Source organism: Pantoea sp. Fr-CA_6 (assembly GCF_024520895.1).
Classification (GTDB): Bacteria; Pseudomonadota; Gammaproteobacteria; order Enterobacterales; family Enterobacteriaceae; genus Pantoea; species Pantoea agglomerans.
On record NZ_JALNPO010000007.1, the window covers coordinates 1 to 113,081 of the forward strand.

Below are 113,081 nucleotides of genomic sequence, written 5' to 3' on the forward strand. Positions count from 1 at the left end.
GTGGTGGGTGATGACGGGTTCGAACCGCCGACCCCCTCCTTGTAAGGGAGATGCTCTACCAACTGAGCTAATCACCCCCGCTGTGTGGAGTCGCATTATAGGGATAGTTGATTTTGAGTCAACGCTTTTTAAAACATAAATGTGCGTTCGGTTTATTTTTAAACACCCTGTCGCGCTTTTAGCCAATGTGCTGGTTTTACTGGCAGAAAAGCCCCTTTTCCCGGGCGGCAACCGGCGGGCATGCATTGAGGATTCACCGTCAGATGCTAGAATGTGCCCACTGTTTTTTCGCGTCTAACCTGTTTTTTGTCATCCAGACAGAGAACCCGCGCATCTAAGGCAATACTCAATGAAAATCAAAACACGCTTCGCGCCCAGCCCGACTGGCTATCTGCATGTAGGTGGCGCCCGTACCGCACTTTACTCCTGGCTCTTTGCCCGTCACAACCAGGGCGAGTTCGTGCTGCGCATTGAAGATACCGATCTGGAGCGCTCCACGCCGGAAGCTATCGAAGCCATCATGGATGGCATGAACTGGCTGAGCCTCGACTGGAATGAAGGCCCTTACTACCAGACAAAACGTTTTGATCGTTACAACGCGGTCATTGATGAAATGCTGGAAGCGGGTACAGCCTATAAATGCTACTGCTCTAAAGAACGTCTGGAAGCGCTGCGTGAAGAGCAGATGGCCAACAACGAAAAGCCGCGTTACGACGGCCGCTGCCGTGACAGCCATGAACATCATGCAGATGATGAGCCGTGCGTTGTGCGTTTCCGCAATCCGCAGGAAGGTTCGGTCATCTTTGACGACCAGATCCGTGGCCCGATTGAGTTCAGCAACCAGGAGCTGGATGATCTGATCATCCGCCGCACCGATGGTTCGCCAACCTACAACTTCTGCGTCGTCGTGGATGACTGGGATATGGGCATCACCCATGTGATTCGCGGTGAAGACCACATTAACAACACGCCACGTCAGATCAACATCCTCAAAGCAATTGGCGCGCAGGTTCCGGTGTATGCCCACGTCTCAATGATCCTGGGCGATGACGGCAAAAAGCTCTCCAAGCGTCATGGCGCGGTAGGGGTGATGCAGTATCGTGATGATGGCTACCTGCCAGAAGCGCTGCTCAACTACCTGGTTCGTCTGGGCTGGTCACATGGCGATCAGGAAATCTTCAGCGTGGCCGAAATGGCTGAGCTCTTTACCCTGGATGCGGTCAGTAAGTCTGCCAGTGCGTTCAACACTGAGAAACTGCAGTGGCTGAACCATCACTACATCAATACGCTGCCGCCAGAATATGTGGCGACACATCTGCAGTGGCATATTGAAGAGCAGAAAATTGATACCCGCACGGGCCCGGAACTGGCGAAGCTGGTTGGTCTATTAGGCGAGCGCTGCAAAACGCTGAAAGAGATGGCTGCATCCTGCCGCTACTTCTATGAAGACTTTGCAGAATTTGATGCCGATGCCGCGAAGAAACATCTTCGTCCGGTAGCTCGTCAGCCGCTGGAAGTGGTACGCGATAAGCTGGCCGCGATCGAAGAGTGGACGGCTGAAAACGTACATCAGGCTATTCAGAGCACCGCAGATGAGCTGGAAGTCGGGATGGGGAAAGTGGGCATGCCGCTGCGCGTGGCCGTAACCGGTGCCGGTCAGTCACCCGGACTGGATGTCACCGTGGAAGCGATAGGCCGCAGCCGCAGCGTTGCACGTATTGAGCAGGCGCTGGCCTTTATCAGTGAGCGGGAAGCGCAGGCTTAATAAACAGAACCGGAAGCTTCGCGCTTCCGGTTTTTACTCTTCAGTAATATCCAGACGCTGCAACATGCCTTTAATTCCTATCCGTAATATCAGCGCTGACAGCTGCTCCTGTTCAGCCTGACTCATTTGTGGAACCGCATTCACCAACAGTGCCGTCAGTGAATCTGCCGGAACCCTGTACATTGCGGCGGGTTCGTGCAGGCTACGCGTCGAATGGATAAATTTTTCTACGCGATCATCGACATGAATCAATCGCGCCTTGCCGCCCTGAATGCCGGGTCTGGGCAGGGTGGTCCAGTTTTCGCGCTTAATCCATTTGTTCACTGTCTGTCGGCTCAGGCCCGTCTCTGAGGCGAGTTCTTCGGGTGTTAACCATTCCTTTTTCATCATACCTTCCCTGATAAATACACCTTACTCTTCGCTGATTCCCAGTCGCTGCAAAACGCCCTTGATACCTTCGCGTAAGATTAGTGCAGTGAATTGATCCTGCTCGTCCTGAGTCATTTGCTGGACGGAACTTATTAATAACGCAGGTAATGAATTAGACGGAGTGCCATAAGTTGCCGTCGGCTCGTTAAGGTTACGGGTCGACTGAATAAAACTTTTCACGCGCTCATCAATGTGAATCAATCTGGCTTTACCGCCTTGCACACCGGGCTTCGGCGTGGTCGTCCAGTTTTCCCGCTTGATCCATTTATTCACCGTTTGCCGACTGTAACCCGTCTCTGCAGCCAGCTCTTCGGGGGTAAGCCATTCCTTTTTCACGATGCAGTCCCTGATTAATACATTAGCAGGACATATTACAGCAAAACGTAACGGGGGAAAGTAACTGAAGCTGAAATTGCCTTTTGTCTCTCGACAAAAGGCAAAACATCATTACTGAGGATTACTGGCGGGTTCAGCGGCAGGGCGGAATGCAAGGAAATAGGCCAGACCAACGAACACGGCACCACCCACGGCATTGCCTGAGAAGACGGCAATAAAATTAGGGAAGTACTCTGCCCAGCTCATCTGACCGGCAAAAATGGCGGCCGGAATAATAAACATGTTAGCGACAACGTGCTGGAAGCCAATGGCCACAAATGCCATCACCGGGAACCACATGCCGAAGATCTTGCCGACCACATCTTTACTGGCAAAGGCCAGCCATACCGCCAGGCAAACCAGCCAGTTACAGCCGATACCGGAAATAAAGGCGTGCAGGAAATCAGCGTGGACTTTTGCAGAAGCGATAGCAACGGTCTTCTTCAGGTAATCGCCCTCGGTCATACCCAGCATGTGACCAAAGAACCAGGCGACAGCCACGCTGCCGAGAAAGTTAGCCAGGGTAACCCAGAACCAGTTGCGCGCCACGCTCATAAAGCTGATGCGACGGGCGAACCAGGCCACCGGTAAGGTCATCATATTACCGGTCAGCAGTTCACCACCCGCCAGCACGGTCATGATGATCCCCACCGGGAAGACCGCGGCACCTAACAGGCCACCAAAAGAGCCCCATTCAGCGGGAAGGGTGTTGATCACGTGAAGATCCAGCAGGAAGCCGGTCGCAATAAATGCGCCCGCCATAAAGCCGAGAATCAGAAGGATGCTGACAGGTGCACGGCTTTTAGCCACGCCTGACTGGATCGCCAGTTGTGCGATTTCTTTAGGTGTATGCAGCGACATAGTATCTCAGTAGTTTTTTTATGATTAATGGGACGATAACGCCTGGTGGACGCGTGGTGCGCGGGAGAGGGTCCCGGGTACCACTAAATTAGCGGGCTAAGTTTTGCATGCGAAAAAGCCGAAGACAAGAAAATTCCTATAACATATTTAACCGTGAATTAACCTGACGGCAGACTGAATAACAGTTAAAAAACGGTCCTGTGTGAACAGACACGATTTTCCCCTGCAGCATGCTGCTGAAACTTCGCAGGTTGCCGCCTTTTTCAGCGATCAAACAGAGAATGTCATTTTGCCGTTGACACCCCGGAGGGGGTTTCATATTATGCCGTCCGTCGCTTAACGCGACAGTTTTTCGGTTCGGGGCTATAGCTCAGCTGGGAGAGCGCCTGCATGGCATGCAGGAGGTCAGCGGTTCGATCCCGCTTAGCTCCACCAAACTTCTTCCCAAAAGTTTGGCACTGAAAAACGATTCCAGATGTGGGGGTATAGCTCAGCTGGGAGAGCGCTTGCATGGCATGCAAGAGGTCAGCGGTTCGATCCCGCTTATCTCCACCATTTTCTGACACGCCGTTGTCAAAATCCTTTCTGATTAATCTCTTATTCGCCAGTTGCTGCGGATCCCAACGCTATTGCTTTGCCATTCACGCTGCTGCGCACGCTTAATTGCGTTATTAACCGGCATAACCTGTCATGACATCCGATGCTGTTTGCAGGACGTTGTGCCGCCTCTCGTGCACGATCTGAATGCAGATGTGACATGTGCAATGAAAGAGTTAACGCAGGAAAGTGGAATCAGCGGGAAGCAGAGCAAGGATAGAGCAGAAAGAGAAGGGCGAGACCTGCTCGCCCTTTGATGCTTAGAGTAGTGCGCAGAACCGTGCTTAGAACGCCAGAACCAGACCGGCGATAGCAGCGGAGAGCACGCTGACCAGCGTAGAGCCGTACAGCAGCTTCAGACCAAAGCGGGAAACCACGTTGCCCTGTTCTTCGTTCAGACCTTTAATCGCACCGGCCACGATGCCGATAGAAGAGAAGTTAGCGAACGAGACCAGGAACACGGACAGAATACCTTCTGAATGTGGCGACAGCTGACCCGCGATTTTCTGCAGATCCATCATGGCAACAAACTCATTCGACACCAGCTTGGTCGCCATAATACTGCCGACCTGCAACGCTTCGCCAGCAGGCACGCCCATCACCCAGGCAAACGGATAGAAGACAAAGCCGAGAACGCCCTGGAAGGAGATGCCGAAGATCAGATCAAACAGCGCATTCAGACCTGAAATCAGCGCGATAAAACCAATCAGCATGGCGGCAACGATAATCGCGACGCGGAAACCGGCCAGGATATACTCGCCCAGCATCTCAAAGAAGCTCTGGCCTTTGTGCAGATCCTGCAACTGCAGATCTTCTTCGTTCTCTACGCGATAAGGGTTGATCAGCGACAGCACGATAAAGGTGCTGAACATGTTGAGCACCAGCGCGGCGACCACATACTTCGGCTGCAGCATGGTCATGTAGGCGCCGACGATCGACATCGAGACGGTCGACATCGCGGTCGCGGCCATGGTGTACATGCGGCGCTGTGACATTTGGCCCAGGATATCTTTATAGGCGATGAAGTTTTCTGATTGTCCCAGTATCAGAGAACTCACGGCGTTGAAAGATTCCAGTTTTCCCATGCCATTCACTTTCGACAGTACGGTACCGATACCGCGAATCACCCATGGCAGGATACGGAAATGCTGCAGAATACCGATCAGCGCAGAGATAAAGACGATAGGGCACAATACGTTAAGGAAGAAGAAGGCCAGGCCTTTGTCGCTCATGTTGCCGAAGACGAAGTTGGTACCCTCAGCGGCATACTTCAGCAGATGGTCAAAGAAGCCCGCGAATCCTTTGACGAAACCGAGTCCCGCTTCTGAGTTCAGGAAGAACCAGGCGAGCACAATTTCAATCACCAGTAGCTGTATAATGTAGCGAATGCGAATGCTTTTACGATCGTGACTGACCAGCAAGGCGAGTATCCCGACCACCACCAGTGCTAAAAGAAATTGCAAAATATGGGACATGGTTGCTCCAAATTTGAGGAGGGTTGTATTTTGTTGCGTATTTTATGTAACGCGTTACTTAAAAACGAGATCTGAACCACAATATAAGTATTCGCTATCGTTATATTTTCCAGAAAAGTTCCAGAGATCACGTCCTGTTTACAAATACTTCACTTCAGATAACCACATAATTATTGTCTGAATTTTACACCGGGCGTAAAGTGACACTATTGCTCACATTTTTAGCAATCACATCCTTTACTGTAATGTATAGCAATGGCTATACTTTATAGCAGCATCTATTACACCGATAACAATAAACGAATTTCACTTGCACCTGCTAACCCCTAAGCTGCCGGGGCAGGCAAATGTTCAGACAGGGTACCGGATATGTTTGAAAGTCGTACCGCCGAGCGCGCCGCTCGCGGAGTCAGAAAAGTCAAACTCGCACTACTGGGGCCCGCTTTTATCGCCGCTATCGGCTATATCGATCCGGGCAACTTTGCGACCAACATTCAGGCGGGCGCTGCTTACGGCTACAAATTGCTGTGGGTGGTGGTATGGGCCAACATCATGGCCATGCTGATTCAGCTGATGTCAGCCAAGCTGGGTATCGCTACCGGCAAAAACCTCGCTGAACACATCCGCGATCGTTTTCCCCGGCCTGCCGTCTGGTTTTACTGGGTGCAGGCGGAAATTATCGCGATGGCCACTGACCTGGCGGAATTTATCGGTGCCGCGCTGGGGTTCAAACTGCTGCTCGGCATTTCATTGATGCAGGGCGCGGTGCTGACAGGCATCGCCACGTTCCTGATATTGATGTTACAGAGCCGGGGGCAAAAGCCGCTGGAGCTGGTGATTGGCGGACTTCTGCTGTTTGTGGCGGCGGCCTATATCGTCGAACTCTTTTTCTCCCAGCCCAGTGTCAAAGAGCTGGTGATCGGTATGGCGCTGCCCGCGTTACCAACGTCGGATGCTGTATTCCTGGCGGCGGGTGTGCTGGGTGCGACCATTATGCCGCACGTGATTTACCTGCACTCCGCGCTGACGCAGGGCAAAAGTGAGGACAGCAAAGGTCAGCGGTACTCCTCAACTAAACTGGATGTGGCGATTGCCATGACCATCGCCGGATTTGTTAACCTGGCAATGATGGCGACTGCCGCAGCGGCGTTTCACTTCAGCGGGCACAGTAAAATCGCTGAACTCGATCAGGCCTATCTGACGTTGCAACCGCTGTTAGGTCAGGCAGCGGCGACGGTGTTTGGTCTGAGCCTGGTGGCCGCCGGATTATCTTCAACGGTGGTCGGTACGCTGGCGGGGCAGGTGGTGATGCAGGGCTTTATCCACTTCCATATTCCCCTGTGGGTGCGCCGAACCGTCACCATGCTGCCCTCTTTTATTGTCATCTGGGCCGGCTGGGACCCGACAAGGGTTCTGGTAATGAGTCAGGTGCTGCTGAGTTTTGGTATTGCGCTGGCGTTGATTCCGCTGCTCTCCTTTACCGGCAACCGCGAGCTGATGGGCGATGATATGGTTAACTCGCGTCTGCTGCAGAATACCGGGCGACTGATCGTGCTGCTGGTGATTACGCTGAATCTTTACCTGCTGGTGGGTGAAGCGCTGGGGCTGTAGCGGTTATGGTAAACAAGAAAACGCCCGGCTATGCCGGGCATTTTCTTGTTGGCAACGTCTGGCCAGGTTCGCAGTGATACCGAGCCAGCGCAGGAAACACGGTCAGATCGGAAAGACGCAAAATCCGTCATCCATGACATGCTCGGCCCGCGCGATTACGCACCTCATCCTTGAGGTGCGCCCGTAGCCGGGCCAACGCGTTGCGTTGTTCAAAAACGCTCCCGGCGTTTTTGTCCATGTCGCGGGACGCTTTCCTCTTCTGACCGTGTTCCCTGCGCGTTGAGTTTATGCGTTGCGGCCAGAATCACACTGATTGAAGTCTTTGTGTTGTCTGAAACGCCCGGTTCTGCCGGGCGTTTTTATTAATGGCGATCGTGTCCGTGATGGTCTGGACCGCGATGGTCAGGACCACGACGGTCATGATGATCCCAGCCACGATCACGATCGCGACGATACTGATGTTCCCAGCGACGCTCACGGTCGCGCTCATGCCAGCGGCGTTCGCGCTCCCACTGCTGCTGACGACGCCACTCTTCGTGTCGCCACCAGCGGCGTTCGTTGTAAGAATAGCGGTCGTTCCACCAGCGCGGTTCACGCCAGCGACCACCATCCCAGTAATAGCCACGGCGATCGCGATCGCCAAGATTCAGGGTGACGCCGGGGGCCAGAGTAATAGAGGCACTGGAGGCCTGGGCTGTGTGGTGTGCCAGCGGCGACAACAGGGCCAGCAGGGCAGCAAAAATAAGGGCTCTTTTCATTTTCTTCTCCTCATCAACAGTCTGATGCTGTTGCGGCGCAGCGATTATGCCTGCGTATTGCTGTTGTTACCGCATCATTGTGTCGGAAGATTGTGAGGAAATTGGGGAGAGAAAGGGGTTTGAGACTATTCTGGCGCAGAAAACGCCCGGCCTCAGCCGGGCGCTAAAATCGTTACAGCAGCGCCGCGTCAATCGCAACTAACTCGCTGTCGCTGAACTGACGGCGAGCGAGCATCGCCACCGCGTCATCGATCTGGGCTGTTTTGCTGGCTCCGATCAGTACTGAAGTCACACGCTCATCGCGCAGCACCCACGCCAGCGCCATCTGCGCCAGCTTCTGTTCGCGCTGCTGCGCAATAGCATTAAGCTTGCGGACTTTCTCCATCTTCTCATCCGTCAGCTGGTTCTCATTCAGGAACTTGCTGCCGCTGGCCGCGCGCGAATCTTCAGGAATGCCCTGCAGATAGCGATCGGTGAGCACGCCGCCTGCCAGCGGAGAGAAGGCGATACAGCCGACGCCCGCATCGCCCAGCGTCTGAATCAATCCCTGCTCAGGTGTGCGTTCAAACATCGAATAGCGCGGCTGGTGAATCAGACAAGGGGTGCCGAGATCGCGCAGGATAGCTATCGCTTCGGCGGCGAGATCGGCCGGATAGTTAGAAAGGGCAGCGTAAAGCGCTTTGCCCTGGCGCACCACATGGTCCAGCGCGCGCATTGTCTCTTCCAGCGGGGTTTCCGGATCGGGACGGTGATGATAGAAAATATCCACATACTCCAGCCCCATTCGCTTCAGGCTCTGATCCAGACTGGCGACCAGATATTTACGCGAACCCCAATCCCCATAAGGCCCCTGCCACATGGTATAGCCCGCTTTAGTGGAGATGATCAGCTCATCACGATGGGCACGAAAATCTTCCCGCAGAATACGCCCGAAGTTCTCTTCTGCTGAGCCAGGGGGTGGACCGTAATTGTTGGCTAAGTCGAAGTGCGTGATGCCAAGGTCAAACGCATGACGCAGCAGCTCACGGCTGTTATCGACCCGGGTACTGTCACCAAAGTTATGCCACAGCCCCAGCGAAATGGCGGGCAGTTTGATTCCGCTGCGGCCGCTGCGGCGATATTCCATCTGTTGATAGCGATCGGGATGAGGGAAAAGGGACATTCAGCGCTCCTGGGTAAAAACGGGGATATGTGCCAAAAGTCTATCAGTGTATACGGTTACACTCAGTGACAGCGCGCTGCAATTCGCATTTTTACAGAATATTCCGCCAGCGTAACGTCGCCTTTCCAGCCATTGCGGCTGGCTAAAATAGCGGCACGCCTCGCTAATTTCATCCTCTGTCAGATACTTAACCCGACTCTTCCCTGAAAGGAATGCGCAATGTCCACGTTTACTGTTGGAGATTACCTGCTGACCCGTCTGCAGGAGATTGGTGTAAAGCATCTGTTTGGCGTGCCGGGCGACTATAACCTGCAATTTCTTGACCACGTCATCGCCCATCCGGCCATCAGCTGGGTAGGCTGCGCTAATGAGCTTAACGCAGCCTATGCGGCAGACGGTTATGCACGCTGCAACGGCGCGGGAGCGCTATTGACCACGTTTGGTGTGGGCGAGCTCAGCGCGATTAATGGCATTGCGGGCAGTTATGCCGAGTATCTGCCGGTGATCCATATCGTTGGCGCGCCTGCGACGCAGGCCCAGTTGCAGGGGGATTGTGTTCATCATTCGCTGGGCGATGGCGATTTCCAGCATTTTATTCGCATGGCCACAGAAGTCAGTGCGGCAACGGCACAGCTTACCGCCGACAACGCCACGGCTGAGATTGATCGGGTGATCGTCAGTGCGCTGCAGGCCCGCCGTCCCGGCTATTTGTCGCTGGCCGTCGACGTGGCGGCCATGGAGGTGCAGCCACCCGCGCAGCCCCTGAACAGTCATCAATCCTCTTCGCCCGCTGCGCGTCGCGCTTTCAGCGATGCGGCGGAACGTTTGCTGGCACCGGCGCAGCGGGTTTCACTGCTGGCCGATTTTCTTGCGCTGCGCTGGCAGCAGCAGTCCGCACTGGCCGCCCTGCGTGAACAGCGTACGATTCCCTGTGCCAGCCTGCTGATGGGCAAGGGGGTTCTGGATGAACAGCAGCCGGGTTACGTCGGTACCTATGCCGGTGAGGCCAGCGCAGGGCAGGTGTGCGAACAGATCGAGCAGGTGGATGTGGCGATCTGCGTCGGGGTGCGATTTACCGACACCATTACTGCAGGCTTCACACAGCAGTTTAACCCTGAGCGGCTGATTGATCTGCAGCCTTTCAGCGCCAGCGTGGGCGGTGAAAATTTTGCGCCACTGTCGATGGCGGAGGCGCTGAGCGAACTGCTGCCGCTGTTTAAACGCTATGGCCAGCAGTGGCAACCCGCCGCCGCACCGCCCGCCGCGCAGCCTGCAGAACCGGCGGCGGTGATCAGCCAGCAGGCGTTCTGGCAGGCGATGCAGGCATTCCTGCAACCCGGCGACCTTATTCTGGCCGAGCAGGGGACAGCCGCCTTTGGGGCCGCCGCGTTAAGATTGCCCTCGCAGGCGCAGCTGGTGGTTCAGCCATTATGGGGATCAATCGGCTATACTCTTCCGGCAGCGTTTGGCGCGCAGACTGCCGATCCTGATCGCCGGGTTATCCTGATCATCGGAGACGGTTCGGCGCAGCTGACAATTCAGGAACTGGGTTCGATGCTGCGTGACCAGCAGCGACTGATACTCTTTTTGCTGAATAATGAAGGCTATACCGTCGAACGGGCGATTCATGGCGCAACACAACGTTACAATGATATTGCCCAGTGGAACTGGACGGCCTTACCGCACGCCCTTAGCCTGCAGCGCCAGGCGCAGAGCTGGCGTATTAGTGAAACGGTGCAGTTAAAGGAAGTGATGGCGCGACTCTCAGAGCCGAAGTGGCTCTCTCTGGTTGAAGTCGTCATGCAGAAAGAGGATTTGCCGCCACTGCTACGAAAAGTCACCGCCTGCCTGAATCAACGCAACGGCGGCTAAGATTCAGATAGTTGCCGCTGTGCAGGGTGGACTATCGCGGTTAGGCTGTAGCACACCTGAGTAAGACGCTCACCAATCGCACCGGTGAGCGTTGTTGTTTTATGGGCAGAATTTTATAGTGTCCTCCAACTCTTAAGACCCCAAGCGGAGCAACAGAAGAATGACAACCTATGCCTTGGTCGGCGATGTCGGCGGTACTAACGCACGCCTCGCCCTGTGTGAGGTGGAAAGCGGCAGCATCACCCAGGCCAAAACATTCTCAACATCAGAATACGACAGCCTCGAAGCCGTCATCCGCCACTATCTTGATGAACAACAGCAGGACGTTAAAGATGGCTGTATTGCCATTGCCTGCCCGATTACCGATGACTGGGTTGAAATGACCAACCATGACTGGGCGTTTTCCACGCGCAAGCTCAAAGAGAACATCGGTTTTGAACACCTGGAAATCATTAACGACTTCACTGCGGTATCCATGGCGATCCCGATGCTGACCGCCGAAAACGTGATTCAGTTTGGCGGTACAGAGCCAGTCAAAGATAAGCCTATCGCGATTTATGGTGCCGGCACCGGATTAGGCGTCAGCCATCTGGTGCATGTGGACAAGCGCTGGGTCAGCCTGCCAGGTGAGGGCGGTCATGTCGACTTCGCTGCCAACAGCGAAGAAGAAGATCAGATCCTGGAAGTGCTGCGCGAAGAGCTGGGCCATGTTTCAGCGGAACGTGTGCTGTCAGGTGCCGGTCTGGTTAACCTCTATCGTGCGATTGTTAAAGTGGATAATCGCGTGCCGGAAAACCTGAAGCCGAAAGATGTCAGCCAGCGTGCGCTGGATGACAGCTGCACCGACTGCCGTCGCGCGCTGTCAATGTTCTGCGTCATCATGGGCCGTTTCGGCGGCAACCTGGCGCTGAATCTTGGCACCTTTGGTGGTGTCTATATTGCCGGTGGCATCGTGCCACGCTTCCTGGAGTTCTTTAAGTCGTCGGGTTTCCGCGCGGCGTTTGAAGATAAAGGCCGCTTCCGCGACTATGTTGCCAGCATCCCGGTTTATATGATTACGCACGACCAGCCTGGCCTGCTGGGCGCGGGCGCGCATCTGCGCCAGACGCTGGGTCGCGAAATCTGATTCTGTTTTACCTCGCGCGCGTACTGCCATTCTGCGCGCGAGCGATTTTCCCGATCGGCCTGCTTTAGCGGGGCAGGATCGGGAAATCCCCCCGAACTTTTTGCTGCTCTCCTGCTTCGCCACACCTCTTTCTGAACAGGTCTTAAACCCTCCTGCGCTACAGGCGCATCAGCTGTCGAAACTGCTTCACCTTACTGCGGCTGACCGGCACCTGAAACTCCAGATCGCGCAGCTTCAGCAGATAGGTGTTGTTAAACCACGGCTCGATTTCACGAATCTTGCTGAGGCTGACGCAGAAAGAGCGGTGGCAGCGGAAAAATTGCTGTTCCGGCAGGCGTGAACAGAACTCGGTAATATTCATCGACATCACGTAGGATTCGCGCCGGGTATAAACAAACGTCAGCTTCTCATGCGCCTCAACGTAGTAAATATCATTCACGTCAGTGACGATAATGCGCTCATCTTTGATCAGGTTGACCGTCTGCGGCGCGGGCGTGGCAGTGAGATGGCTGACTGCCTGCTGCGCCTGCGCTGTGGCTTCGAGCTTGTTCAGCATGGTGACAATCCGCGACTCCTGATAGGGCTTGAGAATGTAGTCAAACGCCTCCAGCTCAAACGCTTCCACCGCATGCTCTTTCCACGCGGTAATAAAGACAATCAGTGGCTTGTGGGCAAACTGATGGATATTCTGTGCCAGCAGCATGCCATCCAGTGAGGGGATGTTGATATCGAGGAAAATCACATCAACCCGATGCTGTTGCAGATACTTCAGCACGTCCAGACCATCGTCAAAACAGGCTTCGATCTCGATTTTGCTGTGATGCTGAATCATCCAGCTCAGCTCCTGCTGCGCCAGGAATTCATCTTCCACAATAATGGCTTTCATAACAGATTCTCCGCCAGGCGCTGGCCATTCTTACTCAGCGTAAAGGAAATCTCGGTGCCCGGCTGATGCCGCACGATATTCAATCCCTGACCCGACAAAAGTTTTACCCGATGATGCACATTGAGCAGGCCGATTTTATTACCGGGCATCTCGTTGCGTGCCACCCGTGCTATCACTTCGTCACTGATGCCCTGGCCGGTATCCCGCACCGAGATCCGCACCTGATCGCCCAGATCCCGGACGCTCAGCGTCACCACGCCTTTGCCTTTACAGGGCTGGATGCCATGGACAATGGCATTCTCCACCAGAGGCTGGATCAGCAGACTCGGCAGCAGAAAATGGAGATCCTCATCGACGTCATAGATCATCGTCAGCTTATCGCCAAACCGGGCCTGCTCGATGGCGATATAATCTTTCACCTGCCACAGCTCTTTACGGATGTCGATTAGCTCATCGTCGTTCAGTTCCAGGTTGTAGCGCAGATAGCGTGACAGGTTGATCACCAGCTGGCGGGCGGTATCGGGATTGAGCCGGATAGAAGAGGAGATAGCATTCAGGGCGTTGAACAGGAAATGAGGATTTATTTTACTTTGCAGCGCACGCAGTTCCGCTTTATTAGCCATCTCGCGCAACTGCTCGGCACGCGATACTTCAAGCTGGGTTGAAATGATTTGTGACAGGCCGATCGCCATCTCCTTCAGCGAGCCGGTAATACGGTGTGCGCGGCGATAGTAGATTTTCAGCGTGCCGGTGACTTTGCCTTTCTCCCACAGCGGGATCACAATCATGGAGTGAATATCTTTGGTGCGATGCGCTTCATCGTTGTTCTTAATGATAATTTTACCGCTGGCGATCGACTGCGCCGTGGTGGGGCTGATGCCATCATCCCCATGTTTATAATTATGTTCGCCATAGCCGACGTAGGCCAGAATCTGTTTTTTATCGGTCATCGCCACCGCATCGGCTTTGATCTCCCGTCGGATAATGTCACAGATGTTGCGCAGCGAGTCGCTGTTCACCTGACGGAACAGCGGCAGGGTTTTATTGGCGATCTCCAGCGCCAGCTTGGCCTGGCGGGCGGCAATCGCCTCTTTTTCCCCCTCGACGCTCTGCACCAGCAGTACAATGATGCCGATACTGGAGGCACCGAGGATCATCGGCAGGGCAATTTCCGACACAATCGCCAGCCCGAGTGAGGTGGGGCGCGCCCACACAACAATCAACAACATCGTCAGGGCTTCACAGAGCATGCCGCCGACGATACCGGCACGCCAGCGATGCTCTTTCAGTACCCGGCGATTAATACCGCCCGCGACGATACCGGCAATGATGCTGGTAATCAGGCAGGGCACGGAGGTCACGCCGTGAATATCGATCAGAAAACGGTGCAGACCGGCGATAACCCCGGTGGCGATCCCGACCCAGGGACCAAACAGAATGCCACCCGCCATCACGGCGATGACCCGCACATTCAGCAGTGAACCATCGACATCGACACCCGACCAGGTACTGAACAGCGCAAACAGGGAAAAGATGGCAGTAACCGCCACTTTCTCCGCACGGGTGTGTTCATCTTTTTGCAGCAGCTGACGAAACGGGCGGGTGCGTGTCAGGAAGAACAGGCAGATCAGCATCAGGGCGGCGCGGTCAAATACTGCCAGTAACATCGTGAAGTGGGAGGACACAGGCGACTCGTCGGCAATGGAAAGTGCCTCTATGATAAAAAATGTGATCGCGAACCGCTAGCGTCCCGATCAATCACGGTGGGAGTTAGTGCTTCAGATCAATTTTTACGGCATATGGGCAAAAAGAGGAAAGGTTGAGTGCATTAAAGGGGAACAGTTTTTTCGACCTGCAGAGGCTGGTCGCTAAGGTGCCGTTTTGCTATGTTGCGCGATGAGGTGCGCCAGTGACCGCTGGAAAACCGCGCCCATCGGGAGCAGCAGATGCAACTTGTCACCGCCAGATTAACCCTGAGTAAATTACAGCCAGAAGACTGGCAACTGTTTCGTGCCGTCCATGAAGATCGCAACACCATGACCTGGGTGAGCGAAATCCCCGATGAAGCGGATATCCGCCAGCGCTTCACCGAGCGTCTGGCCCCCTGGCAGGCGAGCAGTTTTCATATGCTCTGCCTGGTTGCGCGACGTCGTGACAACGGTGAGCCGATTGGCCTGTTTGGCTGCAGCCCCGAATGGGAGCCATACCGTCAGGCGGAGGTGGGCTATATGCTGCTGCATCGCCACTGTGGGCAGGGATATGGCAGCGAAGCCCTGGCGGCGCTGTGTCAGTTTTTGCTTGAAGCCGATTTCCACAAACTCAAAGCGATGGTGATTGAAGGGAACTGGGCGTCACGCCGTATTCTGGAGAAAAACGGCTTTCAGCTGGAGGGCACGCTACGGGATAATTATCTGCTGAACGGCTGCTGGGTGAACGATTGGCTGCTGGGGCGGCTGAATCCGCAAAAATAAAAATATTTTCCGCCACCCTCGACAAAATGATCCTCGCCACGTTATGTTCGTAACGGGTCACCACAGTGACCCGCGTCGCTCGGACGGTCCGGGCGCTTACGTAATCCAGAGGACATCATGGCTGATAACAGCACACCCCGTCGTTTCTCGCGTATCGAACGTTTACCCCCTTACGTTTTCAACATCACCGCTGAACTGAAGATGGCTGCGCGTCGGCGCGGCGAAGATATCATCGACTTTTCAATGGGCAACCCGGATGGTCCGACTCCGCCACACATCGTCGAAAAGTTATGCCAGGTGGCGCAGCGTGACGATACCCACGGTTATTCCACTTCTCGCGGTATTCCGCGCCTGCGCCGGGCGATCTCGCGCTGGTACGCCGATCGCTATCAGGTTGAGATCGATCCTGAATCAGAGGCGATTGTTACCATCGGTTCCAAAGAGGGGCTGGCGCACCTGATGCTGGCGACGCTGGATCACGGTGATACCGTGCTGGTGCCCAATCCCAGCTATCCGATCCATATCTACGGTGCGGTGATTGCCGGGGCGCAGGTACGCTCGGTGCCGCTGGTGGCGGGTGTCGACTTCTTCAATGAGCTGGAACGCGCCATTCGCGAGAGCTATCCCAAGCCAAAAATGATGATTCTTGGCTTCCCGTCCAACCCTACCGCACAGTGTGTGGAGCTCGACTTTTTCGAACGGGTGATTGCGCTGGCGAAGCAGTACAACGTGCTGGTGATCCACGATCTGGCCTATGCCGACATCGTCTACGATGGCTGGAAAGCGCCATCGATTATGCAGGTGCCGGGCGCGCGTGATGTCGCCGTCGAATTCTTTACCCTGTCAAAAAGCTACAACATGGCGGGCTGGCGTATCGGTTTCATGGTGGGCAACAAAGAGCTGGTCGCCGCGCTGGCGCGAATCAAAAGTTATCATGACTACGGCACCTTTACGCCACTGCAGGTGGCGGCGATTGCGGCGCTGGAAGGGGATCAACAGTGCGTACGCGACATCGCAGAGCAGTACAAACGCCGCCGTGATGTGCTGGTCAAAGGATTGCATGAAGCGGGCTGGATGGTGGATAACCCGAAAGCCTCAATGTATGTCTGGGCAAAAATACCGGACCATTACGCACATCTTGGGTCGCTGGAGTTCGCTAAGAAACTGCTGCAGGAGGCGAAAGTCTGTGTCTCGCCCGGTATCGGGTTTGGCGACTATGGCGACACGCACGTACGTTTTGCGCTGATAGAGAATAGCGATCGTATTCGTCAGGCGGTACGGGGAATTAAAGCGATGTTTCGTGCCGATGGCATATTGCCAGGCAGCATAAAAATGGAAGAAGAACGCTGACAGCCAGCAGGGGCGACTCAAGGGTCGCCCCGTGGCGGCACTGTCACGCCATTACTTCAGCAGCAGAACAAAGGTTCCGAACCAAAGTAACGCGAAAAAAGATATTCCCATCAAGGCATATTTCACAAAGCAACTCCTCTGAGCGGTTACGATGATGGCGATCCCAAACCAGTGCAACGCGAACAGATGTGGAAAAGAGATCGCCATTTACAGTCATGGTCTGCTCTCTTCCGGGTTGATCTGAATAACTCAGAACAGGATCGAGCGCTAATTTACGCGTAATCCTCCCCAAATGAAATAGGTCCGTTCTGAGATATTGCTCACAATTTTACGGCACTTCGATTTCAGGGATCACCGACATGCCTACACGTAACTGAGCCAGATGCTGTTGGTCGCCATCCAGCACAATTTTCACCGGCAGACGCTGAACGACTTTAGTGTAGTTGCCGGTGGCGTTATCGGGAGAGATCGCCGAAAAAGTTGCGCCGGTGGCCGGTGCGATGCTGTCCACATGACCGGTAAAGGTCTCGCCCGGCAGGGCGTCCACCCGGATCCGCACCCGCTGGCCGGGACGCACATCGCTTAACTGCGTCTCAAGATAGTTAGCGGTAATGTAGGTTTGCTGCAGTGGCACCACCGCCAGCAGACGGGTGCCGGCTGATACGTACGCGCCGGTCCGCACCGAGCGCTGACCCACCATGCCGTCAACGGGCGCAGTAATGCGCGTGTAGGAGAGATTCAGCCTGGCCTGATCGACGCTGGCCTTCGCCGCTGCAACGTCCGCTTCTGCTGAACGCACCGCCGCCTGTAGCACTCCCACCTGTTTTACTGCTGATGCCAGCGCGGCCTGACTCTGATGCACGGCTGCCAGCGCCGAGCGCTGGTTTGAGCTGGCTTTCTGCTGATCGTCGGCTGCCACGGTACCGCTTTTATAGAGGCGGTTATAACGATCGGCGCTCTGACCGGCATACTGCGCAGAGGCTTCGCTGGCCGCCACGCTGGCTTTCTGCTGATCAATCACCGACTGCTGCTGCTCCAGCTGTGCCTGGCTGCTCAGCAGTTTCGCCTGGCTCACCTGCAGGTCAGCCTCCGCACTTTCCAGCGCCACACGATAGTCACGATCGTCCAGCGTCGCCAGCAGCTGACCCGCTTTGACCTGCTGATTATCCTGCACCTGCACGTGGCTGATGTAGCCCGAGACTTTCGGTGCCACCAGGGTGTAGTCCGCATTGACGTAAGCGTCGTTGGTGCGGTGATCGTTGCCGGTCATCAGTGACCAGACCACAAAAGCGATGGCCAGTAACACCAGCAGCAACAGACTCAGCAGCAGGGTTCTTTTCATTTCGAAAGCACGCATATTCAGTTATTCCGGGAAGGGTTTTGAATCAAAGTTTGAGGCGGCCACACCCGTTTTGGCAGGATGGCGGTAAGCAATAACAGGCAGGCGGCAAAGCCGGTCAGCATCAGCCAGCTGTCGCTCAGGCCGAGGATCGTGGCCTGATGCCTGACCAGGGTGGCGAATCCGCTGAGATTATCGGCGGCGCTGATGCTGCCATCCGGCAACAGCGGCAAGCTGCTGCTGGCCTGACTGGCCGTCGGCGCTGTCATCAGCCAGCTGCGACTGGCCGCCTGATTAATCAGCACACTGGAGTGAAACTGCTCACGATGCGAAAGGAAAACCTCAACCAGCGTAGAGGCAGCGATGCTGGAAAAGCCGCGCACCGTATTAAACATTGCCGAGGCAAACGGGCCTTCTGGCGGGGCCACAACGCTGGTGGCGCTCATCAGTATCGGCAAAATGATCATCGGTTGTCCGAACGCCTGCAGGATCTGCAGCAGCCAGAAATTCTGTCTTGCCCAGTCACTGGTGATCTGTGTGCCCAGCAGACAGGAGGTCACCAGCAAGCCGACGCCCGCCGTCAGCATCCAGCGGCAGTCGATCCAGCGGATATTCAGCAGGGCTGCAATCAGCGGTGCGATCAGCAGTTGCGGCAGGCCCACCGCCAGCGCCAGCGGGGCAAACTCAAGGGTGCGAAAGCCGCTGACCTGAGCAAAATAGGCCGAAGGCAGCGCGGAGCCAGAAAGCCCAAGGATGAGCACGCAGGCCAGGCCCAGCAAGCCATGCGCCAGATTTGGCCGTCGGAGCATCTGCAATTTAAACAGCGGCAGCGGGTGAAACCACTCATTAATCAGGAAAACCAGCAGCAGCGGCAGCGCGGTGAGCAACATACCGGTAATCAGTGGCGAGTTCAGCCAGTCGAGGCGCTCACCCTGGGTCAGCACCAGAATCAGAAGCGCAACACCACTGCAGCCGGTCACCATGCCGAACAGATCGATCTGCTGAAAACGTTCCGGCCGCAGCGGATCCTGGGGCAATCCCCATCCTGTCAGCAGCATAGCGATCAGCATCAACGGCACGACCTGCCAGAACACCATCATCCAGCTGACGTGATCGGTCCACAACGAGGCCAGCGAGGCCGCCATATTGGGGCCAAACGTCGCGGTGAGGGCATAGCCCGCCAGGCCAAAAAGTTTAAAGGGCGGCGGCAGAAAGCGCAGGGCGACTGTCATCAGCATTGGCGGTAAGGCGCCGCCAAACAGGCCCTGCAATACGCGCAGGCTGATAAACAGCGTCGGATCCCGCACCAGCGGCAGCAGAATGCCGGTCAGCATAAATCCCGCCGACACGCCTAACGTAAAACGCCGCAGCGACAGGGTGACGGCAAACCAGGGCGCAATCATCATGGCGGCCACTTCTGCCGCCTGATAGCCAGAGATAATCCAGCTACCCTGATCGTAACTGATGCCGATCGCGGCACGGATATCGGCCAGCGCGATATCACTGACGCGATCGTTCAGCCCGGAGGTCAGGGCGGCGATGAGCACGCCGACTAATCCCAGTGCCAGTCGCAGTGTAAAAGGATGAGGGGCCGGCGCGGCGGCAGGCTTAGCGTTCATTGCAGGCGATCTCGTTATTATGATGCAGTGTACTGCGATGTGATACAGGTCGTAATATTACATCCCGGTATACTGTATTGCAATGTGGTACAGGCTGTAAAAAGTGCGGCATTCGCGCTACAGTAAGGCAGCTCAAACAGGACGACGCTATGGCACATCAACCCTCCAGCCGCGAGGATGAAAAAACGGGCGGTATACAGGTCATCGCCCGTGCGGCAAAAATACTTAATGCGCTTGGTGAACAGCCCGGCGGCATGAGCCTCGGTGAGATCGCTCAGGCGGTCGAACTGCCGCGCTCAACGGTGCAGCGTATTGTTGCCGCGCTCGACAGCGCAGAACTGGTGCGCAGCAGCGGGGCGGGCGGACTGCGTCTGGGGCCGGCGCTGTTAAAACTGATCTCCAGCGTACATACCGATGTGGTTGATCTGGTCAGTCCGCTGCTGGAAAAACTCTCTTCCGACACCAATGAAACCGTCTCACTGGCGCGCGCCAGCGGCAGTCAGCTGGCGATAATTCACCACGTGGTGGCGTCGCGTGAGCTTCGGGTGGTTCCGCATATGGGGCTCAATCTGCCGCTCTACAGCACCTCCGGTGGACGGGCGTTGCTGGCGCTGGAGTGTGAAAAAGATGTACGGACGATCGTTGGCGACGCCTGGCAGGAGTTAACCGATATGACGGTGAAAACGCTGCCTCAGTTGCTGCAACTTATCAGGGAAGTGCGCGAAACCGGTATCGCCGTGGATCGCGGTGAAACGCTGGAAGGTATCTCTACCATGGCGTTTGCGCTGGATACGCTGTTTGGTCGCTTTTCTGTCTCTTTGCTGGTGCCTTCTGCACGTTTTCTGCGACACGAAGCCCGTTTTCGTGACGAGATGCTGAAGTGTAAAGAGGCACTGGTGCGTGAAATCGGCAAAGTCGCCGCGATAGAAGGATAAGCATTCGATGAAAACCCTGCTGATGGCCATTGATCACTCTCCGGTAGCGGAAAAAGTGGTCGCCTTAACCATTGAAGAAGCGCTGGCGCATCGCGCCGATGTGGTCGTGCTGTGCTGCGTCGATCCCGCTTACTCCTCCTGTAATCAGCCAATGGAAATCGATGCGGGTGAAGATCCGGCCGATTTTGTGGCCGCGCAGGATGAGCAGAATACGGCAGAAATGGTGGTGCGCCATGCACTGGCTCCGTTACTGCGCGCGGGCATTAATGCGCGGGGCATGATTCTGGCGGGTGACGCGGCAGATACTATCGTTGCCCAGTCGCAACAGCTCAAGGCCAGCATGATTATCATGGGACGTCGCCATCTCTCCTCTTTGAATCGGCTGTTAAAAGGCTCGGTCAGCGCATCGGTTATTGAGCGCGCTCACTGTCCTGTGCTGATCGATGTGCGTAAGGATTAATCCCGCCGCATGAATGCTCTGCTTTTTATTACGCTGGCCGCGTTTGCGCTGCTGGCGCTGATTGTTATTGTGCTGATCAAAACCACCCGGCTGCGTTTGTGGCAGGGGCTGATCATCTTTCTGCTACCCCTGATACTGGCGAATCTGCTCTGGTTCAGCTGGGTTGCGCCGCATCAGTTGCAGGCCAGTCAGCGTGAGCAGGCGGTAAATCAACTGGCAAAGATGCCCGGTTATCGGGTGCTGCAGACTCAGGAACCGGCGTTATGGCTGTTGCTGACCCAGGAGCTGACCCGGCGCATCCGTGCGGGGGAGCCAGCTGAGAAGGCGACGGGCGAGCTACGTGGCTGGCTGATTGAGGTGATTAATCAGCGGCTGATGCGCGGAACTGATGCAGCGGTGGTCAACTATATCAGCGTCTCGGTTGAAGAGATGCGGGCGCTGAACCAAATCGATCCGGGTCTCTGCTTCCGTTATCTCTATCCGCAGGTGAGTGGCGGCATCAATCTGCTGACCACGCTGCCGCCGTCACTGAATCGCAAAGAGGCGGATGCCATGGAGCAGCTGCTGCTGAACAGTCCATTGCCCGATCAGCCACTGGATAAGGCGCTGGCGCAGGATGATCTGCAAAAGATTGTCGCCCGGCTTTATCAGCAGTGGGGGGATAAGCTGCAGCAGCTGAATATGCCTGCCGACACGGCGGTTGATCGCTCATCGCTGTGTGCCATGTCGATTGATCTCTACAGTGCGATTCTGGCATTACCTGACAAGCGCGCCGCTAACCTGTTACGTAGAATGATTGCACTGACTGGCCAGTAAGCGGCAGCGGAGCAGCGGAATAGCGGGCGAAAAAAAGCCCGCTAAGCGCGGGCAGGGAAGAGAGGAACAGATTTTTATTTTTGGCATTTCCTGGTGTGGTGCAGTCTTCGTTTTGTCTGAATGCATCTTGTCACGCCGTGCATGATAGTGATAGCCGTTTAATCGTATTACATTAATCGGTAAAAGCTTCTCAAGTTTTGAACTTTCGCGCATTAATCCTATGGATGCGCGGCATGCTGCGTCATAAACTGCGCGGCAACGTGAGGATAACTAAATGAAAAAACTAATAACCGGCGCACTGGCGCTGATTTTGTTGAGTGGATGTACTGCCAGCAAACCCGGGGCGTTTGAACGTGTAGATGAAGATCCAGGCTCAAATACCGTGCAGTACCGTTTTGACCCGGTAAAGGTCAATCGTGATGCAATGAATATTGATCTGGCGAATTACTGCAGTAATAAAGGCTTTGATAAAGTCGAGGCGTTACCTGCGCAGGAGAGTCATATTCCGGGACTGCAGAAAGCGTGGTTCCAGTGTAATTATGCTGTGAAAAGCTAAATAAAACGGGCGGGATAATTATCCCGCCCTTAAAGTTTAATGCTTTTATTTTATGCTGTGTGACATCTTTGCCCGTTAGCGGCGATGGTGACCGCCATGATACCCACCGTGATAACCTCCATAGTAGCCTCCATGATATCCGCCGCCACCCCCGCGGTGCCAGCCATTGTCGTGTCTGGGGCTGATGATACAACCACTTAATAAGGTCATCAGCGCAACCACCGAAGCGACTTTAATTAATCTCTTCATCGGAAGCTTCTCCTCTTTTCCAATGACTATGACACTACGCTGGAAAAGTGGAGTGAAGATGCAGGCTTTGTAGAGTTATTTAAGGAGGTATGACGGAATATTTCAGAGTGCTGTGGTTTACAGCGGAGAATAATAAAGAAATAAGAATGAACTGAATAGTAAATACTATCAAAGAGAATAGTCTCAAAATCAAGCGAAAATAATTCTAATTTGAAAGTTTTTACAACTACATTATTAGCATGTCAGTTCAACGGGAGAGAAACATGGCGCATGACGTAAAAAATATTCTGGCTTTACAGGCTGAACTGGGCGAATGCCCGCTCTGGTCAGTGGAAGAACAGGTGCTGTACTGTGTCGATATTCTGGCACCCGCCATTCACCGTTTTGATCCGGTCAGCGGTGAACTGCAAACCTTCCCGCAGGCGGAAGAGGTGGGATGCATCGGTCTGCGTGAGCAGGGCGGTCTGATAGCTGCATTGCGTGGCGGTGTCTGGCTGCTGGATGCGCAGGGTAAGCCAGAGAAAAAGATCGCAGAAAATCCCGGTGAGGCTGCGCAAAGTCGCTTTAATGATGGCCGCGTCGATCCCTGGGGGAATTTCTGGTGCGGCAGCCTGTGGGAACCGCAGGACAAAAATGGCGGGCTGCTGTGCCGCGTGACGCCTGACCTGAAGCTGGAGGTCAAAGCGCGTGACATTAAAACTTCCAACGGGCTGGCTTTCTCTCCCGACCGGCGCTGGATGTATCACAGTGACACGCCGAATGAAGCGCTCTATCGCTATCCATTAAATGCGCAGGGCGAACCGGGCGAACGCACCCTGTTCCGCCGTTTCGACGCGAAAGGTGGATTGCCGGATGGTGCCGCAGTGGATAGCGAAGGATTTTACTGGTCCGCACAGTTTGATGGCGGACGCGTAGTACGCATCGATCCCCAGAGCAGCGAAATCGTCGATGAGATCCTGCTGCCGGTGAAGTGGCCAACCATGGTGGCCTTTGGTGGCGCCGATCTTAAAACGCTGTTTATTACCAGTTCACAGGAAGATCGCACCGAAGAGGAGCTGGCACGCTATCCGCAGTCAGGCGATATCTTTGCGGTGGACGTCTCGGTGGCGGGCATGGCAGAGCCGCGATTCCGCGGCTAAACGTGAACGGGCCGCTCTGGCGCGGCCCGTCGTGATGGTTAATGACGTTGCAATACAGGTGTTGCTGTAACAGAACTCTGTGGTAAGCGGATGGTGAGTGACAGGAACAGGGAGATGACCAGCAGTGTCATAATCAGGCTGAAGGTGACGGTGAACCCGCCAAACAGCGAGGCGACCAGTGAGCCCAGCACGCTTCCGATACCAAATCCGAGATAGAGCAGACCATAGTTTTTTGTCAGGTTGTTGAGGCCGAAAAAGTCACTGACCAGCGACGGGAATACCGTGATGGTACCGCCAAAGCTGAAGGCTACACAGGCGAGTGACAGGAAGAAGGTGATCTCATTCATTCGGGTAAACAGCAGCACGCTCATCCCGATCAGCGACACGATTTGCGCCAGTGAAATAACCCTGATGCGCATCATTTTGTCAGACAGTATGCCCAGCACCAGACGGCCACTCAGGTTGGCAATCGCAATCACCGTTACCGCACTGGCAGCGGTCTGCGTAGTCAGATGCACCAGCCCTTCGCCGATATCTTTGGCAACGCCTATCACATAGAGACCGCTCATGCAGGCTGTCAGGAACATCAGCGCCAGCATCCAGTACTGAGGCAGACGCACCGACTGTGCCAGTGTGTAATCCCGCGCATGTTGCTGACCATTCGTGCTGCTCCCGGTATCCTGAAGGGGGGCATCACGCATCAGAAGTGCACCGAGGATAATCATCGACATCGCGAGCACGCCCCAGATCATAAAGGTCTGCTCCAGACCCACCGTTGCCAGCAGCGCCCCGCAGATAAATTTGAATCCCAGACTACCAAGACCGTAAGCGCCAATCGCACAGGCAGAGATCATCCCTTTGCGCTCCGGAAACCACTTCACGCAGTTTGAGAGCGTCATCAGGTAACCTGCGCCATCCGCCAGACCCACCAGCAGTCCGGCGCTGAAATAGAGCATCATCAGGTTATTAGCATGCGCGGTAAGCCAGAAACCCAGCGCCATCAGCACACCCGCCCCGATAGTGACGCGGCGTACGCCAAAACGTTCCTGTAATTTACCGGCCAGCGAGGAGGCAATAGCCAGCCCCAGACTCAGCAGACCAAACGAAAAAGCGACCTGACTGACCGTCGCATCCAGCTTCTGTGACAGCTGGCCGTTGAACAAACTCCACGTGTAGACTGACCCCAGCGCGAACTGAGTGATTACCGTTCCGAACAATGTAAGCCAGCGAGCACGCTGGTAAGAAGCCTGTTGAGTCTGGTTCATAATTTTTCTCTCCCATCCGGGAATCTGGAAACTGCGGTCAGAATAAAGCAGTGACTCGCGCGCGTGAGCAGTAAAGGCATGAACGGAACGGATCGGGGAATGAAATGCCATTCAGGCGGTATGAATGGCATCGGGAGGGGTTGGCAACGTCGCGTCAAAAGTAAGCTAAACGGCAGTTTAATGATTAAGCGTAATTAGCCGTAAGATAATGTTTCAATCAGATGATTCTGTGAGCAGGTTTACAGATTATTTGCCAGGCTAAGAGTTCACTTATCAGGAGGAAATATGAAAGACCGGACATATGAATCCAGCACCAGTGAGGATGAAGTTTGCTGCATCATCGGTCAGGCGGTGATTGAACTCAGTACAGAACAACAGCCTGTGACCAAATCGACGCTGGCATTAAAACTGCTGTCGATGGCCGATCGTGATAGTGACGATGAGCGTGTTCTGCTCTACTGGATTGCGCGTAAAGCGATCAATAAACCACAGAAACTCCTTCAGCAGCAGTGGGCATAACGCCCATCCGGACGCGGGCTTCAGCCCGTCTCCGCGTCAGATGATTATCCGGCGACGACTTGCCGGCCAACGGGCAAACATCACGATATTGCCCAGTAAAATCATGACAAGGCCAGGGATGGCGCTGGCATGCCACTCATATCCTTCATAACGGGTAGAGAGTGCCAGCGCCACCAGCGGAAACAGCACCGTTGTATAGGCAGCCCGACTGGGTCCGATACGTCCCACCAGCGTAAAATAGGCCCCGAATCCCATCACCGATCCCACGATAGCCAGATAGATCAATGCCCCAAACCACTGTGTATTCCATGTCGGCTGCAGCGAAACACCCTGCAGCAGCGAGACCAGTGCCATGATCAGCGCACCGTATAACATGCCGTAACTGTTGGTTGTCAGCACGTCACGTTGCAGACGCTGATGCCGCTGACTGATCATATTGCCGAATGAAAATCCCAGGGTGCCCAGCGCACTTAACCCAATGCCCCACATCAAGCCGGCCGAGGCCTGAGTGCTGCGCAGATCGTGCCAGAACAACGCAACAATACCCGCCATGCCGAGCACTATCGCCGGAATCAGACGTGCGGAAGGGCGCTGACGGAAAAATATCCAGCTGTTAATGGCGTTATACATCACAGCCATAGAGAAAATGACCGACTCCAGTCCGCTGCTGATATAGCCAGAGGCGTAATAAAAGCAGACAAAGTTAAAGCCAAAAACGCAACAGCCCTGCAGCACACAGAAGAGGTGATCCTGCAGCGTCAGCCTGTGCAGACGCTTTATCAGCTTAAGCAGCAATAACATGACCAGCGAGGCCAGCAAAAAACGCCAGAAGACAGCGACAGTGACGGCGCTGATGCCTGCAGACTGTTGCGCATAAATCGCAATCCAGGTTGTGCCCCAGATCAGCACGACTGAGAGATACAAAAACAGGTTCATTGCCAGATTCTCCACCGCAAAACGCCGAGTCTGCACCCGCAATGCTCCCTGGTCTTGCAGCGGATTGCGCAGGGTTTGCAAAATCTTGCGCATTTTTACCCTCTGTCCCGATGTGCTCTGTTTTCTGTCCCGCGCAATCCGTAAACTGGCACTCTGTTTATCTGAACTGATACCCCGATGAGTCGCTTCCAGACCTTTGACATGCTGCAACGACACAAAGCACAACTGCGCGATCAGGTGCAGCTTCACAGCGGCATTCAGCTGGCAGCCTGGTTTAATAGTGGCGATCGCGTGACAAACCTCAGCGATCATCACACGCTAAGCCTTTATGTGGCGGGCGGCTACGATACATGGCATAAAACCCCGAATGGCTGGCGTAACGGTGGCGCACGGACCGCTTCTGTCTGATGCCGGCTGGCACGGAATCGACCTGGGATCTGCGTGCCGATCTCGCCTTTGTTCATCTTTATTGCAGCGAAAACCAGCTGCGGCAACTGGCCGAACGGGTCTGGGACCGCAGTCCGGCGCAGTTAAACCTGCATGAGAAAATCTTTTCTGTTGATGACCGCATTACCCAGCTCTATCGACACTTTCTGCTGAGCAGCGACTGGCAACAGCCCGCCAGCCAGCTGACGCTGAGCAGCGCATCAACACTACTGCTGACCCATCTGTTGCAGCACTACAGCGAAGTTAAGTGGCAACTGCCCCAGGTACGGGGTGGACTGGCTCCAGTGGTATTACGGCGGGTTCTGGAATTTATTGAAACCCATCTCGATCAGCCTTTAACCCTGGCTGTGCTGGCGCAGGAAGCGGCATTGAGTGAGTTTCACTTTGCCCGCATGTTCCGTCACACCACTGGCGAGGCACCACACCAGTTCGTGATGCGCCGTCGTATGGATCGTGCAAGGATATTGCTTGAACGGCCCGAGCTGACGCTGACCGATATTGCCCTTCAGTGTGGTTACCACTCTTCAGCCCACTTCAGCCATCGTTTCCGGCAGGTTTATGGCATGACGCCCTCAGCATGTCGTCGGGAAAGTCGATGAACTTCTTAGCGGCAACAGGCACATTAGCAGCGTATAACAGTGCCACAAATCATTAACATAACTTATCATGCAAACTAACCTGTTTGGTCTGATTCTCGTTTTTACTTTCTGCCGCTATCCTGTAAAAAAAGCATGAACCGCACTTTTTAGCATTGGGTAATTTTTCTGTTCAATCCCGCAATGAACTATTCACTGAAACATTTTTTAGTCCCAGCCATCATGCGCCCCACAGCCGCAATCTTAAGAAAAATCTTATATATCAGATCAGTATCAGATTTTTGCTGGCAAGTTTATCCTGTTACATATGGTTACATATTATCATTTCCTTTGGTTGACCCACTATTTCTAAACTCGCGCCATGGGTGTTTATCTGAAAAATAAATTCAGGATTTACGCTCTTTCATCACGTCATATCGCCAGTAAATGGAATGAACTCGCTTCTGACCGCAGGTCCTGCTTTTCATTGAATGTTTAATAGCAGGAATGTTTTATGGCAGGGTAAGCCATTCTTAATATTTGACACTGGCTGTGGCGGTTTCTATCACTCCATAGAACAGGGACAGCCATGTCTAACTCTTCCTTTCAGTCCGAAATACCCAAGGCACGTATCAATTTAAAACTTGATTTGCATACGGGCGGGGCGAGCAAGAAAACCGAACTCCCCCTGAAATTACTGGTGGCGGGCGACTTCAGTAATGGTCAGGAGTCCGCGCCACTCTCTGAACGCAAAAAAGTTAATCTGAACAAAAATAACTTTGACTCAGTACTTTCCGAATATTCCCCAAAAGTAAATCTCACCGTTAAAAACACGCTTGCCGGTGACGGTAGCGAAGACAATATCAATCTGACATTCCAGAGCATGAAGGATTTCACCCCTGAGCAGGTTTCCCGGCAGATCCCTCAGCTGAAGGCGATGCTTTCCATGCGTAATCTGCTTCGCGATTTAAAAGCTAACCTGCTGGACAATCAGGCTTTCCGGAAAGAGCTTGAAAAAATTCTGCTCGACCCGGCATTAAGCGCAGAACTCAGATCTGAGTTGTCTGCTCTGGCCCCTAAACAGCCATAACGGTCAGGATGTTTTAACGGATTAATAAGGAAGATGTTGATGTCTGTAAAAAATGAGAATGCCGCGGGTGGCGAGAGTGTGGTGCTGGAACGTCCGGCCGCTGGTGGGGTTTATGCGTCTCTGTTTAAAAAAATCAATCTGAACCCGGTCTCCGAACTCAGTGCACTGGATATCTGGCAGGATGCGCAGGCGATGTCGGATGCGACTGCGGATGAACGTTTAACGGCCGGGATGCAGGTGTTCCTGGAGTGCCTGACAAAAGCGGGCTCAAAAGTTGAAAAACTCGACAAAAACCTGATTGACCATCATATCGCTGAGCTGGACTACCAGATTAGTCGTCAGCTTGATGCTGTCATGCACCATGAGGACTTCCAGGCGGTAGAAAGTCTGTGGCGCGGCGTGAAATCGCTTGTCGACAAAACCGATTTCCGTCAGAACGTGAAGGTTGAACTGCTGGATATGTCCAAAGAAGACCTGCGACAGGACTTCGAAGACTGCCCGGAAATTATCCAGAGCGGACTGTATAAGCATACCTATATTGATGAGTATGACACCCCCGGTGGAGAGCCGATTGCCGCGCTGATTTCCGCCTACGAGTTTGATGCTTCCGCTCAGGATGTAACGCTTCTGCGCAACATCTCTAAAGTCTCTGCTGCTGCGCATATGCCGTTTATCGGCTCCGCTGGCCCTAAATTTTTCCTCAAGGATTCGATGGAGGAAGTGGCGGCTATAAAAGATATCGGTAACTACTTTGACCGTGCCGAGTACATCAAGTGGAAATCGTTTCGTGAGACGGATGATTCCCGCTATATCGGTCTGGTGATGCCGCGTGTGCTGGGCCGCCTGCCGTATGGCCCGGATACCGTACCCGTGCGCAGCTTCAACTATGTTGAAGAAGTGAAAGGCCCGGATCACGACAAATACCTCTGGGCCAACGCATCCTTCGCCTTTGCATCCAATATGGTGCGCAGCTTTATCAATAACGGCTGGTGTGTGCAAATCCGTGGCCCGCAGGCCGGTGGTGCCGTTCAGGATCTGCCTATCCACCTGTATGACCTCGGCACCGGCAATCAGGTGAAAATTCCCTCTGAAGTGATGATCCCGGAAACCCGCGAATTTGAGTTCGCCAATCTCGGCTTTATTCCGCTCTCCTACTACAAGAACCGCGACTACGCGTGCTTCTTCTCGGCGAACTCGACCCAGAAACCAGCCCTGTATGACACCGCGGATGCGACAGCCAACAGCCGCATCAATGCGCGTCTGCCGTACATCTTCCTGCTGTCGCGTATTGCCCACTACCTGAAGCTTATTCAGCGTGAAAACATCGGTACCACTAAGGACCGTCGTCTGTTGGAGCTTGAGCTGAACACCTGGGTTCGTAGTCTGGTGACTGAAATGACCGATCCGGGCGACGAGCTGCAGGCTTCTCACCCGCTGCGCGACGCGAAAGTGACGGTGGAGGATATTGAGGATAACCCGGGTTTCTTCCGTGTGAAGCTCTATGCCGTGCCGCACTTCCAGGTGGAAGGGATGGACGTCAATCTGTCGCTGGTTTCCCAGATGCCGAAAGCGAAATCCTGAGGCGAGGGAGAGCAGGGATGAAAATTTACCGCCCACTTTGGGAAGATGGGGCCGCTCTGGCCCCGCAACAGTTCCAGCAGCAGGCCCGTTGGAATGAACGTGTTGCAGACATGGTCGCCCGGATGGGTATTTCTCATCCCTGGGGCGTGGTTGCGGCAGAATTTGATGATGCAGTGCTTGCGCTCTCGCGCCTGAATGCAACACGTCTGGTGGTGCGCTTTCAGGACGGGACCCTTGTTGATACCGACCTGGCAGACACGCTTCCTCCGGTCTGTGATTTGTCTGTTGCCGCCGGCAGTGAGGCTGTTGACGTGGTTGTCGCGCTGCCACTGCTGAGCGCCGGCGGTGGCAACCTCGATAACGGTCAGGACAGTGAGCGGCCGCGCCGCTGGAAAGCGGAGCGTGTCGTCGTGCAGGAACTGGCCGGCCATGAAAGCGGGGAACTCGCGATCCTCCGTCATGCGCTGACCCTGCGTCTGTCCAGCCAGGAAAACACGGCATACCTGACCTGTCCGGTAGCCCGTCTGGTGCGTAATGCACAGGGGCAGTGGAGCCGGGACCCAGCTTTTATCCCGCCGATGATGTCCGTTGCGGCCAGTCCGTGGCTTACTACCGAACTGAATGACCTGCTGGTGCGCCTGCAGGCACGCAGGAAGCGTTTGATGTCCATGCGCCGTGAAAGTAATGAGCGGATGGCCGACTTTGCGGTCGCCGATGTCTCCCTGTTCTGGCTGCTCAACGCCCTGAACAGCGCTGAACCCGTACTGACGGAATTGTTGCAGACCCCGTCTCGTCACCCGGAACTGCTGTACCGCGAACTGACCCGCCTGGCCGGCAGCCTGCTGACTTTCTCACTTGAGCACGACGCCGGGGATATTCCTGCTTATCAGCACGATGCACCGGAACGGGTATTTCCGCCGCTGCTGGCACTGCTCGACAAGCTTCTGGAAGCGAGCCTGCCGTCGCGGGTGGTGAGTATCCACCTGGAGCATCAGGATCAGATCTGGAAAGGTGCCCTGCACGATGCGCGCCTGCGCGAAGGGGCAGACTTCTATCTCTCCGTTCGATCCTCCATGCCGAATCATGAACTACAGACGAAATTCCCGCAGCTGTGTAAAGCGGGCAGCTTTGACGATGTGTCGGATGTGGTGAATGTGGCCCTGAGCGGGATGGCTATCAAGCCGCTGGCCCATGTTCCGGCCGCTATCCCTTTACGTCTTGAGAACCAGTATTTCTCGCTGGATCTGAGTACGGAGGCGGCACGGGCAATGCTTGAGATGGGCAGCTGCACCTTCTACACCCCGCGCTCACTGGGGGATGTAAATCTGGAACTCTTTGCGGTCCTGCGCTCATGAATAAATCCGAACTCAGCCAGATAGAACGTATTTTCTACCCGGGCTGGCTGATGGCCAGCCAGCTGCGGGGCGGTCAGGAAGTCCGGGACGGGGAAGGGCTTTATCGCCGTGCCTGCCGTCTGGTGCAGGAGGTGAAAGCGGCGCTCACGGAGGCAGGTTACAGCGACATCAGCCGTGACCATATGGTGTATGCCCTGTGTGCACTGCTTGATGAGAGCGTGATGAATCGCGGAACCACTGATGATGGTTACCTGACGTGGCGTCGTGATCCGCTGCAGGCCCACTTCTTTGGTACCCTCAATGCCGGTGAGGAGCTGTGGGAACGGATCCGCAACCTGCTGAAAGAAACCGCCCCTGACGCCGCCGTTCTGACCTGCATGTACCGCACTTTGCAGCTGGGCTTTGTCGGTCAGTATCGCGCCCAGGATGATGAGCGTCGGGAAGATATCGTTCGTGCGCTCGCGGAACGGGTGCCGGCCTTCATGCTGGCACAGGACGCCCCCATTGTTGCCCGGGTATCACGCCTGCGCAGCGATCGTCGCTGGTACTGGCTGACATGGGTTGTGGCCGCTGTCGCCCTGGTGGCGCTGTGGTTCTTCCTTTCGTCTTCGCTTACCGAGCTGGTGAGCCAGACTGTCAGGCCGGGGTAAGCGATGCGGGATGCGTACCGAAGTCTGTTAACTGCCCTGGGTGCCGTACTGGCGCTGTGGCTCATTCTGGGATTCTGGCCACTGTCCACGGGCAGCCGCGTGGCGCTCAGTCTGCTGGTTGTTCTGGTGTCCGGGGTGATGTTCTGGCGTCAGCGTCGGGCCTCCGGGGCGCGGGCGACCGCTGTCCGGGAGATTGTGGATGAAAACCTGCCGCCGGAAGATTTTCAGGGGGCGGTGATCCTCGTCTGCGGCGACAACACCCCACTGTTTGTGTCCGGTTTCCGTCACCGGGAAACCCGGCAGGGCTGGTATCTGTGGGTGAAGGATGCAGAACAGCTGCCACTCCTGGCACAGCACCTGAGCCTGGTGCGCCCGGCCCTGGCGTCGCAAATTTCCGTCATGCTGGCGATGGTACCTGAACAGCACATCTCCGGGGATGATTTTACCCAGAATCTTCGGGGCTGGCAGCGGGCTGTCGTCCAGTGCCGTGCGGCATTTGGCACGATCCCCCCGCTGTGGACCGTGACCTGGGTATCGCCCCCAGTGGCCTGCGCGGAGGCCGAACCCGTCTGGTTTACCACAGTAAGCCAGCGAAGCGGTATTCAGGTGTATCAGCCCGGTCAGGGCAATGTGTCATTGACGGAGTGGACCCGGGAGAGTGGATCTGACGGGAGACTTTCTCGTCTGAGTCAGGGTCTGTGGCTGGACAGCCTGCTTGCCTGGCAGAACAGTGCGGTGAATGACCTGCTGTCGGTACGCCAGGGCGAGCTGCCGGTGATGAAGCCTTGCGTACAGGGCATGTGCATGGTGCCGGTGAGCGGTATCGCGGGGAATCTCTGGCAACAGCACATTACTTCCGTGACGGCGCTGCCACCGGATGCCGTTGTGACGACAGAGCCACTGCCGCTGCCTGAGCTGCTGCTGCCAGCGTTACCGCGCCGACGCGGTGTCAGTCGCAGAATGGTGTTCTGGCGCTATGCCGGATTACTGGGCGGGAGTTTCCTTGCACTTGCCATGCTGGCGTCCTGGATGAACAACCAGCGTCTCATTCGTAATGTGGGCGATCACCTTGCGTTATATCACCAACTGGCGGATAAGCCTGCTGCCCCGAAACTGCGTGCGCAGCAGCGCCTGCGAGCCGATGGCGCATTGCTGGACGACTGGCAGCGTCGCGGGGAGCCACTGCGTTATCGCCTGGGGCTGTATCAGGGGCTGCGCCTGGTGCCGCCTGTTGAGGCTGCCATCAGTGACTGGGCCCCGCCGCCACCGCCTCCACCGGTTATCAAGAAAATCATTCAGGGTCCGAAAACCATTCGCCTCGACAGCATGTCGCTGTTCGACTCCGGCAAATTTGTACTGAAGGCTGGCTCCACCAAAATGCTGGTGAACTCACTGGTCGGTATCAGGGCGAAGCCGGGCTGGCTGATTGTGGTCGCCGGGCATACCGATAACACCGGCAATCCAAAACTTAACCAGACGCTTTCACTCAAGCGTGCCGAAGCAGTGCGCGACTGGATGCGTGACACCGGTGACGTCCCGGAAAGCTGTTTTGCGGTGCAGGGCTATGGCGCAAGCCGTCCGATCGCAACCAACGACACCCCGGATGGGCGCGCGCTCAACCGCCGTGTCGAAATCAGTCTGGTACCGCAGGCCAATGCCTGCCAGATACCGGGCCACACCCAGGCGTCATCGCAGGATGATGACGCATCACAACACAATGGAGAGTAATTCCATGGCAATTCCTGTTTATCTCTGGCTGAAAGACGACGGCGGCGCGGACATTAAAGGGTCTGTGGACGTTCAGGATCGTGACGGCAGCATCGAAGTTGTTGCTCAGGAGCATAACCTGTACATCCCGACCGACAACAACACTGGCAAGCTGACCGGGACCCGTATCCACACCCCGTTCCTGTTCACCAAGGAAATCGACTCGTCCAGCCCGTACCTGTACAAGGCGGTGACCACCGGTCAGACCCTCAAGTCCGCGGAATTCAGGTGGTACAAAATCAACGACGCGGGCCAGGAAGTGGAGTATTTCAACACCAAACTGGAAAACGTGAAGGTCGTTAAAGTGAATCCGGTGATGCACGACATCAAAAACCCAGCTTTCGAGAAGCACAACCACCTCGAGCAAGTCGAGCTGCGTTACGAAAAAATCACCTGGACCTACAAAGACGGCAACATCATTCATTCCGATTCCTGGAACGAACGCGCCACCGCCTGATTACGCGTCATATTTCGCGCCACAGGTGCGTTGGCTGCGTTCGCTCGCTCCGGTCACATAGTTATCTATGTTCCCGGAGACTTACGAACTTGCCGCCTTCCTGCGACACGAACTCTTAAGCGTAATCCTCGTTTTTAAGCGGAGGGGGATGACCTTTCCGCTGTTTTGCTGAACGTCTGCAGCTCGCGGGCTTTCAGCAAAGAAAATCACAAACTGCCAGCCTGACCGTATGCGCTTTGGTCCCCTTAACGGGAACAGCGATGGGCGGTAGCGTGTCCAGGAACCGACAAAGAGAGAGATTCATGGAAAACCCAGCCATCCTGTTGCGACGTCTGAACCCTTACTGTGCCCGTGCGATGGAAGGGGCGGCGTCGCTCTGTCAGACCCGCGCCCATGCGGAAATTTTGCCGGAGCACTGGCTGCTGAAGCTGCTCGAACAGGGGGAAGGTGACCTGACGGTGCTGGCCCGCCGCTATGAGTGGGATATGGACCAGCTTTGGCAGGATTTGCTTGCCTGGCTGGATAAACAGCCGCGTTCAGTACGTCAACGTCCACAGTTGTCTGATGCCATTCAGACGCTGATGCAGGAAGCCTGGCTGATTGCTTCCCTTAACGGCGAGGAACAAATCCGCAGCATCCATCTACTGATGGCGCTGGTTTACAAACAGAAACTGGTTCGCTGTGACGGGCTGTGGCCGCTGCTGACGCTGGGCCAGAGTCAGCTGGAGCGTCTGCGTCCGCTGCTTGATGGGCAGTCGGATGAACGTCCGGAAGTGCAGCAGGAAGCCGGACTGGCGCAGAACCACGGCGGTGAGGTCGAGTTTGTTGGCCGCCCGGTCGGTGCAGAGCTGAAAGAGGGCGAACTGAACCTGGCGCTGCAGAACGCGCTGGATAAATTCACTCTGGATGTCACCGCCAAAGCGAAGGAGGGCAAGATTGACCCCGTGTTCGGCCGTGATACCGAAATCCGCCAGATGGTCGACATTCTCTCGCGCCGTCGTAAGAACAACCCGATTCTGGTCGGTGAACCGGGTGTCGGTAAAACGGCTCTTGTCGAAGGTCTGGCGCTGCGTATTGCCGAGGGCAACGTACCTGAATCCCTCAAACCGGTCATCCTGCGCACCCTTGACCTCGGTCTGTTGCAGGCGGGCGCAGGCGTGAAAGGTGAATTTGAACAACGCCTGAAAAACGTCATCGATGCGGTTCAGCAGTCACCGGTGCCGGTTCTGCTGTTTATCGACGAAGCGCATACCATCATTGGTGCCGGTAACCAGGCGGGCGGAGCCGATGCGGCCAACCTGCTGAAGCCAGCGCTGGCTCGCGGCGAACTGCGCACCATTGCTGCGACAACCTGGTCCGAATACAAGCAGTACTTCGAGCGCGATGCCGCGCTGGAGCGCCGATTCCAGCGGGTGTTGGTGGACGAGCCGGACGATGAGACGGCGTGTCTGATGCTGCGTGGCCTCAAATCCCGCTATGCCGAACACCACAATGTACACATCACTGACGATGCGGTGCGCGCTGCGGTCACGCTGTCCCGTCGCTACCTGACAGGTCGCCAGCTGCCGGACAAGGCCGTTGACCTGCTGGATACCGCCGCTGCGCGCGTGCGCATGAGCCTCGACACCGTGCCGGAACAGCTGACCCGCATTCGCTCGCAGATTACCTCTCTTGAAATGGAGAAGCAGGCGCTGCTGGAAGATATCGCCGTCGGCACTCAGAGTCATGGTAAACGCCTGACCGCCATTGAGCAGGAAGAGAACGATCTCATCGTTGCACTCGACGAGCTTCAAACCCAGTACGGTCAGGAACTGAAACTCACCGGACAACTGCTGGAAAGCCGGCAGGACATCTCCCGTCGGAGCGAGACGCGCACGCTGCAACAGGAGCTGAAGGGCATGCAGCACAGCAACCCGCTGCTTTCCGTTGATGTGGACGCACGCACCGTTGCCACCGTGATTGCCGACTGGACCGGCGTGCCGCTGTCGTCACTGATGAAAGACGAACAGACCGACCTGCTGACCCTGGAAAACGAAATTGGCCAGCGAGTGGTAGGCCAGAATGTTCCTCTGACCGCCATCGCTCAGCGCCTGCGTGCGGCGAAAACAGGCCTCACCTCAGAAAATGGTCCGCAGGGTGTCTTTCTGCTGGTCGGCCCGAGCGGCGTCGGCAAGACCGAAACCGCGCTGGTGCTGGCGGATGTGCTGTACGGCGGTGAAAAATCGCTGATTACCATCAACCTGTCGGAGTACCAGGAACCGCACACCGTGTCGCAGTTGAAAGGTTCACCGCCGGGATACGTGGGCTACGGTCAGGGTGGCATCCTCACCGAAGCCGTGCGCAAGCGTCCGTACAGCGTGGTACTGCTCGATGAGGTGGAAAAGGCGCACCGTGACGTGATGAACCTGTTCTATCAGGTGTTTGACCGTGGCTTTATGCGCGACGGTGAAGGGCGTGAAATCGACTTCCGCAACACCGTCATCCTGATGACCTCCAATCTCGGCAGCGACCACATCATGCAGCTGCTGGATGAACAGCCGGACGCCACCGAAGGCGACCTGCACGAACTGCTGCGCCCGATCCTGCGCGACCACTTCCAGCCCGCACTGCTGGCCCGTTTCCAGACCGTGATTTACCGCCCGCTGAGTGAGCCTGCCATGCGCACCATCGTGGAAATGAAGCTCGCACAGGTCAGCAAGCGCTTACATCGTCACTACGGCCTGACCACGCAGATTGAGGAGAGCCTGTATGACGCGCTGGTCGCCGCCTGCCTGCTGCCGGACACCGGTGCACGTAACGTCGACAGTCTGCTCAACCAGCAAATCCTGCCGGTGCTGAGTCAGCAGTTGCTGACCCACATAGCAGCGAAACAGAAACCGCAGTCGCTGCGGCTTGGATGGGATGATGAAGAAGGGATTGTACTGGAATTTACACATGACTGATGAAACGCAGGATGAGTACAGGATTAAAGAAGGTGGTGTCAGGCTACTTACGACGGGTGAGATACAGATGGCACACTCTGTATTTTTATCCACCATTGATTATTCGAAAGTATGGATCCACAGAGAGAGTTATCTCCCTTTCAATCTACAGGATAAGAATACGGCTATGACCCCAAATGGGGAGATTTATTTTCGTGACCAATACTGCGACGATTTCTCCCAGACAACTGACGATCTTCAACATATGTTCATCCATGAAATGGGGCATGTCTGGCAACGAATGAAAGGCATGAATATTATTATGAGAGGATTGGTCAGTTGGATGGTGAGTTATCGTTACACTCTTGATGGTCGCCTGTTAAGTGAATATCCGATGGAGCAGCAGGCGCAGATTATTGCAGATAATTTTACACTAGAGGCTCATGGCTATGATGGTTGGTTGCGTCTCAGGGGCTGGGAGATCGTTACTCTTGATGGTGATGCATCTGAATCAATCATCCGAGAAATGTATAGAAATTCATTGAGAGGGTTTCCATGGTAAAAATAAAGTGGTGGCATTCAGTACTGTTTCTTATTTTAGCTGTCACTTCTGCATTTACATTAACCGGATGCCCGTGGGGTGGGATGAAATATTACCCAGCTGAAACAGCCAGCGTCTGGATGAAGAATAATGCAGTTTGTTATTACGTCCCAGATAGTAAGGATTATCAGCCTGTTTTCATCTCTATCAACCTCAGGAATAAATCGTTTAAAGAAAGGCAGTTTACCGAAAACCCGAACTTACGAATTATTGATGGTCAATTATGTATTAGTCCTTCGTTTTACCACTTTCCTGATACGTCAAAAGCCCCATTTATTGTTGAGGTTGTATTGCAGTCTAAGAGTAAAAGTAACCATCCAAGGAGCTTTGTCACCGGATTTGAAATGATCAACGGTAAGGCTCGGGATGTATCGTTGACGACACGGGAATACCATGTGCCAGCGACGGCACGCTAAACACTATACTGAATAGTAACATTCGGCTTCTATATGATGATAATCCGATGCTTTGATTTATGCCTGAAAGGAATATTCACCTTCTTTTTCCTTTCCGTGCTGACAGGATGTCCTGGCCCGGGAGACAGGATGATTTCTCATGAAACCACATCTGTCAGCAAGCAGGGGGAAAATGTATGTTTAGATATTCCAGATGCTCAGAATTATCAACCTGCTGACATGGGGATAAATCCACGAGGAACACCTTCGAAGGAGAAGGATTTTAATTTCTCTCCAGGCCTCACGATCGTTAATGGAAAATTATGCATTCCACCTTCTTTTTATCATTTTCCGGATAAGGGGAAGCTTATTATTGAGTATGTATTGATTTCAAAGAAACATGAAGATGAGCCACGGAAATTTGTCGTTGGCGTGGGGGTGAATAATGGGCAGGTATACAATTTTCCTCTGACCGATCGAGAAATAGCAAGGCCATATGGATCAATTCAAGTTTCCGAGTAGCTGGTCAATATAAGATAATGAGAACATTCACCTTTATTGCGTTGGTCGTGATAAGCGTACTCTTTCTTCCGGATGCTTTTATTTACACGTTTGTTAAGCGCTTTATCCCCATTAGTGGCGATGGCGAATACGGCATAAACAATTTTGAAATGACCGTGTTGCTGATTAAAACCTTCGCCAGTGCCCTCGGGGCCGGAGCCATAATCACGCTTTTTCGTACTCGCTGAGTACCCCGATTAAACCTGCAATTTGCCCGCCGGCAAGAAAGTCATGGACTGCAGGTTATCCCATGGAGTCAATATCATGAGTCTGACAGATACGCTCAAGAACACCCTGTCTGCATTAACTGAAAGCGGGCTGAACCGCTACCGCCTGGATATTCCATCCTGTACAGCATCACTGGATGTGGAAAGTTTCAGCGGTAAGGAGTTCATGAGTGAGCTTTACTACTATCAGGTTATCTTTACCAGCAGTGACCAGAATATCAGCTCAGCGCAACTGCTGACTAAGCCTGCCACGCTGACCATGGGAACCGGGTCTCTGATGGGGTTGACCGGGCTGAAAGTGGTGCATGGTGTGGTGACGCAATTTAAGCGTATCAGTGGTTCACGTGACCAGGCAACGTACCAGATTATTATTGAGCCGTTCTTGTCTTTGCTGCGCAAGCAATTCCGTACCCACCGCTTTTTTGTCAATAAGTCGGTACCGGAAGTTGTCGCCGAAGTGTTGCAGGAGCATGGCCTGAAAGGCTGGGAGTATGAGTTCACCCTAAAAGCCGACTATCCGAAGCGTGAACAGATTAACCAGTACAAGGAAAATGACCTCGCGTTCATTGAGCGTCTGCTGGCCGAAGTGGGGATTTTCTACTTCTTTACCCTGCAACCCGATACCCAGACCGAAGTGGTGCATTTCGCAGACAAGCAGAGCGCATGGACGTTCGGTAAGTCTCTGCCGCTCAGCAGCCCATCGGGAATGAGTGACAGTGCAGCGGACTCGATCTGGGGGGTTAACGTCCGACAGAACGTGGTTGAGCGCTCTGTCACCGCCAGTGATTACAATCACCGTGAAGCCCAGAATGTCCTGACCTCTGTACCGGCGGACATGACCTGCGGCGACGGTGACGGTGTTACCTACGGTGAGGTTTATCACTATCTACCGCGTCATCTTGAACGTGGCGACAAAATCACACCTTCAGCGGAAACCGGCAATTTCTGGGCACGCCTTGAGCATGAGCGTTTTCTTTCCGGACAGACGATTATCAGCGGGTGCAGCAATGATGCCCTGCTTTCTCCGGCCCAGGTGCTGACCATCAGTGAAAGTGTGGTAACACCTACACTGCCATCAGAAACGGACAACGGCATAATCATCACCCGAACGGGCTATATAGCCAGCCGTAAAGATGCCCTGATCGTGATGTGGGAAGGGATGCCGTATTACGAGAACCGCTGCTGGCGTCCTGCTGCTAAAAAACGCCCGGTGGTCAGCGGCACCCTGACGGCACGAGTGACCAGCGCTAAAGATAACGACATCTACGCCTGGCAGGATGCATCCGGCATGTACCGGGTGAAGTTTGATGCCGACCGTGATGATAAAAAACAGGGCATGGAAAGCATGCCGGTGCGTTTTGCCAGGCCTTACGGTGGTGATAAGTACGGCTTCCACTTCCCGCTGATTCAGGGCACGGAAGTCGCCATTGCGTTCCACGAAGGTGATCCAGATCGTCCGTATATTGCGCACGCGCTGCATGACTCGCGCCACGTTGACCATGTCACTGAAGCCAACAGCACCCGAAATGTTATCCGCACAGCTGGCCTGAACAAGCTGCGGATGGAGGATAAGCGCGGCGAGGAACACATCAAGCTCAGTACAGAGTACGGGGGTAAGACGCAGCTTAATTTAGGTCACAACGTGGATGCTTCCCGCGAACTGCGCGGTGAAGGTGCGGAGTTGCGTACCGATCGGTATGTGTCCATCCGGGGTGGTGCCGGGGTGTTTATCACTGCAGATAAACAGCCGTTTGCCGGGGACAATATGCTCTCTATGCAGGAGGCGATTGCCCAGCTCGAGAATGCACTGAGTATTGCGCGAAGCATGTCAGACGCAGCTGAAACTGCGCAGGCGCTACCCGCGGATATTCAGAGCCAGGTGAAGTTGACTAATGCCCTCAAAGATCTTGTGCAGCCAGGAATGGTGTTGAATGCACCAGAAGGCGTGAGCATCACCAGCCCACAGGCGGTTCGCATGGCGTCGGGCAGTGCCAGCGTTGGGATCATGTCGCAACAGAATACAGACATTAGCGCTCTTAAACGATTTACCGTAGCAGCAGGTGAAGCCGTGAGTATGCTGGCCCGTAAGGCCGGGATGAAACTCTTTGCGACTAAGGGAAAAGTAGAAATCCAGGCTCAGGATGATGCGCTTGAGGCGATAGCCAAAAAGGATGTGACCGTAACCAGCACAGATGGGCGGGTAGAAATCACGGCTGCGAAAGATGTCGTGCTTAAAAATCTGGAGGGTTCGTTCATCCAGTTGCAGGGTAAGAATATTATTCTGGGCTGTGAAGGTAATATCCTGTGGAAATGTGCCAATGCGCAGAAAATGGGCAGTGTAAGCATGAGTAGTGTTATGCCCCAGTTTCCATCGGGATATAGTGGGAAGTTTACTGCATCGTCTGTTGCAGGAGTTCCAGTTGCTGCCGCGGCATACATGTTGACATCGAGTAATGGGCAGAAATTATTTGGTAGAACAGACGAGAACGGTGAAACATTTCCTGTTTACTCATCAAACCCGAATGAGTCTTTTGAACTTGAAATGATTCAAAGTGATTATTGGTACGATAGTGAAAATATTGTGGACAGAGTACATTGCACATCATTTTCAGATATGTCATTCCAGGACGATGGCTGTCAATGCAGTGATTGTGAGGGGAATAAAAGTGCGTGATATTACTTTTAAGTTTAAAATTTTGTTATGTATGTTGCTGACTACATCTTTTTCTTTTGCAAGTGGCACATGGAATGCTAAATCAGCACAAATGCAATGTGGCTCAGCTTTGGTAAAGGTCAGTGCTGAATGCCAGGTGAATCAAAAAAGCCCAACGGAGAATATATGCAAAAATTACCACTTGGAAATAAAGAACGGCACGAATAATAAAGAGTTTTCTTTGCCATACATCCCGAACAGCCAAAAAGCTCTCCTGGAAAAACAGGGTTATTCCTTCAATAATGTAGTTAAGCCTGGTGATTGGGCTCCCTCCACTATGAAATGCTATGACAATGAAAATATTGTGATCGGATACCATCTTGGGCTGGATGAAGATGAGAGCGTAAAGGGATCATTGTTGTCATATATTGATGCCCCATTTATTGATCTTTCAGGGAACTTTATTACAGGCAACAAGCTTTCTGAGCTTAGATCTCGAGAAATGAAAAACCCCTACGATAATACAAGCATAGACTTTATTAGCAATCGCTGAGGTATGGTATGTCTGATTTATATGAGTATTTAAATGCCAAAAAGGGAAAGGCATATTTTGATGACCAGATTAAACCATTTTCTTTAATCTCAATCTATCCGGATATAGATACATCCCGAAAGCTAAGAGGTAACAGTCGTACAATAGGAGATGCTAATAAAGATGTCCAGGATACTATTATAGATATGATAATTACCATAGCTGTCCGCTATGGATTAAGTTATAAAGAGATATCTTATATATTATTAACTACTAAGGTTGAGTCTGGATTTAATCCCGATGCGGCAGCGGGGACTACCAGTGCAGCTGGTTTAGCACAAGGAACGGTTGGTTTTATCAACGATGCATTGACACAATCTGAAGACATTCTTGGTTTTCAGCTAGATCTTCGTAATGAGGAAGTTTTTGACGCTGAAAAAGGATGCTATGCGGTTATTTATTCCTTTTTACTTAACAAATCGAAGGTGATGGAGAGTTACACATCAGATCAAAGTGAATACTGGGAATGGCTTTATTTGTTGCATCATGATGGTGCCTATAGTTTAGGAAAATATCTCGATGGTACACGTGAGAAAAGTGCAGATGGCGAGAAGTGGGCGCTTTATATAACTAAGCATTTATCAGTTGTGGAAGGGTTACTAAAAAATACTGAAGTTAATACTATATTTAAACTGTCTACCGGAAATAATACAGCATTCAAAAACAAAAATTATATTGCTGCAATTTTTCCATTTCCCATTTCAACATGCCCAAATTTAGTGTCAGACTATGAGAAAGCTCTAGTTTTTATCAAAGGCGTGACTGATGCAAACGGGATGACTAAATCAGTCAATGCTATCGCAGGTTCAGAAATTGTGTTTGCTATTCTTGCTGATAATTACAAAGAATTAGCCAAAGCAACTGTTGAAAAAAATACCAATGAAAAGCATAAGACTCTAACTTATACCGTTAAGAAAGGCGACACTTTATCAGTAATAGCGAAGAAATATCGTGTATCAGTAGAGAAATTGGCAAGAATTAATAAGATCCATAACGTCAACATGTTGCGCATTGGTGCGAAATTAAAAATACCTGATAGTAATCAAAACCATGGATATGTTAGCCGCTATGTTTCTGAGCAGACCAGGAAAGAGATTCTCAAAAGCATCGGAGTTGAAAATGCTAATGCTAAAGCAGCCATTGAGTATTCAAGAAGCCATATCGTTTTACCTAAAGGAAGCAAGTCAGCAGACTCGGAAAAGAAAAATAATGTAATTCATATTAAAACGACGACGACGGATAAGTCCGTTGCTCGCAGGAGTAAAAATGAACCAGAGAAGCATCAGACTACTTCAGAGGGAAAGGCAAAAGAAATTTCTGTTGTTAACGACTTTGAACCTCTAGTCAAGTTTCGAACTGATATATCTGAAAAATTACAGAGCTTGGTTTCTGCTCATTCAATTGATGTTATTAAAGGAATAATGAAATCTGCAGGTGTCCATAAAATTACTATCACTAGCACCCTACGCACTCCCGAAGAGCAAGTGGAAGCAATGTACAACAATATGTGCAACAAGGGTGTACAATCCCAGCTTGATTATTATGCTGCTGCGGGTCGGGAGGTTGTACAAGTAGGTATCGCTGTGGGTGGCATAGATAAAAGTAAGGAGAATCAGGTTAAAAAAGCCATGATTGATAAAGTCAATTCTTTACAAAAAGATGGACGTCTTGTTTCAAAACATTGTGTTTCGCTTGAATCGTATGCTCAGAGAAATGTATTTGATATAAGTAAAAGATTATTACCTGTCACTTTGCAGCGGGCTTTTGATAAGGCTATTACAAAATATGTAAAAGATAATCCAGGAAAAGTGAAATATATCAGTCCATTTGAAAATCGTGGTGAGCCAGCATTCCATGTGGAGATTGTACAATGAATAAAATATTGTTTTTTATTGCTGTCGTTCCTTTTTTTGCATTTTGCAATACTATTAAGGTAAAAGATGGTCTGTATTATGGATATTGGGTTTATAAAGATCATGGTGCCGTGAAAGAGTATGGTGTTTTAGCTAACGAACCTAGAAAATTGATGGGTGAATATATATTAACGCCTGTTCATAAGTTTACTGATGATAATGAAATATATATTAAAGTTAAGGGGGGTATCCCAATCGTATATTTTTATCAAAAAAGTGTTGGGTCTGATCTGAATACGGTTGGATGGGCTGGCGCTAGATTTACTGAGGGGGATATGATTATTTCTACAAGCACTATTCGAATGGTCACAGAGGATGCCACAGACCATATATTTGTTGGTGAGGAATTCTTAGGGAAACGGATAAGGCTTAAAAAGGATGAAGTGGTTCCGTTGTCATTAATTGATGACAATAGTTTTAATGTGGACTGTAATCAATACTTGGATATTAATGCTTATAGGGAGAATGGTATTCCTGATTATGAAGAGCCAGATCCAAAAGGACGGGAAGGGATAGGTTTATCTTATCCTGCAACGGTTTTTGCAGTCGGTGAACTCGGTGTTTGTTCTGCATTTCTCGATGATGATATTGTTCCTCAAATTAAAAACGGATGGATTCATTTCCGTCGACTCAATTAAAACATATAAACTAATTTGTTAGGTGTGATATGTCCAAAGGATTTGTATTGCCAGGAGATAAAACTACTCACGGCGGTGAGGTTATATCTGCATCTTCGACCATAATCGTGAACGGAAAGAATGTAGCCCTCGTTGGCGATGAAATTAATTGCCCTGTTGAAGGGCATGGTATTAATGCCATTATAGAAGGGTCACCAGAATGGATCTCTGATGGGAAGCCTGTTGTTGTGGATGGCTGCGAATGTGAATGTGGTTGCCATGTTATCTCCAGTGCGCCGGATTGTTCAGTAGGATAAGTTATGAGCTGGGAGCGTCAGAAAGCTACAATTTCTGCAGAACCTGATGAGCCGTCACTGGTCATCTGGCTGATTGCAGGCCTTATTGCTGTTATTGCTGGAGTGTTGCTCTTTGTACTCCACGCCAATCAGTTTCTGGATGAATTGCAAAAATTTAACCTCTGGATTGTTGCCGGAAGCCCTCTTTTTATCTGGTTCGTGACGATTTGTATTCGCGGCTGGATGTATAACCACGCAATGGATCGTCACCAGTTTGAATCTGATGAAGCAGATTATGCACAGCAGCAATGGATTTCCTGGGCCGGGCGTTATCTGGCGGTTCTGCATAGCCGGGTTATCCTGCCTCATGAATTGACGCCATCCACATTTCTGCAGGCCCCCAAAGATCTTGAGCAGGGTAGCTCTCTTTCTCGGGGAATAACGTTACCTGTGGGCGAAGATGCTTTTTCAGCATTGATTGGGGGCCTGGACATATCAGAATTACAGCGCTTAACTGACCTCCCTTTCCACGCAACCTTACTGACGGATTCACACGATCCTGATAAGACATTGCAGAGAGAATTTTCAGCATGCTGGCTCCAGTTAGTTGGACAGGCGTTTCCCGTACCGTTACTGACAATTCTTAAAGACCGAACCTTCGATTGGGTGGGCGAACGTCTTAAATCCCCGATTCTGGATGTTGAGCTTCTGTTAGTTCACCAGACTCAGGGAGGGAATGAGTACAGTGATTCGCTCTCGGCTTTAATGCTGACCTCTGATGATGTAGCAACGAAGTATCAGCTTAACCATCACGCTCGCCTTCTTCGGCCTATGTCGCTTGAATCAACCCAAATGCTGAGTGAAGAGCTTGATACCTTTTTCTCGACCCAATCACAGGCTATCGCTGCGCGTGCAATAGTGGGTGACAGCATGGAGTGGGGTTATGATTTTTCCACTCTGCTGGCCAGTGCAAAACAATATGAAGGCCGCTGGAAACCCCAGCAGTGCCATTGGCTGGAGAAATATGCCGGGCTCAGCGGTCCTTTCTCACCGTGGATTATGGCCGCCGTCGTCAGTGATATAGCTATGCTCACAAAAGAAGATTGCCTGATGCTTTCGGGTGACAAAGAGCAGCGATTTGTAAATACCGTAACTACAGGGAATCTGATGAATGGCGAAGGATAACTCAGTGTGGCGTGGTAACTGGGGACGCATCAGTATTACTGCGCTGATTGCTGTCGCGATCGGATTGGCTATCTGGAAAAAGGGGGATGCGTTCGGACTGACCAGTATTGGCCTTAAGCTGCTGGTATTTATGGCGGTGATAATCCTTCTGCTGCTTGTCCGCCATGGCAAAATCATTTGTCTTGCGATTAAACAACAGTGGTCGCGTTTTCAGGCAAAGCGTAAAAGTGTCCTGCCTGCCGATGAAGGACGTGTCAAACAGACCGCCCCACGCAATGTCACCGTCGACTCCATCCGCCTCGCCATGCGTAACCTCTACGGTCGGCGCTGGGGCCGTAAAACACGTATCCTGCTGATAACTGGTACTGCTGCAGAAGTGGAGCAGCTCACACCCGGCCTCACCAGCCAGCTCTGGCAGGAAGATCGCGGCACGCTATTGCTGTGGGGCGGTGACCTCAATACGCCAGCAGACAGCGCCTGGCTGACCGCGCTGCGCAAACTGCGCCGCCGTCCGGTGGATGGGCTGGTGTGGGTCACCTCGGCCTTTGACCAGCTCTCAGCACCGGGACTGGAACAGCCGCTGCCGGTACCGTCTGAAAGCACCATGGACTCCCTGTCTCATGCCATTAGCGCGCGTATGGAAACGCTTGGCTGGAAACTCCCGCTGTATGTCTGGTCCCTGCACCCGCGCGCCGATAAGCAGGAAGGGCGCATTACGCAGGCTACCGGCTGCCTGTTACCTGTCGGTTGTCGTACCGAAGGGCTGGCAGAACAACTCTCTGCCCTGACGCCGGATTTGACTTCACAGGGTCTGCAGCAGACCTGCGGTGAGGTGAAACATAACTTCTTACTGACGCTGGCTGACCAGCTCATTCGCGAACCAGAAAGTGTGACTGCACCGCTGTCGGTGATGCTCAATCCGTACCGCCCGCTGCCGCTGGCTGGTGTGGTGTTTAGTCAGCCCTCTGCCGGTGCCGAACGTGTCGTAACACATCACTGGGGCATGGATAAGCGCTGGGATGTTTTGCCTGAGTCTGTCCGCACGCTTCCTGCCGGACTGCGTCCGCGCAAGCCGGGCATTCCATGGCGCAAAGTGTTTGCGTCAGTTGTCGCCCTGGCGATGGTGGGCTGGGCTGCATGGATGAGCATCGCGTATGTCACCAACCGCAGCCAGATTGACGGCGCGAATATCCAGACCGCACTTGCCGCCCGACAGAATCAGCCGCTGGAGCAGCGCCTGCACGCGCTGTCTGAACTCCAGAAAACCCTGGCTCGTCTGCAGTACCGCTCTGAGCATGGCGTGCCGTGGTACGAGAAGGCCGGCCTGAGCCAGAATAATGCCCTGCTGGCAGCACTCTGGCCACGCTATCAGGACAGTGCACTGCCGCTGTTGCGGGATGCGGCCGCAACCCATCTTCAAAAGCAAGTCAGCGCCTTTAACGCGTTGCCGCCGGGTAGCCCACTGCGTGAGCAGATGGCAAAAGCCACCTATGACCAGCTCAAGCTCTACCTGATGCTGGCGCGTCCGGAACATATGGACGCGGCCTGGTTCAGCCCGGCGCTGTTGCACGACTGGCCAAAACGCGATGGCGTGAAAGACGGTGTCTGGCAGGGCGTGGCGCCGTCACTGCTGTCGTTCTATGGTGCGCAGCTGGTTGCGCACCCTGAGTGGAAATTGCGGGCAGATGAGAACATGGTCAGCCAGGCGCGTTCCCTGCTGGTTCGCCTGATGGGCTTACGTAACAGTGAGTCGACCCTGTACCAGAAGATGCTCTCCCAGGTGGCGCATCTGTATGTCGATATGCGCCTTGAAGACATGACCGGCGATACCGATGCATCCCGTCTGTTCAGCACTACGGAAATCGTGCCGGGCATGTTCACCCGTCAGGCCTGGGAGCAGGCCGTGCAGCCCGCCATCGAAAAGGTGGTGAAGGCGCGCCGGGACGAGCTTGACTGGGTGCTGACTGACAGTAAGCGTCAGGTGAATAAACAGAACGAAACCTCGCCGGAAGCACTGAAAAAACGTCTGACCGAGCGCTACTTCGCTGACTTCGGCGGAGCCTGGCTGGAGTTTCTCAACAGCCTGCGCTGGAACCGGGCCACCACGCTGTCGGACTCTATTGACCAGCTGACTCTGATGGCTGATGTGCGTCAGTCACCTCTGGTGGCGTTGATGAACACCCTCAATGTGCAGGGGCGCACGGGTCAAACTGGCGAAGCGATTTCCGACTCGCTGGTGAAGTCAGCGAAGAACCTGCTCGGTGGTGACAACAAAGATGCCATTGACCAGAGTGTCGGGGTTCATGGCCCGCTGGATGCGACCTTTGGCCCGGTGCTGGCGCTGATGGACAAGATCCGCACGGGCGCACAGGAGTTGAGTCTGCAGTCGTTTCTGACCCGCGTGACGCAGGTGCGTCTGCGACTGCAGCAGGTGACCAATGCTGCTGACCCGCAGGCTATGGCCCAGACCATTGCCCAGACCGTATTCCAGGGCAAGGCTGTGGATCTGACCGAAACCCGCGACTACGGCAGCCTGATTGCCGCGAGTCTCGGTCAGGAGTGGAGCGGCTTTGGGCGCACGGTGTTTGTGAACCCAATGGAGCAGGCCTGGCAGCAGGTGCTGACCCCGGCGGCCGACAGCCTCAATGCACAGTGGCAGCAGGCGGTGGTGGCTGAGTGGAACAGTGCCTTTGGTGGCCGTTATCCGTTCAACAACTCCAGCAGTGATGTTTCTCTGCCGCTGCTGGCCAAATACCTCAACGCAGATTCCGGGCGTATCGCGCAGTTCCTGCAAATCCGCCTCAAAGGCGTGCTGCACAAAGAGGGCAACCACTGGGTGCCGGACAGCATCAACTCGCAGGGCCTGGCCTTTAATCCGGCGTTCCTCAACGCCATCAACACCCTGAGTCATATCTCGGATGTGGCCTTCACCGAAGGCAATGCCGGCATGAACTTCGAGCTGCGCCCGGGCACCGCCGCTGGCGTGATGCAGACGGATATGATTATCGACAGCCAGAAGCTGACCTATTTGAACCAACTGCCAGCGTGGAAGCGCTTTTCGTGGCCTGCGGATACCGAAGTCCCTGGCGCGAACCTGAGCTGGGTTAGTATCCAGGCTGGCACCCGCCAGTACGCCGATATTCCTGGTGCCTGGGGCTGGATCCGCCTGCTCGATAAAGCCGCCGTCAGTGCCTACCCGGGCGTGGGCAGCAGTTACAGCCTGAGCTGGAAAGCACAGGACGGTCGCATGCTCAATTACACCCTGCGTACCGAAGCGGGAGAAGGCCCGCTGGCACTGCTGAAGCTGCGTAACTTCCGCCTGCCGGAAACCATCTTCAGCACCACCGGTATCGCACCGTCAGACCCGGCGACTGATACGGCCAGTGATGCAGAGGAAGTCTACTGATGAGCACGCTCAATGCCTTACTTAGTGCCTGCCAGACAGAGCAGGCATCTCTGCTTGCTGCCACCCGTGAACGCGTGGTGCAGTGGGACAGCTGGCTGCAGCCGCTGTCCGGTTCATCACCCGTGGGCGAGGATCCGGGCTATAACGATGACTTCCAGCAGATGCGCGAGGAGGTCAACAAGCTCTCCGGCGCGGATACCGAGCTCATCTGCCGGCTGGCAGAGAAGCTGCTGACCACGACCGCCAAAGATATCCGTGTGGCGACGTACTACTGCTGGGCGAAGCTGCACCGCGAAGGTGAGCAGGGGCTGGCGGAAGGGCTCGAACTGCTGGCTGGCCTGCTGGAACGCTTTGGACCACAGCTGCACCCGCAGCGTGACCGCAGCCGTAAGGCGGCACTGGAATGGCTGGCAGGGTCGCGCATGACCGACTCGCTTTCCCTGTACCCGGAAGTTGTCAGGATCGATGCGATGCGAACCACTGGTGCGCTGCTGCTGATATCACAGCTTATTGAGAATGAGCCCGATGAAACCCGTCCTGAACTCAGTGCGCTGTACGGTGCCCTGGAAAGTCGTTTGCACAAAGCGGGGGGCGTGGATGCCGTGGTACCGCAGAACGCCAGTACCAGCGAAACCCCTTCACCTGCCAGTCACAACGATGCACCGGCTATCGGGCGTATCACTTCCGGCCAGGATTTGCTGGCCCAGGCCCGCACCCTCACCGAATATCTGCGTGAGCAGCCGGACGGCTGGCTGTCAGCACACCATCTGATGAAAAGTCTGCGTCATGACACCCTGCGGGCTATCCCGGCCCCGGATGCGCAGGGGCGTACACGCATCGAGCCACCAAGGGCGGATCAGCGCGCGTTACTCAAACGCCTCTACCTGCAGCAGAACTGGGCTGAAATGCTGGATACAGCAGACAGCACGTTTTCCCGCGGTGCCAACCACCTGTGGCTGGATTTACAGTGGTACATCCACCAGGCGCTGACGAAATCCGGCAAGGAAACGCTGGCCGACATTGTCACGGCTGATCTGAAAGGGCTGCTGTCGCGCCTGTCCGGGCTGGAGACGCTGGCGTTCAGTGACGGCACGCCGTTTGCGGACGAAGTGACGCTGAACTGGATCCAGCAGAGCGTGCTGGACACCGTCGGCGGTTGGGGTAATGACACGCCATCAGCCCCGGTCACCGCCGGTAACGATGACATTCTGTCGCTGGAGCCGGAAGCCGTAGCGCTGGCCGACAGTGAAGGCCCGGATGCGGCGCTGGGCTGGTTGCAGACCCGGCCCGGCATCGCCACCGCGCGCCAGCAATGGCTGTTGCGACTGCTAATGGGCCGCATTGCTGAGCAGTACGGTAAGAATGACCTGGCGGTGCACCTGTTTGCAGAACTGGGTGAGCGCGCCAGAGAAGTGACCCTCAATGACTGGGAGCCAGAGCTGCTGTTTGAGGTACAGGCCCGTCATCTGAAACTCCTGCGCCTGAAAGCCGGTCGCAGTGAGGCTGATAAGACCCGCCTTACGCCGGTAATGGACCAGTTACTTGCCGGGCTGATCGCCGTCGATCCCGCCCGTGCCGCCGTGCTTTGCGGTTAAATCCACAGGAACAGAAATAAATGGAAGATTTGACCCTGCGTTATTACGACGCGGAAATGCGCTACCTCCGTGAAGCGGCCAAAGAATTTGCTCAGACCCATCCGGATCGGGCCGCGATGCTGGATCTGGATAAGGCCGGCACACCTGATCCCTATGTCGAACGTCTGTTTGAAGGTTTTGCTTTTTCGATGGGGCGGCTGCGCGAGAAGATTGACGACGACCTGCCGGAACTGACCGAAGGGCTGGTCAGCATGCTCTGGCCACACTACCTGCGCACCATTCCTTCACTCTCAGTAGTGGCGTTCACACCTGCGCTTCAGGCCGTGAAGATGGCGGAAGTGATGCCAGCGGGTCTGGAAGTGTATTCCCGCCCGGTGGGGCCTAAAAATACGGTCTGTCGCTACCGTACTACCCGGGATGTGATGCTCAACCCGCTGAACATCTCAGGGGTGACTATGACCACTGAGCCTGACGGGCGTTCGCTGCTGCGGATGCGCTTTGCCTGCAGCACTCAGGCAGACTGGTCCCATGCTGACCTCAGTCACCTGAGCCTCTATCTTGAGGCTGACGCGCCCGTCAGTAGCCAGCTGCACCTGATGCTGACCAGAAGGCAGGCCGCTCTGTATATGCGCCTGCCCGGGCAGATCGACCGTATCCGGCTTGACGGGTATTTCTCACCGGGCGGGTTTGCCGAAGAGGATGGGCTGTGGCCGAAAGGCGACACCGCATTCAGTGGCTACCAGCTGCTGCTGGAGTATTTCACCTTCCGCAACAAGTTTATGTTTGTCCACCTCAACGGTCTGGACGACATTACGCCGCCTGCCGGGGCTGAGTACTTCGACATCGAAGTGGTCTTCAGCACGCCGTGGCCATCAGACCTGCCGGTCACCGATGATGCGGTTCGCCTCCACTGCGTGCCGGTGATTAACCTGTTTACGCTGGAGGCTGACCCTCTCACCATCACCGGGCTTGAAAGTGAGTACCTGCTGCGTCCTAAGCGGCTCCAGGACGGGCATACTGAGATTTATTCGGTGGATTCGGTTACCGGTTCAAACCGCACCAGTGATGCCGAATACGTGCCGTTCAGCAGCTTCCGCCACAAGGGCGGGATGATGCGCAGTCATGCGCCACCTCGCTATTACCACACCCGCGTTAAGCGGGGTGTCACCGGGCTGTATGACACCTGGCTGATTCTGGGCGGGCACCAGTGGGAAGATGACCGCCTGTTTGAGCGCGAAGCCGTATCGCTGCAAATCACCGGCACCAACGGTCAGTTACCGCGCCGGGCGCTTCAGAGCACGCTGCTCGACCGCAGTGAGCAGGTGGTCAGTACACCGCTTTCAGTACGCAACCTCTGTAAGCCCACGCTGCCGGTTTACCCGCCTGCGGAAGACCGTTTCCACTGGCGGGTATTGAGCCACCTCGGCTCCGGGTTTCTGAATATGATGAGTACTGCCGAAGTGCTGCGCGGGACGCTGGCACTCTATAACTGGCAGGGAGATGAACTGAATACCCGGCGTCTGGAGGCGATTCAGCAGGTGGAGCACCACCGCCTGCAACGTTTTGAGCAGGGCTACCTGCTGCGGGGGCTGGATATCGAAGTGACCCTCGACAGCAACGGCTTCACCGGCGAGGGCGATATTCACCTGTTCGGTGAAATGCTAAACCGGTTCTTTGCTCTGTATGCCGATATGAACCAGTTTAACCAGCTCACCCTCATTGTTCAGCCAGAAGGAAAATGCATCCGGTGGAAAGAGAATCACAGTCCGCGCCTGCCCGGCTGATAGCGCAACTGGGGGACCGGCTGCCATATATCAACTTTTACCGCTTCTGCCAGTTGCTGGAGCAGAACCAGCCGGACAAACCGGTTACGGGCAGTACCTGGCAGGTACGTCATGAACCGGTACGTTTTCGGCCACACCCGGGGATGGGTTTTCCGGCTTCAGAAATTAAAGGTATTGAGCAGTCTGAGCATTCGCATCTGCCGCCGACTGTGCGCATCACCTTTATGGGACTCTACGGCGTGGAGTCCCCGCTGCCGACGCACTATATCGATGACATTACCCAGCGACGGGAAGGGTATGAGGCCACCGCGGATTTCCTCGATATCTTCAACCACCGGCTGATTGCCCAGTACTACCGTATCTGGCGTAAATACTCATACCCGGCGACTTTCGAAGAAGGCGGTAAGGACAACACCTCGCAGTACCTGCTGGGACTTGCCGGGCTCGGGATTAACGGCTGCACGGACAGTATCGCGACTCCGGCTTCACGCTTTCTGGCACTGCTGCCGGTCATGTTGCTGCCGGGGCGTACCGCAGAAGGCATGGCCTCGCTGGTGCGCCTGCTGGCACCCAACACACAGGCGAAAATCTGGCACCACGATAAACGCCGCGCGCCGCTGAAAAAGCCCCTGACCATGAGCGTCAGCCAGCCCGTCACCCTGACAAACCGTCCGGTGATGGGCAGCTATGCCACCGACGTGAACAGCCGGGTGCTGATGCGCCTGACCACCTCTGACCCGGCTGAAGTACAGGGCTGGTTACCGGGCGGGGAGCTTCACACGGATTTAATGGCGCTGCTGCATGTCTATCTTGGCTCCCGCCTCGATGTGCGGTTACAGCTGTGTGTCGACCGAAGTCTGCTGCCTGACGCGACCATCAGCAGTAAACCGCAGGCAGGTGCCGTGCAACTGGGCCGTACCGCCGTGATGCGGCCGCTGAATGCAGCGAACACCGTCATGCACCCCAAAACCATAACCATCAATCTTGGCCGCTATGAGCGTGTACAGGAAAATATTCAACGCAGGGAGACCGATGAAGATGGCGATTACCGCTGGTAAATTTCCTCTGGTTGCACTGGCCGCGGGCATCACACTGATGCTCGCTGGCTGTGGGCTGACCCAGAAAGTGACAGACGGCACCGTTGCCGTGACCAAATCGATTTTTTACAAGCAGGTAAAAACCCTGCATCTGGATATCCGCGCCCGCGAGGCCGTTAACAGCAATGCAGGCGGGGTGGCGCTGTCGACGGTGGTGCGTATTTACCAGCTCAAAGACCGGAAAACATTCGACATGACGGACTATCCGTCACTGTTTAAGGCTGACAGTCAGGCCATCAAAGCAGACCTGGTGGCGGAGAAAGACATCCGCCTGCAGCCGGGTGGGGCAGTGACGGTTGATATGCCGATGGAAGAGAGTGCGCAGTATGTGGCGGTGGCCGGGATGTTTATGTCACCGGACCAGGAGAACAACACCTGGCGTGTGGTGCTGAGTCGTGACGATCTCGATCCGGATAAAGCACGCGTCATTGAGGCGGGGAACAACCGGCTGACACTTCAGGCGCTGAAAGATGAGTGAGTTATCCCGTCCTTCATTGTATGAAACACTCTACGGCAACTTCACCGGCGGCCTCGATCTCCATCAGGTCAGTGAACAAAATCAGGTGATTTTGTCCGTGCTCGATAACATGCAACGGATCCTTAACTGCCGTGCTGGCACGCTGGCGCATCTGCCGGACTATGGCCTGCCGGATATGACCAAAATCCTGCAGGGCATGCCGGGGACTGCCCATGAACTGATGGGTGCTCTGTCGGCTGTTCTGCTCAGATATGAGCCACGCCTGAGAAAAATAGCCGTTGTCCTGCTGGAACAGAACATCCCCGGTGAGTTGCGCTACGCCATTGATGCGGAACTTAACGGTGTTGGCCTCGTACGCTATGGCACAGAGTTTATGCCAGAAGGGCGGGTTCTCCTGCGACACCTGAAGCAACAGCAGTATCTCGACACAGCAACCCGGCTGTAAGGCCAGTTAATACCATGTCAGTAAAATCACAGTTCCTCGAAAAACTACAGGCCAGAGAGCCAGCCCCGATCTTATCTACCAGCAAGACTCAGGCCGATATTGCAGAGTTTCGCCTGCGAATGGTGCAGCTTCAGGAGCAGATGGATGCGTGGCTGGTGGGTACCGGATTGAATGTGGAAACATTTACCGTTGCTGTTACGGATCTGCTGGTGGAGGACAGGACTTTTGAGATTGCCGCTATCACCCTGCGTTACGACGATCGCTCTGTAAAATTTACACCGGTATTTTTGTACGGTCAGGGCGTGACAGGATGCGTGGAAGTGACTCTTCATGCAGAAGGCAGTGTGACGTCTGTGGGGCGCCTTTTCATGCGGGCAGGTCATTTCAGTGACTGGTCCTTTACTCCGCCGGGAGCATTATCCCGTCCCGGACAGAGTTTTGATGAAAGCACCTTTTTTAGTCTGATTCTGGCGCTTCTGCCATAACTGCTGGTATTGCAGTACCCGTTCCTCTGAATATGCCCGCATAAGCGTTAATCCTCCATATTTCCGTACGCGTCAAAATGGACAACTGGTCATGAATCACATCCCCCCACATAAAATCAAAACCGGTGGTGACCCGCGCACGCTACCGGATTATGCCGCCCTGCGTGATGAACTGAGTAAGCTGACACATCCGGCTCGCCCGGATGTGAACTGGCGTTATGCCGAAAAACGCTGTCTCTCACTGTTTGAGCAGAATGGTGTGGAGCTACAGACGCTGTCCTGGTACACGCTGGCCCGAACGCAACTGGCTGGTTTATTGGGGCTCAATGAAGGTCTGGCGATACTCGAGGCACTGATAAGCCATCAGTGGGGCGCACTCTGGCCGCAGCCTGTCCATGCCCGCATGAAAATCCTCAGCAGTCTGAGTCAGCGTTTACAGCAACTGATTCGCTCGCTCCCGCTAAATCACAGCGACCTCAGCCAGCTGTATCGGGCGGAGCAACAGCTTACCGCTCTGGGTGAGGTGCTGCAGGGCCTGGAGCTTAAGCATCTGAGCCAGCTCGATACGTTACGTACCTTGATGCACAACAGTGCTGCCAGGCTGGAACACAGCGATGGCATAACCAGCACCAGGCCGGACATTCAGCCAGGTATCAGGTTGCCTGCCACCGCGATGAATAGTGCCGCAGCATCCACGAGGGACCTTGCTGGTAGTCCGCCTGAAGATACGTCAGCAAGCGTAGTGAAGTGGGTTTATGCGGCGCTGCCGGAACACCAGGCGAATGCAGAAGCAATGGCGGCAATGCCCAATCAGGTAAAAAAATGGAAATTCTTCGCTGCCGGGATGTGTACCATGCTGGTGGTAAGCACAGTCACACTATGGAGCTGGCAGTTTCTTAATCGGCCAGTCCCGTTGCAGACTCAGCTTGCAGCCTCACTGGCTCCATTGCCTGCATCTCTCACGCCTGAACAACTGGATATGTGGCGTCAGCAAGCTCCGTTACCACAGGTTTTAATAACACAAACACAGCAGCAGCTTGCCCGGCTGGGTAAATTGCCTCCTGACTGGAATATTGAATACAGTCGACAGTTGCTGGAACAGGTCCGGGTACTTTGGCCGGAGCAGGCTAAGCCACTAATCCAGCAGTGGCAGCAACAACTTAATGCTGCCGCATTGCCAACAGAACAGCTGAATGGCTGGTCTCAGGGAATGGCGACACTACAAAAACTGAGTGACAGGCTGAACGAACTGGATGTGCAGAAAGGAAAATACCTGACGGTCAGTGAGCTGAAGTCAGTCGTTTTTTCCGCTATGCAGTCCTTTAATCAATCCATACCGGCTGAAGAGCAGCTAAGGGTATTGTCACAAAATCCAGCAGGCGAACCTTTGCCTGCTGCTGTCAGAGCTCAGCTGGAGATGCATCTGAAGCAACTGATTGCCCGTTATGCAGAAATAAAACAGGATTCATTAAAATAAAAAAGATATTTAAAGCACAGGTATCCAGCTAATAACCCAGACCTGGCAGGTCATAATCACAACTCATTCACTGGTGTTGATGGATTTGCCTAAAGAACATAGCCAGGGCCGGCAAATGATTATTGATTCTGAGAAGAAAAAGGGCAAAGGGGGATAGCCGTCAGTAATGGCTTGATATTGATTATTAAGAGTTTTAATTGATAGGGCGGGTTTAAGTACAGGGCAGGTCTGGTGTCCCCTGCAGGAATCGAACCTGCAACTAGCCCTTAGGAGGGGCTCGTTATATCCATTTAACTAAGAGGACGTTGTTCGCGGAAGTTTTGAAGTTGTTCCGACGGTTCGCATCCTATCGTAAAACCTCAGTTTTTTACAAGCTTTGCATTCTAATTTGTTTCGCGTGGTTCCCCTCACTTCACCTTGAACATCGCTTCGTTCACTTGCCAATGAGTACACATTGAGTACAGAATGCCTCTAGGGATTGTGTACAGGAAATCATTGTGGCGCTGAGTGACACCAAATTAAGAAGCATCAATGGCAAAGCTTACAACGGACCAGCGGAACTAACCGATGGTGACGGTCTGAGCGTTCGCATCACTCCATCTGGCACAATTACATTTCAGCACCGCTACCGCTGGAATGGAAAGCCTGTGCGTCTCACTGTCGGTCGCTACCCTTCAACATCGCTGAAAGATGCCCGCATTGCCGTAGGCGAGATGCGTGGATTGTACACGAAGGGGGTTAACCCAAAAACCTATTTTGCCGGAAGCACTGGTGAGCTGACTCTGAAAGAGTGCCTGGATAACTGGTGGGAAAAATATGTTAAAGACCTAAAGCACAATACACAGGTGCTTTACAAATCGGTTGTGTACAACACCATGTACAACGAGTTTGAAGATGTGCCTGTTGCCAACATCCCTGTATCAGCGTGGGTCCAGTTCTTTGATAAACAGGAAAAGCTAAATAAGAAGAAAGCCCGCGTTCTGCTGCTTCAACTGCGATCAGTCATTCACTGGTGCATCAGCCGGCAGCTGATACCTTCATGTGAGATCACTAAACTGAGTGTCAAGAATATTGGCAAGAAACCGGACGTTGGTGATCGCGTTCTGACCTACAGCGAGCTCGCTAAAGTATGGCTGGCGCTTGAGAACAGCAAGGTCGTTACATCAAACAGGTTACTGCATCAGATGCTGTTGCTGTGGGGTGCTCGCCTGTCTGAGCTTCGCCTGGCAAATGCTGCAGAATTTAATACCACTGATTGGATATGGACTACCCCATCTGAACATTCAAAGATGGGGAACATCATCCGGCGTCCGATCTTTGAACAAATGAAGCCTATGGTTGAGCGTCTTCTCAATAATGGGAATAAGATTTTGTTTCCTGGGCAGGAATTGGATAAAGCCATCGACCGCTCTTCATCAAATCTGTACATGCGGAAAATGAGAGAGAGTATTGATATACCTGAATGGCGCACCCACGACTTCCGCCGTTCTTTGGTGACTAACTTATCAAGCGAAGGGATCATGCCCCATGTCACTGAGAAAATGCTGGGGCATGAACTTGGTGGTGTCATGGCTGTGTACAACAAACACGACTGGCTGGAAGATCAAAGAAAGGCGTATGAGCTGTACGCAGATAAAATATTCTGGCACGTTAAACAGCTCGGTTAATCCCTCCATCACAAATCCATTTCTCCACCGCTCTGCGGCTATACCGCGCCGGATGTGTTAGCACTGGCGCAGGAAAGCCATGCTGCTTACGCAGCCGCCAGAGTGCCGTTCTCGCTTTACCAATTTCGTCCAAAACTTCTTTTTCACTCATAAAGTCGTGGTGCATATTCTTCTCCACACATTCCTGCTGCATCAGGTTTGTTTAGCCGTGACAGGTCACGGCGTATTGATATTCAGTTTAAGTTTGTGCCAGCCGCTGGTGGCCCAGAATTGTGAGACTCTTTTCCCTAGAGTCGGCTGGGCATCGGTTGATGTTCATCCTATTCTCAGCACTGCTTAAGGGCCTGAGAACGTTCCACTAATTGTTGCTGCGATATAGCCTAGCCTTTAGTGAAAACTCTCATGGCTTTTTGTCTGAAATTGGTTTCCCAAAGCTTAGCCTACCCTGCCGCTGAAGTTCATTCAGGGTAAAAAATGCACACTTATTAGCAAGAATGAAAACTGCACCAACTAAGCGAAAGAGTTGCCTTTGCTTATCAGATATTGAGTAATCCAGGTTTCTCACAAACATCAATGAATCTACTCCTGCTTCAAACATATAGTGAATACTTTCCATGTTGAAGCGATTAAGAGGATTTACCGTTTCAACATCAATGGTATTGACTGAACTCTCAATCTCATCGTAATCGCTTACCGTCATCACATAATCGATTTTATGAGCAAATTTATTTCTAACTGAATTTATCGATAAAAGAGCGTTTGCGATTGATATTGGCAACCCTAAAGCAACACTTAATTCCACCTTCGGCTTAAAGTAACGAGCTGGCTTAACGAAGTCTTCTGTACCAGGGCGACGAACGTTTTTAATGAAGACTTCAAGGAAGTTTTCAATTAGTAGACTTAGGCGCAGCAGAACGGCCGCTTCATCGTTAATCTTTAAAATTGGTGAGTATTTACTCTCATCAAGGAAAAAACCTAAGTCACCGTTGATGGCTACATACCCGTGCGGTTTGATTTCTGGTTCTTTCGACATATCTTGCTCTCCTTGTAACATGTCATGACATTCAAAATACTAACTTAGTCTCATGCCACTCACTAGTAACCCAGCACGCTGATTCACCCTGACAATGGCATGACTGCACCGGCAGCTGCTCCTTGCATTTCCCGCACTGCTGGTGGGCCAGCGCCTCAAGTTGCTGCGCCAGCTCCCGACCCGTTGCCGGGCCTTTGGATAACTGCCAGGCAAGCTTTTCGCTGAATCCGGCGTTAGGGCCATTGCTGCGGCGAAATTGGGCGACCTTTTTCATGACACCACCTTCAGCGTTACCGTACGTGAGCGGAGTAAATCCATTTCCATTTGGGAAAGGATATTGATCGCTTGTAAGGTGCCTGGCAGCTGTTGATTACCCATAGTTTACACAGCCCGGCGCGCTTCACCGAGTGCTTCACCGCGCAGTGTTCGAATCCACTGATCGCAGGCTGGCGTAGCAAGTGCTGCATTCAGGTCATCAATCAGCGTCAGGTCTGCGCCTGCAGCCTGCAGGGCTGTAATAGTGTCAGGAAGCACGCTATTGATACGCAGCACTTCTGAAGCCATTAGATTGGCGCGAACGGTGGCAACGTCGAGACGCGACGACAGCTCAGTCACCATCTTTGCCATTTCGATCAGAGGAGTATCCATCCCGATGTTCTTAGCGAACTGGTGGCCGGCAGCGACGACTTCTTTATTCGATTTAGAAGAAAGCATGTTGCTGGCCCTCAGTGGATGGTGATGGTGCAGTTAAGGCGCTCAGCTTCGTTCTGCGCCTTAATTGGATTGGTGACTACAGAGCCGTCAGGCAATATCCAGCCGTTGAGGATATGGCTATAGGGCAGGGTGATAATGCCTACGGTAATATGGTCGTTCGGCTTTTCCATGAAATTCTCCACACACAATTTTTGGTTGCATGAATCCCTTGCCAGTGATGGCAATAAAAAACTTTTGGGATTCGTTTAAGTTGGCTGGTGGGTTACTGCAATAACCCACAGCCCAATTACTCCACACACTTGAAAGGTTGCTGCGGTGCCGGGTGCCTCCCGGTGCTCTGGTCAGACTGATAAACACCAGAGCGGAAACTCTTAGACTGTGTGCAATCTTTGTCAGTCTTCCGCGCGCGCTGGCCGCATTCACCACAACGGATAGAGTATTCATCAACGGCTTAGTGGTGCGCCTCCAAATACTCTTTCCTGTTGTGTGCCGGTCTTTCCCGGCTGCCAGTTCTTTATTGCCATCTGAACTCATCGGCCTAACGAGTTTTAACGACCTTTACCGTTTGCATAGTCTTGTCGCCGCTAATATCGGTAGCAGTACCGCTACTTGGTGGACATTTATTGAGACCGTCTTGAAGTAGTAAGCCATCCAGTCTCGTTCAAAGAACTTTCGAAAATTCTTTCAGCGAGACTTGCTCTAATCTTTCTAAAAAAGGGCGGTTAAACAAACTTTCATGAGTAACCGCCAACACAGCAATTCAGTACTCTTAAAACGCTGGTCCGCGAACCACGTTTTCAACATCACACTGCACAATCACCACACCGGCATCACCACAACAGACAACATCAGCATCAGGGAAGAGCCTCAAAAAGGTAATCAGGTCCCGGACCGTTGTGTTCGACATGTTTTTAATTAGCTTCATTTCTTCTCCACACAGTAGACAGTTACGCCTGCAAACGTTTGTGCTGTCTTGATGAAGAAACAATAAATCGAATATGCGATATTCGCAAGTATTAAGTTGCGCAATATGCAAATATAATGCGGCAGGCACAAAAAAACCCGGACAAGCCGGGTGTTTTTTGAACTGGAAAGGATCTAAGCGTGGCGCTTGAAAGCTTGAGACTGGCTAATCATGACTTTGCCAAATATGTAGAACCTGTGTTCATTTGCCTCGTCAATGAACCAGTCGCGATAGCGTGTGTTATCGGAGATCACCAGCAGTTTATCCGGGATCATTTGAAGTCGCTTAATGTGCACTTTACCGTCAAAGCCAAACACATAGATGCCGTCACTATCGAATTTATTCACTGATATATCTACGAAAACTAAATCACCTGGCTCAATAGTACCTGACATACTATCACCGCCAACGTTGACCATTTTCACCATCTTCGCAGGCTTCCCACTGAAGAAAGATTTAGCGTGCTCAGAGTTATATTCAATAGAACGAATGACATCCACGGTGTCACTACTTACAAATGCACCAGGTCCAGCGCTCACGGTTATATCAAGTAAGTCGACACGATACACCTCCTCCCCCTTGCCATCTTTTACGTTATCCTTACTGTGATTATATACAGTAATTTCAGGAGGGGTGGGAGTAAATAATTCAAAAAGACCTACTTCAAGAGCCTCAGCTATTTTAATAAGCGATTGCTCCGTAAATGATTTTTGTTTTCCTGTCTCAAGTCTGGAGATATTTGCCTGATCCACGCCAACAGCTTCGGCCAGATCGCTCATTTTCATACCTCGCTGTAAGCGAAGCTCTCTGATGCGGTTTCCTATGTTCATGACCCTATTTAAATGTTGGTTTGCACGAAACGCAAATCAACTTGCGCAATCCGCGTGCATGCAATATTATGCGTATTACGCAATTAAAGGAGGTATTTATGGTCACACCGTTAAGAAACTTGCGTAATGCGCAAGGAAAAACATTGAGCGATGTAGCTACAGCGATTCGTCTTGATGTTGGCAACCTGAGCCGTATTGAACGAGGTATCCAGGTCGCCTCGCTGGAAGTCGCTGAGAAGCTGTCGGTCTTCTTCAAAGGCGAAATTAGCGAGCTGGAAATTCTTTATCCGCAGAGATACCAAACCGGCAATGAAAATGTATCACCCGTTTCGTTGACAGCAAAACCACAGTAAGAGGATTCAAGCAGTGGGTAAACCAGAGTGGCAAATTGAAAGGCAACCCGCATGGCTGGTGGCAGCAATCAAGAAGACTATTTCAAGTCTACCGGGCGGGTATGCAGAAGCGGCTGAATGGCTGGGTGTGACTGAAGATGCACTGTTCAATCGCCTGCGTACTAATGGCGATCAGATTTTCCCAATGGGCTGGGCGATGGTTCTGCAGCAGGCAAGCGGCACCAAGTACATCGCTAATGCTGTATCCCGTCAGTCAAACAGTGTCAACGTTCCGCTGGTGGACATTGAAGATGTTGATAACGCGGATATCAATCAGCGCCTGATGGAGTCAGTTGAGTGGATTGGCAAGCACTCAGCCTACATCCGCAAAGCAACAGCTGATGGCGTGATTGATGCAAATGAACGTGAGCAGATCGAAGAGAACAGCTATCAGGTTATGGCTAAGTGGCAGGAGCATCTGACGTTGCTGTATCGCGTATTTTGCCCGCCAGAAAAGGTGAACGCCGCAGGATTGCAGCCCGCGGCGTTCGATGCGACTAAATCAACGTGTGTGGAGAACTAATCGCGTGATCAATTTAACCAGAATATCAGGGTTACCGCAATTCCGTTGCCTCCCTTCAGCTGGTGGCCGCTTCAGCAGTGAGCCGCTGCGATATGTGCTTAATGTACCGGGCATCAGCGAAGAAGTTAACCACAGCTTTGTTGACTGGGCTGTGGGCAATGCTAACCAGCGAATGAAGGCGACCAAATGCGAGAACTTGACCGTATCTTCCGAGATAAGCGCGGTATCCCAGTGCGGGTCATTCGCTGGGAGCCAGAGAACGACTGGGTTATCTACCTGCGTGACAACTATGAACATGGCGAGTGCTTCAGTTCTCTCGAACGGTTCAAGCAGTATTTCAGAGAGGTCGAAGTAATTCATGAGCCTACTTCTGAAAGTTAAACCATTGGTGATAAGTCCTGAGCTTGCGCAGCGCATTGGTCTGAATGAGGCTATTGTGCTGCAGCAGATTTGTTATTGGCTGGAAGACACTACATCCGGCGTCGAATATGACGGCAAACGCTGGGTTTATAACAGCATTAACGCCTGGAATGAGCAGTTTCCATGGTGGACCGGCAAGACGATACAAAGAACGGTTTCTTCATTAAGAAAAATGGGTCTGATTTATGTTGAGCAGCTTAAAAAGAAGCAGCACGACCAGACTAATTATTACGCAATTAACTACGCAAGCCCTTTACTGACCGATAGGGACAATTTGTCCCTATCGAGAGAGACAAATTGTCCTGATCGAAAAGGTCAATCTGTCCCTATGGATAAGGTCAAGTTGTCCCAATCCATCGGGTCAATTTGTCCCACTCTTACAGAGATTACAACAGAGAATACTACAGAGATTACAACAACCCCTTCTTGTCAGGTTGCGATGCAACCCGACCATGCCCCTGATGCAAATCAGGCTGCTTTCAGCGTATTGGAGCATCTGAACCGCGCAGCAGGCATGCGCTTTCAGAAATCAAAATCCTCACTGGCACCAATTCGCGGTCGCCTGGCTGAAGATTTCACTGCTGATGAACTGATTCTCACTGTGGATTACTCAATCGCGAAGTGGGCTGAAGACCCAAAAATGTGTGAGTACGTCCGACCGGAAACAATTTTCCGTCCGGGTAAGTTCCCCGGCTACCTGAGTTCCGCGCAGAAGTGGGATAAAGCGGGGCGGCCTAAGTGCATCAACGGTAAGTGGCAGCGTGATGTGATGGCTATCTCATCAATGGACTATGAAATTCCTAACGGCTTTCGCGGCGCATAAGGGGATAGAGCGATGATTAACCACGAATCAAAAATTCTTGAACTGATTACCCGCAATGGCCCGCTGAAGGTGCGCGAACTCTGCAAGCTTACCGGCTTGCATGAGACCTCAGTGAAGCGCTTTATCAAACCGCTTTTCATCAGAGGGACTCTCAAGCGTGCCAGCGACTGGAGTTATTCGATCAACACCGCTCCGGTGCCAGAAGAGAGCGAAAAGCATCGCCAGCTGGCGAAGCAGGCTACCGAACTGGAGGCTAAAGGGTTCTGGTTGCGTGCTGCACAGGTCTGGCGTGAAGCGATGCTGGTGGCCCGGTTCGATGCATCCCGCAATGAAGCCAAAGAGAACTGCGACCGCTGTGCCGCGAGAGGCTCACTTAACTGTGGCAGCTATGGCGGGCTTGATACAGGCCGTATTGGCGAAAGCTTCCTGAGTGAGGATCGCCAATGAAAGCGCATCTGAAGAGCCACTACCAACGCAATGAGATTTTCTACCAGGCCATCCGCACCGCAGCGGTGATGATTGCCGCCCCGATTATTGTCCTGATATGGGAGCAGACCACAGCATGAGCACATTAGCGCGCATTTACGACGACAAAAAAAATAGCGATACCGACATCACCACCCGTAAAACCTACCTGCTGGGCGTTGATGAGCTGTATGTTGAAACTAATTACAACATTCGTGATATCGATCAGACCCATGTCGAGGAGTTCAGCGATGCCTTTATCGCTGGTGAGCATGTGCCTCCGCTGGCTGTTAAGGTCACCGAAAAGGGCATTAAGATCATCGATGGCCATCACCGCTATTACGGTGCGAAGCTGGCTCAGGAAGCGGGCTATACGCTGCGCCTGGAGTGTAAGGACTTCGTGGGCAGTGAAGCCGACAGTGTGGCATTCATGGTTACCAGCAGCCAGGGACGTGCCCTGTTGCCGCTGGAACGTGCAGCCGCCTATCAGCGCCTCGTTAATCAGGGCTTAGAGCCATCCGAGATCGCCGCAAAGGTGAAACGTTCGATCACCGACGTTGAACAGCACCTGCAGCTGCTGACCGTTGGCGAGCCTCTGATTGAGATGGTGAAATCCGGCGAAGTGGCCGCAACCACAGCAGTAGCCCTGCAGCGTGAGCATGGCGTGAAAGCATCATCAGTAGCACAGGAGCAAATGCAAAAGGCGAAAGCGGCTGGCAAGAAGAAGCTGACCAAGACCGATGCCATGCCTCAGTTCAGTGCTGCTCAGGCACGCAAGCTTGCAGAACTGATTGCTAAACATTCTCAGACAGAACAGAGCGATGAGGGCGCACGCATTACGCTGACGTTTGAAACTGACCTGCAGGCGGCTGAGCTGATGGATATTATCCTGATCGCCAAAGAGCATTACGGCGTGACTAAATCAGTAAGCGAACAACCGGCCCCGGTTAAGTCAGAGAACGGCGATGGTGATGACCTGCCGCTTCTAAAACACGAAATCCTTGAGCAAAGCGGTGTTGAAGCGTGGGCGTGCGTAGTTGCCGCGTTCAAAATGAAAGCTGAGTACACCTACAGCGAATCGAAGTGGGCGCATACCTGGGCGGCGGACTCCGTTGCGAACCCTACCTGTGTGACCGTTCCGGCAGAGACCATTGCTAAAGCGGTGCGCCTCGTCAAAGAGCATCATGACAATCTTGAACTGAAGCTGTGGGTGTCAGAGCAGTACAATGATCCAGAGCTGGCAATCGAGCAATTGCATCGCTTCTCAGCAGTGCTGATTGACGTTCGCCACGACAGGCCATGCACGGTTCAGGAATTTATCGCGCTGGTGGAACAGACAGACCGTGATTGCTGGTCAAACATCCGCATGCTGCGTCAGGCAATTAAAGAACTGCCCGCTCTGGCTGGGAGGGTTGCATGATCCATTACCACGGCGGACCCATCACGCCTGATACCTGTGCCATCCGGGCATGGAGTGGCAGACATGCGTTTATCTCATTTGCTCATGCAGGCCAGATAAACCTCGCCTCTGAATTCTGCCAATCATTTGCGCTGGATAACGGCGCATTTACCGCATGGAAAGCCGCTGGCCGCAACAAAATTGACTGGTCGGATTATTACGAGTTCGTAGCGCGCTGGAAAAACCATCCGGGTTTTGATTTCGCCATCATCCCTGATGTTATTGATGGCGGAGAGGCTGAGAACGAGGCGCTGCTTGATGAGTGGCCACATGGTGATTTCTATGGCGTACCGGTCTGGCACATGAACGAGAGTGACGACCGATTAATACGGCTTTGCAACGATTACCCGCGGGTAGCAATAGGCAGCTGCGGCGAGTATGACGTTAAGCGCCCTAAGATAGCCGTGGCACGGATGAAAGATCTGATCCGGCACGTTACCGACGATTACGATCAACCAATTGCGAAGCTTCACGGGCTGCGCATGCTTAATCCGCAGATATTCACAGAAATACCGTTGGCGAGCGCAGACAGCACCAACGTAGCCAGAAACATTGGTATCGATAAGGCATGGAAGGGAGCTTACGCCCCAGCATCAAAGGAAACACGTGCGACCCTGATGGTTGAGCGCATTGAGTCACACAACAGCCCGGGATCACTGAATTACTGTGAGCAGCTGGACCGCTTCAATATGCAGCTGCAGCTGGCGGTGTAGAAATATGAAACTTACATTGCCATTCCCTCCAAGCGTTAACACTTACTGGCGTAACACCAGAAAGGGAGTATTGATCAGCGCCTCCGGGCGCTGTTTCCGCTCCAACACCTTAGCTTCAGTCATGGAGCAGCTAAAGCGGCGCCCTGTACCGATTACAGATAACGTAGAGGTAAGCGTTCTGCTGTTCCCGCCAGACAAGCGCCAGCGTGATCTTGATAACTACCTCAAAGCATTATTCGACAGCCTAACGCATGCCGGGGTGTGGGGTGACGATAGTCAGATTAAGCGATTGTCGGTTGAGTGGGGTGAGCAGGCTAGGTCAGGAAAAGCGGAGGTCATAATTCAGCCTTTTCAATTTAGCAAGCGATGAATATTCACTATAAACGAAGATTAGAATTTTTAGTTTCTCGCAGTTGAAGGAAATGAAAATGCTATGAAATTGCAGCTGGGCAATCCTGCAACTGCATTTATTTCTATACGATAAAGGGGATGAACATCATGTTTAAAAAATTACTGACTTGTTCTATGATAGATATCCCCGAAATTTAAGGATAAAACATGAACATTGAGCGTGTTATGGGTATAGAAGAAAAAATTGAACAAATCGAATCCAGCGCTACACGTAATTATTTTAGAGAGGTGTATAGCTGCTACAATAATGGCAATTACCGTGCTGCTGTGGTTTCGCTTTGGTCAGTCTTAGTCTGTGATGCAGTTTATAAGACCCAAAAACTTTTCGAACTAACTGGTGATGGATGGGCAAGAAAAAAGATCACGGAGATTGAGAAGTTGCAACAGGAAAATAGCAAGTCTTCAGAATGGGAACTCGATCTTTTTGAAGGGTTTTATACTAACAAAAAATTTATTGGAATTGGTGAGATTTCAAATATTAGAGATATACAGAAAAAAAGACATTTATGTGCGCATCCTATTTTATCTGAAGACAACGCTTTATATACCCCGAGTAAAGATGCAGTGAAGAGTATGATATTAAATGCTCTCGATGACTTCTTAATACGCAAGAATTATTATGGGAAAGATGTGTTCCCAATACTTATAGAAACCTTAAAGGATAATAGTGAATATTATTCTGAGCTGAAAAATATCAAGCCGTTTATAGTTAAGTATTGCCAAAGGTTGACTTTGCCTGCAATTTACCAAATATTTAAGGATTTTTATAAATTTAGTTTCAGGTTGGACAACGAAGATGCTACAAAATATAGGAGGTTAAATCGAAGAGCTTGCCATGATCTTTATCAGGAAGTAAAAAAATATCCTTTGTATGTGCAAAAGATGAAGGAAGAGAGAGAGTATTTCGAAAACGTTTCCTTTAAAACAAGTATTCTTATTTATTTTTTTGCGTTCCTTTCATACAATAGAGAGATATATGAAACTTTTTCAGAAGAAATGCGTGATCGCCTTAAAGTATGCCACACCAAAGAAACTGACGATGACTTTTTTTATGGCCTGAAAGTTGCGAGTAATTTTTTATATCAAAATCCTTCTGATTATTTCAATGTTATGAAGCAGTTGTTAACTGACGATGTTATTAAAAGGTTTACTCTTTCAGAGTATAATTATATCAATGAAGTTTATCGTGATGTGAATTGCATCGAGATAATCAACGACTTGTCAATAATTTTCGCAGAAAACTCCCCTTCTTATGATGATGCAGATGAACGCTTTAATCTGGTTTTAGATGAGGGTGTTTTGAGGTCTTACACTGCTGTACAATTGGAAAGGTTAATTGCGAGCTTTAATCAAAGTAGTCAGGTTAGGAATAGGCGACGTGGGGATATTGATCTTGCTAAATTAAAGCATAGGTTGGCAGAAGTCATTGATTGAATTATAACTCGTTACTCAATGTATGTGAGTAACGAGTTATAAATCGTCATCAATAAATCCCCGGAATGAATTTTCATCCACTAGATGCTTATTGTCTTTTTAACTGATTTGGTTATTTTGTAAGAATCTGGATTTTTATTTGGCAACATGATGCACTTATAAGTATTAAAAAGTTTTTGCAGTCATCTGTCTTGGTAGTGGTTAATGAGTGTGAGAATCTTTAATGTTAAAGATTTCTATGAAAAATTTTTATGCATTATTTCAGATTTTCATTCAATTGGTAATGCGTGTAACATCTAACATATATTGTTTGTTAAAAAAATTAAATAAAATCTTGCAGGCAAGATGGAATGATATTTAAATGGGATTATAGTAATAATAGTAGGCATATTGCAGATGCCTTAAGTAAAGGTTGGTCTCGTTCATTTGCAGATGATGGGGCGTTGCCGATTTAAAAACAGTGTGTGGAGAAGAAAGCATGAATCAGCTTTTAGTGATTGATAGAGTTTCTGTTCGTCATGACAAATTCGGCCGTTATTGTCTTAACGACATTCATCGTGCAGCAGGTGGCGAACGCAGGCATGAACCATCCCTGTGGCGTAACCTTCAACAGACCAGTGAGCTCATTCAGCTTCTGAGCGATACAGGAATTCCTGTATCGGTTATTCAAAGCCAGCCTCATTTCTTCAAGTCAAAATTTTCCGAGCATCTCCGCTTGCTCGAAACTGTGCATTGAGGTGACTGTGAGAGCATTGCTTACACCGGAAATAGCGCCTCGTACAGGAATTGTGCTGCTCAAGCCGGGGCCGGAGCTTCTGAGGCTGTTCAAAGGTCGTGTTGTGATTAGCACCCCGACTATGGATATGGCAGACCTGCCATCAGGGCGGCTGAATGACAGCACACAGCCGTTACTTGATGAGCCCTCACTGATTCCCTTCTTCAGTCACGAACGCGTGATAAAGGCCGCTGGTGGACCGAATGGGCTGGCATCTTTCGTCCAGTCCTTCGGGTGCTGCCAGTGGGAGCAGTTGGGTGTGTGGCATCATCATGAATTCACAGTATCAGAAATCGAAAACGGCCTGGTGTCTCTTTGCTATAGCCACGATAATGAGTTCAGGGAAAACGGCGTACCCGGTAGCCTGGAGAACAGCGCCAAAGGAAATACCGCACTCTGGATAATCAGGGCGGCATGCAGCCAGATGGCGTTCAGCGGTGACCACCAGTTGACCCTGCCGGAACTGTGCTGGTGGGCAACCCTGAATGATGTGATTGACCTGATACCAGAGGCACCCGCACGGCGCGTTCTGCGTATGCCGAAAGAAAGTATCCAGAGCGGCGAGCTGAAAGAGGCTCGCATTGTTCCGGTGCGACCGGCGCGGGAAGTTATTCAGGATGCAGCGCAGATCGTCAAAAAGATAATCAGCCTCCATGCAGACCCGGAATCACCAGAATCATTCATGAAGCGGCCCAAGCGTAAGCGCTGGGAAAGTGAAAAATACACACGATGGGTAAAGTCGCAGACTTGCGCATGTTGCGGCATACAGGCTGACGATCCTCATCACATCATCGGACACGGACAGGGGGGAATGGGAACGAAGGTGCATGATTTATTTGTGATACCGCTATGCAGAGCGCATCACGATGAACTGCACCGGGATATGAGAGCGTTTGAAGCGAAACACGGCAGTCAGATAGAGCTGCTGTTCAGGTTCCTTGATTTCGCGATTGCAGTCGGAGTGATTGGGACAGACAAAAAATAAAGTGTGTGGAGAGGATTAAATATGCGTGACATGTCACAGGTATTAGAGCGCTGGGCCGGATGGGCTAAGTCAGACAGCAGCGGTGTTGATTACTCAGCAATCGCAGCGGGGTTTAAAGGGCTGCTGCCGCAGGATTCAAAGTTAACGCTTACCTGCAGCGATGGAGACGGGTTGATTATTGAAGGTTGCCTGTCCCGGCTTAAAGCCAAGCGCCCTGATGAGCACGCGATCATTGTGCTGCATTACTTTTTCAATATCTCAAAGCGCACCCTTGCGAAGCAGGCCAAGCGCGATGAAAAGATAGTGAGAATTGAAATCCAGATGGCTGAGGGGTTCATTGAAGGCTGCCTGGCAATGCTGGATGTGCGGCTGGATATGGACGACGAACTGACGCCGAAAAAAATATTGAAAAAACCTCTCACGCGGTCCGCATTTTCCTTAGTAATCTGATAAGGTCGATTACCAAGCAGTGCAGCTTATCTGCTAAAAGTCAGTTACAAATGTGGATGTCAAAGCGCCTCGGGCCTTACCAGCCTGGAGGCGTTTTTTATTTTAAATATCCCCTAAAGGGGATAGCGATTTATCTATCCCTTGCAGGGGATAAGAAATTCACCCTGTTGCCGACGGGCAAGGCACTTACCGCTTTTGCGTCAGGGTTATTTTTCAAAAATATCGACCTCCGGTAAACAAAAATGTTGATCAAGTAAGCATAAATGTTTACTATGGATTCATGTTCAACAGACAGGAGGAGTAGTGAAGCAAAGCGAGTTCAGGCGGTGGCTTGAATCTCAGGGAGTCGAAGTTTCAAACGGTACTAACCATCTGAAGCTGAGATACAACGGGAAGCGAAGTGTAATGCCGAGGCATCCCGGCGCTGAGTTAAAAGAACCACTGCGAAAGGCCATAATGAAGCAGTTAGGCCTGAAATAATTAACCAGCCCTTCGGGGCTGGTTCTCGCAGAGTTTCACTAAGACGATATGCGATACCCGATTAATCTTGAGCCGTGCGACGGCGGATATGTGGTTTCGTTCCCGGATATACCGGAGGCGCTTACTCAGGGCGATACGCGTGAGGAGGCGTTAGCGATGGGGCTGGATGCGCTGGTTACTTCATTTGATTTTTACTTTGAAGATAACCAGCCTGTTCCGGCACCTGGACCGGTGACAGGGGATTTTGTAGAGGTTCCGGCGAGTGTGTCGGCGAAGGTGCTATTGCTAAATGCTTTCCTTGCTTCCGGCTTAACCCAGGTTGAGCTGGCTTCACGCATGGGAGTTAAAAAGCAGGAGGTGACGCGCATCTTCGATCTGCATCACTCGACCAAAATAGATACTGTTCAGAAGGCGCTCTCAGTGCTGGGCAAGCGACTTGAATTAGTCGCTGCCTGACAGGCACCAAATAATAAATTCAAAGGCTCACTTCGGTGGGCCTTTTTTTGCTGAGCGATTGCTTATCAAAGGTAGCTACCGAACTTGTTTCAAATCAAACAAACTGAAATTTGCTTAACGATTTCGTCAGTAGATGTATAAAATTTCCCATCCAAACCTCCCGGGAAATAACTATGAAAAAGTGTTTATTGGTCGTAATGGCGGCAGTATCACTCGCTGGCTGCGCCTCAAATGACATTGAGGATATGCCTCATGATGCAAGAGTCAGGCTCGCTAACATGGAAGGCTATTCTAATAACCCATACCCAAAAGCCAAAATGCTCGGTGAGGTAATGGGAATGAGCTGTGCTCGAAAGGGTGGTTCATCAATGATGGTTACTGAAATTGGTGGAAACCTTTTTGCTACAAGCTCAGGTCCCGATGTTGCAAATGGAGCTGAAGCTCTTCAGGACATGAGATATAAGGCTGCGATGATGGGCGGTGATGCCGTAGTAAACGCTGTCTGCAAATCTGGTGGCGTAGATTGGGGCCACAATTGCTGGTCGACAGTTAAATGCGTTGGGGACGTCGTCAGCAAATAATCGTAAGCACAAGTCATAAAATTTCTAAGGCTCACTTCGGTGGGCCTTTTTCGTTTTTGCGCACACCAATCAGTCTCCACACACTTTATTGACACCGTGGTGCTGCGCAATCCTCTCAATGAAAGCAAGCCGCCATCAGCCCGGTGGCGGGAATCAGAGCATGCCTCCAGAAAAAGACCCGGGTTTTTGGGCCACAGTGTTGCTGTGGCTGTATGGCCACAAAACAGAATGGGGATATGCCGGGGTAGCAGGCATGTTTTCACTATTACGCAGTGCCTATGCAAAAAGCCCGTGGAGTAAGCGGGTTCTCGACGCTGTCTCCTGCAGCGCGCTGGCGTTCTTTGCTGGCCCGACGCTGCAGGTGATGGGCGCTTTATTTAACTGGAACATCCCCGACGCTGCTGCGCAGGTATTCGCGGTTTACATCGGGTATGTAGGCAATGACTACATCAGCGAAAGGCTTCGCAGGCTGATAGACAGAAAGGCAGGGGAAACCAATGAAGGTCAGCAATAACGGAATTAACCTCGTCAAACGCTTTGAAGGCCTGGAGCTTAAAGCTTACAGAGACAGTGTTGGCATTCTGACTATCGGTTATGGGCACACCCACGCAGTTAAAGCAGGGGACGCAATCACCGGCGAAAAGGCTGATGCTTTTCTTCGTGAAGATTTGCAGGTGGCAGAACTGACCGTTAACACCAGCGTGAAAGTGAAACTCACGCAAGGGCAATTCGATGCGCTGGTGTCATTCGTTTTTAACCTGGGGTCAGGCAACTTCGTTAAATCGACACTTATCAAGAAGCTCAACGCTGGTGATTATGCTGGCGCAGCTGATGAGTTCGGCAAGTGGGTTAATGCTGGTGGTAAGAAATTGCCCGGCCTCGTTAAACGCCGCGCAGCTGAAAGAGAGGTATTTCTGACATGAACCCGTTAAACCTCATCAAAACTTTTTCGCCTGTCATCGTCATTGGCCTTATCTGCCTGGCACTCTGGATGCTGAATGCCAGAAGCTCACAGCTTGAAGCAACCAATCAGCGCCTTGAGAAGCTGGCTAACAGCAAAGACGATCAGATTAACGACCTGCGGTCCAAGAACGATGGCCTGGCATCAAGCGTCACTGAGCTGGTAACAGCAGTTAAGCAGCAAAACGAAGTGATGAGTCAGGTCACAGAGCAGCGTGCCGTAACAGCCCAGCAGAACCGGAAACTACAGAATGAAATTAAGCGTTACCTTGCTGCGGACAAGTGTGCTGTTGCTCATGTTCCCCCTGATGCTGCTGACCGGTTGCGCGACGCAGCAAAAGCCGCTGGTGGAGTACCGGACAGTAAAGCAGCCTCAGCTAAGCCTTCCGGCTGAATTGACCAGTCAGATTGACGTGCCAGCGCCATCACAGGATATGACGTTCGGTGACAGCGTAAGCCTCAACGCTGAGTTATATGGCGCTCTGGGGCAGTGCAACATTGACCGCGCCGCCATCCGTAAAATTGAGTCAACCAGATAGGTAATTACATGACGATCAGCCAAGAAGTTAAAGATTGGCATGAGCGATCAGAAGCACTGGCTGCAGAGATTGATGCTCATCTCTATAGCTACCCGGGGCCAGAACGCTCCCGCATCAACTCATCAGAGAACGTGGTGATTTATCTGGGGAATCGTTACACGCTGATAACCGGCTTTATTCCTCCTGAAGTTATTTCAGGCAATCTAAAGATTGGCAAAGGAAAATCATGAGCGAAGCAAAACCGCAGGACGGCAGCACCGTTGAGGGTTATCGGACACTGTCTTATGGCGAAATCGGCAAGATGAATTAGTTCAAAGAGCTGAGCCGCCAGTTCATTGCTCTGCTGCAACAGCATGGGATGGATATGGGTGCCGACCCAACCCTACAGAACTCGACGGAATGTTGGGACGCTCATGAATGGTTGCGCGAGGCACATAAGGATATGCAGCGTGCCTGTATGGCGGCGTGTCGTGCTGTAGCCCGTCCAGACTCAGATTGCTGAGTTCATCACAAGGCGCATTTGCGAGTGCGCCTGATGATGAAAGCTAAAGAAAATCTTGATGATGCCGATGTGATGATCTCTTAGATATAGGGAGGTCAAATGAAAGTATTACAGACTTTGGGTGTATACCAGGGCCAGCAAGCTGGTATTTTTCAATACAAAAGGAACAGTGAAGGAGTGGTTATTGACCCTACCATTGGCCTAAATGCTAGCGCTGAGCAATTTATAATCTCAAATGATGACTGGCAAAAAATGATGGTCCGTTTGGAGAATATTGGTAGGAAAGTAGTTGATTTAACAGAGATAAAGGATGAAATTGCGGATGAGTTCAGTATGAATAATAGTGAAGCCGCTGCTATTGTCGCCATCTTAGAGCATGAAGGAACATTCGATCATTATGGTGGAGTGGTAGGAAGAGGAGAGTCTGTTTCAATTCATCTACGCCGTGATGACGATAAATAAATTAAGCCGCCTTCGGGCGGTTTTTTGATTGTTAATCCACCGACAAGGGATAAAGATTCGGTTAACCTCACCGTGAAGCATCGCGAAGATGGCGTTAAGTTCTAAAAGGTTTTATGTTTAAGTATAAATATTAGCCTAGAAGGGAAAGTCATGGAGTGGTTAAAGTTGTTAGTAGCATTAGCTGTCGTGTACCTTGGGGCACACTACGCATTAAAGCGTTTCTATAAAGAAAAATGGTGGGAGAAGAGGCTTAATGCATTTATCACACAAATTGAAGCCGCTTATCTATTGCATCGGGCTCTAAAGTATCGCCATGATGACAGTCTTTATGGTGATAAACCCAAGAACATTGTTGGTTTTAAAAAGCTTAGTGAAGAAGAAGTTGAAATACTTGATAAACAATATCGTCACTCGCTAGCTGAACTCGAAAAATTTTATTATCTAGGCAACCTACTAACGTCAAAAAGCTCTGTTGACTTGATACAAAACTTTTTCGATAAGCTCAATAGCATTAATCCCCAACTTTTAGATTTTGATAAAGATGCTTTAGAGAAATCAAAGTTATGGTCAGAAAATCTTTTGAATGATCTTGTGAACGAAGCTAAAGCTCAGTTAAAAATTGACGAAGGTCAAAGGGAGTTTTGGGAGATTCCCCTGACAAAGGGTATTTCATAAACCATTCGCACACTCCTAAGCAGTTTTTAATATGTAATTTCCTTGAGCCACTGGCATTAGCTGGTGGCTTTTTTTTGGAATAAATATGTCCGAGCCACGCATCTATAACAGCCGCTGGGATAAAGCCAGGCTGTCATTCCTGAAGTCTCATCCTCTCTGCATCATGTGCCACCGGCAGGGCAGAGCAGTGGCCGCTGCTGTCGTTGACCATATCAAGCCACACAGGTTGAAAGAAGCCATCAACGGTGGCAAACAGGACGAGATAGCAAAGGCTCAGAAGCTCTTCTGGGACAAGGCCAACTGGCAGCCCCTTTGTAAGCAGCACCACGACTCGACCAAGCAGCGCGAAGAGAAACGCGGTCACGTCATCGGATGTGATGAGAATGGCCTGCCCCTCGATCCCGCATCCCATTGGCGCAAGTGAGAATGAATATCATTTAATTCCGAGGTGAGAGGGGGCAGGATCAGATGAGAACGATTATCAACACCATCTGGGAGGGTGGGATCAGAGTTCAGGGGCTTACCACCTCCTGACCGCCCGCCCCCCTTTTTATGCACAACCGCGAAATGAAAAGTTTTTTTCTGGGAGGCTTTTATGGCCGGAAGACGACCAAAACCGACCCACCTTAAGGTCGTTACCGGCAATCCGGGCAAGCGAAAACTTAACGACAAAGAGCCTGCACCCGCGAGAGAAATCCCCAGCCCGCCGTCACACCTCACCGATTGGGGAAAGGTTGCGTGGGGAAAGCTGACCGTTCTGCTTGATGGAATGGGCGTGCTGACCGTCGCCGATGTTCTTGCGCTGGAAAGGCTCTGCGATATCTATGCCGACATTCTTCAGCTGCGAATCACTATTGCCGAAGAGGGAAGGACATACACGGTTCAGACCGAAGGCGGATTTCTTATCAAGGCCAACCCGGCTGTTTCAATGCTGGCTGATGCAGACCGGCGCTTCAAAAGCTACCTGGTAGAGTTCGGCCTGACACCGGCTGCCCGGTCAAAGGTGAACGTGAATGGTGGAGAAAAAGAAGAAGACCCGCTCAACCAGTTCTTCGGTTGATCCGGCGACGCAGTATGCAATGGACGTTACCAGCGGGGCTGTTCTTGCCGGGCCAGATATCCGCGCTGCATGCGCCCGCCACATCCGGGATTTGGAAGAAGGGCCAAAACGTGGACTGTTCTGGGATGTCGAAGCGGTTACGCGTGTTGTTAACTTCTTTGCTCAGGTCCTGAAGCTCAACGGCGGCGAGCATGAAGGTAAGCCTTTCATCCTGCTGCCGTGGCAATGTTTCATTGTTGGCTCCCTGTTCGGCTGGAAGGCGGAAGACGGCACACGCCGATTTCGCATGAGTTACATCGAGTCCGGCAAGGGTTCCGGCAAGTCGCCGCTTGCGGGCGGCGTCGGTCTTTACCTGCTGATGGCAGACAAGGAACCCCGCGCCGAAGTCTACGCGGCGGCCACGAAAAAAGACCAGGCAATGATCCTGTTCCGCGATGCGGTAACGATGGTCGATCAGTCGCCCGCGCTGGCACAGCGCATCACCAAATCTGGCACCGGGCTTAACGTGTGGAACCTTGCGTTCCTGCAGACAGGCTCTTTCTTTAAGCCGATCAGCTCCGATGATGGTCAGTCAGGCCCGCGCCCGCACGGCGCACTGATTGACGAAGTGCATGAGCACAAAACAAACGCCGTTGTTGAGATGATGCGCGCCGGTACAAAGGGCCGCCGTCAGGCGCTGATGTTCCTCATCACCAACAGCGGCCACGATAAAACCAGTGTCTGTTTCGAATATCACGAATACGGTCGCAAGGTGGCAGCCGGTGATTTAGTCGATGACAGCTTTTTCAGCTTCATCTGTTCGCTGGATGAGGGCGACGACCCGTTTAAAGATGAAGCCTGCTGGGGTAAAGCTAACCCGTCGCTGGGTCAGACCTTCACGGATAAATACCTGCGGGAGCAGGTGACTCAGGCCCGCGGCATGCCATCAAAAGAGAGCATTGTCCGACGCCTGAACTTCTGCCAGTGGGTGGAAGCGTCCGATCCGTGGATTGACAGCGACACATGGATGAAGTGCGAGCAGGAGTTTGACCCGGAAGATTTGGCGGGCGAAGAGTGCTATGGCGGGCTGGACCTCTCAGGCTCCCGCGATCTGACCGCGCTGGCGCTTTACTTTCCGAAATCCAAAAAGCTTTTAGTTGAGTTCTGGACGCCGAAAGATTCCCTGCTGGAGAGAGCCAAGACTGACCACGTTCCCTATGACGCCTGGCTGCGTAATGGCTTCATTCACGCACCACCGGGTAAGGCAGTCAACTACGGTTTTGTAGCTGTGCGCATCGGTGAGCTCGCAGCCAGATACGACATTAAGTGCATCGCGTTTGACCAGTACCGTATCAAGTATCTGGAGCCAGAACTCGAAAGCGAGTCTGTGAGCGTTGACCTTGTTCCGCACGGACAAGGGTTTTATAAGGCGCAGGAGTCCGGGCTTTGGATGCCGCGATCAATTGAGTTGTTTGAAGAGCACCTAAACAACAGGGTGCTTGTCATACGCCCTAATCCCTGCCTTCGCTGGAATGCCGCCTCTGCGGTGCTTGAGGCTGACCAGAAGGACAACCGCATATTTGCCAAGAAGAAAAGCACCGGCCGTATCGACGGCGTGGTGGCTTCCGCGATGGCAATCGGTGCAGCAGAGGATGCGGTGCTGGTGGAGAGCGGCGATCCTGATGACTTTTTTGATGACCCGATTATGGTAGGTATCTGATGAAGGAAAAAAAACAGCCGGGTCGCATTAAGAGCGCGATTGTTAACTGGCTCGGTGAGTCAATCGGACTGAATGATGCTGCGTTCTGGCAGGAATGGTACGGCACAAGCAGCAGCGGTAAGGTCGTGACAGCAGAGAAAGCGCTGGCGCTGGCCTCTGTATGGGCCTGTGTGCGCCTGCTGAGTGAGTCAGTTTCAACTCTGCCGATGAAGGTATATGAGCGAGCAGCTGACGGTTCCCGCAAGCTGGCGCTTAATCATCCGGCCTATCAGTTACTGTGCCGCCGTCCCAACAGCGAAATGACGCCGTCGCGCTTCATGCTGATGGTGGTTGCCAGCATATGCCTGCGTGGTAATGCCTATGTTGAGAAAAAGATGATCGGCACCAAGCTGGTCTCACTGGTTCCGCTTCTTCCTCAGTGCATGAAGGTGGAGCGACTGGACAGCGGCGAACTGCAGTACACCTACACAGAGAAGGGTGTGCCGCGCATCATCCCGGTTAAAAACATGATGCACATCCGGGGCTTTGGTCTGGATGGCGTATGCGGAATGATGCCGATGCGTACCGGGCGTGACGTGTTTGGCGCAGCGATGGCGGTCGAAGAGTCAGCCGCAAAAATTTTTGAAAACGGTATTCAGACGTCAGGCTTCTTTCTTTCAAAGAATCTGCTGACAAAAGAACAGCGACAGAAGAACCGCGAAAACCTTAACCGGTTCGTTGGATCAAAAAACGCGGGCAAGGTGATGGTGCTTGAAGGTGATATGTCTTATCAGGGCATCACCCTTAACCCTGAAGATGCTCAGATGCTGGAGTCACGATCATTCAGCATTGAGGAAATCTGCCGCTGGTTCCGCGTGCCGCCCTTTATGGTTGGTCACGTTGACAAGCAGAGTAGCTGGGCGTCGAGCGTTGAAGGCATGAACCTGCTGTTCCTGACGAATACGCTGCGCCCGATGCTGGTGAACATTGAGCAGGAGATTTCACGCTGCCTGCTGAACGGTGATGAAGACCTGTTTGCTGAGTTCTCCGTTGAAGGCCTGCTGCGTGCTGACAGCGCCGGACGCTCTGCTTATTACACCACCGCGCTGCAGAACGGCTGGATGTCCCGTAATGACGTGCGCCGCCTGGAGAATCTGCCGCCGATTGAAGGTGGTGATATCTACACCGTACAGCTGAACCTGACACCGCTTGAAGACCTGCGCAAAAACCGCACCGCCGCAAGGGCCACACTGTTGCGCGAAGTTCACAACGCCGTTTTCCCGGATATTCCTTTCGAACAATCACCGCTTAAACAGGCGGCTTAGGAGCAACCCCAATGACAGTAAAAAGTCTTCCGGCAGCGCCGGAGGGGCGGCCTTTTGCGCGCGAAAATCGCGATCTGCCGTCTTCTGCAATGGATCGCTGGAACGGCAGCATTAAGGCCGCAAAGAGTGATGACAACAGCATTTCCGTGTTCGACGTCATTGGCGCTGACTGGTACGGCGACGGCGTCACCGCCAGCCGTATTGCTGCCGCGCTCCGCTCAATCAGCGGTGCTGACGTCACCGTGAATATCAATTCGCCGGGCGGCGACATGTTCGAAGGCCTGGCGATTTACAACCTGCTGCGTGAGTACGAAGGGAAAGTCACCGTCAAGGTGCTGGGCCTCGCTGCTTCTGCTGCGTCGATTATCGCGATGGCCGGTGATGAGGTGCAGATTGGTCGCGGTGCCTTTCTGATGATCCATAACTGCTGGGTCTACGCGATGGGCAACCGTCACGACCTGCAGCAGATAGCGGCGGACATGGTGCCTTTTGATAAGGCGATGAACGATATCTATGGCGCACGAACCGGTCTGGATGCGGTCACCATCGACGCGATGATGGATGCCGAAACCTATATCGGCGGCAGCGATGCGGTTGAAAAAGGTTTTGCAGATCGCCTATTGGCAGCAGATGAGATTGCTGATGGCGAGGACAGCCCTGCAGCTGCGCTGCGCAAGCTTGACGCGATGCTGGCAAAAACCGACGCGCCACGCTCCGAGCGTCGAAAACTTCTTAAAGCATTAACCGGCGGCAAGCCAGGCGCTGCTGCCATCCCTGAAGGTATGCCGGGCGCTACCGACGAAATCAACCCTGAAAATATTGCACAACTTAAAAACGCGCTGGCCGCGTTCGGCAAATAAGGATTAACAATGTCTGAAGTAAATGAAGTTCTGAAGCAGGTTACTGCCAGCATCAACGAAGCCAGCGGCAAGTTTAATGCGAAGGCTGAAGAAGCGCTGACCGAGGCGAAAAAATCAGGCTCACTGTCAGCGGAAACAAAAGCGGCAGTGGATAAAATGGCGAGTGAGCTTAACGCCATGCGTGAAGCAGAGAAAACGCTGAAGGCGGCGCTGGGAGATCTGGAGCAGCATGTAGCGCAGATGCCGCTGGCAAATGCTAAAGGCGTTATCGAAACTGTGGGTAGCCAGGTTATTTCTTCCGAAGCGCTGAAAGCTTTTTCGGCGAGTATCGAAGGTAACAAGCGCCTTAGCATTCCGGTTAAGGCCGCGCTGCTGTCCGTTAACGTGCCGGGTCAGATCGTAGCGCCAGACCGCCAGCCGGGCATCGATCAGCAGCCAAAACAGCGACTGTTTATCCGCGACCTGATCGCACCGGGCCGTACTGAGTCTAACACCATCTACTGGGTTCAGCAGACTGGCTTTACCAATAATGCAGCGACCGTCGCTGAGAACACCACCAAACCGTACAGCGGTATTACCTTTGCGGAAAAAATCACGCCGGTTCGAACCATTGCGCACCTGTTCAAAGCCGCGAAGCAGATTCTGGACGACATGCCGCAGCTTCAGTCTACGATTGACGCCGAGCTGCGCTACGGCCTGAAATACGTTGAAGAGCAGGAGATTCTGTTCGGTGACGGCACCGGCACGCACCTGAATGGCATTGTGCCGCAGGCATCTGCTTATGCTCCCGCTTTCAGTGTGGCGAATCAGACCGGTATCGACGATCTGCGACTGGCTATGCTGCAGGCGCAACTGGCACGTTTCCCGGCGTCCGGCCATGTTCTGCACTTTATGGACTGGGCGAAGATCGAGCTGACCAAAGACTCTCTGGGCCGCTACATTCTGGCGAACCCGGCTGGGCTGGCCGGTCCTACGCTATGGGGGCTGCCGGTAGTCGCGACCGAAGCGGCTGCGTTCCAGGGTAAATTCATGACCGGTGCGTTCAATGCCGGTGCGCAGATTTTCGACCGCGAAGATGCCAACGTGGTTATTTCAACCGAAAACGCCGACGACTTTGAGAAAAACATGATCTCAATCCGTTGTGAAGAGCGTCTGGCGCTGGCCGTTAAGCGTCCTGAAGCGTTCGTTTACGGTTTCTTTACCGCACCTGCTGCAGCTGCATAACAGCAACGGCGGCCTCCAAGCCGCCTTTCCGGGAGTTACATATGAAACTGCTTTTGATTAAACCGAACTACTTCGGCGGCACGGTCGTGTCCGAAGGCAACACCATTGAGACCACCGAACAGCACGGTCGCGAGCTGATTAAGCTGGGCTATGCCAGTGAGGTGGATGACAGCGCAGCGGAGAAAGCGGCAGCTGAGGCGAAGGAAAAAGCCGAAGCCGAAGCGCTTGCGAAGTCTGAAGAAGAGGCCAAAGCAAAGGCCGCTGCTGAAGCCCAGGAAAAAGCGGATGCTGAAGCCAGCGCGAAAGCGGCAGCTGAGGCGAAGGAAAAAGCCAAAAAATAAGGCGTTGTCATGCTGCTGACACTTGAAGAAATTAAACAGCAGTGCCGACTGGAGAGCGACTTCACGGAAGAAGATCGGCTGCTTGAGCTTTTTGCACTGGCAGCTGAGGCAAAGGCGGTGACCTACCTCAACCGCAATCTTTATAAAACGGTGGCAGATATTGCACCGCTTGATACGGACGGCATGGTGATAACCGAAGATATCCGGCTTGCCCTGCTGATGCTGGTCAGTCACTGGTATGAGCATCGCAGTTCAGTGTCAGAGCTGGAGATGACGGAGACGCCGCAGGCGTTTGAGTTCCTGCTCTATTCGCGGCGTCTGCCGGTGTCGGGGTATTAGCATGCAGCGACGCTCATCAAATACCAGTGCAGTTTACACGCTGCCCGATCCCGGCGAGCTGAATAAGCGCATTCACCTGCGCCAGCGCATCGACCAGCCAGCAAGTGATGGTGGTACTGACTCGGTTTATCAGAATGAAAAGGACGTGTGGGCGAAGGTCCGGCAGGTGGGAGCTACCACCTATCACGAATCCGTTCAGGCTGATGACACCATCACCCACTATATGACGATCCGTTATCGACGGGGCATCACTTCAGATTTTGAAGTGGTTTACAGCGGTTATGTATATCGCGTTAAGCGCCTGCGCGACCTCAACTTAGCCGGTCGTTACCTGCTGCTGGAATGCGAGGAGTTGAGGGCTGTGGACAGCGACGGAGAGATGTATGGCTAAGCCGCTTCTGCACGTTGATTTTCAGCAGCCCAAAGACCTCGTTTTTAACCGGGCCAAAATGCGCCGCGCCTTCATTCAGATTGGTCAGGTTCACATGCGTGATGCCAGGCGTCTGGTCATGCGTCGTGGTCGTTCCGCGCCGGGTGAGTATCCGGGATTCAGGACTGGCAGGCTGGCACGGTCAATCGGCTATTACGTTCCCCGCGCATCAAAAAGCCGTCCGGGCCTGATGGTGCGCATCGCGCCAAACCAGAAGCGGGGCGAGGGTAACCGACTCATTGAGGGCGACTTTTACCCCGCGTTTCTGTTCTACGGCGTGAAGCGTGGTTCTAAGCGCAAAAAGAGCCATCACAAAGGGAAATCCGGCGGTAATGGCTGGCGAGTTGCCCCGCGTAAAAACTACATGACCGAAGTGCTGGAGGCGCGCAAAACGTGGACGCGTTATGTGCTGACCCGTGCGCTGCGTACCTCCCTGCGTCCTGAAAGGAAAAAGAAATGAAGCTATCACTTGTGATCGCCGCTCTCCGGGCGCGATGTCCGATGTTCGCTGGCAACGTAGCCGGGGCGGCTGAATTCAAGTCTATCCCCGAAACCGGGAAGATGAAGCTGCCGGCGGCGTATGTGGTGCCGACCGAAGACGTCACAGCTGAGCAGAAGTCCCTGACTGACTACTGGCAGAACGTTACCGAAGGATTTGCGGTGGTCGTGGTGCTGGACAATACGCGCGATGAGCGCGGTCAGGCAGCCGGATATGACGCCGTGCATGATGTCCGGCAGCAAATCTGGAAGGCACTGCTGGGCTGGGAACCTGACGCCGACGCTGGACCGGTGGCGTATTCCGGCGGGCAGCTTCTGGACATGGACCGGGGCCGCCTCTATTACCAGTTTGAATTCATGCTGACGCGGGAAATCACCGAAGAGGACACGCGCCAGCAGGATGATCTTGACGCCCTGGATGAGCTGAAAACGGTCGAAATCGACATTGACTACATCGATCCGGGTAACGGGCCTGACGGCATCATTGAGCACCACACCAAAATCAACCTCAGCGAGTAAATCATGCAACTCAGACCCAAACGCGGGCGGTCAGTTCCTGACCCTGTCCGGGACGATCTGCTGCCTTCAGAAGGCCGGAACGTCGAAGAGAGCAGCTACTGGCACCGCCGCATTGCGGATGGTGATGTCGAAGAAGTCAGTGCGGAAGAAGAAAAGCCCGCAGCTGACGCCAAGAAAAAGGGCGGTGAATAATGTCAGTCTCATTCCCCAATATTCCGTCAGACCTCCGCGTGCCGTTGTTCTGGGCGGAGATGGACAACAGCGAAGCGAATACCACGCAAGATAGCGGCCCATCGCTGCTGATAGGCTTTGCTTCTGCCGACAGCTCCATCGTTAAAAATAAGCTCACCATCATGCCGTCAGCGGCACTGGCGGGTAAGGTTGCAGGTCGTGGCAGCCAGTTAGCCCGTATGGTGGCGCGCTATCGTGCCGTCGATCCATTTGGTGAGCTGTGGGTTATCGCGGTAACTGAGCCTGATGGCGAGACCGCCAAAGGCACCGTGACGTTAACCGGCAACGCACAGGCGTCAGGTTCGCTGAGCCTTTATATTGGCGCGGTACGCGTTCAGGCCGCTGTGGTAACCGGCGATGCCCCTGCAGCAGTAGCCGCCACACTTGCAGCCGCAATTAACGCTAATGCAGACCTGCCCGTGACAGCAGCAGCAGCAGCTGGTGTGGTGACGCTCACTGCCCGCCACAAGGGACTTACTGGCAACAGCATTCCTTTGGCGCTGAACTACTACGGCACCGTGGGGAGCGAAACCACGCCTGACGGAGTTAACGCTGTGATTGCCACGATGGCAGGCGGTACGGGCTCACCGTCACTGGCTGCAACCGTGGCCGCGATGGGCGATGAGCCGTTTGACTTCATCGGCACGCCGTTCAGTGATTTCGCCTCGCTGGCGACGCTGGCGCTGGAAATGAATGATTCTTCCGGGCGCTGGGGTTATGCGCGTCAGCTTTACGGCCACGTTTACACGGCGAAAATCGGCACGCTCTCCGACCTGGTGGCCTTCGGCGACACCATGAACAACCAGCACATTACCGTAGCAGGTTATGAGCCTGCTGTTCAGACGGCGGCAGATGAGTTGGTCGCGCTGCGCACCGCACGCAATGCCGTGTTTATCCGCGTTGACCCGGCCCGCCCGACGCAGACCGGTGAGCTGACCGGCGCATTACCGGCACCGGCAGGCAGCCGCTTTACCCTGACCGAGCAGCAGTCGCTTCTGAAACACGGTATCGCTACGGCTTACGCTGAGAGCGGTGTGCTGCGCATTCAGCGCGACATTACCACCTATCAGAAAAACGCCTATGGCGTGGCGGACAACAGCTACCTGGACAGCGAGACGCTGCATACCAGCGCGTACGTTATCCGTCAGCTGAAGAGCATCATTACCAGCAAGTACCCGCGTCATAAGCTGGCGAATGACGGTACGCGCTTCGGTCCAGGTCAGGCCATCGTGACACCTGCAGTGCTGAAGGGTGAGATGTGCGCCAGCTATCGCACGATGGAGCGGACGGGGATCGTGGAGAACTTCGATCTCTTCAAGCAGCACCTGGTGGTAGAGCGCAACGTCAGCGACCCGACCCGCGTGGATGTCCTGTTCCCGCCGGATTACGTTAACCAGTTGCGCGTCTTTGCGCTGCTTAATCAGTTCCGTCTGCAATACAGCGAGGAGACCGCGTAATGGCAAAGATTGCGGGTACAGCATACGTCAAGGTGGACGGCCAGCAGCTGTCGCTGACCGGCGGCATTGAGGTGCCGATGAACACCAAAGTGCGTGATGACGTGATCGGCCTGGCCGGTGACGTGGATTACAAAGAAACGCACCGTGCGCCTTACGTCAAAGGCACCTTCAAAGTTCCGAAGGCGTTTCCTGTCACCAAGCTGATGGATTCAGACCAGATGACCATCACTGCCGAACTGGCCAACGGCATGGTTTACGTGCTGTCCGAAGCGTTCCAGTTCGGTGAAGCTAACCACAATGCGGAAGAGGGTACGGTAGACCTCGAATTCCACGGCTCAGAAGGATTTTATCAGTGAGTGAACTGCAACTTTCAAAACCTATTACGGCACATGGCGAAACCCTTCATGTGCTGGAGCTGCGTGAGCCAACGGGCAAGGATGTCCGTGAGCTGGGCTATCCCTATCAGATGAATCAGGATGAGTCAGTGAAGCTGCTGGCACATGTAGTGGCTAAGTACATCAGCCAGCTGGGCGGTATCCCGCCGAGTTCTGTCGATGATATGTCGCCTTCGGACCTGAATGCAGCTGGCTGGGTTGTTGCCGGTTTTTTCCTTCAGGCCTGACAGCTAAAGAGCTGCTTAATCTGTACTTCGACTGCGCCAGTTACTGGCGCATAAATCCTCTGGAAGTCCTGAGCGAGGACTTAAAAAGCCTGCAATTGCTTATTGACCAGGCGAACCGGATAGAACGGGAGCGAAAAGCCAATGGCTGAATTTGAACTGAAGGCGCTCATTACTGGCGTTGACAGACTTTCGCCTGCACTTGGCCGCATGCAAAAGAACCTGCGCCGGTTCCGTAAAGATGCAGAGGAAGCTGGCAGGGGCGGCATGGCTATGGCTGGCGGTCTTGCTGCCGGGCTGACAGGTTCGCTGGTTGCTTTTGCCAAACAGGAAGACGCTGCCACTGGCTTAAAGGTTGCCATGATGGATGCCAGCGGCGCAGTCGGTTCGGACTTCGAAAAGATCAATAAGCTGGCTATAGGCCTCGGCAATAAACTGCCGGGCACCACTGCTGACTTTCAGAACATGATGCAGATGCTTGTCAGGCAGGGTATTCCGGCCCAGAACATTCTGAATGGTGTTGGCGAAGCTTCTGCTTATCTGGCAGTTCAGCTCAAGAAAACGCCCGAAGCGGCTGCAGAGTTTGCTGCAAAAATGCAGGATGCTACCGGCACAGCTTCAGAAGATATGATGGGATTATTCGATACGATCCAAAAAGCTTTTTACTTGGGCGTCGATGATACCAACATGCTCTCTTTCTTTTCTAAGACCAGCTCAATTCTGAAGATGGTCAGCAAAGATGGCCTTACAGCGGCTCGTGCTTTGGCCCCCATTTCAGTGATGATGGATCAGATGGGGATGGAGGGGGAGGCTTCCGGTAACGCCCTCCGAAAAGTATTCCAAGCTGGCTTTGATGGTAAAAAGATGAAGGCAGCCAACAAGCTGCTAAGTCGAAAAGGTATTCAGTTAGATTTTACCGATGGCAAGGGAGAGTTCGGCGGCCTTGATAATCTTTTCAAGCAACTGAATAAGCTTCAGTCATTAACAACAAAACAAAAAACCACCATCATTAAGCAGATATTCGGTGATGACGCCGAAACACTACAGGTGCTAAATGCGCTGATTGATAAAGGTAAAACCGGCTATGACCAGATTCAGGAGAAAATGGGAAAGCAGGCGGACCTTAATAAGCGCGTTAATGCTCAGCTAAGCACACTTTCGAATATCTGGGAGTCATTGACCGGTACAGCGGTAAATGGTCTTGCGGCAATCGGCGGGGCCTTTGCTGGTGATGCTAAAAGGCTGGTGGGCTGGCTGGGTGACATGTCAGAGCGATTTACTGAGTTTGCTGACAAAAACCCGAGGGTTATTCGTGGTGCATTTGGCATCGCAGCCGGTTTTGTGGGAGTAAAACTTGCGCTACTTGGTGTCAACTTTGCCCTTGGTATATTGGGTCGTGGCCTGAAACTGTCTCCTATGGGGATTTTCCTACGATTGGCTGCACTCGGCGTCGGCCTCTTAATTTCAAACTGGGATAAGTTTGGCCCGGTAGTTGAGGAGGTCTGGAGCAAAATAGACGGTATGGCAGGCGCTCTCGGGGGAATGAATGGGGTTATCACGGGGATTGGCGGGCTGATGACCGGGGCGTTTACGCTTCAGGTTATAGGCTCACTCACGACCGCAACAGCTAAAGCTGGAGGGCTACTGTCTATCCTTAACAAGATAGGCAAGCTCAGCGCTCTGACTGTATCCATTGCCGTAGCCCTTTATATGTTTGAAAAGCTAAACGAGATATCTGACGCGACAACTCAAAAAGATGGTACCGAGTCATTCTGGGAGTCAATTAAGAAGAGGTGGAAAGCTGGCGGCTGGTATAACAACGAGCAGCAGATTAAGAGTGGCAGCGTTCCGCTTAACCCACAGAGTATGAGCGGTCCCTTAATGCGCGATGATCCAACGTCATCGAAGGGGGAGCTTAAAGTTTCCTTTGAAAACGCGCCTCCCGGAATGCGCGTTGAGCCAGTAGGTGGAGCTCTGCCATGGTTTGACCTTGATGTGGGTTACAACCGATTCAATAATAAAAGCTAAAGTTTTTCCCTTGATTGCCGAACATGGATGAGTCATTAACTCAAATTTATAAGGGAATATTATGAAGAATCACCTAATTGCTAGTTTTGTCATTGGAGGATCTTTAATCATATCATCTGCAATCGTCACAGGAGCGATTCCATTGAAAAATGAAAACGTACTGCAGGTTGTAGACGGAAGCGTGAAGTTGGGTAACGTCTTTAGTGAAGATGATTTGGTTTCAGCTAAATTGGTATTTAGTGATGATAATCAAGATCAGGTATTATTCGAGAATGTTGGTCCAGAAGAGGCTGGTGCTCGACTGGAGGAAAAAATTAAAGAGCTTGCAAAGCAAATTAATTATAACGAAAAGGATGAGTCGAAAAAGATAGCAGCAGAGAAGCTGTCAATAAAGATTCCTTTCACATTAGTGTTAACGTCATCGGTGAAATACCGCTCTGAGTACCAACCGTCATTCACTTTAAATTTAACGAAAAAAAATGTTGATTTGCCAGCTAACTCAAACATGCTGGAAAGCATCAAACCTGCAATTGATAATTTTGTTAAGAGTCAGAAAGCACAATTTGATGCGTCGCATTTCATAAAATAAAAAATCCAATTTAAACCCGCTTCGGCGGGTTTTTTATTGCCCGGAGCAAGCCATGAGCTGGAAAGACAATCTTCAGGATGCCTCACTGCGGGGCATCGCGTTTAAGGTGGACAGCGATGAGGCAACCTTTGGGCGTCGCGTGCAGGTGCATGAGTACCCCAATCGCGACAAACCGTGGGCGGAAGATTTGGGCCGCGCGACGCGTCGCTTCAGCGTTCAGGCTTATCTGATTGGCGATGATTTCTTTGAGCAGCGTAACCGGCTGATTGAAGCCATTGAAAAGCCGGGATCATGCACGCTGGTTCATCCTTACTACGGCGAGATGACCGTGGTTGTAGATGATGCCGTTCGCGTCAGCCACTCGCAGAGCGAAGGGCGTATGTGCCGCGTCAGCTTCAGCTTCGTTGAGTCAGGTGAATTATCGTTTCCCACTGCTGGACTGGCAACAGGACAGAAGCTCACCTCTTCAGTTTCATTCCTGGACGATGCCATTTCATCGGCGTTCGGTGCCTTTGGTATGGATGGCCTGCCGGACTTCCTGCAGGACGGCGTGCTGGATGAGGCGACAGGCATGTTCAGTACCGTAACCAGTGCCTTTCAGTATGTTGATTCTGGTATCAGCGCCGCATCACGTCTGATGCAGGGCGATTTATCGGTTCTGCTTAGCCCGCCGTCGAGCGGCATGAGCTTTGTTAACCGGTTGCAGACCATGTGGCGCGCCGGAACGCGGCTGACGAGGAATACTTCGGACCTGATGTCGATGATCAAGGGGCTGACCGGAGTCACGATTGATTCGGGCCTGGCTCCGCGCGGCGTCTGGAAAACCGACAGTAAGACAGCACAGGCGCAGACCACGCAGCGCAATTACGTTGCACAGGCGGTACGAACCACGGCCATCAGCGAGGCAGCCGCAACGGTCACCAATCTGCCACAGCCTGCAAACCGGACTGTCACGCGCCAGCAGGACCCGCAGCAGCCAGTCGTGGTATCGCATCCGGCCGTCAGTAACATACGCACTGATTCAGGCAGTGCGGCTTCAGATACTGATACCACAGCGACAGCCACCGTTTCCGCCTCTTCCGGCGTAACCACCTCTCTTGATAACAGCTCCGTTATTTCCTGGGATGACCTCGCGCAGATGCGTGACAGTCTCAATGAGGCCATTGACCTTGAGATGGAGCGCGTTTCAGATGACGGACTTTACCAGGCGCTGGTCACCGTGCGCACTGACGTTAACCGCGATATCTCTGCGCGGCTGGAGCAGGTCGAGCGCATGACGGAGCGCACACCTTCGCAGGTTACGCCCGCACTGGTGCTGGCTGCAGACTGGTACGACTCAGCATCCCGCGACGGTGATATTACTGCGCGTAACGGCATCCGCCATCCCGGCTTCGTGCCGGTTCAGTCACTGAGGGTGCCGGTTCGATGAACAACACAGTTATTTTACGGGTGAACGGTCAGGAGTGGGGCGGCTGGACATCGGTGAGGATCGCTGCTGGCATTGAGCGTATTGCCCGCGACTTCACCGTTGAGATTACCCGCAGCTGGCCGGGCGACACCGACCAGGCAAACCGCAGCAACCGCATTAAAAACGGTGACCTCGTCGAAGTGCTGATAGGCACCGATAAAGTGCTGACCGGCTACGTTGAGGCGACGCCGGTCAGGTATGACGCACGTAGCATCAGCGTGGGAATATCAGGGCGCAGCAAAACTGCTGACCTCATCGACTGCTCAGCCACGCCATCACAGTATGCGGGCCGTTCGCTGGCGCAGGTGGCTGCAGAGCTGGCGAAGCCGTTCAGCATTACAGTGGTGGATGCGGGTGGCGCATCCGGTGCGCTTCAGGGAATTCAGGCCGACCAGGGCGAAACGGTCATGGACGTGCTGAACAAGATGCTCGGACTGCAGCAGGCGCTGGCGTATGACAACGCGCAGGGCAATCTGGTTATCGGCGGCATCGGCAGCCAGCAGGCGCATACAGCGCTGGTGCTGGGTGAAAACATTCTTTCCTGCGACACCGAAAAGAGCATCCGGGACCGCTTCAGCGACTATCAGGTTTCCGGGCAGCGTAAGGGTAATGACGATGACTTTGGCGAGGCCACGACTACGGCTATTCGTTCAAAAACTATTGATGGTGGCCTGAAGCGCTACCGCCCGATGATTATCCGTCAGACCGGCAACGCCACCACAGCAACCTGTAGCGCCCGCGCGGAGTTTGAGATGCGCCAACGAGCTGCACGTACCGATGAGGTGACCTACACCGTGCAGGGCTGGCGGCAGGGTGACGGCTCACTCTGGCTGCCTAATCTGCAGGTGATCGTCTTTGACCCCATCCTGGGCTTTAACAACCGGCAGATGGTGATCGCTGAGGTGACCTACCAGCAGGATGAAAACGGGACCGTGACCGAAATCAGGGTCGGGCCGCCGGATGCCTATCTTCCTGAACCAGCGAAGCCCGGCAAGCGTAAGAAAAAGAAAGAAGAGGATGATTTCTGATGGCTAATCCGATTTCAGGTATGGGCCGTGCGCTGTCAAACCTTCTGGCCCGCGCCGTGGTTCGCGGACTGAACACGGCTACAAAGTGCCAGATGCTTCAGGTTGAAATGGCTGGGGGCGAGGGGAAAAGCGATATAGAACATATGGAGCCTTATGGCTTTACCGCAGCGCCGCTTACCGGTGCAGAGGCCGTGGCCGCCTACTTTGACGGGGATCGATCTCACGGTGTGGTTCTGGTCGTCTCTGACCGTCGCCACCGCATTAAAGGTCTTAAGTCCGGTGAGGTGGCGGTTTATGACGATCAGGGGCAGTCGGTCACCCTCACCCGCGAAGGAATCGTCGTCAACGGGGCGGGCAAGCCGATCACCTTTACCAATGCGCCGAAAGCCCGATTTGAAATGGACATCGAGTCGACTGGCGAGATCAAAGATAAGTGTGACTCCTCCGGCCTGACCATGTCAGCCATGCGCACCTCCTATAATGGTCACACGCATAAAGAAAATGGCTCCGGCGGCGGCACGACCGACGCAACAACGCAGAAAATGGTGGCGTCATGATTATTGTCATTAACGGCGTCCAGCGTGACGTGACGTGGCCACCCGATCCCCTGACACGCGCGGTGATTATCTCCCTCTTCTCATGGCGAAAGGCAGAGCCCGACGACAGCCCGGAGCAGGATAACGGCTGGTGGGGCGACAGCTTCCCGACCGTTCAGAATGATCGCATTGGCTCACGCCTTTATCTCCTCAGCCGCGCGACGCTCACCAATAAAACGCCGCTCAAAGCCCGCGAATATATCAGCCAGGCGCTTCAATGGCTGGTGGATGATGGCGTAGCGGTACGGGTAGACGTGAAGGCCGACCGCACCGGCATTAATACGCTTAGTGCTTCGGTGGTCATCAGTCAGAAAGACGGTAACCGCACGGCATTTTCATTTGACGATTTATGGAGTGAACTTAATGGCTGACAGTGGATTTACCCGCCCGACACTCCCTCAGTTAATCACCACTGTCCGCAACGATATCCTGACCCGCCTGACTGCAGACTCAACGCTGGCTGCCCTTCGGCGCACCGACGCAGAAGTATATGGCCGGGTGCAGGCGGCGGCAGTACACACAGTCTATGGCTATATCGATTATCTGGCCCGCAACCTTCTGCCGGACCTCGCAGATGAGGACTGGCTGACGCGGCATGCCAACATGAAGCGCTGTCCGCGCAAGGCAGCTACGTTTGCAGCAGGGTTTGTCAGGTGGGATGTCGCCACCGACGGCATACCCATTCCGGCCGGTGTGATAATTCAGCGTGACGATCTGACTTCATTCACCACGACAGCGGAAGCTACTTCAGCAGGTGGCATTCTGCGCGTGCCGGTAATTTGCAATACAGCCGGGAAAGTAGGCAACACCGATGACGGGCTGACCATGCGACTTGCCAGCCCGATCACCGGTCTGACATCTGCAGGCGTGGCGGAAGGCATTCAGGGCGGCGCTAACGTTGAAGATTTAGAAGTGTGGCGTGGGCGCGTTATTGAACGCTGGTACTGGACCCCCCAGGGTGGTGCTGATGGTGATTATGAGGTCTGGGCTAAAGAAGTGGCGGGCATAACCCGCGCCTGGACATACCGGCACTGGAGCGGACGCGGAACGGTGGGGGTCATGGTGGCAAACAGCGACCTGATAAACCCGATCCCCGACGCGGCCACGGTAGCAGCCGTCAAAGCCTATATCGAGCCTATGGCCCCGGTGGCCGGTGCGGATATTTATGTTTTTGCGCCAACGTCCCATACGGTTAACTTCCAGATTCGCCTGAACCCGGACACTGCCGCAGTACGCTACGCCGTTGAGGCTGAGCTGCGTTCGATGATGCTGCGCGATGGCGTGCCTGAAGGCGTGCTGAAGCCATCCCGCATTAGCGAGGCCATCAGCATCGCGACGGGTGAATACAGCCATACGCTGGTCAGCCCGGCGGCTGACATCACTATTGCTAAAGGGGAGGTAGGCGTGGTGGGGGCAATCTCATGGACTTAACGTCTCAGTACCAGCAGATGCTGGGAGCACTGCTGCCGCGCGGCCCAGCGTGGGATAGTGATGACCTGGTGTTAATGGGGCTTGCCCCCTCACTGGCAGAAGTGCATGGGCGCGGTGATGCGCTGATGCTGGAAACCGACCCGCGTTCAGTGACAGAACTTATTGACCGTTATGAAAACATCAGCGGGTTACCTGACAGTTGTGCACCGTCGGGCGTGCAGACTCTGCAGCAGCGGCGTCAACGCCTGGATGCAAAGCTCAATCTGGCGGGCGGCATCAACGAGGCGTTTTACCTGGCTCAACTGGAGGCGCTGGGTTACACCGGCGTCACCATCACGCGCTACAACAAAAGCCAATTTAATTGCCTGTCTGACTGCACCGATTCTCTCTACAGCGATGACTGGCGTTATTACTGGCAGGTGAACATGCCAGCGGCCACGCAGATAACTCCAATGACGGCCATCAGTAATTGCACAGATAGCCTCAGGATGTGGGGCGATACCATCGCCGAGTGCGTCCTTTCAAAACTGGCGCCGTCGCATACATACGTTATTTTCAAATACCCGGAGTAATTATGCATCGTATTGATACACCTACCGCTCAGGTTGATAAATTTGGGGCAGGTAAAAATGGCTTTACCGGCGGTAATCCTCAGACGGGTGAACTCCCGACTGCGCTTGACGCAAGTTTTTTTGATTCCGTACAGGAAGAAATATCAGGTGTCATTGAAGCTGCAGGCCTGAAATTGATTAAAGCCAAGAACGATCAATTACTAAATGCCATCAACTTACTGGTGAGCTCTGGACGGCTAATGAACGTTCGCGTTTTTATCGCATCTGGCAACTACACGCCTTCAGCAGGAACAAAGAGAATTAAGGTGACTGTCGTAGGTGGCGGGGGCGGGGGCGGTGGTTCTGCTGCGACTGACGCAAACACACGTAGCTGCGGAGCCGGCGGAGGCGCAGGGAATACTGCCATTTCCTTGCTGGATGTATCCTCATTAACTTTTCCTGTATCAATCAATGTAGGCACCGCTGGGGCGGCAGGAGCGGCCGGTGGTGGATCCGGTGGAAGTGGTGGTCAGGGCGGAACGACAACATTTGGAACCTATATAAATGCTACAGGCGGGTTTGGGGGTGGGGGCGGATCTCTCGCGTCAGATTCATTAACCGCAGTAACCACGAATGGTGGCACAAGCGCTGCGCCGACTACAGGTAACATCCTCAACCAAAGAGGGTCTGCAGGGCTACAGGGTATTGTTGGCAGTAACGCAATTGTTTCTGGTGCTGGCGGAGCATCCAGTTTAGGGGGAGGCGGAAACCCTGTCGCTGCCGGTGCATCTACCGCTGGTGAAAATGGTATCTATGGTGGAGGTGGTTCCGGATCCATATCAATCAAATCATCTCAGATTGGTCGGGCCGGCGGTGCTGGCGGATTAGGCGTTGTAGTTATTGAGGAATATGCATAATGGCTAACTATGCTCTGGTGCAAGATAAAAAAGTACTTAACACGGTTGTATGGGATGGGGAAGAAGAGGTTAGCTTCGGTGACGATGTCTTAGTCGTACTGATTCCTGAAGGAGAGCCGGTTAGCATTGGCTATTCGTATGATGGGAAAAAGTTTACCGCGCCTGCTCTAACGGCTGACCAGAAAGCGGCTCAAGATGCTGCGGCAGTTTCAATGAATATCACCCTCAAATCCACGCTTATGAGCGAAGCAAGCCAACGCATAAGTGTCCTTCAGGATGCGGTGGATCTTGAGATGGCTACCGATGATGAAACAAAGGCGCTGCCATTATGGAAGAAGTATCGCGTCTTGCTGAGTCGAATAAATGCTGATATCTCCAGCGCTGTTACGTGGCCAGACAAACCAGCATTTTAATTTAATGCAGCGTATTTCCTTGTAACTTCCTTCCAATTTTAATAAATGGCAACTCGACCATCTTGTGCAATACGTATGCAAATGCAATGGCTGAAAGCGTCGAAGTGACAAGTTTGGTCAGGTTGCCAGCTTCCAGCCAAAAAAACGGCGGGTGCTCAAGAAGAAGATACATTATAAAAAAGTGCGTAATGTATATTGAGAAAGATATATCACCAAAGAAAGACAAGATTTTTGAATTTAATATATTGAAGTTGGATTCAAACATAACTATGCAAATAAATAATGGAAGCGCTATGAGATAGAATTTAGTTAATCCAGATCCATATACCACCTCTGAAAAGTAAAGCCATCCAGACAGGGAAGCCAGTAGCATAATCATAGGAATGGATATGGTTGACCTTACTTTCAACCATCCTCTCCTGAACGCTTCGCACAGCCACATGCCAAGCAGGAACTCTAAATGGAGGGATGTGCTGAAGAACTTCAATGCGTGATCAGCATAAGAGCTATCCCCAAGAGCAGCCACATAGCTAGAGTTGAGCGACACTGAGCCGGTAAAGGTGAACTGAAGCAGCAAAACCTGAGCCATTAATATTGATGAGGCTATGAGCACTCTATTTTTATGGCTAATCATCATTGCCACGCCGAAAACAAAGTAAAACCATATTTCATACGATAACGTCCACGCAGGGCCGATAAAGTTAAAATCGAACTCCGGTGCTGGCCTGTTATAGTCCTGAAGAATAAAAACACCTGATTTGATCATTGACCATAATGGGTGGACGTTGTATCGGATCAGGAATATTGATGAAATTATCAGTATGAAAAAAAATAACGGATAAATCCGGAAGAACCTTTTCATGAAGAAACTGGCGACCTGGCCTTTCTGTGCAGTGACGTAAGTTATAATAAATCCGCTAATCAGAAAGAATAAGTCTACACCGAAACCGCCGTTTAGAAAAATCCTGTTAAAAGGTTCAACCTTCCCTATATACATAAAAGAGAAATGAAACATAACGACTAGTAGCGCCGCAAATCCTCTTGTGTAATGAATGCTTTTTAACATGTGTAGTCCAGAAATTTAGATTCGCGCAAGATAGTACCAACCAATCCCTCACTCGGGTAGTCATAAAAAAGCCCCGGCGACGGGCAGTTACAGACCGCGCCAATCTAAGCTGGCTACGGGGTGGGTAATTTGAGATTAGTTACTCACCATCGCAACCGCCAACTAAAAACCCTTCCCCATCAATCCCTTTACAAATCTGTACGCCGCTCCGCCTTGATCAAAAGTACCGATCGATATTACTGTTTATCCATACAGTATTTATCAGAGAAGGATTAATTGTGCCGCGCGATTATGAAATCAAACACGCATTTATGAACGCTATCAAGCGAGACCCGTCACTAGGCGTCATCGTTACCACCCAAGAATTTGTCCATCAGCTGGAGAAGCTTAACTGGCACTTCAGCCTGCGGGAGGCCAACCAGTGGATAAAGACAAACACCGTGACGTTCCGTGACGCCTCGACGCAGGAAGGTGAGGCAAAAACTTACAAGCAGTTCAACCCGAACGGAGGGTTGTAGAATGGGGTTTCCATCACCTGCTGCTGACTATATTGAAAAGCGTATCGACTTGAACGCCATCCTGATGCCAAACCCGGTAAACGTCATCTGTATGGGTACGTCAGAGGGATTCGTGCTGGTGGATTTTTCACTCAGGGCATCTCCGGGAGACACTGTGGCATTCCAGATTCCAGCTCGGCGACCATACACAATTGGGAAAGCTATTTAGCTCGGATATCATTACATCTAACAGCGAGACGATTGATGGAGTAGGTCTAAATGGGGTTCTAATCTTAGGCAAAGTGAAAATCACTGTATTATGGGTCTTTGATAGTGTCAGCCCTATTTGATGTTTACAGAAGCAGATTGTTATCGTCATTTTTCAGTAACTTTAATATCGCTGCTTTTAGGCAATTAGAAAGTAGCCCAAAGGCTGCTTTCTAATTGAAATTTATAATGGCATGAGATGATTTGATTGCCGCCCGCAGATACCCTGTTTTTTTAAAATTATTTTGCTAATTTCTCAATATGAGATATGGCTTTAGTGAAATCTGATAAATGAAATGTCGCATCTTTACGATTAAATTTATTTTTCCAGTCATTAAATTCTGGTTCATCTGAGGGGAATCCATAGTAGTGCACAATGGCATTGCTTTTAGCTATTTTTGTCCAAATATGCTCATCTATCTGATGTACTCTCACTCCTATAATAAATAGTTTAGAGCACTTGGTGAGGCTTTCAAACCACATCATTTGTTGTTTAGATACATATTGAGGACTAGTCCTTATTGGCTTTCCTTCAGCAAATAATGACATTGCGGGCGCAACACTGTCCTCTTTAAGGTATCGCAAAATACTTTCTGGATGTCCTAAAGGCCTGACGGGAATGTCGTAGTCAAAGTTACCACCAGAAACAACACCGTTTGATATTTCAATTGATTGGGTATCATGCCAGAAATTACTGGAACCATGAATTTTCAATATTCGGATTGAACCATCAAAATATTTATTACTGTAATTTACCTTCAGTCCTTTTTTAGAGGCTGCAAGTTCTAAAAGCAAGTCATAATTTAAACTTGCGAAAATAACTCTACGGCTTCTTATCGATTCAATTAATTTAATGTAATTATTTTCTTCTCTAGGGGTGAACTTCAACAGGTAGCCAGCTAGCTCTCTTTGGAATGTCATTAAGTCAAAGTTAATGTTGTACTCGTAACTAATAAATTCTTTCATTCCTTCTTCGAAATTATTTTTAAAAGTTTCTTTAAGATGATCGGGAAGTCTAGATGCAGTTTTACCTAGTGATTCCAGCTTTTCAAATAACATGTTTCCCAAGGGCGGGGGGTAAGGATCAACATCGCCACTGCCATAACTTGCTCCTGCTCCTAACAGTATAATATGTGCCATAAGCTATCCTTCTTAAGATTCATGCATAAAAAGCATCCATAAATACTCAAATAGTATAGCCCATATTCATATGAATTATCATACAATTAGATTGATTGATTTTAAGGGGAGTGAGTAATTTTTGTAATTTTATTTTAATAAACAATAGATTAAAACTTTCTGGCCATGAGGCGCGAGATACTCTCGACTCTTACATAATCAGATTTTTCAGTAGTAAAATAGTAAAAATACCTTAAGATAGTTTATCAGTAAAATTTTATGTCATTAAACAGCTGGAAAAAACGGTGTTACTTCCGGTTAATTACGAGTTTTTTATAAAAGGTATTTATATGAAATATCAGGTTAAGGCACACTTAGACAGGGCTAGAGAGCTTTTGAAGTCTAATGAAGAACATAGTTTAAGATATGCTTCGCTTGAATTACGATTTGCTATAGAGGCACATGTTTATAATCAATTAAGAGCAGGTATGGATAAAATTCCTGAAAGTGTAATGAATACCTGGCAGCCTCCGCAAGCAATAAGGTTACTATCAGACTTTGAAGAGACTGCTGATAAAGATCTTTATATGGAAATAAGCACTCCAGAGGGAGAAAAAGAAACCATTGCATATAAAAATATAAAGTATTCTGATTTAAAAAAAATATACAATGCACTTGGTTCAAATCTTCACCAACCAACACTTAAGAAAGTCGATAATTATAAAATTAATAAGCAGGTTATCCAAGATGCTTTGGAAAAAATGGACGAAACACAAGGTTATAATTTAATATCCTTTCACAGGCCTTACGATATTATAAATTGTGGAAAGTGTAAAAAAGATATTTTGTTTACAAAACATTATGTGAGCAATAACTCAATATTGAAATGCCAATCTCAAGGGTGCAAAAACTACTATGTTATAAGATTATCAGGAGACGATGGCGTCGAGCATTTTTGCAGTGCTACTTTCAATTGTATGTCTTGTGAAAGTAAGATAAGTCTTCATTTATTTGAGTTAGACGAAGGTGGTGATTTTGCATGTAAGCAGTGCGGTAATGAATATGAGGTAACCAATGGGATTTTCTCAAATGGGCATGTAAGTAAAATGCCTAAATTTAATTTCGATGGAACGACTAACCTTCAGTATTTAGAAGAAGATTAAATAAGTTTGTGCGGCTGGTAGCATTCAATATAATTCCTTTTTTTAATGGCAAAGCAGCGCCGGATACTGAAAATTTGTGTACATTTTAGCGTACCAATCAAGAGTTTTGTTTTTGTTTAATTTAAATTAAAACAATTGGTTAAGGGGTTTTTTGTGTTAGTCCATTTAACTAAGAGGACAGCGGCGCGCAGTATAGCGCAAACAGGCCGTGAGATTCACTACATCGCCGTCCGTTTGCTCATTCCGCCAGCAATTCCGGTTTTCTGCACGCGCTAACGTTACGTGCAGAAAGCGGAAACAGCTGTACTGAAGTCCGGGATGTCATCCAGACTGAAGCGGCACCCCGACTCTTAAATCTTCACTCCCTCTTTACAGCAGCCACTTCCAGTAAACGTTTTTCAGACGCCCGCCTGGCAAATCGCCTTCAGCAAACAGACCAGAAAGGCAGACAGAGCGGTTCAATCTGCTCTGCCTGCCCTGGATTTACTCAGCCTTTTCCTGCTCTTCGCGCTGGCGACGTTTCTCCTGCTTCTTCTTCTCAGCCTTGGCTTTAGCCACGGCCGCTTCGCTCATGTCGTTGCGGATCTGCGCGTGGCTGATCAGGGCAAAAATCAGCGTGCCGCCGGTAATGTTGCCGAGCAGCGTCGGCAGGGCAAACGGCCAGAAGAATTCATACCAGCTGATGCTGCCATTAAAGACCAGATAGAGCACTTCCACCGATCCCACCACGATATGCGCCAGATCACCCAGCGCAACCAGCCAGGTCATCATCACAATCACCAGCAGTTTGGCGCCCCCCGCCGAGGGGAACATCCAGACCATGGTGGCGATAATCCAGCCGGAGATCACCGCATTGGCAAACATCTCGCCGGGCGTATTTTCCATCACCTTCATACTGATGTTGGTAAACGCCTGACGGGTAGCCTCGTCAAATATCGGCATCTCATTAAACGCCAGCGCACCCAGTGCCGTCCCTATCAGGTTACCCAGCAAGACGATGCCCCATAAACGTAATAGCAGAGCGCCATTACTCCAGGTCGGTTTGTGCATCACCGGCAGGACTGCCGTGACGGTATTTTCGGTAAACAGCTGCTGACGCGCCATGATGACGATAACAAAACCAAAGGTATAACCCAGGTTTTCAAGCAGGAATGCCCCTGGTACGCCATCCAGATGCACCTGAAATATCCCCTTCGCCATCAGCGAGGCGCCCATGGATAAGCCCGCCGCAATGGCTGACCAGAGCAGCGCCATACCATCGCGCTCCAGCTCCTTCTCCCCATCCTGGCGGATCTCTTCATGGATGGCGGCGGCGCGGGAGGGTAAAGCCTCCTCATCGACTTCGATGTCAGTGCCCTTATCCTTCTCTTCACTCTCGACGTCGTTAGGACCCTGTTCATTACCTGATGAAGGCTTCATATTTTCTCCTGGTGATAGTGCTGTCGCGTAATAAGCGTAGCCGTTTTTTATTTGCCGATAATGTAACGATCGATGCGAATAAGCGTAACAACGTTTTTCGGAACTGCATTTTTATTCAGACTGCGGGTGATACCGCACGAATAAACCCATGGCATCGAAACTGAGCGGTGGCTCACACTTCGGCCCACAGCAACATTGTGGTAATATCCCGGCCACTTTTAGCTGGTGCGATTCCCCCCTCGATGTTGGAAATCATTACGCTCACTTGTGCATACGACGAACGTGCGCTGTTCCGCCAGCTCTCATTTCGCGTCTCTGCAGGCGACATTGTGCAGATTGAAGGCCCCAATGGTGCCGGTAAGACCTCACTCCTGCGCCTGCTGGCTGGCCTGAGCCGTCCTGAACAGGGTGAAATACGCTGGCAGCAGCGGCCAATCCTGCGGCAGCGCGAAGCCTGGCATCAGGCGATGCTCTATCTGGGCCATCATCCCGGTGTCAAAGGCGTGCTTACACCGCTGGAAAATCTGCGTTTCTACCATCCTGATTGCAGTGATGCGCAGATCTTTGCTGCGCTGGAAAGCGTCGATCTCACGGGCGACGAAGAGGTGCCGGTTAGCCGGTTATCGGCGGGCCAGCAGCGTCGGGTAGCGCTGGCGCGTCTGTGGCTCAGCCAGGCCCGCATATGGATTCTCGACGAGCCGCTGACCGCCATCGACAAAGCGGGTGTTAAAAAATTAATGGCGAAATTCGCCCGGCATGCCGATAACGGTGGCGCAGTGATCCTGACAACCCATCAGGATTTGCCCGCGGATGCTGCGCGGGTGCGCAAAATTCGCCTCGGCGACGGGGAGGAAGGCTGATGCTGTTTCGCCTCATCCAGCGTGAATTACGCATCGCCTTTCGCAGCGGGGCTGATGTGATCAATCCGCTCTGGTTTTTCCTGATTGTTATTACCCTGTTTCCGCTGGGCATCGGACCTGACCCGCAACAGCTGGCGCGTATTGCACCGGGCGTAGCCTGGGTTGCCGCGCTGCTGGCGTCGCTGCTGGCGCTGGAGCGGCTGTTTCGCGATGACTTCAGCGATGGTTCGCTGGAGCAACTGGTACTGCTGCCGACGCCGCTGCCGGTAACGGTTATCGGCAAAGTAGTGGCGCACTGGCTGGTCACAGGCGTGCCGCTGATTATCCTGTCGCCGCTGGCCGCGCTGCTGCTGTCGCTGGATTTTAATGGCTGGCGGGCGATGGCCCTGACGCTGCTGCTCGGCACGCCAACCCTGAGTTTTCTCGGTGCCATTGGTGTAGGTCTCACGGTGGGTTTACGGCGCGGTGGCGTACTGCTTAGCCTGCTGGTGCTGCCGCTGGCCATTCCGGTCTTGATCTTCGCCAGTGCGGCGATGGAGGCGGCCAGTCAGGGGTTGCCGATTAATGGCTATCTGGCGATTCTCGGCGCGATGCTGCTGGGCAGCGCCACGCTCTCCCCGTTTGCCACGGCGGCAGCGCTAAGAATTACTTTGCAATAACAGCCGTTGAAATAACCGCGCGTAAAAGACGCGGCAACACTCTTTTATCGTTAATGTGAGCATTTGATATGTGGAAAGCGTTACATCAGCTGGCCAGGCCCGAACGGCTCTATCAGTTTTCGGGGCGACTGGTGCCGTGGTTCGCCATCTCAGGGCTGGCGGCGTTGCTGCTGGGCTGGGCCTGGGGCTTTGGATTTGCTCCCGCTGACTATCAGCAGGGCGACAGTTTCCGCATCATGTACATTCATGTGCCCGCCGCGATGTGGTCGATGGGCATTTATGCCTCGATGGCCATCGCCGCCTTTATCGGCCTGGTGTGGCAGATGAAAATGGCCGATCTGGTTTCCGCCGCCATGGCACCGGTGGGCGCGGTCTTTACCTTTATTGCGCTGGTCACCGGATCCGCATGGGGCAAGCCGATGTGGGGGACCTGGTGGATCTGGGATGCACGCCTCACTTCGGAGCTGGTGCTGCTGTTCCTCTATATGGGCGTGATTGCGCTCTGGCATGCTTTTGATGACCGCCGCACCGCAGGGCGGGCCGCGGGTGTTCTCATTCTGGTCGGCGTAGTTAATCTGCCGATCATTCACTTTTCAGTACAGTGGTGGAATACCCTGCATCAGGGCTCGTCGGGCATTCTCCAGCAGGCGATTGCGCCAGTGATGCGAACGCCGCTGCGCTGGGCAATCATCGGTTATCTTCTGGTGTTTATCACGCTGACCCTGATGCGGCTGCGCAACCTGATTCTGTTAACCGAACGTCATCGTCCCTGGGCGATTGATGTGGCGAAGCGGGGAGAGCAGGCATGACACCCGCCTTTTCCTCCTGGCACGCTTTCTTTGAGATGGGGGGCTACGCCTTCTATGTCTGGCTGGCGGTTGCCTGCACGCTGATTCCGCTTGTCGGGCTGACGCTGCATACCCTGTTGCTGCGCCGCCGCCTGCTGGCTGAGATCCGCCAGCGCGACGCGCGGGAACGCCGCATCCGGGCAGCGAAATCTAAAAAAGCCGCGGCTGAAGCGGCAGGAGAGATATTGTGAATACCCGTCGACGCAACCGCCTCTATGCGGCAGTGGCGATTCTGCTCGGCCTCGGCCTGGCCACCGCGCTGGTGATGTATGCGCTGCGCTCAAACATCGATCTGTTCTATACCCCAGGTGAAATCCTTTACGGCAAAGGCGAGGCGCACGAGAAGCCCGAAGCGGGCCAGCGGCTGCGCGTTGGCGGCATGGTGATGCCCGGCAGCGTCCGGCGCGATCCGAATACGCTTGCCGTGTCGTTCAAACTTTATGATGCCCGCGGCGTGGTCAGCGTCAGTTTTGAAGGCATCCTGCCGGATCTGTTCCGTGAAGGGCAGGGCGTCGTCGCGCAGGGCGTGCTGGCGGCGGGCAACCAGGTGATCGCCAAAGAAGTGCTGGCGAAACATGATGAGAAATATACGCCGCCGGAGATTGAAGACGCGATGAAGAGTAATCACACCGGCCCCCAGTCGCTGTATCAGGCGGGAAATAAATCATTATGATGCCCGAGATTGGTACTTTTCTGCTCTGCCTGGCGCTGGGGCTCTCCCTGCTGCTGAGCAGCTATCCGCTATGGGGCGCAGTGCGCCAGGATGCCCGCCTGATGGCAATGGCACGTCCGCTGGCCTGCGGTCTGTTTATCTGCATCGCGGCGGCTTTCGCGCTGCTGGTCTGGGCCTTTATCAGCAACGATTTTACCGTTGCCTATGTCGTCACAAACTCCAACAGCCTGCTGCCGGTTTATTATCGCATCGCCGCCACCTGGGGCGCGCATGAAGGATCGCTGCTGCTGTGGGTGTTGCTGCTCAGCACCTGGACATTAGCGGTGGCGATATTCAGTCGCGGTATGCCACAGGATGCGCTGGCACGCGTGCTGGCGGTCATGGGCATGATCAATCTCGGCTTCCTGCTGTTTATCCTGCTGACCTCGAATCCGTTTGGCCGCACGCTGCCGGACTTTCCGATAGACGGGCATGACCTGAATCCGATGCTGCAGGATATCGGCCTGATCTTCCATCCGCCGCTGCTCTATATGGGCTATGTCGGCTTTTCGGTGGCGTTTGCCTTTGCTATCGCCTCGCTGATGGCCGGACGGCTGGATACGGCCTGGGCGCGCTGGTCGCGTCCCTGGACCACGGCGGCCTGGGTCTTTCTGACGATTGGTATTGTCCTTGGATCGGCCTGGGCCTATTACGAACTGGGCTGGGGCGGCTGGTGGTTCTGGGACCCGGTTGAAAATGCGTCGTTTATGCCGTGGCTGGCAGGCACCGCCCTGATGCACTCGCTGGCGGTCACTGAAAAGCGAGGCACCTTTAAGGCCTGGACCGTGCTGCTGGCGATTACCGCGTTTTCGCTGAGCCTGCTGGGGACGTTCCTGGTGCGATCCGGGGTGCTGGTGTCGGTGCATTCCTTCGCCTCGGATCCGGCGCGCGGGATGTTTATCCTCGCGTTTCTGGTGATTGTTATCGGCAGTTCGCTCCTGCTCTACGCGATTAAAGGCGGGCAGGTACGTGGCCGGGTGCAGAATGAAACCTGGTCGCGCGAATCGTTTTTGCTGGGTAATAACGTGCTGCTGATTGCCGCGATGCTGGTGGTTCTGCTCGGCACGTTGTTGCCGCTGGTGCACAAGCAACTGGGCCTGGGCAGCATTTCGGTCGGTGAGCCGTTCTTCAACACCATGTTCAGCTGGCTGATGGCGCCGTTTGCGCTGCTGATGGGGATCGGGCCACTGGTGCGCTGGCGTCGCGATGAGCCGCAGAAGCTGGCAAAGCGGCTGGCGCTGGCGCTGATCGTGACCCTGGCCTGTTCCGTCATCATTCCCTGGTGGCTGCAGGATCGCATTGAGGCGATGACCGTGGTTGGCCTGCTGATGTCACTCTGGATTATCGTGCTGACGCTGCTGGAACTGCATGAGCGCGCCACTCACCGTCATCCGTTCTTTGCCGGTTTACGTCACCTGTCGCGCAGTCACTGGGGCATGGTACTGGGCCATCTTGGGGTAGGAGTGACGGTGATCGGTATTGCATTCAGCACTCAGTACAGCGTGGAACGCGATGTGCGGATGAAGGCGGGTGATAGCATCGATATTCATCACTATCACTTTGTCTTCCGCGGCGTGCAGAATCTGCAGGGGCCTAACTACAGCGGCGGCATGGGCATCATCGATGTCACGCGCAACGGCAAACATGAAGCGACGCTGCAGGCAGAGAAACGCTTTTATACGGCCGCCCGCACCATGATGACCGAAGCGGCGATTGATGGGGGTTTCAGCCGCGATCTCTATGCGGCGCTGGGCGAAGAGCTGGAGGATGGCGGCTGGGCCGTGCGCATCTATTACAAACCCTTTGTCCGCTGGATCTGGTTCGGTGGTGCGCTGATGGCGCTGGGTGGGCTGTTCTGCCTGTTTGATCCCCGTTATCGTTCGCGCAAAAAAGCGGGAATTGAGGAGCGGATATGAACAAGAAAATCCTGTTTATTCCCCTGATGCTGTTTCTGTTGCTGGCGGCGGCGCTGCTGTGGCAGCTGACACGTAATGCCGATGGCGACGATCCGACCCGTCTCGAATCCGCTCTGATCGGCAAGCCGGTGCCGCTGTTCCGGCTGGAAGCACTCGATCAGCCAGGAAAAACCTACGACCAGCGCGTGCTGACGGATGGCAAACCGATATTGCTGAACGTCTGGGCGACCTGGTGTCCGACCTGTCGCGCCGAGCATCAGTATCTGAATACGCTGGCGGAGCAGGGCATTCGCGTCGTCGGGCTGAACTACAAAGACGATCGTCACAAGGCGGTTAACTGGCTGAATACGCTGGGCAACCCCTACGCGCTGAGCCTCTATGATGGCAACGGCATGCTGGGACTGGATCTCGGCGTCTATGGCGCGCCGGAAACTTTTCTGATCGACGGTAAGGGGATCATCCGTTATCGCCACGCGGGCGATCTCAATGCGCGCGTCTGGGATCAGGAAGTGAAACCCTTGTGGGTGAAATACAGTGCGGAGGCGGGATCATGAGAATGCTGTTACTGCTGTGCGGCCTGCTGTTCAGCATCAACCTGTGGGCAAGCATCGACACGCTGCAATTTGACTCGGTGGCCCAGGAAGAACAATACCGCGACCTGACCGCTTCACTACGCTGTCCGAAGTGTCAGAACAACAGCATCGCCGACTCAAACGCCATGATTGCCGCCGATATGCGGCTGAAAGTCTATCAGCTGATGAAGCAGGGCCAGAGTCGCCAGCAGATCATCGACTATATGGTGGCGCGTTACGGCAATTTCGTCAGCTATTCGCCACCGGTCACGCCCTCAACCCTGGTTTTGTGGGCTGGTCCGGCGCTGTTTGCGCTGCTGGGCGGCGCGGTGATTATCCTGCGCAGCCGTCAGCGCAAAACCCGCAGTGAGCTGGATGAAGATGAGCAACAGCGTCTTAATGCGCTACTGAAGTCAGACAGGAAGCCGTAATGAGTGCATTTTGGATCACCCTTTTTCTGTTACTGCTGGCGGCCTGTACGCTGTTTATGGCGGCGGGCTGGCGGCAACGTCAGGCCAGCACAGGCGATCGCGATCGCCTTAATCAGCGCTTCTACCATCAGCGGATAGATGAGCTGGCACAGGATGAAGATCAGGGCGTCGTCGCTGAGCGTCCGCTGATGGAGCGGGAGTTACAGCAGACACTGCTGGCGGATATTCCACCGGCACAGACGATGAAATCACACAGCAGCAGCCGCTGGATTTTGCTGCCGGGCCTGATCGTGCTGATTGGGGTATCGCTGGGAACTTACCTGAAAACCGGTGGCCTGGCACAGCTCACGGGCTGGAAGCAGGTGCAGCAGGCGTATCCTGAGCTGCGTGCCCGACTGATGGACCCTGGCGCTAAACCGCTGAGCATGGAGGAGCTGGCGCGTTTACAGCTCGGATTGCGTACCGCGTTGCAAACGGAACCGGATAATCTGGCCGACTGGACCATGCTGGGGCGGCTCGGCATGGTGCTGAATAATGCGGAGATCGCCAGCCAGGCGTTTGAGCATGCATTACAGCTTGCTCCCAACGATCTGGCGCTGAAGCAGGATTATGCGGAAGTCCTGACGCGATCCCCCGATCCGCAGGATAACCGTCAGGCGTCACTGCTACTGCAGGAATTGCTTAAAGCGGATCCGCAAAACCTGCGTACGCTTAGCCTGCTGGCATTTAATGCTTACGGACAGCAGCAATATGATCAGGCTATCGACGCATGGCAGACCCTGCTGGGTCTGTTGCCGGCCGGTGATTCGCGACATGCGATGATCGCCCGCAGCATCGAAAAGGCCAGAAGTGCCGCCGGGCAACAGAGTCGTCAGCTGGCGCTGACCGTGACGCTGGCACCTAAGGCAGAAAAAATGTTACCGCAGGACGGAGTGTTGTATATTTCGGTTTCTGACGGTGCTTCACCGGTGCCGGTGGCTGTTAAGCGGATGCCGCTCAGTCACTTCCCGCTGTCGCTGACGCTGGATGACAGCAACGCCATGATGCCGGATCGCCTTCTTTCGGCGCAGCATCAGGTCGAGGTCCGGGTGCGTATCTCCCGTGACCCAGCCAATCCCCGGCCGGGTGACTGGCTGGGCCTGAGCGCCGTAACGCCCTGGGATGGGCATCAGCCGATCGCGGTAGAGATTAATCAGCAGCTTCCCTGAACGCATCAACTGACCGCGTTCAGGATGATGCGTGCCATTGCCTGCTGCCTCTGGCACAAAGTCAGCTATGCTCATCGGGTAAGTCGATTCGATACCGGGCTGTGACCTGAACGATGGGTAGACCTTTTTCATCCGCACAGGGAGATTGGAATGAATTATCGCCTGACCAGCCTGGCTGTCGCCAGCGTCCTTCTGGTAGGTTGTGCCAGTTCAAAGCCGGCGAATAGCGATCCTGCTCAGCGCAGCGATCCGTTCGAAGGCTTTAACCGCACGATGTTTAACTTTAACTACAACGTGCTGGATCCGTATGTATTGCGTCCGGTCGCTGTGGCCTGGCGTGATTATGTGCCGGTGCCGGCACGTACCGGCCTGAGCAACTTCCTCGGCAACCTGGAAGAACCTGCCAGCATGGTTAACGCCATCCTGGTCGGTAACGGGCGTGATGCGGGTGTGCACTTTACCCGTTTCTTCCTGAACAGCGTGCTGGGACTGGGCGGTTTCATTGACGTTGCCGGTAAGGCGAATCCGGAACTGGCGCGTGAAGAGCCGCACCGATTCGGTACCACGCTCGGTCACTATGGTGTCGGCTACGGGCCTTACGTTGAGTTGCCTGCTTACGGCAGCTTCACGGTGCGTCAGGATGGCGGCGACTACGTTGATACGCTTTATCCGATACTTGGCTGGCTGACCTGGCCAATGTCGATTGGTAAATGGACGCTTGAAGGGATTGAGACCCGCGCGCAGCTGCTGGACTCTGATGCAATCCTGAAACAGCAGAGCGATCCGTACGCCTTCATCCGTAACGCTTACTTCCAGCGTCACGACTTCCTGGCGCGCGGCGGCAAGCTCAAGCCGGAAGATAATCCTAACGCAGCCGCGATTCAGGATGACCTGAAGGATATTGACGCCGAGTAATCGCCCGCGCTGAGCCGCCAGGGATGGCGGTTTTTGCCTCTTTGCGCAGCGCGTATGCTCGCTGAGCCATTAAGCGATCCACGGCCACAAAAAAGGGCGACTCACCAGAGTCGCCCTTTTTGATCGTATCATCTAGTCAGAACTTATAGTTAAAGTTCGCGCCGTAGAGCCAGGCCTTGCCTTCAGAGGTAAAGGTATAAGGACCTTCTTTCACCGTCACTTTCTGTCCGTGCATGTAAGAGATGCCTAAATCAACCGAGGCATCATCGTTAAAGGCGTAAGAAGTACCGGCACTCAGCCATAAACGATCCTGGTCCGGGATGGAGATAGAGCGCTTATCGGCCGGAACCGGGCTGTCATCAAACGCAATACCGGTACGGAACGTCCAGTTCTTGTCGTAGGAATAGGTTGTGCCCAGTGCAATGCGGTAGGCATCGTGGAAGCTTTCATCTTTATAGAACAGCGTCTGGCCGTTAGAGCCAGTGGCTTTCAGCTCCTGGAACTGGCTCCAGCTGGTGTAAGCCATGCTGTAGTGAACCGCCCACTGCGGTGCCACTTTATGCCAGCCCGACACTTCCCACATCTCTGGCAGATTCAGCGTTAACGCGCCTGGAACGGTGGTGCCGTTGGTGCCAAAAGGTACGCCTGACACTTCCGGATTATTCACCGCATTCAGCCGGGATGAGAGATTACTTTTGTAATCGCCATCAAAATCAACTTTCACTTCTGAACGATAGGTAAAGCCGAAGCGGTTATTTTCATCCACTTCATACAGGATGCCAGCATTCCAGCCGTAGCCCCACTCATCGCCTTTCAGATGGGCCACCTGCGTATCAGCCGGAACCCCCAGCCGCGCGCCTGACTCACCGGCATAACGCTCAATTTTGGCTTTAGCGTAAACCGCATCAAAACCGATGCCTGCACTAAAATGTTCATTAAAGCGATAAGCGGTGCTGAGATTTAAATTGCCGGTCATCAGGTCAGTTTTACCGCCGTAACCGCCAGCGGTGTAGCCATTATTAAACTCTGTTGCTAAGCCGTAGTTTGAGGTTGCAGATGCGCCAATCCACCACTGATCGTTGATGGGCTGGACATAATGAATATTGGGTACCCACTGATTAGGAGCAATATTATTCGCATCCAGGCTGCGGCCACTGGGACTGCGACCACTGATATTTACATCCGGCGCAATATAGACAGCCCCGATAGAAAATTCCGGGCGATCCATTAACGCCATTGTCGCCGGGTTACGGCTGGCAGACGCCGCGGTATCACCCATTGCCCCTTCGCCTGAATATGCGCGACCTAAACCAATCGAAGAGAATTCATTTAACTGAAACCCAGCAGCGTAAACGTGGGAAGAGACAAGCGCCACTGCAGCCGCCACGGCTGACTTTGCAAACAGGTTTTTATGGTTCATGACCACAACCTCATGTGAATTATTATTTAACGCTATAACGTCGCGTAACAAAGGACGGCGGATTGTAGGGACTGATGTAAAGCGCACATATCAGACCAGTGCGGAGAGTATAGGTCCGACCTGTGTGCATGTTGCAATATTGTTTTTAAAATATTTCAGGTTTGATCGCTTAAAATTCGATCTGCATAACAAAAAGCCCCTGATCCTGGACAGCATAACCATTCCAGTTTGTTCTGGATCAATTTTTATTGTGATATTCGTCACTTAGCAACAGGTGCGTGGCGCATCTTTCAGCGAGCAGGTAAGATTTCGTCCATAAAATCGCTCAACCTATGCAATTGCTGGTCTGGAGAATGAAATGACTGATGCCATTAAAAAATGCAGTGCGACCGAAACCGCAGCCTGTTGTTGTGTTGATGTCGGCACGGTAATGGATAACACCGATTGCACCGCCAGCTGGTCAGAATGGTTTGCTCAGCGTGCCGATGCGGAAGCGAAATTAGCGCAACTGACCGAACGTGCCCGCGAGGTTGAATCAGAACCCTGTCTGATTGAATCGCGCTTCAGCGAAGTGGGTCAGGGAGTGCAGCTGGATATCGATTTCACCTTCAGTTGTCAGGCTGAAACCATGATTTTTCAGCTCGGTTTGCGTTAAGTCCCATTACGCCGCGTCACTGCGGCGTTTTTCATTTTCGTGTTTCCCTTCGCACTTTTTCCCTTCCGGCATTGGCGGCTCACCCGCTTGTGGTTAACACTGATCAGGTCAGACCTCTTCAGGCAATGATGCCACAGTCCCAGCCACAGGTGAGAACAATGAGCAAAGCGCAGCCGCTGCTGACGCGTGATGGTGAACGCATCGCAATAACCCACGGATTACGCACCCCTTTCTTACGCCAAGCGACCGGCTTCCATGGCATTCCCGCCATTGAGCTGGGACGTATGGTGGTCAGCGAATTAATGGCGCGCAGTGAACTGCCGGCTGAGGTGATCGAGCAACTGGTCTTTGGGCAGGTGGTGCAGATGCCGGAAGCGCCGAACATTGCGCGTGAAATTGTATTAAGCAGCGGGCTGAGTGTGAATACCGACGCCTACAGCGTCAGCCGTGCCTGCGCCACCAGCTTTCAGGCGGTAGCGAATGTGGCAGAAAGTCTGCTGGCGGGCACCATCTCTGCCGGTATTGCCGGTGGCGCAGACTCTTCGTCGGTGTTGCCGATTGGGGTCAGTAAAACGCTGGCCCGCGCGTTGGTGGATCTCAATAAAGCCCGCAGCTTCGGTCAAAAACTGCACATCCTGCGGCGTCTGCGCCCGCGTGATCTGCTGCCGGTCCCGCCCGCAGTGGCGGAGTATTCGACCGGCCTGCGCATGGGCGACACTGCGGAGCAGATGGCTAAGAGTCACGGCATCACTCGCGAAGCACAGGATGCGCTGGCGCTGCGATCCCATCAGCATGCCGCCAGGGCCTGGCAATCCGGGATACTGAATCAGGAAGTCATGGCAGCCTTTGTGCCACCGTGGAAAAGCGCCATCGATCAGGACAATAACGTGCGGATGAACGCCAAAGCGGAGGATTACGCCCGACTGCGTCCGGCATTTGATCGCCAGCACGGCAGCGTCACCGCGGCCAACAGCACGCCTCTCACCGACGGCGCGGCGGCAGTGATTCTGATGCGCGAGGGCCGCGCCCGTGAACTGGGCATCAGGCCGCTGGGCTATCTGCGCAGCTACGCCTTTACCGCCATTGGTGTGCAGCAGGATATGCTGCTGGGCCCGGCTTACGCTTCACCACTGGCACTGGATCGCGCCGGCATAACCCTGGCCGATCTGACGCTGATCGATATGCATGAAGCTTTTGCTGCCCAGACGCTGAGCAACCTGCACATGTTTCGCGACGAGCGTTTTGCCCGTGAGGTGCTGAATCGGCCACACGCGCTGGGCGAAGTGAATGAAGAGCGCTTTAACGTGCTGGGCGGATCGATCGCCTATGGTCATCCTTTTGCCGCCACGGGTGCGCGCATGATCACCCAGACGCTGAATGAATTACGCCGTCGCGGTGGCGGGTTAGGACTGGTCACGGCCTGCGCGGCAGGCGGCCTGGGTGCGGCAATGATTCTGGAGGCCGAATAATGGAGCAGAATGCGTTTCATCTGAAGATGCGACTGGATCACGTCGGCATCATTACGATCGATGTCCCTGGTGAGAAGATGAACACCCTGAAAGCGGAATTTGCCGGGCAGATCACCGCCATCATTGCGGAAGCGCGACGCGATCCGCAACTGGCTGGCCTGGTGCTGATTTCCGGCAAAGCGGACAACTTCATCGCGGGCGCAGACATCAGCATGATTGACCGCTGTAAGAGCGCGCAGGAAGCCGAAGCGCTGGCAAAACAGGGCCAGGAAGTAATGGCTGCGCTCGACGCGCTGCCGTTCCCGGTGGTCGCGGCAATCCACGGCGCCTGCCTCGGTGGCGGGCTGGA

The 113,081-nt window shown here is 52.9% G+C and carries 124 protein-coding genes, 4 tRNA genes and 1 pseudogene (1 of these 129 running past the window's edge); 103 read left to right on the forward strand and 26 right to left on the reverse strand.

All coding sequences use genetic code 11. From position 1 onward, the window contains the following. Position 1: 1 nt before the first annotated feature. Positions 2-77, reverse strand: a tRNA-Val gene (locus tag NR201_RS13775). Positions 78-349: 272 nt separating this feature from the next. On the opposite strand from NR201_RS13775, the gene gltX reads away from it, so the two are divergent. Next, positions 350-1,765: a glutamate--tRNA ligase gene (gene gltX / locus NR201_RS13780; protein WP_010257834.1), complete on the forward strand. Its 1,416-nt coding sequence runs from the start codon at positions 350-352 to the stop codon at positions 1,763-1,765. A gap of 33 nt (positions 1,766-1,798) precedes the next feature. Here the strand turns inward: gltX and NR201_RS13785 are convergent, their stop codons facing one another. The 3 genes from NR201_RS13785 to NR201_RS13795 form a co-directional block, all read right to left on the reverse strand. Further along, a complete protein-coding gene (locus NR201_RS13785; protein WP_010257835.1) occupies positions 1,799-2,152 on the reverse strand; it encodes a YfeC-like transcriptional regulator in 354 nt (117 codons plus the stop codon). A 24-nt stretch (positions 2,153-2,176) separates the two neighbouring features. After that, positions 2,177-2,530 (reverse strand): YfeC-like transcriptional regulator, encoded by a 354-nt coding sequence (locus NR201_RS13790; protein WP_010257838.1) that lies wholly within the window; start codon positions 2,528-2,530, stop codon positions 2,177-2,179. Positions 2,531-2,641: 111 nt separating this feature from the next. Next, positions 2,642-3,430, reverse strand: a complete 789-nt coding sequence (locus NR201_RS13795; RefSeq protein WP_010257841.1) for a formate/nitrite transporter family protein — start codon at positions 3,428-3,430, stop codon at positions 2,642-2,644. Between the two features lie 359 nt (positions 3,431-3,789). Between NR201_RS13795 and NR201_RS13800 the strand changes: the two genes are divergently transcribed. Together NR201_RS13800 and NR201_RS13805 are read left to right on the forward strand one after the other, a co-directional pair. After that, positions 3,790-3,865 (forward strand) — tRNA-Ala (locus NR201_RS13800). Between the two features lie 44 nt (positions 3,866-3,909). Then, positions 3,910-3,985: transfer RNA gene (locus tag NR201_RS13805), tRNA-Ala, on the forward strand. A gap of 326 nt (positions 3,986-4,311) precedes the next feature. Here the strand turns inward: NR201_RS13805 and NR201_RS13810 are convergent. Then, a complete protein-coding gene (locus tag NR201_RS13810) occupies positions 4,312-5,502 on the reverse strand; it encodes a NupC/NupG family nucleoside CNT transporter (RefSeq protein WP_010671371.1) in 1,191 nt (396 codons plus the stop codon). Between the two features lie 369 nt (positions 5,503-5,871). Between NR201_RS13810 and NR201_RS13815 the strand changes: the two genes are divergently transcribed. After that, positions 5,872-7,113 carry an Nramp family divalent metal transporter gene (locus NR201_RS13815; RefSeq protein WP_256849863.1) on the forward strand — a complete coding sequence of 414 codons (1,242 nt, stop codon included), beginning with the start codon at positions 5,872-5,874 and terminating at the stop codon, positions 7,111-7,113. Positions 7,114-7,475: 362 nt separating this feature from the next. On the opposite strand, the gene NR201_RS13820 is transcribed toward NR201_RS13815, so the two are convergent. Beyond that, the gene (locus NR201_RS13820) at positions 7,476-7,871 is read right to left on the reverse strand and encodes a DUF2502 domain-containing protein (RefSeq protein ID WP_010257849.1); all 396 of its coding nucleotides are present in this window, start codon (positions 7,869-7,871) and stop codon (positions 7,476-7,478) included. Between the two features lie 172 nt (positions 7,872-8,043). After that, entirely contained in the window at positions 8,044-9,033 is a 990-nt protein-coding gene (mgrA, locus tag NR201_RS13825; protein WP_256849864.1) for an L-glyceraldehyde 3-phosphate reductase, read from the reverse strand. Positions 9,034-9,252: 219 nt separating this feature from the next. Between mgrA and ipdC the strand changes: the two genes are divergently transcribed. Then, the gene (gene ipdC, locus NR201_RS13830) at positions 9,253-10,905 is read left to right on the forward strand and encodes an indolepyruvate decarboxylase (RefSeq protein WP_256849865.1); all 1,653 of its coding nucleotides are present in this window, start codon (positions 9,253-9,255) and stop codon (positions 10,903-10,905) included. A gap of 160 nt (positions 10,906-11,065) precedes the next feature. Further along, entirely contained in the window at positions 11,066-12,031 is a 966-nt protein-coding gene (glk, locus tag NR201_RS13835; protein ID WP_010257856.1) for a glucokinase, read from the forward strand. A 157-nt stretch (positions 12,032-12,188) separates the two neighbouring features. Here the strand turns inward: glk and NR201_RS13840 are convergent, their stop codons facing one another. Next, a complete protein-coding gene (locus NR201_RS13840) occupies positions 12,189-12,917 on the reverse strand; it encodes a LytTR family DNA-binding domain-containing protein (RefSeq protein WP_031590540.1) in 729 nt (242 codons plus the stop codon). Continuing rightward, positions 12,914-14,584, reverse strand: coding sequence for a sensor histidine kinase (locus tag NR201_RS13845; protein ID WP_010257859.1), 1,671 nt, complete (start codon positions 14,582-14,584; stop codon positions 12,914-12,916). Before NR201_RS13845 ends, NR201_RS13840 begins: the two co-directional genes overlap by 4 nt. 279 nt (positions 14,585-14,863) lie before the next feature. On the opposite strand from NR201_RS13845, the gene NR201_RS13850 reads away from it, so the two are divergent. Then, positions 14,864-15,388 carry a GNAT family N-acetyltransferase gene (locus tag NR201_RS13850; RefSeq protein ID WP_010671373.1) on the forward strand — a complete coding sequence of 175 codons (525 nt, stop codon included), beginning with the start codon at positions 14,864-14,866 and terminating at the stop codon, positions 15,386-15,388. Between the two features lie 117 nt (positions 15,389-15,505). Then, complete coding sequence (gene alaC / locus NR201_RS13855) at positions 15,506-16,738, forward strand: alanine transaminase (RefSeq protein WP_033744233.1); 1,233 nt, start codon at positions 15,506-15,508, stop codon at positions 16,736-16,738. A gap of 51 nt (positions 16,739-16,789) precedes the next feature. Here the strand turns inward: alaC and ypdK are convergent, their stop codons facing one another. From ypdK to NR201_RS13870, 3 genes are all read right to left on the reverse strand, one after another. After that, entirely contained in the window at positions 16,790-16,864 is a 75-nt protein-coding gene (ypdK, locus tag NR201_RS22740; protein ID WP_099257831.1) for a membrane protein YpdK, read from the reverse strand. Positions 16,865-17,066: 202 nt separating this feature from the next. Next, a complete protein-coding gene (locus tag NR201_RS13865; RefSeq protein WP_256849866.1) occupies positions 17,067-18,095 on the reverse strand; it encodes an HlyD family secretion protein in 1,029 nt (342 codons plus the stop codon). Positions 18,096-18,097: 2 nt separating this feature from the next. Then, entirely contained in the window at positions 18,098-19,696 is a 1,599-nt protein-coding gene (locus tag NR201_RS13870; protein WP_033778697.1) for an MFS transporter, read from the reverse strand. Between the two features lie 149 nt (positions 19,697-19,845). Between NR201_RS13870 and NR201_RS13875 the strand changes: the two genes are divergently transcribed. From NR201_RS13875 to NR201_RS13895, 5 genes are all read left to right on the forward strand, one after another. Further along, positions 19,846-20,631, forward strand: coding sequence for an IclR family transcriptional regulator (locus tag NR201_RS13875; RefSeq protein WP_010257875.1), 786 nt, complete (start codon positions 19,846-19,848; stop codon positions 20,629-20,631). A gap of 7 nt (positions 20,632-20,638) precedes the next feature. Continuing rightward, positions 20,639-21,091, forward strand: a complete 453-nt coding sequence (locus NR201_RS13880; protein ID WP_033769738.1) for a universal stress protein — start codon at positions 20,639-20,641, stop codon at positions 21,089-21,091. Between the two features lie 9 nt (positions 21,092-21,100). Continuing rightward, entirely contained in the window at positions 21,101-21,907 is an 807-nt protein-coding gene (locus NR201_RS13885; protein WP_010257881.1) for a hypothetical protein, read from the forward strand. Positions 21,908-22,181: 274 nt separating this feature from the next. After that, entirely contained in the window at positions 22,182-22,463 is a 282-nt protein-coding gene (locus NR201_RS13890; protein ID WP_033758553.1) for a lipoprotein, read from the forward strand. A 512-nt stretch (positions 22,464-22,975) separates the two neighbouring features. Then, a complete protein-coding gene (locus NR201_RS13895) occupies positions 22,976-23,851 on the forward strand; it encodes an SMP-30/gluconolactonase/LRE family protein (RefSeq protein WP_256849867.1) in 876 nt (291 codons plus the stop codon). Between the two features lie 38 nt (positions 23,852-23,889). Here the strand turns inward: NR201_RS13895 and NR201_RS13900 are convergent, their stop codons facing one another. Continuing rightward, the gene (locus NR201_RS13900) at positions 23,890-25,116 is read right to left on the reverse strand and encodes an OFA family MFS transporter (RefSeq protein WP_022624176.1); all 1,227 of its coding nucleotides are present in this window, start codon (positions 25,114-25,116) and stop codon (positions 23,890-23,892) included. A 285-nt stretch (positions 25,117-25,401) separates the two neighbouring features. On the opposite strand from NR201_RS13900, the gene NR201_RS13905 reads away from it, so the two are divergent. Then, positions 25,402-25,635, forward strand: coding sequence for a hypothetical protein (locus NR201_RS13905; protein ID WP_010257893.1), 234 nt, complete (start codon positions 25,402-25,404; stop codon positions 25,633-25,635). Between the two features lie 36 nt (positions 25,636-25,671). Here NR201_RS13905 and NR201_RS13910 read toward each other — a convergent pair whose 3' ends face one another. Continuing rightward, positions 25,672-26,571: a DMT family transporter gene (locus NR201_RS13910; RefSeq protein ID WP_132499571.1), complete on the reverse strand. Its 900-nt coding sequence runs from the start codon at positions 26,569-26,571 to the stop codon at positions 25,672-25,674. A gap of 177 nt (positions 26,572-26,748) precedes the next feature. Between NR201_RS13910 and NR201_RS13915 the strand changes: the two are divergent. The 25 genes and pseudogenes from NR201_RS13915 (at position 26,749) to NR201_RS14035 (ending at position 57,221) form a co-directional block, all read left to right on the forward strand. After that, positions 26,749-27,617, forward strand: a pseudogene (locus NR201_RS13915) (helix-turn-helix domain-containing protein). A 565-nt stretch (positions 27,618-28,182) separates the two neighbouring features. Next, positions 28,183-28,683, forward strand: a complete 501-nt coding sequence (gene tssB / locus NR201_RS13920; RefSeq protein ID WP_010671384.1) for a type VI secretion system contractile sheath small subunit — start codon at positions 28,183-28,185, stop codon at positions 28,681-28,683. Between the two features lie 33 nt (positions 28,684-28,716). Beyond that, positions 28,717-30,264, forward strand: a complete 1,548-nt coding sequence (tssC, locus tag NR201_RS13925) for a type VI secretion system contractile sheath large subunit (protein WP_010671385.1) — start codon at positions 28,717-28,719, stop codon at positions 30,262-30,264. A 17-nt stretch (positions 30,265-30,281) separates the two neighbouring features. Further along, a complete protein-coding gene (tssK, locus tag NR201_RS13930) occupies positions 30,282-31,619 on the forward strand; it encodes a type VI secretion system baseplate subunit TssK (protein WP_033788132.1) in 1,338 nt (445 codons plus the stop codon). Continuing rightward, positions 31,616-32,269: a type VI secretion system protein TssL, short form gene (gene tssL, locus NR201_RS13935; RefSeq protein ID WP_061901224.1), complete on the forward strand. Its 654-nt coding sequence runs from the start codon at positions 31,616-31,618 to the stop codon at positions 32,267-32,269. The genes tssK and tssL overlap by 4 nt, the downstream gene beginning before the upstream one ends. Positions 32,270-32,272: 3 nt before the next feature. After that, entirely contained in the window at positions 32,273-33,997 is a 1,725-nt protein-coding gene (locus NR201_RS13940; protein ID WP_256849868.1) for an OmpA family protein, read from the forward strand. 4 nt (positions 33,998-34,001) lie between these two features. Then, complete coding sequence (gene hcp, locus NR201_RS13945; protein ID WP_022624183.1) at positions 34,002-34,493, forward strand: type VI secretion system effector Hcp; 492 nt, start codon at positions 34,002-34,004, stop codon at positions 34,491-34,493. 302 nt (positions 34,494-34,795) lie between these two features. After that, positions 34,796-37,435, forward strand: coding sequence for a type VI secretion system ATPase TssH (gene tssH, locus NR201_RS13950; RefSeq protein ID WP_256849869.1), 2,640 nt, complete (start codon positions 34,796-34,798; stop codon positions 37,433-37,435). Beyond that, a complete protein-coding gene (locus NR201_RS13955; protein WP_033772344.1) occupies positions 37,428-37,976 on the forward strand; it encodes a hypothetical protein in 549 nt (182 codons plus the stop codon). The genes tssH and NR201_RS13955 overlap by 8 nt, the downstream gene beginning before the upstream one ends. Next, positions 37,970-38,431 (forward strand): putative T6SS immunity periplasmic lipoprotein, encoded by a 462-nt coding sequence (locus NR201_RS13960; RefSeq protein WP_235194782.1) that lies wholly within the window; start codon positions 37,970-37,972, stop codon positions 38,429-38,431. The genes NR201_RS13955 and NR201_RS13960 overlap by 7 nt, the downstream gene beginning before the upstream one ends. Positions 38,432-38,467: 36 nt before the next feature. Continuing rightward, on the forward strand, positions 38,468-38,932 hold the full coding sequence (locus NR201_RS13965) for a putative T6SS immunity periplasmic lipoprotein (RefSeq protein WP_372340265.1): 465 nt from the start codon (positions 38,468-38,470) through the stop codon (positions 38,930-38,932). A gap of 303 nt (positions 38,933-39,235) precedes the next feature. Next, the gene (locus NR201_RS13970; RefSeq protein ID WP_033772342.1) at positions 39,236-41,872 is read left to right on the forward strand and encodes a type VI secretion system Vgr family protein; all 2,637 of its coding nucleotides are present in this window, start codon (positions 39,236-39,238) and stop codon (positions 41,870-41,872) included. Continuing rightward, complete coding sequence (locus NR201_RS13975; protein ID WP_256849870.1) at positions 41,865-42,404, forward strand: hypothetical protein; 540 nt, start codon at positions 41,865-41,867, stop codon at positions 42,402-42,404. The genes NR201_RS13970 and NR201_RS13975 overlap by 8 nt, the downstream gene beginning before the upstream one ends. Positions 42,405-42,412: 8 nt before the next feature. Continuing rightward, complete coding sequence (locus NR201_RS13980) at positions 42,413-44,317, forward strand: LysM peptidoglycan-binding domain-containing protein (protein ID WP_256849871.1); 1,905 nt, start codon at positions 42,413-42,415, stop codon at positions 44,315-44,317. Beyond that, complete coding sequence (locus NR201_RS13985; protein WP_033772338.1) at positions 44,314-44,994, forward strand: hypothetical protein; 681 nt, start codon at positions 44,314-44,316, stop codon at positions 44,992-44,994. Before NR201_RS13980 ends, NR201_RS13985 begins: the two co-directional genes overlap by 4 nt. A 29-nt stretch (positions 44,995-45,023) precedes the next feature. Continuing rightward, entirely contained in the window at positions 45,024-45,290 is a 267-nt protein-coding gene (locus tag NR201_RS13990) for a PAAR domain-containing protein (protein ID WP_071998046.1), read from the forward strand. A 3-nt stretch (positions 45,291-45,293) separates the two neighbouring features. Continuing rightward, positions 45,294-46,454 (forward strand): hypothetical protein, encoded by a 1,161-nt coding sequence (locus tag NR201_RS13995; protein ID WP_256844630.1) that lies wholly within the window; start codon positions 45,294-45,296, stop codon positions 46,452-46,454. Then, positions 46,441-49,860, forward strand: a complete 3,420-nt coding sequence (locus tag NR201_RS14000; RefSeq protein WP_256849872.1) for an ImcF-related family protein — start codon at positions 46,441-46,443, stop codon at positions 49,858-49,860. The genes NR201_RS13995 and NR201_RS14000 overlap by 14 nt, the downstream gene beginning before the upstream one ends. Further along, positions 49,860-51,455 (forward strand): type VI secretion system protein TssA, encoded by a 1,596-nt coding sequence (tssA, locus tag NR201_RS14005; RefSeq protein ID WP_256849873.1) that lies wholly within the window; start codon positions 49,860-49,862, stop codon positions 51,453-51,455. The genes NR201_RS14000 and tssA overlap by 1 nt, the downstream gene beginning before the upstream one ends. Positions 51,456-51,475: 20 nt before the next feature. Continuing rightward, positions 51,476-53,239, forward strand: coding sequence for a type VI secretion system baseplate subunit TssF (tssF, locus tag NR201_RS14010; RefSeq protein ID WP_158149145.1), 1,764 nt, complete (start codon positions 51,476-51,478; stop codon positions 53,237-53,239). Next, positions 53,194-54,297 carry a type VI secretion system baseplate subunit TssG gene (tssG, locus tag NR201_RS14015; RefSeq protein WP_182504375.1) on the forward strand — a complete coding sequence of 368 codons (1,104 nt, stop codon included), beginning with the start codon at positions 53,194-53,196 and terminating at the stop codon, positions 54,295-54,297. Before tssF ends, tssG begins: the two co-directional genes overlap by 46 nt. Beyond that, on the forward strand, positions 54,278-54,814 hold the full coding sequence (tssJ, locus tag NR201_RS14020; protein ID WP_171820335.1) for a type VI secretion system lipoprotein TssJ: 537 nt from the start codon (positions 54,278-54,280) through the stop codon (positions 54,812-54,814). Before tssG ends, tssJ begins: the two co-directional genes overlap by 20 nt. Continuing rightward, positions 54,807-55,259, forward strand: a complete 453-nt coding sequence (gene tssE / locus NR201_RS14025) for a type VI secretion system baseplate subunit TssE (RefSeq protein WP_062758737.1) — start codon at positions 54,807-54,809, stop codon at positions 55,257-55,259. The genes tssJ and tssE overlap by 8 nt, the downstream gene beginning before the upstream one ends. 14 nt (positions 55,260-55,273) lie before the next feature. Further along, entirely contained in the window at positions 55,274-55,744 is a 471-nt protein-coding gene (locus tag NR201_RS14030; protein ID WP_033788154.1) for a hypothetical protein, read from the forward strand. 91 nt (positions 55,745-55,835) lie between these two features. Next, a complete protein-coding gene (locus NR201_RS14035; RefSeq protein WP_033772325.1) occupies positions 55,836-57,221 on the forward strand; it encodes a VasL domain-containing protein in 1,386 nt (461 codons plus the stop codon). 229 nt (positions 57,222-57,450) lie between these two features. Here the strand turns inward: NR201_RS14035 and NR201_RS14040 are convergent. Further along, a tRNA-Arg gene (locus NR201_RS14040) sits at positions 57,451-57,525 on the reverse strand. A gap of 193 nt (positions 57,526-57,718) precedes the next feature. On the opposite strand from NR201_RS14040, the gene NR201_RS14045 reads away from it, so the two are divergent. Beyond that, complete coding sequence (locus NR201_RS14045; RefSeq protein ID WP_187510579.1) at positions 57,719-58,888, forward strand: site-specific integrase; 1,170 nt, start codon at positions 57,719-57,721, stop codon at positions 58,886-58,888. Here NR201_RS14045 and NR201_RS14050 read toward each other — a convergent pair. Beyond that, entirely contained in the window at positions 58,872-59,039 is a 168-nt protein-coding gene (locus NR201_RS14050) for a helix-turn-helix transcriptional regulator (protein WP_372340266.1), read from the reverse strand. The two genes, NR201_RS14045 and NR201_RS14050, sit on opposite strands and share 17 nt — an antisense overlap. Between NR201_RS14050 and NR201_RS14055 the strand changes: the two genes are divergently transcribed. After that, on the forward strand, positions 58,968-59,228 hold the full coding sequence (locus NR201_RS14055; protein WP_256849935.1) for a hypothetical protein: 261 nt from the start codon (positions 58,968-58,970) through the stop codon (positions 59,226-59,228). The two genes, NR201_RS14050 and NR201_RS14055, sit on opposite strands and share 72 nt — an antisense overlap. A 60-nt stretch (positions 59,229-59,288) precedes the next feature. Here the strand turns inward: NR201_RS14055 and NR201_RS14060 are convergent, their stop codons facing one another. The 6 genes from NR201_RS14060 to NR201_RS14085 form a co-directional block, all read right to left on the reverse strand. Further along, complete coding sequence (locus NR201_RS14060; protein ID WP_256849874.1) at positions 59,289-59,921, reverse strand: hypothetical protein; 633 nt, start codon at positions 59,919-59,921, stop codon at positions 59,289-59,291. A gap of 31 nt (positions 59,922-59,952) precedes the next feature. Continuing rightward, positions 59,953-60,195, reverse strand: a complete 243-nt coding sequence (locus NR201_RS14065; protein WP_256849875.1) for a hypothetical protein — start codon at positions 60,193-60,195, stop codon at positions 59,953-59,955. A gap of 107 nt (positions 60,196-60,302) precedes the next feature. Then, positions 60,303-60,635, reverse strand: coding sequence for a hypothetical protein (locus NR201_RS14070; RefSeq protein WP_256849876.1), 333 nt, complete (start codon positions 60,633-60,635; stop codon positions 60,303-60,305). Between the two features lie 11 nt (positions 60,636-60,646). Further along, positions 60,647-60,805 carry a DUF1317 family protein gene (locus NR201_RS14075; protein WP_256849877.1) on the reverse strand — a complete coding sequence of 53 codons (159 nt, stop codon included), beginning with the start codon at positions 60,803-60,805 and terminating at the stop codon, positions 60,647-60,649. A 599-nt stretch (positions 60,806-61,404) separates the two neighbouring features. Continuing rightward, positions 61,405-61,560, reverse strand: coding sequence for a hypothetical protein (locus NR201_RS14080; protein ID WP_197276787.1), 156 nt, complete (start codon positions 61,558-61,560; stop codon positions 61,405-61,407). 173 nt (positions 61,561-61,733) lie between these two features. Continuing rightward, positions 61,734-62,429: a S24 family peptidase gene (locus NR201_RS14085; RefSeq protein WP_256849878.1), complete on the reverse strand. Its 696-nt coding sequence runs from the start codon at positions 62,427-62,429 to the stop codon at positions 61,734-61,736. Positions 62,430-62,527: 98 nt separating this feature from the next. Here NR201_RS14085 and NR201_RS14090 point away from each other — a divergent pair, with 98 nt between their 5' ends. The 47 genes from NR201_RS14090 to NR201_RS14325 all read left to right on the forward strand — a co-directional run bounded on the left by NR201_RS14090 (position 62,528) and on the right by NR201_RS14325 (position 95,536). Then, complete coding sequence (locus tag NR201_RS14090) at positions 62,528-62,782, forward strand: helix-turn-helix domain-containing protein (RefSeq protein ID WP_256849879.1); 255 nt, start codon at positions 62,528-62,530, stop codon at positions 62,780-62,782. A 13-nt stretch (positions 62,783-62,795) separates the two neighbouring features. Further along, a complete protein-coding gene (locus tag NR201_RS14095; protein ID WP_256849880.1) occupies positions 62,796-63,344 on the forward strand; it encodes a YmfL family putative regulatory protein in 549 nt (182 codons plus the stop codon). A gap of 186 nt (positions 63,345-63,530) precedes the next feature. Further along, the gene (locus tag NR201_RS14100; protein ID WP_256849881.1) at positions 63,531-63,725 is read left to right on the forward strand and encodes a DUF4222 domain-containing protein; all 195 of its coding nucleotides are present in this window, start codon (positions 63,531-63,533) and stop codon (positions 63,723-63,725) included. Further along, positions 63,703-64,587 (forward strand): conserved phage C-terminal domain-containing protein, encoded by an 885-nt coding sequence (locus NR201_RS14105; protein ID WP_256849882.1) that lies wholly within the window; start codon positions 63,703-63,705, stop codon positions 64,585-64,587. Before NR201_RS14100 ends, NR201_RS14105 begins: the two co-directional genes overlap by 23 nt. Before the next feature lie 12 nt (positions 64,588-64,599). Then, on the forward strand, positions 64,600-65,034 hold the full coding sequence (locus tag NR201_RS14110; protein ID WP_256849883.1) for a PerC family transcriptional regulator: 435 nt from the start codon (positions 64,600-64,602) through the stop codon (positions 65,032-65,034). Continuing rightward, positions 65,031-65,153, forward strand: a complete 123-nt coding sequence (locus NR201_RS14115; RefSeq protein WP_256849884.1) for a hypothetical protein — start codon at positions 65,031-65,033, stop codon at positions 65,151-65,153. Before NR201_RS14110 ends, NR201_RS14115 begins: the two co-directional genes overlap by 4 nt. After that, on the forward strand, positions 65,150-66,472 hold the full coding sequence (locus NR201_RS14120; protein ID WP_256849885.1) for a ParB N-terminal domain-containing protein: 1,323 nt from the start codon (positions 65,150-65,152) through the stop codon (positions 66,470-66,472). Before NR201_RS14115 ends, NR201_RS14120 begins: the two co-directional genes overlap by 4 nt. Continuing rightward, the gene (locus NR201_RS14125; protein ID WP_256849886.1) at positions 66,469-67,224 is read left to right on the forward strand and encodes a hypothetical protein; all 756 of its coding nucleotides are present in this window, start codon (positions 66,469-66,471) and stop codon (positions 67,222-67,224) included. Before NR201_RS14120 ends, NR201_RS14125 begins: the two co-directional genes overlap by 4 nt. A 4-nt stretch (positions 67,225-67,228) precedes the next feature. Next, positions 67,229-67,594: a RusA family crossover junction endodeoxyribonuclease gene (locus tag NR201_RS14130; RefSeq protein WP_256849887.1), complete on the forward strand. Its 366-nt coding sequence runs from the start codon at positions 67,229-67,231 to the stop codon at positions 67,592-67,594. A 188-nt stretch (positions 67,595-67,782) separates the two neighbouring features. Further along, positions 67,783-69,069 carry a hypothetical protein gene (locus tag NR201_RS14135; RefSeq protein ID WP_256849888.1) on the forward strand — a complete coding sequence of 429 codons (1,287 nt, stop codon included), beginning with the start codon at positions 67,783-67,785 and terminating at the stop codon, positions 69,067-69,069. 478 nt (positions 69,070-69,547) lie between these two features. Next, positions 69,548-69,805, forward strand: coding sequence for a KilA-N domain-containing protein (locus NR201_RS14140; RefSeq protein ID WP_256849889.1), 258 nt, complete (start codon positions 69,548-69,550; stop codon positions 69,803-69,805). A gap of 7 nt (positions 69,806-69,812) precedes the next feature. Continuing rightward, on the forward strand, positions 69,813-70,829 hold the full coding sequence (locus tag NR201_RS14145) for a DUF968 domain-containing protein (RefSeq protein ID WP_256849890.1): 1,017 nt from the start codon (positions 69,813-69,815) through the stop codon (positions 70,827-70,829). A gap of 21 nt (positions 70,830-70,850) precedes the next feature. Further along, the gene (locus NR201_RS14150) at positions 70,851-71,279 is read left to right on the forward strand and encodes an antiterminator Q family protein (protein ID WP_107319670.1); all 429 of its coding nucleotides are present in this window, start codon (positions 70,851-70,853) and stop codon (positions 71,277-71,279) included. A gap of 303 nt (positions 71,280-71,582) precedes the next feature. Further along, complete coding sequence (locus NR201_RS14155) at positions 71,583-71,759, forward strand: type II toxin-antitoxin system HicA family toxin (protein WP_052271421.1); 177 nt, start codon at positions 71,583-71,585, stop codon at positions 71,757-71,759. A gap of 48 nt (positions 71,760-71,807) precedes the next feature. After that, positions 71,808-72,215 carry a type II toxin-antitoxin system HicB family antitoxin gene (locus tag NR201_RS14160; protein WP_256849891.1) on the forward strand — a complete coding sequence of 136 codons (408 nt, stop codon included), beginning with the start codon at positions 71,808-71,810 and terminating at the stop codon, positions 72,213-72,215. Between the two features lie 173 nt (positions 72,216-72,388). Then, on the forward strand, positions 72,389-72,796 hold the full coding sequence (locus NR201_RS14165; protein ID WP_256849892.1) for a hypothetical protein: 408 nt from the start codon (positions 72,389-72,391) through the stop codon (positions 72,794-72,796). Between the two features lie 160 nt (positions 72,797-72,956). Next, positions 72,957-73,310, forward strand: coding sequence for a phage holin, lambda family (locus tag NR201_RS14170; RefSeq protein ID WP_256849893.1), 354 nt, complete (start codon positions 72,957-72,959; stop codon positions 73,308-73,310). Next, positions 73,294-73,719, forward strand: coding sequence for a lysozyme (locus NR201_RS14175; protein WP_256849894.1), 426 nt, complete (start codon positions 73,294-73,296; stop codon positions 73,717-73,719). Before NR201_RS14170 ends, NR201_RS14175 begins: the two co-directional genes overlap by 17 nt. Then, complete coding sequence (locus NR201_RS14180; protein ID WP_256849895.1) at positions 73,716-74,150, forward strand: Rz lytic protein; 435 nt, start codon at positions 73,716-73,718, stop codon at positions 74,148-74,150. The genes NR201_RS14175 and NR201_RS14180 overlap by 4 nt, the downstream gene beginning before the upstream one ends. A 153-nt stretch (positions 74,151-74,303) precedes the next feature. Beyond that, positions 74,304-74,525: a hypothetical protein gene (locus NR201_RS14185; protein WP_256849896.1), complete on the forward strand. Its 222-nt coding sequence runs from the start codon at positions 74,304-74,306 to the stop codon at positions 74,523-74,525. A gap of 371 nt (positions 74,526-74,896) precedes the next feature. Further along, positions 74,897-75,259 carry a hypothetical protein gene (locus tag NR201_RS14195; protein WP_256849897.1) on the forward strand — a complete coding sequence of 121 codons (363 nt, stop codon included), beginning with the start codon at positions 74,897-74,899 and terminating at the stop codon, positions 75,257-75,259. A 150-nt stretch (positions 75,260-75,409) separates the two neighbouring features. Then, the gene (locus NR201_RS14200; protein ID WP_256849898.1) at positions 75,410-75,934 is read left to right on the forward strand and encodes a hypothetical protein; all 525 of its coding nucleotides are present in this window, start codon (positions 75,410-75,412) and stop codon (positions 75,932-75,934) included. Between the two features lie 85 nt (positions 75,935-76,019). After that, positions 76,020-76,358 (forward strand): HNH endonuclease, encoded by a 339-nt coding sequence (locus tag NR201_RS14205; RefSeq protein ID WP_256849899.1) that lies wholly within the window; start codon positions 76,020-76,022, stop codon positions 76,356-76,358. Between the two features lie 171 nt (positions 76,359-76,529). Continuing rightward, positions 76,530-76,994 carry a phage terminase small subunit P27 family gene (locus tag NR201_RS14210; protein ID WP_029519569.1) on the forward strand — a complete coding sequence of 155 codons (465 nt, stop codon included), beginning with the start codon at positions 76,530-76,532 and terminating at the stop codon, positions 76,992-76,994. Continuing rightward, positions 76,948-78,693, forward strand: coding sequence for a terminase large subunit (locus NR201_RS14215; protein ID WP_256849900.1), 1,746 nt, complete (start codon positions 76,948-76,950; stop codon positions 78,691-78,693). The genes NR201_RS14210 and NR201_RS14215 overlap by 47 nt, the downstream gene beginning before the upstream one ends. Then, complete coding sequence (locus tag NR201_RS14220; RefSeq protein ID WP_256849901.1) at positions 78,693-79,997, forward strand: phage portal protein; 1,305 nt, start codon at positions 78,693-78,695, stop codon at positions 79,995-79,997. Before NR201_RS14215 ends, NR201_RS14220 begins: the two co-directional genes overlap by 1 nt. Before the next feature lie 11 nt (positions 79,998-80,008). Continuing rightward, positions 80,009-80,857 carry a head maturation protease, ClpP-related gene (locus NR201_RS14225; protein WP_256849902.1) on the forward strand — a complete coding sequence of 283 codons (849 nt, stop codon included), beginning with the start codon at positions 80,009-80,011 and terminating at the stop codon, positions 80,855-80,857. 9 nt (positions 80,858-80,866) lie between these two features. Beyond that, positions 80,867-82,081 (forward strand): phage major capsid protein, encoded by a 1,215-nt coding sequence (locus tag NR201_RS14230; protein WP_256849903.1) that lies wholly within the window; start codon positions 80,867-80,869, stop codon positions 82,079-82,081. 41 nt (positions 82,082-82,122) lie between these two features. Then, positions 82,123-82,422, forward strand: a complete 300-nt coding sequence (locus NR201_RS14235; RefSeq protein WP_256849904.1) for a hypothetical protein — start codon at positions 82,123-82,125, stop codon at positions 82,420-82,422. 9 nt (positions 82,423-82,431) lie between these two features. After that, positions 82,432-82,761: a head-tail connector protein gene (locus NR201_RS14240; protein ID WP_010246528.1), complete on the forward strand. Its 330-nt coding sequence runs from the start codon at positions 82,432-82,434 to the stop codon at positions 82,759-82,761. Position 82,762: 1 nt separating this feature from the next. Beyond that, entirely contained in the window at positions 82,763-83,152 is a 390-nt protein-coding gene (locus tag NR201_RS14245; protein ID WP_256849905.1) for a phage head closure protein, read from the forward strand. Then, positions 83,145-83,651 carry a hypothetical protein gene (locus NR201_RS14250; RefSeq protein ID WP_033771366.1) on the forward strand — a complete coding sequence of 169 codons (507 nt, stop codon included), beginning with the start codon at positions 83,145-83,147 and terminating at the stop codon, positions 83,649-83,651. Before NR201_RS14245 ends, NR201_RS14250 begins: the two co-directional genes overlap by 8 nt. Further along, on the forward strand, positions 83,648-84,208 hold the full coding sequence (locus NR201_RS14255) for a hypothetical protein (protein ID WP_256849906.1): 561 nt from the start codon (positions 83,648-83,650) through the stop codon (positions 84,206-84,208). Before NR201_RS14250 ends, NR201_RS14255 begins: the two co-directional genes overlap by 4 nt. 3 nt (positions 84,209-84,211) lie before the next feature. Continuing rightward, on the forward strand, positions 84,212-84,400 hold the full coding sequence (locus NR201_RS14260; protein ID WP_115387695.1) for a DUF2635 domain-containing protein: 189 nt from the start codon (positions 84,212-84,214) through the stop codon (positions 84,398-84,400). Continuing rightward, a complete protein-coding gene (locus tag NR201_RS14265; protein WP_256849907.1) occupies positions 84,400-85,896 on the forward strand; it encodes a phage tail sheath subtilisin-like domain-containing protein in 1,497 nt (498 codons plus the stop codon). The genes NR201_RS14260 and NR201_RS14265 overlap by 1 nt, the downstream gene beginning before the upstream one ends. Then, a complete protein-coding gene (locus tag NR201_RS14270) occupies positions 85,896-86,252 on the forward strand; it encodes a phage tail tube protein (protein WP_010246516.1) in 357 nt (118 codons plus the stop codon). The genes NR201_RS14265 and NR201_RS14270 overlap by 1 nt, the downstream gene beginning before the upstream one ends. Beyond that, entirely contained in the window at positions 86,249-86,518 is a 270-nt protein-coding gene (locus NR201_RS14275) for a phage tail assembly protein (RefSeq protein WP_187492755.1), read from the forward strand. The genes NR201_RS14270 and NR201_RS14275 overlap by 4 nt, the downstream gene beginning before the upstream one ends. A 141-nt stretch (positions 86,519-86,659) precedes the next feature. After that, positions 86,660-88,543, forward strand: coding sequence for a phage tail tape measure protein (locus tag NR201_RS14280; protein WP_306281398.1), 1,884 nt, complete (start codon positions 86,660-86,662; stop codon positions 88,541-88,543). A 61-nt stretch (positions 88,544-88,604) separates the two neighbouring features. Next, a complete protein-coding gene (locus NR201_RS14285) occupies positions 88,605-89,132 on the forward strand; it encodes a hypothetical protein (RefSeq protein WP_256849908.1) in 528 nt (175 codons plus the stop codon). A 52-nt stretch (positions 89,133-89,184) separates the two neighbouring features. Beyond that, complete coding sequence (locus NR201_RS14290; protein ID WP_256849909.1) at positions 89,185-90,561, forward strand: DNA circularization protein; 1,377 nt, start codon at positions 89,185-89,187, stop codon at positions 90,559-90,561. Then, positions 90,558-91,628: a phage baseplate assembly protein gene (locus NR201_RS14295; RefSeq protein ID WP_089414355.1), complete on the forward strand. Its 1,071-nt coding sequence runs from the start codon at positions 90,558-90,560 to the stop codon at positions 91,626-91,628. Before NR201_RS14290 ends, NR201_RS14295 begins: the two co-directional genes overlap by 4 nt. Further along, entirely contained in the window at positions 91,628-92,185 is a 558-nt protein-coding gene (locus NR201_RS14300) for a phage baseplate assembly protein V (RefSeq protein WP_256849910.1), read from the forward strand. Before NR201_RS14295 ends, NR201_RS14300 begins: the two co-directional genes overlap by 1 nt. Next, complete coding sequence (locus NR201_RS14305) at positions 92,182-92,595, forward strand: phage GP46 family protein (protein WP_256849911.1); 414 nt, start codon at positions 92,182-92,184, stop codon at positions 92,593-92,595. The genes NR201_RS14300 and NR201_RS14305 overlap by 4 nt, the downstream gene beginning before the upstream one ends. Beyond that, on the forward strand, positions 92,588-93,655 hold the full coding sequence (locus tag NR201_RS14310; RefSeq protein WP_256849912.1) for a baseplate J/gp47 family protein: 1,068 nt from the start codon (positions 92,588-92,590) through the stop codon (positions 93,653-93,655). Before NR201_RS14305 ends, NR201_RS14310 begins: the two co-directional genes overlap by 8 nt. Next, entirely contained in the window at positions 93,646-94,227 is a 582-nt protein-coding gene (locus NR201_RS14315) for a YmfQ family protein (protein WP_256849913.1), read from the forward strand. The genes NR201_RS14310 and NR201_RS14315 overlap by 10 nt, the downstream gene beginning before the upstream one ends. A 2-nt stretch (positions 94,228-94,229) precedes the next feature. After that, positions 94,230-95,123: a carbohydrate kinase gene (locus NR201_RS14320; RefSeq protein ID WP_256849914.1), complete on the forward strand. Its 894-nt coding sequence runs from the start codon at positions 94,230-94,232 to the stop codon at positions 95,121-95,123. Then, positions 95,123-95,536, forward strand: a complete 414-nt coding sequence (locus NR201_RS14325) for a tail fiber assembly protein (RefSeq protein ID WP_256849915.1) — start codon at positions 95,123-95,125, stop codon at positions 95,534-95,536. Before NR201_RS14320 ends, NR201_RS14325 begins: the two co-directional genes overlap by 1 nt. Before the next feature lies 1 nt (position 95,537). Here NR201_RS14325 and NR201_RS14330 read toward each other — a convergent pair whose 3' ends face one another. Beyond that, positions 95,538-96,602, reverse strand: a complete 1,065-nt coding sequence (locus tag NR201_RS14330; RefSeq protein ID WP_256849916.1) for an acyltransferase — start codon at positions 96,600-96,602, stop codon at positions 95,538-95,540. Positions 96,603-96,880: 278 nt separating this feature from the next. On the opposite strand from NR201_RS14330, the gene NR201_RS14335 reads away from it, so the two are divergent. Next, on the forward strand, positions 96,881-97,120 hold the full coding sequence (locus NR201_RS14335; RefSeq protein ID WP_256849917.1) for a DNA polymerase V: 240 nt from the start codon (positions 96,881-96,883) through the stop codon (positions 97,118-97,120). Between the two features lie 486 nt (positions 97,121-97,606). On the opposite strand, the gene NR201_RS14340 is transcribed toward NR201_RS14335, so the two are convergent. Next, positions 97,607-98,506 (reverse strand): hypothetical protein, encoded by a 900-nt coding sequence (locus NR201_RS14340; RefSeq protein WP_256849918.1) that lies wholly within the window; start codon positions 98,504-98,506, stop codon positions 97,607-97,609. Between the two features lie 329 nt (positions 98,507-98,835). Here NR201_RS14340 and NR201_RS14345 point away from each other — a divergent pair, with 329 nt between their 5' ends. After that, positions 98,836-99,648, forward strand: a complete 813-nt coding sequence (locus tag NR201_RS14345; protein ID WP_256849919.1) for a hypothetical protein — start codon at positions 98,836-98,838, stop codon at positions 99,646-99,648. 483 nt (positions 99,649-100,131) lie between these two features. Here the strand turns inward: NR201_RS14345 and NR201_RS14350 are convergent, their stop codons facing one another. Further along, complete coding sequence (locus NR201_RS14350; RefSeq protein WP_010671426.1) at positions 100,132-101,067, reverse strand: formate/nitrite transporter family protein; 936 nt, start codon at positions 101,065-101,067, stop codon at positions 100,132-100,134. Between the two features lie 242 nt (positions 101,068-101,309). Here NR201_RS14350 and ccmA point away from each other — a divergent pair, with 242 nt between their 5' ends. From ccmA to mlaA, 10 genes are all read left to right on the forward strand, one after another. After that, positions 101,310-101,927, forward strand: a complete 618-nt coding sequence (ccmA, locus tag NR201_RS14355) for a cytochrome c biogenesis heme-transporting ATPase CcmA (protein WP_033767505.1) — start codon at positions 101,310-101,312, stop codon at positions 101,925-101,927. Then, a complete protein-coding gene (gene ccmB, locus NR201_RS14360) occupies positions 101,927-102,586 on the forward strand; it encodes a heme exporter protein CcmB (protein ID WP_010257910.1) in 660 nt (219 codons plus the stop codon). The genes ccmA and ccmB overlap by 1 nt, the downstream gene beginning before the upstream one ends. 68 nt (positions 102,587-102,654) lie before the next feature. Beyond that, positions 102,655-103,395 carry a heme ABC transporter permease gene (locus NR201_RS14365; protein ID WP_010257913.1) on the forward strand — a complete coding sequence of 247 codons (741 nt, stop codon included), beginning with the start codon at positions 102,655-102,657 and terminating at the stop codon, positions 103,393-103,395. Continuing rightward, positions 103,392-103,625, forward strand: coding sequence for a heme exporter protein CcmD (gene ccmD / locus NR201_RS14370; protein ID WP_249654695.1), 234 nt, complete (start codon positions 103,392-103,394; stop codon positions 103,623-103,625). Before NR201_RS14365 ends, ccmD begins: the two co-directional genes overlap by 4 nt. After that, on the forward strand, positions 103,622-104,107 hold the full coding sequence (gene ccmE, locus NR201_RS14375; protein WP_061901238.1) for a cytochrome c maturation protein CcmE: 486 nt from the start codon (positions 103,622-103,624) through the stop codon (positions 104,105-104,107). The genes ccmD and ccmE overlap by 4 nt, the downstream gene beginning before the upstream one ends. After that, positions 104,104-106,062 carry a heme lyase CcmF/NrfE family subunit gene (locus NR201_RS14380; RefSeq protein ID WP_256844627.1) on the forward strand — a complete coding sequence of 653 codons (1,959 nt, stop codon included), beginning with the start codon at positions 104,104-104,106 and terminating at the stop codon, positions 106,060-106,062. Before ccmE ends, NR201_RS14380 begins: the two co-directional genes overlap by 4 nt. Next, on the forward strand, positions 106,059-106,616 hold the full coding sequence (locus NR201_RS14385) for a DsbE family thiol:disulfide interchange protein (protein WP_010257920.1): 558 nt from the start codon (positions 106,059-106,061) through the stop codon (positions 106,614-106,616). Before NR201_RS14380 ends, NR201_RS14385 begins: the two co-directional genes overlap by 4 nt. After that, complete coding sequence (locus NR201_RS14390; protein WP_033788173.1) at positions 106,613-107,065, forward strand: cytochrome c-type biogenesis protein; 453 nt, start codon at positions 106,613-106,615, stop codon at positions 107,063-107,065. Before NR201_RS14385 ends, NR201_RS14390 begins: the two co-directional genes overlap by 4 nt. After that, positions 107,065-108,273: a c-type cytochrome biogenesis protein CcmI gene (ccmI, locus tag NR201_RS14395; protein ID WP_256844626.1), complete on the forward strand. Its 1,209-nt coding sequence runs from the start codon at positions 107,065-107,067 to the stop codon at positions 108,271-108,273. Before NR201_RS14390 ends, ccmI begins: the two co-directional genes overlap by 1 nt. 150 nt (positions 108,274-108,423) lie before the next feature. Further along, on the forward strand, positions 108,424-109,188 hold the full coding sequence (gene mlaA / locus NR201_RS14400) for a phospholipid-binding lipoprotein MlaA (RefSeq protein WP_022625091.1): 765 nt from the start codon (positions 108,424-108,426) through the stop codon (positions 109,186-109,188). 136 nt (positions 109,189-109,324) lie between these two features. Here mlaA and fadL read toward each other — a convergent pair whose 3' ends face one another. Then, the gene (gene fadL, locus NR201_RS14405; RefSeq protein ID WP_010671434.1) at positions 109,325-110,608 is read right to left on the reverse strand and encodes a long-chain fatty acid transporter FadL; all 1,284 of its coding nucleotides are present in this window, start codon (positions 110,606-110,608) and stop codon (positions 109,325-109,327) included. 358 nt (positions 110,609-110,966) lie between these two features. Between fadL and NR201_RS14410 the strand changes: the two genes are divergently transcribed. From NR201_RS14410 to fadJ, 3 genes are all read left to right on the forward strand, one after another. After that, positions 110,967-111,263 (forward strand): YfcZ/YiiS family protein, encoded by a 297-nt coding sequence (locus tag NR201_RS14410; RefSeq protein WP_256849920.1) that lies wholly within the window; start codon positions 110,967-110,969, stop codon positions 111,261-111,263. 158 nt (positions 111,264-111,421) lie between these two features. Continuing rightward, entirely contained in the window at positions 111,422-112,732 is a 1,311-nt protein-coding gene (gene fadI / locus NR201_RS14415) for an acetyl-CoA C-acyltransferase FadI (protein ID WP_256849921.1), read from the forward strand. Then, positions 112,732-113,081, forward strand: the 5' portion of a protein-coding gene (gene fadJ, locus NR201_RS14420) for a fatty acid oxidation complex subunit alpha FadJ (RefSeq protein WP_256849922.1). It continues 1,747 nt past the right edge of the window; 350 of the gene's 2,097 nt are visible here — the first part of the coding sequence; it begins with the start codon at positions 112,732-112,734; the stop codon falls past the right edge of the window. The genes fadI and fadJ overlap by 1 nt, the downstream gene beginning before the upstream one ends.

Bases quoted from the DNA above. Each gene is read 5' to 3' on its own strand.
- NR201_RS14325 (WP_256849915.1), top strand. From the start codon at position 95,123: ATGGCTAACTATGCTCTGGTGCAAGATAAAAAAGTACTTAACACGGTT.
- mgrA (WP_256849864.1), bottom strand. From the start codon at position 9,033: ATGTCCCTTTTCCCTCATCCCGATCGCTATCAACAGATGGAATATCGC.
- NR201_RS14085 (WP_256849878.1), bottom strand. From the start codon at position 62,429: ATGAACATAGGAAACCGCATCAGAGAGCTTCGCTTACAGCGAGGTATG.
- tssG (WP_182504375.1), top strand. From the start codon at position 53,194: ATGCATCCGGTGGAAAGAGAATCACAGTCCGCGCCTGCCCGGCTGATA.
- NR201_RS14310 (WP_256849912.1), top strand. From the start codon at position 92,588: ATGGCTGACAGTGGATTTACCCGCCCGACACTCCCTCAGTTAATCACC.
- fadL (WP_010671434.1), bottom strand. From the start codon at position 110,608: ATGAACCATAAAAACCTGTTTGCAAAGTCAGCCGTGGCGGCTGCAGTG.
- ccmA (WP_033767505.1), top strand. From the start codon at position 101,310: ATGTTGGAAATCATTACGCTCACTTGTGCATACGACGAACGTGCGCTG.
- NR201_RS14130 (WP_256849887.1), top strand. From the start codon at position 67,229: ATGAAACTTACATTGCCATTCCCTCCAAGCGTTAACACTTACTGGCGT.
- NR201_RS14070 (WP_256849876.1), bottom strand. From the start codon at position 60,635: ATGCTTTCTTCTAAATCGAATAAAGAAGTCGTCGCTGCCGGCCACCAG.
- NR201_RS14235 (WP_256849904.1), top strand. From the start codon at position 82,123: ATGAAACTGCTTTTGATTAAACCGAACTACTTCGGCGGCACGGTCGTG.
- NR201_RS14365 (WP_010257913.1), top strand. From the start codon at position 102,655: ATGTGGAAAGCGTTACATCAGCTGGCCAGGCCCGAACGGCTCTATCAG.
- NR201_RS14230 (WP_256849903.1), top strand. From the start codon at position 80,867: ATGTCTGAAGTAAATGAAGTTCTGAAGCAGGTTACTGCCAGCATCAAC.
- alaC (WP_033744233.1), top strand. From the start codon at position 15,506: ATGGCTGATAACAGCACACCCCGTCGTTTCTCGCGTATCGAACGTTTA.
- NR201_RS14115 (WP_256849884.1), top strand. From the start codon at position 65,031: ATGAAAGCGCATCTGAAGAGCCACTACCAACGCAATGAGATTTTCTAC.
- NR201_RS13850 (WP_010671373.1), top strand. From the start codon at position 14,864: ATGCAACTTGTCACCGCCAGATTAACCCTGAGTAAATTACAGCCAGAA.
- NR201_RS14295 (WP_089414355.1), top strand. From the start codon at position 90,558: ATGAACAACACAGTTATTTTACGGGTGAACGGTCAGGAGTGGGGCGGC.
- NR201_RS14250 (WP_033771366.1), top strand. From the start codon at position 83,145: ATGGCTAAGCCGCTTCTGCACGTTGATTTTCAGCAGCCCAAAGACCTC.
- tssF (WP_158149145.1), top strand. From the start codon at position 51,476: ATGGAAGATTTGACCCTGCGTTATTACGACGCGGAAATGCGCTACCTC.
- NR201_RS14065 (WP_256849875.1), bottom strand. From the start codon at position 60,195: ATGAAAAAGGTCGCCCAATTTCGCCGCAGCAATGGCCCTAACGCCGGA.
- NR201_RS14265 (WP_256849907.1), top strand. From the start codon at position 84,400: ATGTCAGTCTCATTCCCCAATATTCCGTCAGACCTCCGCGTGCCGTTG.
- NR201_RS14150 (WP_107319670.1), top strand. From the start codon at position 70,851: ATGCGTGACATGTCACAGGTATTAGAGCGCTGGGCCGGATGGGCTAAG.
- NR201_RS13880 (WP_033769738.1), top strand. From the start codon at position 20,639: ATGAAAACCCTGCTGATGGCCATTGATCACTCTCCGGTAGCGGAAAAA.
- NR201_RS14170 (WP_256849893.1), top strand. From the start codon at position 72,957: ATGCCTCCAGAAAAAGACCCGGGTTTTTGGGCCACAGTGTTGCTGTGG.
- NR201_RS14175 (WP_256849894.1), top strand. From the start codon at position 73,294: ATGAAGGTCAGCAATAACGGAATTAACCTCGTCAAACGCTTTGAAGGC.
- tssB (WP_010671384.1), top strand. From the start codon at position 28,183: ATGTCTAACTCTTCCTTTCAGTCCGAAATACCCAAGGCACGTATCAAT.
- NR201_RS14185 (WP_256849896.1), top strand. From the start codon at position 74,304: ATGACGATCAGCCAAGAAGTTAAAGATTGGCATGAGCGATCAGAAGCA.
- NR201_RS14340 (WP_256849918.1), bottom strand. From the start codon at position 98,506: ATGGCACATATTATACTGTTAGGAGCAGGAGCAAGTTATGGCAGTGGC.
- NR201_RS13795 (WP_010257841.1), bottom strand. From the start codon at position 3,430: ATGTCGCTGCATACACCTAAAGAAATCGCACAACTGGCGATCCAGTCA.
- NR201_RS13965 (WP_372340265.1), top strand. From the start codon at position 38,468: ATGATAATCCGATGCTTTGATTTATGCCTGAAAGGAATATTCACCTTC.
- NR201_RS13865 (WP_256849866.1), bottom strand. From the start codon at position 18,095: ATGCGTGCTTTCGAAATGAAAAGAACCCTGCTGCTGAGTCTGTTGCTG.
- NR201_RS14080 (WP_197276787.1), bottom strand. From the start codon at position 61,560: ATGAAGCTAATTAAAAACATGTCGAACACAACGGTCCGGGACCTGATT.
- ccmB (WP_010257910.1), top strand. From the start codon at position 101,927: ATGCTGTTTCGCCTCATCCAGCGTGAATTACGCATCGCCTTTCGCAGC.
- NR201_RS14245 (WP_256849905.1), top strand. From the start codon at position 82,763: ATGCAGCGACGCTCATCAAATACCAGTGCAGTTTACACGCTGCCCGAT.
- NR201_RS14180 (WP_256849895.1), top strand. From the start codon at position 73,716: ATGAACCCGTTAAACCTCATCAAAACTTTTTCGCCTGTCATCGTCATT.
- NR201_RS13815 (WP_256849863.1), top strand. From the start codon at position 5,872: ATGTTTGAAAGTCGTACCGCCGAGCGCGCCGCTCGCGGAGTCAGAAAA.
- NR201_RS14125 (WP_256849886.1), top strand. From the start codon at position 66,469: ATGATCCATTACCACGGCGGACCCATCACGCCTGATACCTGTGCCATC.
- NR201_RS13985 (WP_033772338.1), top strand. From the start codon at position 44,314: ATGAATAAAATATTGTTTTTTATTGCTGTCGTTCCTTTTTTTGCATTT.
- NR201_RS13905 (WP_010257893.1), top strand. From the start codon at position 25,402: ATGAAAGACCGGACATATGAATCCAGCACCAGTGAGGATGAAGTTTGC.
- fadI (WP_256849921.1), top strand. From the start codon at position 111,422: ATGAGCAAAGCGCAGCCGCTGCTGACGCGTGATGGTGAACGCATCGCA.
- NR201_RS14200 (WP_256849898.1), top strand. From the start codon at position 75,410: ATGGAGTGGTTAAAGTTGTTAGTAGCATTAGCTGTCGTGTACCTTGGG.
- tssL (WP_061901224.1), top strand. From the start codon at position 31,616: ATGAATAAATCCGAACTCAGCCAGATAGAACGTATTTTCTACCCGGGC.
- NR201_RS14385 (WP_010257920.1), top strand. From the start codon at position 106,059: ATGAACAAGAAAATCCTGTTTATTCCCCTGATGCTGTTTCTGTTGCTG.
- NR201_RS13845 (WP_010257859.1), bottom strand. From the start codon at position 14,584: ATGTTACTGGCAGTATTTGACCGCGCCGCCCTGATGCTGATCTGCCTG.
- tssH (WP_256849869.1), top strand. From the start codon at position 34,796: ATGGAAAACCCAGCCATCCTGTTGCGACGTCTGAACCCTTACTGTGCC.
- NR201_RS14225 (WP_256849902.1), top strand. From the start codon at position 80,009: ATGACAGTAAAAAGTCTTCCGGCAGCGCCGGAGGGGCGGCCTTTTGCG.
- NR201_RS14050 (WP_372340266.1), bottom strand. From the start codon at position 59,039: ATGAGTGAAAAAGAAGTTTTGGACGAAATTGGTAAAGCGAGAACGGCA.
- NR201_RS14100 (WP_256849881.1), top strand. From the start codon at position 63,531: ATGCGAGAACTTGACCGTATCTTCCGAGATAAGCGCGGTATCCCAGTG.
- NR201_RS13875 (WP_010257875.1), top strand. From the start codon at position 19,846: ATGGCACATCAACCCTCCAGCCGCGAGGATGAAAAAACGGGCGGTATA.
- NR201_RS14270 (WP_010246516.1), top strand. From the start codon at position 85,896: ATGGCAAAGATTGCGGGTACAGCATACGTCAAGGTGGACGGCCAGCAG.
- ccmI (WP_256844626.1), top strand. From the start codon at position 107,065: ATGAGTGCATTTTGGATCACCCTTTTTCTGTTACTGCTGGCGGCCTGT.
- NR201_RS14110 (WP_256849883.1), top strand. From the start codon at position 64,600: ATGATTAACCACGAATCAAAAATTCTTGAACTGATTACCCGCAATGGC.
- NR201_RS14255 (WP_256849906.1), top strand. From the start codon at position 83,648: ATGAAGCTATCACTTGTGATCGCCGCTCTCCGGGCGCGATGTCCGATG.
- NR201_RS13940 (WP_256849868.1), top strand. From the start codon at position 32,273: ATGCGGGATGCGTACCGAAGTCTGTTAACTGCCCTGGGTGCCGTACTG.
- NR201_RS13970 (WP_033772342.1), top strand. From the start codon at position 39,236: ATGAGTCTGACAGATACGCTCAAGAACACCCTGTCTGCATTAACTGAA.
- NR201_RS14160 (WP_256849891.1), top strand. From the start codon at position 71,808: ATGCGATACCCGATTAATCTTGAGCCGTGCGACGGCGGATATGTGGTT.
- NR201_RS14000 (WP_256849872.1), top strand. From the start codon at position 46,441: ATGGCGAAGGATAACTCAGTGTGGCGTGGTAACTGGGGACGCATCAGT.
- hcp (WP_022624183.1), top strand. From the start codon at position 34,002: ATGGCAATTCCTGTTTATCTCTGGCTGAAAGACGACGGCGGCGCGGAC.
- NR201_RS13885 (WP_010257881.1), top strand. From the start codon at position 21,101: ATGAATGCTCTGCTTTTTATTACGCTGGCCGCGTTTGCGCTGCTGGCG.
- NR201_RS14075 (WP_256849877.1), bottom strand. From the start codon at position 60,805: ATGGAAAAGCCGAACGACCATATTACCGTAGGCATTATCACCCTGCCC.
- NR201_RS14280 (WP_306281398.1), top strand. From the start codon at position 86,660: ATGGCTGAATTTGAACTGAAGGCGCTCATTACTGGCGTTGACAGACTT.
- NR201_RS14260 (WP_115387695.1), top strand. From the start codon at position 84,212: ATGCAACTCAGACCCAAACGCGGGCGGTCAGTTCCTGACCCTGTCCGG.
- NR201_RS14055 (WP_256849935.1), top strand. From the start codon at position 58,968: ATGCTGCTTACGCAGCCGCCAGAGTGCCGTTCTCGCTTTACCAATTTC.
- NR201_RS14290 (WP_256849909.1), top strand. From the start codon at position 89,185: ATGAGCTGGAAAGACAATCTTCAGGATGCCTCACTGCGGGGCATCGCG.
- NR201_RS14390 (WP_033788173.1), top strand. From the start codon at position 106,613: ATGAGAATGCTGTTACTGCTGTGCGGCCTGCTGTTCAGCATCAACCTG.
- NR201_RS13960 (WP_235194782.1), top strand. From the start codon at position 37,970: ATGGTAAAAATAAAGTGGTGGCATTCAGTACTGTTTCTTATTTTAGCT.
- NR201_RS13995 (WP_256844630.1), top strand. From the start codon at position 45,294: ATGAGCTGGGAGCGTCAGAAAGCTACAATTTCTGCAGAACCTGATGAG.
- NR201_RS13785 (WP_010257835.1), bottom strand. From the start codon at position 2,152: ATGAAAAAGGAATGGTTAACACCCGAAGAACTCGCCTCAGAGACGGGC.
- NR201_RS14220 (WP_256849901.1), top strand. From the start codon at position 78,693: ATGAAGGAAAAAAAACAGCCGGGTCGCATTAAGAGCGCGATTGTTAAC.
- tssK (WP_033788132.1), top strand. From the start codon at position 30,282: ATGAAAATTTACCGCCCACTTTGGGAAGATGGGGCCGCTCTGGCCCCG.
- ipdC (WP_256849865.1), top strand. From the start codon at position 9,253: ATGTCCACGTTTACTGTTGGAGATTACCTGCTGACCCGTCTGCAGGAG.
- tssE (WP_062758737.1), top strand. From the start codon at position 54,807: ATGAGTGAGTTATCCCGTCCTTCATTGTATGAAACACTCTACGGCAAC.
- NR201_RS14105 (WP_256849882.1), top strand. From the start codon at position 63,703: ATGAGCCTACTTCTGAAAGTTAAACCATTGGTGATAAGTCCTGAGCTT.
- NR201_RS14330 (WP_256849916.1), bottom strand. From the start codon at position 96,602: ATGTTAAAAAGCATTCATTACACAAGAGGATTTGCGGCGCTACTAGTC.
- NR201_RS14135 (WP_256849888.1), top strand. From the start codon at position 67,783: ATGAACATTGAGCGTGTTATGGGTATAGAAGAAAAAATTGAACAAATC.
- glk (WP_010257856.1), top strand. From the start codon at position 11,066: ATGACAACCTATGCCTTGGTCGGCGATGTCGGCGGTACTAACGCACGC.
- NR201_RS13900 (WP_022624176.1), bottom strand. From the start codon at position 25,116: ATGAACCAGACTCAACAGGCTTCTTACCAGCGTGCTCGCTGGCTTACA.
- NR201_RS14035 (WP_033772325.1), top strand. From the start codon at position 55,836: ATGAATCACATCCCCCCACATAAAATCAAAACCGGTGGTGACCCGCGC.
- NR201_RS13895 (WP_256849867.1), top strand. From the start codon at position 22,976: ATGGCGCATGACGTAAAAAATATTCTGGCTTTACAGGCTGAACTGGGC.
- NR201_RS14030 (WP_033788154.1), top strand. From the start codon at position 55,274: ATGTCAGTAAAATCACAGTTCCTCGAAAAACTACAGGCCAGAGAGCCA.
- NR201_RS14240 (WP_010246528.1), top strand. From the start codon at position 82,432: ATGCTGCTGACACTTGAAGAAATTAAACAGCAGTGCCGACTGGAGAGC.
- NR201_RS14320 (WP_256849914.1), top strand. From the start codon at position 94,230: ATGCATCGTATTGATACACCTACCGCTCAGGTTGATAAATTTGGGGCA.
- NR201_RS14380 (WP_256844627.1), top strand. From the start codon at position 104,104: ATGATGCCCGAGATTGGTACTTTTCTGCTCTGCCTGGCGCTGGGGCTC.
- NR201_RS13980 (WP_256849871.1), top strand. From the start codon at position 42,413: ATGTCTGATTTATATGAGTATTTAAATGCCAAAAAGGGAAAGGCATAT.
- NR201_RS14305 (WP_256849911.1), top strand. From the start codon at position 92,182: ATGATTATTGTCATTAACGGCGTCCAGCGTGACGTGACGTGGCCACCC.
- NR201_RS14195 (WP_256849897.1), top strand. From the start codon at position 74,897: ATGAAAGTATTACAGACTTTGGGTGTATACCAGGGCCAGCAAGCTGGT.
- NR201_RS13870 (WP_033778697.1), bottom strand. From the start codon at position 19,696: ATGAACGCTAAGCCTGCCGCCGCGCCGGCCCCTCATCCTTTTACACTG.
- NR201_RS14315 (WP_256849913.1), top strand. From the start codon at position 93,646: ATGGACTTAACGTCTCAGTACCAGCAGATGCTGGGAGCACTGCTGCCG.
- mlaA (WP_022625091.1), top strand. From the start codon at position 108,424: ATGAATTATCGCCTGACCAGCCTGGCTGTCGCCAGCGTCCTTCTGGTA.
- NR201_RS14410 (WP_256849920.1), top strand. From the start codon at position 110,967: ATGACTGATGCCATTAAAAAATGCAGTGCGACCGAAACCGCAGCCTGT.
- tssJ (WP_171820335.1), top strand. From the start codon at position 54,278: ATGGCGATTACCGCTGGTAAATTTCCTCTGGTTGCACTGGCCGCGGGC.
- NR201_RS13890 (WP_033758553.1), top strand. From the start codon at position 22,182: ATGAAAAAACTAATAACCGGCGCACTGGCGCTGATTTTGTTGAGTGGA.
- NR201_RS13840 (WP_031590540.1), bottom strand. From the start codon at position 12,917: ATGAAAGCCATTATTGTGGAAGATGAATTCCTGGCGCAGCAGGAGCTG.
- NR201_RS13910 (WP_132499571.1), bottom strand. From the start codon at position 26,571: ATGAACCTGTTTTTGTATCTCTCAGTCGTGCTGATCTGGGGCACAACC.
- NR201_RS14090 (WP_256849879.1), top strand. From the start codon at position 62,528: ATGGTCACACCGTTAAGAAACTTGCGTAATGCGCAAGGAAAAACATTG.
- NR201_RS14205 (WP_256849899.1), top strand. From the start codon at position 76,020: ATGTCCGAGCCACGCATCTATAACAGCCGCTGGGATAAAGCCAGGCTG.
- NR201_RS14120 (WP_256849885.1), top strand. From the start codon at position 65,150: ATGAGCACATTAGCGCGCATTTACGACGACAAAAAAAATAGCGATACC.
- NR201_RS14060 (WP_256849874.1), bottom strand. From the start codon at position 59,921: ATGTCGAAAGAACCAGAAATCAAACCGCACGGGTATGTAGCCATCAAC.
- NR201_RS14300 (WP_256849910.1), top strand. From the start codon at position 91,628: ATGGCTAATCCGATTTCAGGTATGGGCCGTGCGCTGTCAAACCTTCTG.
- NR201_RS13810 (WP_010671371.1), bottom strand. From the start codon at position 5,502: ATGTCCCATATTTTGCAATTTCTTTTAGCACTGGTGGTGGTCGGGATA.
- ccmD (WP_249654695.1), top strand. From the start codon at position 103,392: ATGACACCCGCCTTTTCCTCCTGGCACGCTTTCTTTGAGATGGGGGGC.
- NR201_RS13990 (WP_071998046.1), top strand. From the start codon at position 45,024: ATGTCCAAAGGATTTGTATTGCCAGGAGATAAAACTACTCACGGCGGT.
- tssC (WP_010671385.1), top strand. From the start codon at position 28,717: ATGTTGATGTCTGTAAAAAATGAGAATGCCGCGGGTGGCGAGAGTGTG.
- NR201_RS14350 (WP_010671426.1), bottom strand. From the start codon at position 101,067: ATGAAGCCTTCATCAGGTAATGAACAGGGTCCTAACGACGTCGAGAGT.
- NR201_RS14345 (WP_256849919.1), top strand. From the start codon at position 98,836: ATGAAATATCAGGTTAAGGCACACTTAGACAGGGCTAGAGAGCTTTTG.
- gltX (WP_010257834.1), top strand. From the start codon at position 350: ATGAAAATCAAAACACGCTTCGCGCCCAGCCCGACTGGCTATCTGCAT.
- NR201_RS14140 (WP_256849889.1), top strand. From the start codon at position 69,548: ATGAATCAGCTTTTAGTGATTGATAGAGTTTCTGTTCGTCATGACAAA.
- tssA (WP_256849873.1), top strand. From the start codon at position 49,860: ATGAGCACGCTCAATGCCTTACTTAGTGCCTGCCAGACAGAGCAGGCA.
- NR201_RS13820 (WP_010257849.1), bottom strand. From the start codon at position 7,871: ATGAAAAGAGCCCTTATTTTTGCTGCCCTGCTGGCCCTGTTGTCGCCG.
- NR201_RS13955 (WP_033772344.1), top strand. From the start codon at position 37,428: ATGACTGATGAAACGCAGGATGAGTACAGGATTAAAGAAGGTGGTGTC.
- NR201_RS14210 (WP_029519569.1), top strand. From the start codon at position 76,530: ATGGCCGGAAGACGACCAAAACCGACCCACCTTAAGGTCGTTACCGGC.
- NR201_RS14165 (WP_256849892.1), top strand. From the start codon at position 72,389: ATGAAAAAGTGTTTATTGGTCGTAATGGCGGCAGTATCACTCGCTGGC.
- NR201_RS14215 (WP_256849900.1), top strand. From the start codon at position 76,948: ATGGTGGAGAAAAAGAAGAAGACCCGCTCAACCAGTTCTTCGGTTGAT.
- NR201_RS14285 (WP_256849908.1), top strand. From the start codon at position 88,605: ATGAAGAATCACCTAATTGCTAGTTTTGTCATTGGAGGATCTTTAATC.